This is a genomic window from Micromonospora sp. LZ37 (genome assembly GCF_059359015.1).
Genome location: NZ_JCADBL010000011.1, coordinates 1 through 112619 on the forward strand (window position 1 = coordinate 1; position 112619 = coordinate 112619).

General features: G+C 73.8%; 106 protein-coding genes, 3 pseudogenes and 1 riboswitch (1 of these 110 running past the window's edge). Of the genes and pseudogenes, 40 read left to right on the forward strand and 69 right to left on the reverse strand.

Annotated elements, in window-relative coordinates; all coding sequences use genetic code 11:
• Positions 1-259, forward strand: a pseudogene (locus tag AC5L3Z_RS21540) (type I glutamate--ammonia ligase); the annotation flags it as partial.
• A gap of 255 nt (positions 260-514) precedes the next feature.
• A complete protein-coding gene (locus AC5L3Z_RS21545; RefSeq protein ID WP_494844571.1) occupies positions 515-1651 on the forward strand; it encodes a carboxylate-amine ligase in 1137 nt (378 codons plus the stop codon).
• Positions 1652-1734: 83 nt separating this feature from the next.
• Here AC5L3Z_RS21545 and AC5L3Z_RS21550 read toward each other — a convergent pair whose 3' ends face one another.
• The 13 genes and pseudogenes from AC5L3Z_RS21550 to AC5L3Z_RS21610 form a co-directional block, all read right to left on the reverse strand.
• Positions 1735-2475 (reverse strand): hypothetical protein, encoded by a 741-nt coding sequence (locus AC5L3Z_RS21550; protein WP_494844572.1) that lies wholly within the window; start codon positions 2473-2475, stop codon positions 1735-1737.
• A gap of 200 nt (positions 2476-2675) precedes the next feature.
• A pseudogene (locus tag AC5L3Z_RS21555) lies at positions 2676-3083 on the reverse strand (DUF6114 domain-containing protein); the annotation flags it as partial.
• Between the two features lie 75 nt (positions 3084-3158).
• Positions 3159-3770: a DUF6230 family protein gene (locus AC5L3Z_RS21560; protein WP_494844574.1), complete on the reverse strand. Its 612-nt coding sequence runs from the start codon at positions 3768-3770 to the stop codon at positions 3159-3161.
• 461 nt (positions 3771-4231) lie between these two features.
• Positions 4232-5284: an NlpC/P60 family protein gene (locus tag AC5L3Z_RS21565; protein ID WP_494844576.1), complete on the reverse strand. Its 1053-nt coding sequence runs from the start codon at positions 5282-5284 to the stop codon at positions 4232-4234.
• A 38-nt stretch (positions 5285-5322) separates the two neighbouring features.
• On the reverse strand, positions 5323-5808 hold the full coding sequence (locus AC5L3Z_RS21570; protein WP_334531438.1) for a poly-gamma-glutamate biosynthesis protein PgsC/CapC: 486 nt from the start codon (positions 5806-5808) through the stop codon (positions 5323-5325).
• Positions 5805-7046 (reverse strand): poly-gamma-glutamate synthase PgsB, encoded by a 1242-nt coding sequence (gene pgsB, locus AC5L3Z_RS21575; RefSeq protein ID WP_494844578.1) that lies wholly within the window; start codon positions 7044-7046, stop codon positions 5805-5807. The genes AC5L3Z_RS21570 and pgsB overlap by 4 nt, the downstream gene beginning before the upstream one ends.
• Position 7047: 1 nt before the next feature.
• A complete protein-coding gene (locus AC5L3Z_RS21580) occupies positions 7048-9246 on the reverse strand; it encodes a HAMP domain-containing protein (RefSeq protein WP_494844580.1) in 2199 nt (732 codons plus the stop codon).
• Positions 9247-9481: 235 nt separating this feature from the next.
• Positions 9482-11437 (reverse strand): gamma-glutamyltransferase family protein, encoded by a 1956-nt coding sequence (locus AC5L3Z_RS21585; protein WP_494844581.1) that lies wholly within the window; start codon positions 11435-11437, stop codon positions 9482-9484.
• 178 nt (positions 11438-11615) lie between these two features.
• Positions 11616-12530, reverse strand: coding sequence for a M15 family metallopeptidase (locus AC5L3Z_RS21590; protein ID WP_494844583.1), 915 nt, complete (start codon positions 12528-12530; stop codon positions 11616-11618).
• A gap of 481 nt (positions 12531-13011) precedes the next feature.
• Positions 13012-13542 carry a DUF3618 domain-containing protein gene (locus AC5L3Z_RS21595; protein ID WP_494844880.1) on the reverse strand — a complete coding sequence of 177 codons (531 nt, stop codon included), beginning with the start codon at positions 13540-13542 and terminating at the stop codon, positions 13012-13014.
• 105 nt (positions 13543-13647) lie between these two features.
• Positions 13648-13776: pseudogene (locus tag AC5L3Z_RS21600) on the reverse strand (DUF3618 domain-containing protein); the annotation flags it as partial.
• An 18-nt stretch (positions 13777-13794) separates the two neighbouring features.
• The gene (locus AC5L3Z_RS21605; RefSeq protein ID WP_494844585.1) at positions 13795-14205 is read right to left on the reverse strand and encodes a phage holin family protein; all 411 of its coding nucleotides are present in this window, start codon (positions 14203-14205) and stop codon (positions 13795-13797) included.
• A complete protein-coding gene (locus AC5L3Z_RS21610; RefSeq protein WP_494844586.1) occupies positions 14202-14765 on the reverse strand; it encodes a hypothetical protein in 564 nt (187 codons plus the stop codon). The genes AC5L3Z_RS21605 and AC5L3Z_RS21610 overlap by 4 nt, the downstream gene beginning before the upstream one ends.
• Before the next feature lie 348 nt (positions 14766-15113).
• Here AC5L3Z_RS21610 and AC5L3Z_RS21615 point away from each other — a divergent pair, with 348 nt between their 5' ends.
• Positions 15114-16028 (forward strand): TIGR03620 family F420-dependent LLM class oxidoreductase, encoded by a 915-nt coding sequence (locus AC5L3Z_RS21615; RefSeq protein ID WP_494844588.1) that lies wholly within the window; start codon positions 15114-15116, stop codon positions 16026-16028.
• Positions 16029-16096: 68 nt separating this feature from the next.
• Complete coding sequence (locus AC5L3Z_RS21620; protein WP_494844589.1) at positions 16097-16846, forward strand: SDR family oxidoreductase; 750 nt, start codon at positions 16097-16099, stop codon at positions 16844-16846.
• A gap of 177 nt (positions 16847-17023) precedes the next feature.
• Here AC5L3Z_RS21620 and AC5L3Z_RS21625 read toward each other — a convergent pair whose 3' ends face one another.
• The 4 genes from AC5L3Z_RS21625 to AC5L3Z_RS21640 all read right to left on the reverse strand — a co-directional run bounded on the left by AC5L3Z_RS21625 (position 17024) and on the right by AC5L3Z_RS21640 (position 21981).
• Positions 17024-17722, reverse strand: coding sequence for an SDR family oxidoreductase (locus AC5L3Z_RS21625; protein WP_494844590.1), 699 nt, complete (start codon positions 17720-17722; stop codon positions 17024-17026).
• An 81-nt stretch (positions 17723-17803) separates the two neighbouring features.
• Complete coding sequence (locus tag AC5L3Z_RS21630; RefSeq protein WP_494844592.1) at positions 17804-18538, reverse strand: alpha/beta fold hydrolase; 735 nt, start codon at positions 18536-18538, stop codon at positions 17804-17806.
• A 198-nt stretch (positions 18539-18736) separates the two neighbouring features.
• Positions 18737-19264, reverse strand: a complete 528-nt coding sequence (locus AC5L3Z_RS21635; RefSeq protein ID WP_494844593.1) for an ATP-binding protein — start codon at positions 19262-19264, stop codon at positions 18737-18739.
• 1181 nt (positions 19265-20445) lie between these two features.
• Positions 20446-21981 carry a glycosyltransferase family 2 protein gene (locus tag AC5L3Z_RS21640; protein WP_494844594.1) on the reverse strand — a complete coding sequence of 512 codons (1536 nt, stop codon included), beginning with the start codon at positions 21979-21981 and terminating at the stop codon, positions 20446-20448.
• 294 nt (positions 21982-22275) lie between these two features.
• Between AC5L3Z_RS21640 and AC5L3Z_RS21645 the strand changes: the two genes are divergently transcribed.
• Together AC5L3Z_RS21645 and AC5L3Z_RS21650 are read left to right on the forward strand one after the other, a co-directional pair.
• Positions 22276-22704: an ATP-binding protein gene (locus AC5L3Z_RS21645; RefSeq protein WP_494844595.1), complete on the forward strand. Its 429-nt coding sequence runs from the start codon at positions 22276-22278 to the stop codon at positions 22702-22704.
• A gap of 11 nt (positions 22705-22715) precedes the next feature.
• Positions 22716-23894 carry a PP2C family protein-serine/threonine phosphatase gene (locus AC5L3Z_RS21650; protein ID WP_494844596.1) on the forward strand — a complete coding sequence of 393 codons (1179 nt, stop codon included), beginning with the start codon at positions 22716-22718 and terminating at the stop codon, positions 23892-23894.
• 3 nt (positions 23895-23897) lie between these two features.
• Here AC5L3Z_RS21650 and AC5L3Z_RS21655 read toward each other — a convergent pair whose 3' ends face one another.
• Positions 23898-24785, reverse strand: coding sequence for a DUF3152 domain-containing protein (locus AC5L3Z_RS21655; protein WP_494844598.1), 888 nt, complete (start codon positions 24783-24785; stop codon positions 23898-23900).
• 160 nt (positions 24786-24945) lie between these two features.
• Between AC5L3Z_RS21655 and AC5L3Z_RS21660 the strand changes: the two genes are divergently transcribed.
• From AC5L3Z_RS21660 to AC5L3Z_RS21680, 5 genes are all read left to right on the forward strand, one after another.
• Positions 24946-26187, forward strand: coding sequence for a DUF2786 domain-containing protein (locus AC5L3Z_RS21660; RefSeq protein WP_494844599.1), 1242 nt, complete (start codon positions 24946-24948; stop codon positions 26185-26187).
• A 108-nt stretch (positions 26188-26295) separates the two neighbouring features.
• Complete coding sequence (locus tag AC5L3Z_RS21665) at positions 26296-26655, forward strand: YciI family protein (protein WP_494844865.1); 360 nt, start codon at positions 26296-26298, stop codon at positions 26653-26655.
• On the forward strand, positions 26652-27896 hold the full coding sequence (locus AC5L3Z_RS21670; protein WP_494844601.1) for an RNA polymerase sigma factor: 1245 nt from the start codon (positions 26652-26654) through the stop codon (positions 27894-27896). The genes AC5L3Z_RS21665 and AC5L3Z_RS21670 overlap by 4 nt, the downstream gene beginning before the upstream one ends.
• 29 nt (positions 27897-27925) lie before the next feature.
• The gene (locus tag AC5L3Z_RS21675; protein WP_494844602.1) at positions 27926-28570 is read left to right on the forward strand and encodes a dihydrofolate reductase family protein; all 645 of its coding nucleotides are present in this window, start codon (positions 27926-27928) and stop codon (positions 28568-28570) included.
• 104 nt (positions 28571-28674) lie between these two features.
• Entirely contained in the window at positions 28675-29379 is a 705-nt protein-coding gene (locus AC5L3Z_RS21680) for a dihydrofolate reductase family protein (RefSeq protein ID WP_494844603.1), read from the forward strand.
• Positions 29380-29390: 11 nt separating this feature from the next.
• Here the strand turns inward: AC5L3Z_RS21680 and AC5L3Z_RS21685 are convergent, their stop codons facing one another.
• The 5 genes from AC5L3Z_RS21685 to AC5L3Z_RS21705 form a co-directional block, all read right to left on the reverse strand.
• Entirely contained in the window at positions 29391-29900 is a 510-nt protein-coding gene (locus tag AC5L3Z_RS21685; RefSeq protein ID WP_494844604.1) for a hypothetical protein, read from the reverse strand.
• A gap of 223 nt (positions 29901-30123) precedes the next feature.
• A complete protein-coding gene (locus AC5L3Z_RS21690) occupies positions 30124-30297 on the reverse strand; it encodes a CsbD family protein (RefSeq protein ID WP_494844606.1) in 174 nt (57 codons plus the stop codon).
• Positions 30298-30392: 95 nt separating this feature from the next.
• Positions 30393-32663: a heavy metal translocating P-type ATPase gene (locus AC5L3Z_RS21695; RefSeq protein WP_494844608.1), complete on the reverse strand. Its 2271-nt coding sequence runs from the start codon at positions 32661-32663 to the stop codon at positions 30393-30395.
• Positions 32664-32677: 14 nt separating this feature from the next.
• Positions 32678-33667: a DUF8832 domain-containing protein gene (locus AC5L3Z_RS21700; RefSeq protein ID WP_494844609.1), complete on the reverse strand. Its 990-nt coding sequence runs from the start codon at positions 33665-33667 to the stop codon at positions 32678-32680.
• A gap of 32 nt (positions 33668-33699) precedes the next feature.
• On the reverse strand, positions 33700-33909 hold the full coding sequence (locus AC5L3Z_RS21705) for a heavy-metal-associated domain-containing protein (protein ID WP_334613885.1): 210 nt from the start codon (positions 33907-33909) through the stop codon (positions 33700-33702).
• Between the two features lie 94 nt (positions 33910-34003).
• Here AC5L3Z_RS21705 and AC5L3Z_RS21710 point away from each other — a divergent pair, with 94 nt between their 5' ends.
• Positions 34004-34303: a metal-sensitive transcriptional regulator gene (locus AC5L3Z_RS21710; protein ID WP_494844611.1), complete on the forward strand. Its 300-nt coding sequence runs from the start codon at positions 34004-34006 to the stop codon at positions 34301-34303.
• Positions 34304-34407: 104 nt separating this feature from the next.
• Here the strand turns inward: AC5L3Z_RS21710 and AC5L3Z_RS21715 are convergent, their stop codons facing one another.
• Entirely contained in the window at positions 34408-35067 is a 660-nt protein-coding gene (locus tag AC5L3Z_RS21715; RefSeq protein ID WP_494844612.1) for a DUF305 domain-containing protein, read from the reverse strand.
• Positions 35068-35138: 71 nt separating this feature from the next.
• Positions 35139-35687: a hypothetical protein gene (locus tag AC5L3Z_RS21720; protein WP_494844614.1), complete on the reverse strand. Its 549-nt coding sequence runs from the start codon at positions 35685-35687 to the stop codon at positions 35139-35141.
• A 390-nt stretch (positions 35688-36077) separates the two neighbouring features.
• Here AC5L3Z_RS21720 and AC5L3Z_RS21725 point away from each other — a divergent pair, with 390 nt between their 5' ends.
• Positions 36078-37427 carry a YibE/F family protein gene (locus AC5L3Z_RS21725; protein WP_494844616.1) on the forward strand — a complete coding sequence of 450 codons (1350 nt, stop codon included), beginning with the start codon at positions 36078-36080 and terminating at the stop codon, positions 37425-37427.
• Between the two features lie 166 nt (positions 37428-37593).
• A riboswitch (cyclic di-AMP (ydaO/yuaA leader) is annotated at positions 37594-37724 on the forward strand.
• 4 nt (positions 37725-37728) lie between these two features.
• Positions 37729-38748, forward strand: a complete 1020-nt coding sequence (locus AC5L3Z_RS21730; protein WP_494844617.1) for a coiled-coil domain-containing protein — start codon at positions 37729-37731, stop codon at positions 38746-38748.
• Between the two features lie 64 nt (positions 38749-38812).
• Here the strand turns inward: AC5L3Z_RS21730 and AC5L3Z_RS21735 are convergent, their stop codons facing one another.
• Positions 38813-39481: a carbonic anhydrase gene (locus AC5L3Z_RS21735; protein ID WP_494844619.1), complete on the reverse strand. Its 669-nt coding sequence runs from the start codon at positions 39479-39481 to the stop codon at positions 38813-38815.
• A gap of 195 nt (positions 39482-39676) precedes the next feature.
• Here AC5L3Z_RS21735 and AC5L3Z_RS21740 point away from each other — a divergent pair, with 195 nt between their 5' ends.
• Both AC5L3Z_RS21740 and mycP read left to right on the forward strand, forming a co-directional pair.
• Positions 39677-40009 (forward strand): helix-turn-helix transcriptional regulator, encoded by a 333-nt coding sequence (locus AC5L3Z_RS21740; protein ID WP_494844621.1) that lies wholly within the window; start codon positions 39677-39679, stop codon positions 40007-40009.
• Positions 40010-40073: 64 nt separating this feature from the next.
• Positions 40074-41312: a type VII secretion-associated serine protease mycosin gene (gene mycP, locus AC5L3Z_RS21745; RefSeq protein WP_494844623.1), complete on the forward strand. Its 1239-nt coding sequence runs from the start codon at positions 40074-40076 to the stop codon at positions 41310-41312.
• A 145-nt stretch (positions 41313-41457) separates the two neighbouring features.
• Here mycP and AC5L3Z_RS21750 read toward each other — a convergent pair whose 3' ends face one another.
• From AC5L3Z_RS21750 to eccCa, 4 genes are all read right to left on the reverse strand, one after another.
• Positions 41458-41736, reverse strand: coding sequence for a WXG100 family type VII secretion target (locus AC5L3Z_RS21750; protein ID WP_494844624.1), 279 nt, complete (start codon positions 41734-41736; stop codon positions 41458-41460).
• Positions 41737-41764: 28 nt separating this feature from the next.
• Positions 41765-42073 (reverse strand): WXG100 family type VII secretion target, encoded by a 309-nt coding sequence (locus AC5L3Z_RS21755; RefSeq protein ID WP_088977186.1) that lies wholly within the window; start codon positions 42071-42073, stop codon positions 41765-41767.
• A 282-nt stretch (positions 42074-42355) separates the two neighbouring features.
• Positions 42356-42670, reverse strand: a complete 315-nt coding sequence (locus AC5L3Z_RS21760) for a hypothetical protein (RefSeq protein WP_494844626.1) — start codon at positions 42668-42670, stop codon at positions 42356-42358.
• A gap of 40 nt (positions 42671-42710) precedes the next feature.
• Positions 42711-46676, reverse strand: a complete 3966-nt coding sequence (eccCa, locus tag AC5L3Z_RS21765) for a type VII secretion protein EccCa (protein WP_494844627.1) — start codon at positions 46674-46676, stop codon at positions 42711-42713.
• A 98-nt stretch (positions 46677-46774) separates the two neighbouring features.
• Here eccCa and eccD point away from each other — a divergent pair, with 98 nt between their 5' ends.
• Positions 46775-48244, forward strand: a complete 1470-nt coding sequence (eccD, locus tag AC5L3Z_RS21770) for a type VII secretion integral membrane protein EccD (RefSeq protein WP_494844628.1) — start codon at positions 46775-46777, stop codon at positions 48242-48244.
• Here the strand turns inward: eccD and AC5L3Z_RS21775 are convergent.
• Positions 48228-49409 (reverse strand): type VII secretion protein EccE, encoded by a 1182-nt coding sequence (locus AC5L3Z_RS21775; protein ID WP_494844630.1) that lies wholly within the window; start codon positions 49407-49409, stop codon positions 48228-48230. The genes eccD and AC5L3Z_RS21775 overlap by 17 nt on opposite strands.
• A 166-nt stretch (positions 49410-49575) precedes the next feature.
• On the opposite strand from AC5L3Z_RS21775, the gene eccB reads away from it, so the two are divergent.
• From eccB to AC5L3Z_RS21820, 9 genes are all read left to right on the forward strand, one after another.
• Positions 49576-51051, forward strand: coding sequence for a type VII secretion protein EccB (eccB, locus tag AC5L3Z_RS21780; RefSeq protein ID WP_494844631.1), 1476 nt, complete (start codon positions 49576-49578; stop codon positions 51049-51051).
• Between the two features lie 91 nt (positions 51052-51142).
• The gene (locus AC5L3Z_RS21785) at positions 51143-51511 is read left to right on the forward strand and encodes a hypothetical protein (protein ID WP_334531548.1); all 369 of its coding nucleotides are present in this window, start codon (positions 51143-51145) and stop codon (positions 51509-51511) included.
• Entirely contained in the window at positions 51504-52832 is a 1329-nt protein-coding gene (locus AC5L3Z_RS21790) for a WXG100 family type VII secretion target (RefSeq protein ID WP_494844633.1), read from the forward strand. The genes AC5L3Z_RS21785 and AC5L3Z_RS21790 overlap by 8 nt, the downstream gene beginning before the upstream one ends.
• A gap of 205 nt (positions 52833-53037) precedes the next feature.
• Positions 53038-53451 (forward strand): hypothetical protein, encoded by a 414-nt coding sequence (locus AC5L3Z_RS21795; protein WP_494844635.1) that lies wholly within the window; start codon positions 53038-53040, stop codon positions 53449-53451.
• A 161-nt stretch (positions 53452-53612) separates the two neighbouring features.
• Entirely contained in the window at positions 53613-53975 is a 363-nt protein-coding gene (locus tag AC5L3Z_RS21800; RefSeq protein WP_494844636.1) for a hypothetical protein, read from the forward strand.
• A gap of 154 nt (positions 53976-54129) precedes the next feature.
• On the forward strand, positions 54130-54921 hold the full coding sequence (locus AC5L3Z_RS21805) for a hypothetical protein (RefSeq protein WP_494844638.1): 792 nt from the start codon (positions 54130-54132) through the stop codon (positions 54919-54921).
• A 115-nt stretch (positions 54922-55036) separates the two neighbouring features.
• Positions 55037-55375, forward strand: a complete 339-nt coding sequence (locus tag AC5L3Z_RS21810) for a YkvA family protein (protein ID WP_494844639.1) — start codon at positions 55037-55039, stop codon at positions 55373-55375.
• Positions 55376-55427: 52 nt separating this feature from the next.
• Positions 55428-55847, forward strand: a complete 420-nt coding sequence (locus tag AC5L3Z_RS21815) for a pyridoxamine 5'-phosphate oxidase family protein (protein ID WP_494844641.1) — start codon at positions 55428-55430, stop codon at positions 55845-55847.
• Between the two features lie 350 nt (positions 55848-56197).
• Positions 56198-56863 (forward strand): C39 family peptidase, encoded by a 666-nt coding sequence (locus AC5L3Z_RS21820; RefSeq protein ID WP_494844643.1) that lies wholly within the window; start codon positions 56198-56200, stop codon positions 56861-56863.
• Between the two features lie 60 nt (positions 56864-56923).
• Here the strand turns inward: AC5L3Z_RS21820 and AC5L3Z_RS21825 are convergent, their stop codons facing one another.
• From AC5L3Z_RS21825 to AC5L3Z_RS21855, 7 genes are all read right to left on the reverse strand, one after another.
• Positions 56924-58084 (reverse strand): M20 family metallopeptidase, encoded by a 1161-nt coding sequence (locus tag AC5L3Z_RS21825; RefSeq protein ID WP_494844645.1) that lies wholly within the window; start codon positions 58082-58084, stop codon positions 56924-56926.
• A complete protein-coding gene (locus AC5L3Z_RS21830) occupies positions 58084-58893 on the reverse strand; it encodes an amino acid ABC transporter ATP-binding protein (protein WP_494844647.1) in 810 nt (269 codons plus the stop codon). Before AC5L3Z_RS21830 ends, AC5L3Z_RS21825 begins: the two co-directional genes overlap by 1 nt.
• Positions 58890-59744 carry an amino acid ABC transporter permease gene (locus AC5L3Z_RS21835; protein WP_334530606.1) on the reverse strand — a complete coding sequence of 285 codons (855 nt, stop codon included), beginning with the start codon at positions 59742-59744 and terminating at the stop codon, positions 58890-58892. Before AC5L3Z_RS21835 ends, AC5L3Z_RS21830 begins: the two co-directional genes overlap by 4 nt.
• Positions 59745-59906: 162 nt before the next feature.
• Positions 59907-60854: a transporter substrate-binding domain-containing protein gene (locus AC5L3Z_RS21840; protein ID WP_494844649.1), complete on the reverse strand. Its 948-nt coding sequence runs from the start codon at positions 60852-60854 to the stop codon at positions 59907-59909.
• 91 nt (positions 60855-60945) lie between these two features.
• Positions 60946-61830 carry a MurR/RpiR family transcriptional regulator gene (locus tag AC5L3Z_RS21845; protein ID WP_334530612.1) on the reverse strand — a complete coding sequence of 295 codons (885 nt, stop codon included), beginning with the start codon at positions 61828-61830 and terminating at the stop codon, positions 60946-60948.
• A 67-nt stretch (positions 61831-61897) separates the two neighbouring features.
• Positions 61898-63337, reverse strand: coding sequence for a pre-peptidase C-terminal domain-containing protein (locus tag AC5L3Z_RS21850; protein ID WP_494844651.1), 1440 nt, complete (start codon positions 63335-63337; stop codon positions 61898-61900).
• 224 nt (positions 63338-63561) lie between these two features.
• Entirely contained in the window at positions 63562-64821 is a 1260-nt protein-coding gene (locus AC5L3Z_RS21855; protein WP_494844652.1) for a cyanophycinase, read from the reverse strand.
• A gap of 263 nt (positions 64822-65084) precedes the next feature.
• On the opposite strand from AC5L3Z_RS21855, the gene AC5L3Z_RS21860 reads away from it, so the two are divergent.
• The gene (locus tag AC5L3Z_RS21860) at positions 65085-65687 is read left to right on the forward strand and encodes a hemerythrin domain-containing protein (RefSeq protein ID WP_494844654.1); all 603 of its coding nucleotides are present in this window, start codon (positions 65085-65087) and stop codon (positions 65685-65687) included.
• 63 nt (positions 65688-65750) lie between these two features.
• Here AC5L3Z_RS21860 and AC5L3Z_RS21865 read toward each other — a convergent pair whose 3' ends face one another.
• The 3 genes from AC5L3Z_RS21865 to AC5L3Z_RS21875 all read right to left on the reverse strand — a co-directional run bounded on the left by AC5L3Z_RS21865 (position 65751) and on the right by AC5L3Z_RS21875 (position 67611).
• The gene (locus AC5L3Z_RS21865) at positions 65751-65972 is read right to left on the reverse strand and encodes a ferredoxin (RefSeq protein ID WP_334613911.1); all 222 of its coding nucleotides are present in this window, start codon (positions 65970-65972) and stop codon (positions 65751-65753) included.
• A gap of 55 nt (positions 65973-66027) precedes the next feature.
• The gene (locus tag AC5L3Z_RS21870; RefSeq protein WP_494844657.1) at positions 66028-67236 is read right to left on the reverse strand and encodes a cytochrome P450; all 1209 of its coding nucleotides are present in this window, start codon (positions 67234-67236) and stop codon (positions 66028-66030) included.
• 192 nt (positions 67237-67428) lie between these two features.
• Positions 67429-67611 carry an antitoxin gene (locus tag AC5L3Z_RS21875; RefSeq protein ID WP_494844659.1) on the reverse strand — a complete coding sequence of 61 codons (183 nt, stop codon included), beginning with the start codon at positions 67609-67611 and terminating at the stop codon, positions 67429-67431.
• A gap of 107 nt (positions 67612-67718) precedes the next feature.
• Between AC5L3Z_RS21875 and AC5L3Z_RS21880 the strand changes: the two genes are divergently transcribed.
• Positions 67719-69191 (forward strand): hypothetical protein, encoded by a 1473-nt coding sequence (locus AC5L3Z_RS21880; RefSeq protein ID WP_494844660.1) that lies wholly within the window; start codon positions 67719-67721, stop codon positions 69189-69191.
• A gap of 96 nt (positions 69192-69287) precedes the next feature.
• A complete protein-coding gene (locus tag AC5L3Z_RS21885; RefSeq protein ID WP_494844661.1) occupies positions 69288-70433 on the forward strand; it encodes an AI-2E family transporter in 1146 nt (381 codons plus the stop codon).
• Positions 70434-70594: 161 nt separating this feature from the next.
• Here AC5L3Z_RS21885 and AC5L3Z_RS21890 read toward each other — a convergent pair whose 3' ends face one another.
• The gene (locus AC5L3Z_RS21890; protein ID WP_494844663.1) at positions 70595-71251 is read right to left on the reverse strand and encodes a dienelactone hydrolase family protein; all 657 of its coding nucleotides are present in this window, start codon (positions 71249-71251) and stop codon (positions 70595-70597) included.
• A 190-nt stretch (positions 71252-71441) separates the two neighbouring features.
• Between AC5L3Z_RS21890 and AC5L3Z_RS21895 the strand changes: the two genes are divergently transcribed.
• Positions 71442-71621, forward strand: coding sequence for a hypothetical protein (locus tag AC5L3Z_RS21895; RefSeq protein ID WP_494844665.1), 180 nt, complete (start codon positions 71442-71444; stop codon positions 71619-71621).
• 59 nt (positions 71622-71680) lie between these two features.
• Here the strand turns inward: AC5L3Z_RS21895 and AC5L3Z_RS21900 are convergent, their stop codons facing one another.
• The 10 genes from AC5L3Z_RS21900 to AC5L3Z_RS21945 all read right to left on the reverse strand — a co-directional run bounded on the left by AC5L3Z_RS21900 (position 71681) and on the right by AC5L3Z_RS21945 (position 85526).
• Positions 71681-74053: a glycoside hydrolase family 65 protein gene (locus AC5L3Z_RS21900; RefSeq protein ID WP_494844667.1), complete on the reverse strand. Its 2373-nt coding sequence runs from the start codon at positions 74051-74053 to the stop codon at positions 71681-71683.
• A complete protein-coding gene (locus AC5L3Z_RS21905; RefSeq protein ID WP_494844668.1) occupies positions 74050-74802 on the reverse strand; it encodes a beta-phosphoglucomutase family hydrolase in 753 nt (250 codons plus the stop codon). Before AC5L3Z_RS21905 ends, AC5L3Z_RS21900 begins: the two co-directional genes overlap by 4 nt.
• A gap of 59 nt (positions 74803-74861) precedes the next feature.
• A complete protein-coding gene (locus tag AC5L3Z_RS21910; RefSeq protein ID WP_494844670.1) occupies positions 74862-75329 on the reverse strand; it encodes a DUF4442 domain-containing protein in 468 nt (155 codons plus the stop codon).
• 425 nt (positions 75330-75754) lie between these two features.
• Positions 75755-76810 (reverse strand): hypothetical protein, encoded by a 1056-nt coding sequence (locus AC5L3Z_RS21915; protein ID WP_494844672.1) that lies wholly within the window; start codon positions 76808-76810, stop codon positions 75755-75757.
• 158 nt (positions 76811-76968) lie between these two features.
• Entirely contained in the window at positions 76969-78324 is a 1356-nt protein-coding gene (locus tag AC5L3Z_RS21920) for an ABC transporter ATP-binding protein (RefSeq protein ID WP_494844674.1), read from the reverse strand.
• A gap of 67 nt (positions 78325-78391) precedes the next feature.
• Positions 78392-80566 carry a bifunctional glycosyltransferase/CDP-glycerol:glycerophosphate glycerophosphotransferase gene (locus tag AC5L3Z_RS21925; RefSeq protein ID WP_494844676.1) on the reverse strand — a complete coding sequence of 725 codons (2175 nt, stop codon included), beginning with the start codon at positions 80564-80566 and terminating at the stop codon, positions 78392-78394.
• 14 nt (positions 80567-80580) lie between these two features.
• Entirely contained in the window at positions 80581-82527 is a 1947-nt protein-coding gene (locus tag AC5L3Z_RS21930; RefSeq protein ID WP_494844677.1) for a DUF5941 domain-containing protein, read from the reverse strand.
• Positions 82524-83267 (reverse strand): ABC transporter ATP-binding protein, encoded by a 744-nt coding sequence (locus tag AC5L3Z_RS21935; protein ID WP_494844679.1) that lies wholly within the window; start codon positions 83265-83267, stop codon positions 82524-82526. Before AC5L3Z_RS21935 ends, AC5L3Z_RS21930 begins: the two co-directional genes overlap by 4 nt.
• A 2-nt stretch (positions 83268-83269) precedes the next feature.
• A complete protein-coding gene (locus AC5L3Z_RS21940; protein ID WP_494844680.1) occupies positions 83270-84097 on the reverse strand; it encodes an ABC transporter permease in 828 nt (275 codons plus the stop codon).
• A 58-nt stretch (positions 84098-84155) separates the two neighbouring features.
• Entirely contained in the window at positions 84156-85526 is a 1371-nt protein-coding gene (locus AC5L3Z_RS21945) for an L-serine ammonia-lyase (RefSeq protein WP_494844682.1), read from the reverse strand.
• A gap of 610 nt (positions 85527-86136) precedes the next feature.
• Here AC5L3Z_RS21945 and AC5L3Z_RS21950 point away from each other — a divergent pair.
• Entirely contained in the window at positions 86137-86346 is a 210-nt protein-coding gene (locus AC5L3Z_RS21950) for a PspC domain-containing protein (protein WP_494844683.1), read from the forward strand.
• Positions 86347-86528: 182 nt separating this feature from the next.
• Here the strand turns inward: AC5L3Z_RS21950 and AC5L3Z_RS21955 are convergent, their stop codons facing one another.
• The 7 genes from AC5L3Z_RS21955 to pdxH form a co-directional block, all read right to left on the reverse strand.
• Positions 86529-87299, reverse strand: a complete 771-nt coding sequence (locus tag AC5L3Z_RS21955; RefSeq protein WP_494844685.1) for a DUF4230 domain-containing protein — start codon at positions 87297-87299, stop codon at positions 86529-86531.
• 99 nt (positions 87300-87398) lie between these two features.
• The gene (locus AC5L3Z_RS21960) at positions 87399-88559 is read right to left on the reverse strand and encodes an acyl-CoA dehydrogenase family protein (protein WP_494844686.1); all 1161 of its coding nucleotides are present in this window, start codon (positions 88557-88559) and stop codon (positions 87399-87401) included.
• Positions 88560-88591: 32 nt separating this feature from the next.
• Positions 88592-88897 (reverse strand): type II toxin-antitoxin system VapB family antitoxin, encoded by a 306-nt coding sequence (locus AC5L3Z_RS21965; RefSeq protein WP_334530675.1) that lies wholly within the window; start codon positions 88895-88897, stop codon positions 88592-88594.
• A gap of 179 nt (positions 88898-89076) precedes the next feature.
• Entirely contained in the window at positions 89077-89679 is a 603-nt protein-coding gene (locus AC5L3Z_RS21970) for a nitroreductase family protein (protein WP_494844689.1), read from the reverse strand.
• A gap of 13 nt (positions 89680-89692) precedes the next feature.
• Positions 89693-90622: an aldose 1-epimerase family protein gene (locus tag AC5L3Z_RS21975; RefSeq protein ID WP_494844690.1), complete on the reverse strand. Its 930-nt coding sequence runs from the start codon at positions 90620-90622 to the stop codon at positions 89693-89695.
• Positions 90623-90696: 74 nt separating this feature from the next.
• Positions 90697-91980: an MFS transporter gene (locus AC5L3Z_RS21980; RefSeq protein ID WP_494844692.1), complete on the reverse strand. Its 1284-nt coding sequence runs from the start codon at positions 91978-91980 to the stop codon at positions 90697-90699.
• The gene (gene pdxH, locus AC5L3Z_RS21985; protein ID WP_494844867.1) at positions 91977-92606 is read right to left on the reverse strand and encodes a pyridoxamine 5'-phosphate oxidase; all 630 of its coding nucleotides are present in this window, start codon (positions 92604-92606) and stop codon (positions 91977-91979) included. Before pdxH ends, AC5L3Z_RS21980 begins: the two co-directional genes overlap by 4 nt.
• A gap of 274 nt (positions 92607-92880) precedes the next feature.
• On the opposite strand from pdxH, the gene AC5L3Z_RS21990 reads away from it, so the two are divergent.
• The 4 genes from AC5L3Z_RS21990 (at position 92881) to AC5L3Z_RS22005 (ending at position 97726) form a co-directional block, all read left to right on the forward strand.
• Positions 92881-93987 (forward strand): citrate synthase 2, encoded by a 1107-nt coding sequence (locus AC5L3Z_RS21990; protein ID WP_280839119.1) that lies wholly within the window; start codon positions 92881-92883, stop codon positions 93985-93987.
• Positions 93988-94283: 296 nt separating this feature from the next.
• Positions 94284-95411: a phosphoserine transaminase gene (gene serC, locus AC5L3Z_RS21995; protein ID WP_494844694.1), complete on the forward strand. Its 1128-nt coding sequence runs from the start codon at positions 94284-94286 to the stop codon at positions 95409-95411.
• Positions 95412-95596: 185 nt separating this feature from the next.
• A complete protein-coding gene (gene sepH, locus AC5L3Z_RS22000) occupies positions 95597-96676 on the forward strand; it encodes a septation protein SepH (protein WP_494844695.1) in 1080 nt (359 codons plus the stop codon).
• A 63-nt stretch (positions 96677-96739) separates the two neighbouring features.
• Positions 96740-97726: an aldo/keto reductase gene (locus AC5L3Z_RS22005; protein ID WP_494844697.1), complete on the forward strand. Its 987-nt coding sequence runs from the start codon at positions 96740-96742 to the stop codon at positions 97724-97726.
• 268 nt (positions 97727-97994) lie between these two features.
• Here the strand turns inward: AC5L3Z_RS22005 and thpR are convergent, their stop codons facing one another.
• The 5 genes from thpR to AC5L3Z_RS22030 all read right to left on the reverse strand — a co-directional run bounded on the left by thpR (position 97995) and on the right by AC5L3Z_RS22030 (position 102720).
• A complete protein-coding gene (gene thpR, locus AC5L3Z_RS22010; protein ID WP_494844699.1) occupies positions 97995-98573 on the reverse strand; it encodes an RNA 2',3'-cyclic phosphodiesterase in 579 nt (192 codons plus the stop codon).
• The gene (locus AC5L3Z_RS22015; protein ID WP_494844700.1) at positions 98570-99085 is read right to left on the reverse strand and encodes a hypothetical protein; all 516 of its coding nucleotides are present in this window, start codon (positions 99083-99085) and stop codon (positions 98570-98572) included. Before AC5L3Z_RS22015 ends, thpR begins: the two co-directional genes overlap by 4 nt.
• Positions 99086-99312: 227 nt before the next feature.
• Positions 99313-100599 carry an MFS transporter gene (locus AC5L3Z_RS22020; RefSeq protein ID WP_494844701.1) on the reverse strand — a complete coding sequence of 429 codons (1287 nt, stop codon included), beginning with the start codon at positions 100597-100599 and terminating at the stop codon, positions 99313-99315.
• Positions 100600-100666: 67 nt separating this feature from the next.
• Complete coding sequence (locus AC5L3Z_RS22025) at positions 100667-101116, reverse strand: MarR family winged helix-turn-helix transcriptional regulator (protein WP_334530704.1); 450 nt, start codon at positions 101114-101116, stop codon at positions 100667-100669.
• A gap of 122 nt (positions 101117-101238) precedes the next feature.
• Positions 101239-102720, reverse strand: a complete 1482-nt coding sequence (locus tag AC5L3Z_RS22030; RefSeq protein WP_494844703.1) for an NCS2 family permease — start codon at positions 102718-102720, stop codon at positions 101239-101241.
• Between the two features lie 87 nt (positions 102721-102807).
• Between AC5L3Z_RS22030 and AC5L3Z_RS22035 the strand changes: the two genes are divergently transcribed.
• Positions 102808-103062, forward strand: a complete 255-nt coding sequence (locus tag AC5L3Z_RS22035) for a DUF2530 domain-containing protein (protein ID WP_494844705.1) — start codon at positions 102808-102810, stop codon at positions 103060-103062.
• Positions 103063-103065: 3 nt separating this feature from the next.
• On the opposite strand, the gene AC5L3Z_RS22040 is transcribed toward AC5L3Z_RS22035, so the two are convergent.
• Positions 103066-103905: a DUF3027 domain-containing protein gene (locus tag AC5L3Z_RS22040; RefSeq protein ID WP_494844706.1), complete on the reverse strand. Its 840-nt coding sequence runs from the start codon at positions 103903-103905 to the stop codon at positions 103066-103068.
• Between the two features lie 88 nt (positions 103906-103993).
• On the opposite strand from AC5L3Z_RS22040, the gene AC5L3Z_RS22045 reads away from it, so the two are divergent.
• Complete coding sequence (locus tag AC5L3Z_RS22045) at positions 103994-105625, forward strand: MFS transporter (RefSeq protein ID WP_494844707.1); 1632 nt, start codon at positions 103994-103996, stop codon at positions 105623-105625.
• Positions 105622-106272, forward strand: a complete 651-nt coding sequence (locus AC5L3Z_RS22050; RefSeq protein WP_494844709.1) for a futalosine hydrolase — start codon at positions 105622-105624, stop codon at positions 106270-106272. Before AC5L3Z_RS22045 ends, AC5L3Z_RS22050 begins: the two co-directional genes overlap by 4 nt.
• Here AC5L3Z_RS22050 and AC5L3Z_RS22055 read toward each other — a convergent pair.
• The gene (locus AC5L3Z_RS22055; protein ID WP_494844711.1) at positions 106235-107272 is read right to left on the reverse strand and encodes a GNAT family N-acetyltransferase; all 1038 of its coding nucleotides are present in this window, start codon (positions 107270-107272) and stop codon (positions 106235-106237) included. The genes AC5L3Z_RS22050 and AC5L3Z_RS22055 overlap by 38 nt on opposite strands.
• A gap of 623 nt (positions 107273-107895) precedes the next feature.
• Between AC5L3Z_RS22055 and AC5L3Z_RS22060 the strand changes: the two genes are divergently transcribed.
• Complete coding sequence (locus AC5L3Z_RS22060; protein WP_494844712.1) at positions 107896-108933, forward strand: 1,4-dihydroxy-6-naphtoate synthase; 1038 nt, start codon at positions 107896-107898, stop codon at positions 108931-108933.
• On the opposite strand, the gene AC5L3Z_RS22065 is transcribed toward AC5L3Z_RS22060, so the two are convergent.
• Both AC5L3Z_RS22065 and AC5L3Z_RS22070 read right to left on the reverse strand, forming a co-directional pair.
• Complete coding sequence (locus AC5L3Z_RS22065) at positions 108894-109280, reverse strand: cold-shock protein (protein WP_334531951.1); 387 nt, start codon at positions 109278-109280, stop codon at positions 108894-108896. The two genes, AC5L3Z_RS22060 and AC5L3Z_RS22065, sit on opposite strands and share 40 nt — an antisense overlap.
• Entirely contained in the window at positions 109252-109932 is a 681-nt protein-coding gene (locus AC5L3Z_RS22070; protein WP_494844714.1) for an HAD family hydrolase, read from the reverse strand. Before AC5L3Z_RS22070 ends, AC5L3Z_RS22065 begins: the two co-directional genes overlap by 29 nt.
• A gap of 117 nt (positions 109933-110049) precedes the next feature.
• Between AC5L3Z_RS22070 and AC5L3Z_RS22075 the strand changes: the two genes are divergently transcribed.
• The gene (locus tag AC5L3Z_RS22075; protein ID WP_494844715.1) at positions 110050-112515 is read left to right on the forward strand and encodes a helicase-associated domain-containing protein; all 2466 of its coding nucleotides are present in this window, start codon (positions 110050-110052) and stop codon (positions 112513-112515) included.
• Between the two features lie 19 nt (positions 112516-112534).
• Here AC5L3Z_RS22075 and AC5L3Z_RS22080 read toward each other — a convergent pair whose 3' ends face one another.
• Positions 112535-112619, reverse strand: partial view of a L,D-transpeptidase family protein gene (locus AC5L3Z_RS22080; RefSeq protein ID WP_494844716.1) — the 3' end only. Its footprint extends 809 nt past the window's final position; only the last 85 of its 894 coding nucleotides appear in the window; its start codon lies off the right edge, out of view; the stop codon is at positions 112535-112537.

Below are 112619 nucleotides of genomic sequence, written 5' to 3' on the forward strand. Positions count from 1 at the left end.
CAAGATCGAACCCCCGGCGCCGATCGACAAGGACCTCTACGACCTGCCCCCGGAGGAGTGGGGCGACGTCAAGCAGGCCCCGAACTCCCTCGGACAGGCGTTGGATTTCCTCGAGGCCGACCACGACTACCTGCTCGACGGCGGCGTCTTCACCCCCGACCTGATCTCCACCTGGGTCGAGTGGAAGCGGGCCAACGAGGTCGAGCCCATGGTGCTACGCCCGACCCCGCACGAGTTCTCGCTCTACTTCGACTGCTGACGCTGCCGTACCGGGTCGATCTGCCTGCCTTTGGTCTGCGGAAACGGCGCCCCGAGAGCGGCGGGCCTCGTACCGTCGAGAGATGGCGCAGCCGAGCCACGGCGTTCGAGCCGCACCGCCGCGTCGCCAACTCGACGGACGCCGTGGGAGCCGCCCTGCGGGCCGTCCACGACCTGCTCTGAGCAACGCCGCCCAGGCCGGGCGTCAGGCCACCTCCGGCGGCGGCCACCACCGCCCGCACGATCGGATCCGACCATGAAGCGGCAAGACGTGACCGCCCCCGCGAGACCCACGCCCGCCACCCTCACGCTCGGGGTCGAGGAGGAGTTCCTGCTCCTGGACCCGGAGACCGGGGAGAGTCTGCCGGTCGCCGACCGGGTGCGCGACGCCCTGTCGGGCACCGCCCGCGAGCAGAGCCGGCAGGAGTTCCGGCACAGCATGGTGGAGATGGTCACCCCCGTCTGCACCGATCTGGCGCAGCTGCGTACGCACCTGGTCGCCCTGCGCCGCGCCGCCGCCGGGGCGGCGGAGGCCGCCGGGGCGCGGCTGGTGGCGGTGGGGGCCACACCGGTGTGCGAGGCGCACCGCACGGTGCCGGACGAGCAGCGGTACCACGCCATGTCCCGCCGGTTCGGGCCGGTGGCGCACGACCCGGCGGTGTGTGGCTGCCACGTGCACGTCGGCGTGCCGGACCGGGAGCTGGCCGTGCAGGTCTGCAACCACCTGCGCCCGTGGCTGCCGGTGGTGCAGGCGCTGACCGCGAACTCGCCCCTGCACGACGGCCGCGACACCGGGCACGCGAGCTGGCGCTCGATGCAGCTGGAACGGTGGCCCAGCATCGGGCCCACCCCGCATTTCGAGTCGGCCGCCGACTACGACGCCACCGTCGCGGAGTTGATCGCCGCCGGGATCATGCTCGACGGCGCGATGGTCTACTGGTACGCCCGCCCATCCGCAACGTACCCCACCGTCGAGGTCCGGGTCGGCGACGTCTGCCCCACCGTGGACGACACCGTGCTGGTCGCCGGGCTGGTCCGGGCACTGGTCGCCACCATGGTCGACCACGTCCACGCCGGGGCGCCCGTACCCCGGATCCGGGACTGCCTGGTCGCCGCGGCGCACTGGCGGGCCGCCCACGACGGTGTCGACGGCGACCTCATCGACCTTCGCGGCGGAGGCGCCCGGCCCGCCTGGGATCTCGTCGACGAACTGCTCGTCACCGTCACGCCCGCGCTGACCCGGCACGGTGACCTCGACCTGACCCTGCGGGAGATCGATCGGGTACGCCGCGAGGGCACCGGAGCGACCCGACAGCGCCGGATCATGGCCCGTACGGACGGTGACGTCCGGGCCGTGCTGAAGCACCTGACCGACCAGACCGTCGCCGGCTGAACGGCCCCCGGGCGCGCACCCCGGCACGGATGCCCGAACGGACCACCCGGCGGCCGGGACGTCGACCAGCCGGCATCCTCGCGTCAACCGAGGGTCAGCCTCAGCTGCGGCCGAGCGGTCACCAGGTCGCCGGTCAGGAAGGCGAGTTCGACAGCGACGTCGGTGAAGGTGACCGGGTCGGCCGACGCGGTCGGCATGACCTCGGGCAGCGGGCGGTCCGGCGTCAGCCTGATCTCGATGCCGAGCAGCCGGCCGACGAACTGGGTGGCGTACAGGGTGACCTCGCCCCGCAGCGTCAACCGGCCGGCCGAGTAGCGAACCGACCCCGGCGCGCGGAGCAGGGGATCGTCGGCCACGGCCTCCGCCATGCGGAACTTCAGCACCTTCACGGTGCCCCCGGTGGTGGGCAGGTCGACGATGCCCTCCAGGCGTAGACCCGTCATGGTCACCTTCGACCCGGTCAGCGTCGACCGGGCCGCCGCCACCAGCGGCTGACCCGGTTCGACGGCGAGCAGCGGCAGCGTCCCCGGTCTGCTGCCGGTGGGAGGCGGCGTGCGCCTCGGGGTGGCGCAACCGGTCGCGGGAGGCGTCGGTGGGGGCGTCACGGTCGTGACGGGTGCCGGCTCGGGCGGCGCGGGGGCCGGTACGCAGGCCCGCGCCGAGGCCGGGGCGGCCAGCACCGCGGCGGCGGAGAGACCGAGCAGCCCGAGGAGCACGGCGACGAACCGCGGCTTCCGTGGGCCGGGACCGGCGGGTGGATCCCGGTACGCGGGGAACGCCGGCGGGGCCGCCCGGTCCGGCCTGCTGGCGTCCCCGCGCGACATCAGCTCGTCGACGAGGGCGGAGTCTTGGCGATCGGCGCCTGCCGGCCCGGGTCGGGGGATCCCAGGTCAATCTCCCCGGCCTCCTGCTCGCCCCGCACCGTCGCGTCGTCGGCCGGCTCGTGCGTCTGCGGGTCATCGGCGGCCGACTCCGGCTCGGTGGGCCTGTCCGGCGTCGTCTCCTCGTCGTGCGCCTCGCCCACCGACCCGCCGGTCGAGGGAGCGCCCGGCACCCAGGCGAAGCCGAGAGCACCGCCGACCGTGCCGAGCAGCACGCCGAAGAAGAAGCCGCCGAGGTTCACCCCGACGAGGGAGAAGAGGGCGGTCACGGCGGCGACCACGGCGTAGAAGATCCGCTGCTGCGGCTTGAACCACATCAGCAGCCCGCAGGTCACCAGGATGGTGGGGATCAACCAGGAGAGGAAGCCCGTCGGCCCGAGCTGGAAGGTCAGCCCCTGGAGCGACATCTGGGTGGTACCGAAGATCTCCAGGCCGGCGGTCGCGGTCAGCAGGCCGCCCCAGAACGGCCGGGTGCGCCGCCAGCGGCGGAAACCGCTCCAGCCGTCGCGAAACCGGACCGCCTGCGCCCGCCGCGGTGCGACAGTTGCCACGTACGCCTCCTGCGGGGTAGGGGTCCCGGGCAGGTAGATCACCGGAGACGGGCCGTCAGGGCGCCGCCGACCAGGTCAGAAGCACTCCTTGGCGGCCGCACCGACATTCACCTTCAGCCTCAGGCCGGTCAGGCTGAACCGCCCCGCCTGGGTGGAGCGGGCCACCTGGCGGAGGTTCGTGATGGTGACGGCCTCGGCCTGCTGGCCGAAGCCCTTCGGCTCACCCCTCGCGCCCGGCGGACCGCCCTCGAGCGTCGAGGCGTCCTGCCCGATGTTGATGTTCCGGAACACCACATCGCCCTCGAGCGACTCCACGTCGATCAAGAGATCTCTCGCGGTGGCGGGCCGGCCGCCCCCACCGGCGGTGATGGTGAGCACCACGGGAGCACCGGGGACCTTCGCCGACTGGCAGAGGTCGAAGAGCTCGGCTTCGCGGATGCCCGTCACCGCCACCGGGTGCTGGGTGCCGTCGATCTCCTCGGCGACGCCGCCGTACTGGACGAAGCCCTGACCGCGCAGTTCGGAGGCGGAGACCTTGAAGGTCTGGCCGGAGACCGCGAACGAGGCCGCGACCGCGCCGTTGGCCATCCCCAGGACCATCAGGCCGGCGAGGGCCGTGGCGGGAATCAGCATCGCGGCGAAGCGCCGCCAGCGGGTACCACCTGGTACGTCGAACTGATCCTGCACGATCCCTCCCTCAGGGGGTGCGTGGAGCCGGTCGGACGGCACGGACGGCCCGCCCACGAACACCTGGGACCCGATCGAACGATGGCGTCGCCACCGCGCGGCGGCGGTCGGCGACCCGCACATCCACGCTATATGAAAATTACTCACAGTACTGCGCAGGTCGCGGAAGCGGATCGGGTGCAGCAGGACCGGTGGAGTCCCCCCGCGGGTGCCCGGGTAGGGGAGGGGTAAACGACGACCGAGAGGCTCGCAGCGCGTTGCTCCAGCTGGCGCCGGCGCGGCGAGGCCGCTGGCCGGGTGCCCCCGAGAGGGTCCCGGCCAGCGGCCTTCGCGCGTACGGCGGCCGGACACGGACCTTCCTGTCCCCGTCCGCGCTGGGCGGCGCGACGACGCAACGAGGACCTCGCTCGGGCCAGGTGGCTCGGCACCTGCCCAGGAGGTCCTCACCTCTCCGATGCGGGTCAGACCCGCCGGGCGGTGCGCCACCGCTCGGCCCAGTAGCCGGCGCCGTCGAGGATGGACTCACCGGCGAGGTCACCCATCGTGGGGCCGTCCGCCTGCGACCGGCTGGAGACGAACCGGTGGTGGCCACTGTCGTCGAGGCCCAGGTAGATGCCGGAGTGCTCGATGTGACCGTCGACCACCGGCCCCGCGTTGAAGAACAGCAGGTCGCCGGGGAGCAGCCGGTCCAGTCCGCGCGCCTTCTGACCGGAGTTGGGCATCAGCTGGGCGCCGGGGCCGAACTCGGCCATGGCGTACGCCCGGCGCGGCAGACCCTCACCCGGGGTGTTGGTACCCCGCAGCGGAAAGCCCAGCCGGTGGCCGTAGACCATCCGCAGGTAGCCGGAGCAGTCCAGGGCCAGGATGCGAGCCGGCTCGGGCTGCACGCTCTTGCCCTCCGGGAACATCCACGGGATGCCCAGGTAGTCGTAGAAATCGGAGCGTTCCGAGCGACCGTCGGGGTCGAGCGGATCCGGCGGCCCGAAGGAGGCGTCACCCGAGTACTGCTGTCCCCGGTTGTCCTTCTTCGGAGGAGATTCGTAGATGTATTCCATGGCGATCGCCAGCACGTCGGGTGAGCGGTCGTTGCGGGCCGCGGCGAGCCAGTCGATGAACCACTGCTCGTGCTCGGCGCCGGCGCGCCACGCCTGCGGCGCCAACCGCACCCAGTACGTCGTCTCGACCTTCGCCGCGGTGTAGTGCGGCTCCTCGAAGGTGCGGGGAGGACCGTGGATGTGCGCGGTCCGAGCGCCGTCGGTCATGGTCGCGACCGGCTGCCCCGACGAGTCGATGATCTCCGTGCGATCGGGCGAGGTCGACCGTTGGTAGCTGTATCCCGACGGGCCGCGGGCCGGCTGGCCCGCCGCCGTCGTCACGCCCAGGGTCAGCTCCGGCTGGTCCTTCGGCGTCGGGCGGGCCACGACGTAGGTGATCGTGCTCGCCACCAGCAGCAGCGCGAATCCGATGATCGTCAGCAGGACGGTTGATCTGCGGAAGTAGGCACGAAAGTTCATGCCGGTTCCTCCTCTCACCACTTGATCCCGGCCGTCGGTCAGGTCACCGGCACGAAGCCGGCGACGACGCCGCTGTAGGCGAGACCGAAGGTGATTCCGGTGACCACGACGGTCGCCAGGATGGTGGCCTTCGGCGGCTGACGTACGAGCTGGTAGGCGATGAGTCCTGGAATGACGAAGCCCAACGTCTGGTGCGCGAACAGCAGCGGCAGGTCCCGCTGGACGAGGACGAAGAGCGTCAGTTGGAGCAGCACGCTGAGCAGCACGATCGCCGCGAACAGGCGCTTCCCGTAAAGGATCACCACCCGTTGCATCACGCGGGTGAGGAGATAGGTCAGAATCGTCATCCCGAAGATGATCACGGCTTGGAGCTGGTCCTCGATCAGCGTCAGCGCGATCCAGCCGGGCGTGATCATGCCGCCGGGCGACAGGTTGGTGGTCAGGTAGCACAACAGGGCGAACACCAGCCCGATACCGAGGCTCGCGGTGGCGAGCTGTGCACTCAGTTCTCCGCCGAAGTTCATCGTTGGATCCTTTCTCCGGTCGGCGTTTGCAGCATCGAGGCGGACCTGGAACCGTCCTCGCAGCTCCAGCCCGGCAGCGCCGCCAGTTCGTGGACCAACACCTCACCCTGGCCGTGGATGTTGCCCACGGCGATGATCGAGGAGTCGTCCGGCGTCGCCGCCGTCACCTCTTCCAGCAGGCGATCCGGGGTGAGCTTGCCGCCGAGGTCGACGACCCGGTCCTGAAGTTCGGCCGGCACGGTCGTCCGGGCGCTCTTGGTCAGCTCACCGATCAGGACGATCTGCTCCGGTTGCACCTGCGCGCTCATCTCGCCCATCTGGCCGTTGCGCTCGACCCGGTCCGGCCGGCAGTTGATGACCATCGTCAGCGGGCGGGTGATGAGCTGCTGATCCTCCAGTTGTCGGATGTTCATGAAGGTGGACTCCGGGTCGTTGGCGGCGAAGATGTTGGCGAACCGGATGCGCTTCTCGCCGTGCATGACCCGGGCCACGGAGAGCACACCCGGGTCGGGCGGCGCCTCCTGCATGCCCCGCAGCGCGCTCTGGCGGTCGACGCCCAGTTGCTCGGCGACGGCCAGCGCGATGGCGACGTTCTCCTTGAACGTGATCCAGCCGAAGCCGTCCATCTCCCGGTCGGTGACCGACTCGGGATCCACCGCGATCAGCCGGCAGTCCCGTCGGTCGGCCTCCTCCTGGAGGATGGCCAGCCGGTCCCGCTCGGCGGTGATGCAGACCCCTCCCACCGGCATGGACCTGCTCAGGGACCGAGCGACGTCGTCCAGGGTGGGGCCCATCTCGGTCAGGTGGTCCTCGCGGACGTTGCACAGCACGCCGATGTTGGAACGGATCAGCTTGCTCTGATTGGTCTCCTGCAGCGGCGGCATCACCGCCATGCACTCGATGACCAGAGCGTCCGGGTGGTACACGGCGGCCCGCCGCACGATCCCGATCTGCTCCACCACGTTCGCGATGCCGAACTTGCGGTGCACCGGCTCCTCGCTGGCGTCCGGGAAGATGAACCGCGCGGCGGTCCCGGTGGTCTTGGCGACCACCGTACGGCCGCCGCCGCGCAGCGCACCGGCGCAGAGCCGGGTGATCGAGCTCTTGCCCCGGATCCCGTTGACCAGCACCCGGTCCGGAATCTTGTCCAGATTGCGGTAGTGGTTGCGCTGCTCGACGATCCCGGCCACCAGCAGTGCCAGGCAGCAGAGCACGAAGACGATGTAGAGGTACGCCATGTCAGCTCCTTCCGTCCGGATCGACGGGATGGTCGGCGGCACCCCGTGCGGGGACCTGCGGGAGCACGACTGTCGGGTCGTCCTCCGTGCCGCGTAGCCGGGTCGCGCCGCCCAACCGCGAGGAGCCGGTGTGCCGGACCTGACGGCAGACCTCCAGGCACACCGCCAGCGCGCCGATGTCGTCGTGTCGCTGCGGCGGGATGGGCACGTCGAGCGCTCCGCTGCTGATCCGGTCGGCCTCGTCGGCCAGCCGTCGCAACGGGCGCGCGAAGACGAAGTACTGCCAGACCTGGGTGAGCAGCACGACACCGGTCGCCGCGCCGGCGACCAGCAGCGTCCACCGCCGCCCGTCGCTCTGCGGCAACCGCAGCCCGGCCAGGTCCTGCTCCACCACGAGCGACCACTTCAGGGAGGTGACCGTGCTCGGCTTGGTCAGGCCCGCCGCGGCGATCAGCGCCGGCTTCCCGTCGGGCGTCTCCGCCTGCCCGACGGTGCCACCCTTGAGCGCCGCGGCCGCGGCGCCCCGCGCGCTGCCCTCCAGCTCCTGGAAGGCGCGGAACCCCTCCGAGTCGAAGACCGTACGCAGGTCCTCGTCGACGACCCGTACCTGGCCGTCGACCGCGCGCAGCATCTCCAGCAGGTAGTCGATGTTGAACTCGCCGACGGTCGCGACGCCGTCGGGGCTGACCCGGAAGGCGTAGACCACCGGCAGGCGGTCCGTCCGGTCGTCCAGCTCGATGCCGACCTCACCCTTCACCGGCTCGTTCCGGAGCGGCTCACGCCCGGCGGAGCTCACCGCCGACCCGTTCGGGTCCATCAGGTAGAGGCTGCGGAACCGTTGCTTGTCCGCCAACTCCTGGTCGAGCATCGGTGACATCTGGGCCGGGTCGCCGGCCTCGGCCGCCTGGGAGATCCGGATCACCGTCTGCAGGCCGTTGTTCAGCGCCTTGCCCAGCAGCGTGCTCGCCGCTTCGGCCCGGCTCTCCTCGTCGCGTACGAGTTGCTGGGGAAGCGGCGCCTCGGGCGCGCGGAGCGTGGCCGCCACGGCTGCGGCCGGCCAGAGCAGCGCCACCACGGTGGCCACCGCGAGGCCCTGGGTCGCCGTCGGCCGCCACCGCCACCGCCACCTGCGGCGCGCACCGGTCGCCGCCGAAGGGTCACCGGCGGCGGGGGCCAGCGCACGGGCGATGCGGTGCGCCTCCGCGACGCCCAACCACGGCCGCCTGGCCGGCACCGTCCCACACGCGTTGGCCTTGGCCTGCCGGAGCAGCGACCGCACGGGACCGACCAGCGCCAGCCGCATCAGCAGGAAACTCGGCACCGCCAGTGCCAGCAGGGACAGGCCCAGCAGGAAGCCCTGGAACGTGGAGGTACCGCCGGTCTCGTCCGCGACGATCAGGGTGGCCAGCGTCACGCCCGTCTCTCCGACGGGAGCGGAGGAGACCACCAGTTGCCGGTCCGCCCATTCGGTCACCCTGATGGCGTGACCCTCGGTGGAGTCGGACGTGGCCAGGTCGCGGAAGACGACCGGCAGGTGGGTGTCGTCGACGGCGCTCACCCCCTGCATCAGGGTGCTCTTGCCGTCCGGGGTGAGCGCGAAGACGCCGTGCCGAGCGGTGGGGTTGAGCCGCATCTCGTCCACGCTCAGCGGCTGGATCGCCAGCAGGGTCCGCGCGCCGTCCAGCGTGACGGTGCGGACCAGGGCGGGGCCGTCCGCGGTGGTGATCGGGAAGGTGCTGCCGCCGGGCAGCGCCGGCGGGAGGAGTTCGAACGGCACCGCGGCGCCGGCCGTCGCCAGCGGACGACGGGTGGCGTTCTCCACCACCGACGCGCCGTTCCAGATCGCGCCGTCACCCATCACCTGTTTGAGGAGTTCGGGGTCGGGCGTGGCCGGATTCCGGGTTGCCACCCGGCGATCCAGGTCCTCGATGGAGTACTGGATGGTCAGGCGCGTGCTGGCGGCGACCTTCGCCACGTTGTCCCGCTGCGAATCGACCACCGCCGGAGGAACGCCGGTCTGGTGGTTCAGGGCGAAACCGAGCACGATGGCCGCCGCCAGGACCATCGTCGCCCAGAGGTACACCAGCGACGGCTTGCCGGAGCCGGCGGGGAACCCCGCGGCCGGCAGCTGCTGGTCGAGCGCCCGTTGGCGCCAGGTGACCAGTTGCTCCTCGGAGAGCGCGTTCGCCCGCCTTGTCACGACCGGAGCGCGTCCACTGAACCGTTCATGAATTCGCCGGCCAGGCGCAGGGTTGTCCCCTCTGCCATTTGCCTTCATGGCGACCCTTTCCTTCCGCGTACATCGGAAGCCGCACGGTCATTTCCGATCATCGGTCTCGGCAGGGTGAGGCGACGTCACCCGGCGGAGATGAACCTGAGCGTGCGGCATTCCACGGGCGGCTTCCCGCGTGCCGAGAAGAGGGGTGGAGTCGGGCTCAACGGCCGGCCGCGACACCGTCCCTGCGCTTGTCGGCCGCGCCGAGGAGCTGGTCGCCTCTCCGCTCGATGGCGGTGGAACCGCTGTCCAGCGCCACGGCTCGGGGACACGGGTGATCCCGCTGCATGAGAGTGACCAGGCGAAGGGCGACCTGCCGGTTCGCCTCGACCTCGGACGGCGCGTCCCGCTGCCCCTCGCACCTGCGAGTCAGGTTCTGTCCGCTGAAATGACCCTCGTCCAGAGCCCGGGCCGGTGTCATGCCGTCGACGAGCATCCCCACCAGCGCCTGGGCCACGTAGTCAGGGATGTGGGAGCCGCCCGCGGCGCCCACCACCATCCGCAGCTTCTCGCCCTCAGCGTCCAGCACGATCGTCGGCGCCATCGAGGCCGTCGGCCGCTTGCGCGACTCCATGACGTTCACCGGCTTGCCGGGCGAGACCGACTCGGTGTCCGTGAAATTGTTCATCGCGTTGTTGAGCATCATCCCGCGGGCCTCCAGGTGGGACCCGAAGTGGCTGTTGATGGTGGTCGTCATGGCGAGCGCGTTGCCGTCGGCGTCGACGATGCTCACACTGCTCGTGGGGTCACCGACGTCCACCGTGGGCGGCTCATCGCCGACCTGCGGCGGGGATGGGGTGACTCCCGCAGGATCCCCGGGCTCCACCGGGTGGATCGCCCGGTCCTTCGAGAAGAGCGAGAAGCGCTGGTCGAGATAGCTCTGCTCGAGCATGCCCTCCACGGGCACGCCGTTGTAGTCCGGGTCACCCACGTAGGCGCGTCGGTCGATGTTCGCCAGCCGGCTCGCCTCGACCGAGAGGTGGACGCGATCCGGCGAACCCGGCGTGGTCTTCCCCACCTCGCCCCGTTCGAGCACACCCAGCATCTGGAGGACCGCGATTCCTCCGAACGCCGGTGGCGGCGACGTGCAGACCGACGCGCCGAACGCGTCCCGGCAGATCTCGGTGCGCTCGACCGTGGTGTAGTCGGCGAAATCCTCAGCCGTCATGAGACTGGGAATCACCACCGGACCGGCCGTGTTGCCCTTCATCTTGATCGGGCCCTTGGCGGCATGTTGAGCGATGGCCGGGGCGATCCGGCCGTTCGGATCGTAGAAGGCCCTCGCACCACCACTGCGGATCTCCCGCAGCACCTCGGCGATCTCGGGGTTGTGCAGCGTCGTCCCCGCCGCCTTCGGCTCGTCGCCGTTGCAGTAGCGGGGACGCAGGTCGGGGTAGTTGCAGCGCTTGCGCCCGTTGAAGCGCTCCTCGAAACCGTCGTGCAGGTTGGGAGACATCGGGAAGCCGTCCGAGGCCAGCCGGATGGCGTCGTCGAAGAGTTCGTCCCACGGCAGGGTGCCGTACAGCTCGTGCACATCGGCGAGCACCCGCACCGTGCCCGGAACGCCGACCGACCTTCCGGTGGCCGAGGCGGCCATCGGGAAGCGGTCCATGCGCAGCGCCGCCCGCTCCTGCGGGGTGGGCGTCCGAAGGTTCTCGGTCACGACCTTCGGCGCTCGGGCCATGCCGTCGAAGAACCTGACCTTCTCGTCGTCGGCGTCCCAGTGGTTGATGAGCGTGCCACCGGCGAGCCCGGACGCATGTGGCTCCACCACGGCGAGCACGGCCTGCACGGCCACCGCGGCATCCGCCGCGCGGCCGCCCCGAGCGAGAATCCTGCATCCGGCCTCGGTCGCGAGCGGGTGAGCCGTCGCCACCATGAATTTCGCGCCAACCGCGTCCGACTCCCGGCCGCTCGTCGGATTCGCGCAGGTGTCGGGCTGGGCGGCGGCATTCTCCCCGACCGGCCCGACCACGGCCGTCACCCCGAGCAGCAACACCAGCGTCATGAGCGAGGAGCGAAATCTACGTGCCGACATGTAGCACCCTTTCGGACTTTCCGCAGGAGCGGACACGTCATGCGACATCAGGGAATCCGCTGCGGTTGATCCGCCCACCTGCCGATCGACGTTCCCGAGCGTCGGCGGGCGCCGCAGGACCCAACTCCGGGACGCCTCCCTCGCCAGGTCCTGAGCCGGTCGTCGGGAGGCCGGGCCATGGGGTTCCCCTCACACGCGGGCCACACCCCTCGCCCTGCGAACTTCTCGTCGCCGACGACGCCCCGTGACCTCCCGGTCAGATCGAGGAACGGGCCACCGGGAAGTCGAAGTACCTCTTCGGGTAGGGCTCGGCGGAGAGCCGGTAGTGCCACCACTCGGTGGGATAGTTCGTGAAACCGGCCTCGCTCATGAGCCGTCGCAGCAGCGCCCGGTTCGACCGCGCGGCGTCACCGACGCGGGGACTGTCGGTGGCGGAGGACGGGTCGAAGCAGTCGAACCCGGTGCCCATGTCGATGCTGTTGTCCGCGAACCGTCGCCCCGCCGGCTCGGTACAGGCGACGAGGGGCTGCCCCGGGGTGTACGCGGGCTGGGCGGCCGGCGGCACGGCCACCAGCGTCAGGTCGACGGTGCTGCCGCTGCTGTGCGCGGTCGGGGCGCCGACGTAGCCCTCGTCGAACAGCGCGGACTTCTTCACCCGCGGGTAGAACTCCGCCTTCGTCTGCTCCTCGCCGGGCTGCTTCGCCCAGCGGACGAAGTCGTCGACGGCCCGCTGCGGGCGGTAGCAGTCGTACACCTTGAGGGTGCGGCCCTGGGCGAGCGCGGCGGTCTGCACCCGGCGCAGCGCGTCGGCCGCCGCCCGGGTGAGCAGGCAGAGCGGTTCGGCGTAGCCGGCGATCGGCCGGCCGACGAAGTTGTGGGCGGTGGCGTACCGGATGTCGGTCAGGATGCGGGAATCGACGTCGGAGAGCACGACGAAGTCGTCCGGGGCGTGCGGCTGGCCGGACGCCGCGGCGAGCGGCCTGACGGACGCGGGCCCGGCGCAGGCGGCGAGCGCCGTCGCCGGTGGCGCGGGGTCGGGTGGTGCCGGAACCTGCGGCGCCGGACGGCAGGATGCGGGTGGCACGACGGGAGTGCCGACGGTGGTGGTGGGGACCATCGGCGACGCCATGAGCGCGGCGATCACCGCGACGGCTGGACCGGAAGCTCTCACTCTTCCGGACGCTAGCCGCTCGGGGGAGGCGCGAGCGGCGGTTCCGGGCAACCCGCGGGTTGCCCTTGCCGCCGGTGCTTTCGGCCCAGCGTCTTCCCGACCCGCCTACGGGAGGTTGTCGGGGATCGGGATGTGGTCCGGCGGGGAGGGGCGGGTGCCGTCGGACTCGGAGCCCCGACCGCCCGCCTCGGGGGCGCCGGCGGTGGCGGCTCGGCGTCGCCTTACCGCGACGGCCCCGGCGGCCCCGGCGATGGCCAGCGCAGCCGCCAGCGGCCAAGGGCCACGGCGAGCCAGGAGGAGCAACCACCGCTTCTTGGGGACCCGTCGCGCTCTCATTCCTCCAGTGTCGGCGGCGGCGGTTCCTCGGGTGGGCGAATTCGCAGGTGCCACTGCGGTGGTACGAGGGCAACGGCAACAGCTGCCCGTGGAGGCGGCGCTCCCCAGGCAGCTGCCACCGGCGTGGGCGGCCCAGATGGCGTTGCTACATCCTCCGGGGTGCGTCCCGGGCGTCGTCCCGTACGTGCGTGGCCTGGTCCCGACCGGTGTCGCGGACCGCGGCCACGCCCTGCGCGGCGGTGGACCGAACGGCTTCCGACGCCTGCTGGGCGGGTTCCCGGAGGTTCTCCTGAACCTCGTGCATCATCGAGCCGGCCCCTTGCTTGACCTGGCCCGAGTGTTCCATGACCTTCTGTTTCGCCCGCCCGGCGAGGTCGTGTTCGTTCCTGCTGGGCGGGACGAGGGACGCGGCGAGCAGACCGACGCCGAAGGCGATGAGGCCCGCGGCGAGCGGGTTGCCCTGGGCACGCTCACGCGTCGCGTCGGTGAGTGCGTGGGCACGCTCACGCGTCGCGTCGGTGAGCTCGTGGGCACGCTCACGCGTCGCGTCGGTGAGCTCGTGGGCACGCTCACGCGTCGCGTCGGTGAACTCGTGGGCCCGTTGCCCCACGGCGGACGCGGTGCCTGATGCCTGGTGGGCCGCGCCCGATGCTGCCTCAGCACCGTGGTGGGCCACGTCGGAGACGCGGTGACCGGCCGCCGAGCCTCGCCGGGTCGCACCTGCCCTGGTGTGCCTCGCGGTTCCCATGACGCTGTCGACGGCCCGGCTGAGCCGGCCGCGAGCACGCGTCGCCTGAGCCGAGGCGATCCGGCGGGGACTGGCTCGGTGGGCCAGGGCGTCGACGTCGCTGCTCAGCTCGGCTCTGGTCGTCTCGATGTTCTGCCGGATCCTGTCCGGGTCGTTCGACATGATGGCTCTCCCCCCGTCTCAGCGGCCCCTGACCGCATCCGGTACTTCTCGCGCCGTCTCCTTGGTGCGCGCCAGCGTGCGTATGGTGCGGAGCTGCGTGCGGGCCCGCGAGGCGAGTACGCCCCCGATCACGGCCCACAGCACGGCCACGATCAGCGCCGCCCAGCCCTGGTCCATCACGTTGGACAGACCCCACCACAGCGCGTGCGACACGAACAGCAGGGTCAGCAGGGCCGCGATCGCCGCGGCGGCGAACATGCCCGCCGTGGTGCCGACGGTGCGCGCCTCCTCCCGCAGCTCGGCCTTGGCCAGGTCGACCTCCTGCCGCATCAGCAGGGAGAAGTTCCGACTGGCATCGGCGAGCAGCTCGCCGACCGAGGCCTGACTCCTGTCGGGGCCGCCGGCGCCGCTGGGGAATGACGTACTCACGGGCCCACCTCGGTGCCGCTCGGGCCGTGGCGGACCGGTGCGCCGCCGGCCGGAGACGGCGGTGCGTGCAGCGGTCTGACGCCCGCCACGTCCTCCTGGCTCGGCGGCGCCTCCCGGGACTGCTGTTCGGTTCCGCCGCCCTGGCCGCCGGTGAGGGCGCGCGTGAGCCGGCCGGCGAGCAGACCGGCGATCGTCGCGCCCGCGAGGAACGCGGCGGGGTGCCGACTCGCGTACTCACGCGCCTCGCGGACCAGGTCGCCGGGCTGGCGGGCATCGAGCCAGCTGGCGGCCTGGTCGACGGCGTCAGCGCCGCGGCGGACGACCAGCGCACCCGGACCGCGCTGACCGTCCCCCTCGGCCATCGACCGCAGCTCGGTGCCCAACGCCCGCAGGCTGTCGGCGGCCCGTTTCTGCTGCTGCTGGGCCTGCGACCGGGCCTGAGCGGAGGTCTTCCCGACCAGGTTGTACGCCTGCTGCCGGGCCTCCGACGCGACGTGCCGGCCCTGCTCCACACCCTCGTGGGCGATCCGGCCACCGGCGTGCGCCGCCTCCTGGCCCACTCGTCCGGCCTCTTCACGGGCGTGCTGGGCAGTACCACCGCCTGACGTGGACGGCGGAGATCCTGGTTCCCTACTCAAAGTCATCCGTCTGTCCCCCCTCCGTCCCGCCCGGACGAGGGCGGGACGGCGGGTTACCCGGCAGCAGCCCGAGTAATCGCCGGCCGGGGTGCACCAGCGGCGAGGTGGCACGAATCCGGCCTTCCCTCCCGCGGGCCGTACCACGCTCGCGTACCGACTGGTACAAAAAGTGAGGTGCTGCACAACCGATCGGTATGGAATTGCCGCGGGGCCCCCGCGGTTGCTACGTTCGCTGTGTACCGAGCGGTACGTAATTCACGGGGGGAAACGATGGAAGATCTGCGTACCTCACTGCCGGCCGCCGGCGTGTGGAGCATGGAGCTGCGTGGCGCCGCCCGTCCCCAGGTGCGGGAGGCGGCCGCCGAACTGGACGAACTCGGCTTTCGGACGCTCTGGACCCCGGGTCTGGACGGCAACGGCGCCGTCGACGACCTGGACCACCTGCTGACGGCGGCACCACACGCCACCGTCGCGCTGGGCGTGCTGGGGATCTGGGGACAGGACCCGTTCGCGCTCGGCGATCGGCTGGCCTCGCTCGACGCCGTCCATGGCACCCGCACGCTGCTCGGCTTCGGGGTGAGCAACGCCCACTCCGCCGCGCAGGTCGGGCAGGACTACGGCCGCCCGATCGAGTCGATGGCCCGCTACCTCGACGCCCTGGACGGCGCGCCCGCGCCCGTCCGGCCCGAGCGCCGTTTCCTCGGCGCGCTCGGGCCGAAGATGGCCGACCTCGCCGTGTCCCGGACCGCCGGATGGCACCCCTTCCTGGTCACACCCGAGTACACCGCCATCCACCGGGAACGTGTGGGGCCACCGCCCATGATCGCCCCGCACCTGGCCGTGGTCCTCGACCGGGACGCGGACCGGGCGCGCGCAGCCGCCCGCGCGGGCATCGGCATGTTCATCAACTTCCCGGCCTATCGGGCCAACCTGGCCCGGCTCGGCTTCACGGAGGAGGACCTGGTGCCCGGCGGGAGCGACCGGCTGATCGACGCCCTGGTCGCCTGGGGCGACCTGGACACCGTCGGCCAGCGGGTGCGGGAGCACCTCGACGCCGGGGCCGACCATGTCGCGCTGCACGTCCTCCGGCCGGAGAGCGCGGCCCGTTCGGGGCTCCCGCTGCCGCAGTGGCGCGAACTCGCCGGTCTCCTGCCGGGGCTCCGCCGCACCGCACCGGCCAACTGACCACCCGATCGCCCGAAGGGCGAACCGGGACGAACCAATGGATCATCTCAAGAAGGAGCAGCCCACCCATGGGACAGCTTGACGGCAAGACCGCCCTCGTCACCGGCGGCACCACCGGCATCGGCCTCGCCGCCGCCCGCCGCTTCGCCGCGGAAGGCGCGTACGTCTTCGTCACCGGACGCCGCCAGGGTCCGCTCGACGAGGCCGTGGCCAGCATCGGCGCCAACGCCACCGGCATCGCCAGCGACGTGGGCAACCTCGACGATCTCGACCGGGTGATGGAGACCATCCAGGCCCACGGCAAGGGGCTGGACGTCCTGTTCGCCAACGCCGGCGGTGGGGAGTTCCTCCCGCTGGGCTCGATCACCGTCGAGCACTACACCACCACGTTCGACAACAACGTCCGCGGCACCCTGTTCACGGTGCAGAAGGCGCTGCCGCTGCTCAACAGTGGCGCGTCGGTCGTGCTGACCGGCTCCACCGCCGCTGTCAACGGCACGCCCGCCTTCAGCGTCTACGCCGCCTCCAAGGCCGCCATCCGCTCGTTCGCCCGCACCTGGGCCGCCGAGCTGGTCGACCGCAAGATCCGGGTCAACACGCTGGTCCCCGGCCCCACCGAGACTCCGGGCATCACGGGTCTGGCAGCGAGCCCCGAGGAGGCCACCAGCCTGATTCAGGCCATCGCCTCCGGCGTACCCATGAAGCGCATGGGCACCCCCGAGGAGATCGCCAACGCCGCGCTCTTCCTCGCCTCCGACCAGAGCAGCTTCATCACCGGCGGCGAGCTCTTCGTCGACGGCGGCACCCAGCAGATCTGACGCGGGACCAGCGGCTCCATCCGCCCCTTCGGCAGATGGAGCCGCCGCGTCCGGTCCGGTGCATCATCCCCGGCTCAGCGCGGGGCGATGTCGATCGAGGACGGGGCCGTCGAGCGTGTGTCGTCGGCGGCGTCGCGGGACACGACCCGGCCTCGGGCGGGGAACAGGAAGCCACGGCTACGGAAGCTGCGGGTAGAGGGCGGCCACGCCGCCGGAGAGCTTGCGCTGCACGTCCCGGCTGACATCGTCGGCGAGGATCTCGTAGGCGCCGGCGGCGAGTTGGTCGACCGCGTAGCGGGCCACCTCGGCGGGAGCGAGCTTCTCGGCGGCGACCTCCCGGGCCATGTCGGTGTCCATGAAGCCGACGTGCAGTCCGGCCACGCGGATGCCGGCCGGTGCGAGCTTGACCCGCAACGCGTTCGTCAGACCCCATTCGGCGGCCTTGGCACCGGCGTAGGCGCCGCCGGTGGGCAGGGCGAACCAGGAGAGCACCGACATCACGTTGAGGACCGCTCCCCCACCGTTGGACTCGATCACCGGGGCGAAGGCCCGGGTGACGGCGAGGGTGCCGAAGTAGTGCGTCTCCATGTCCAGCCGGATCTGGTCCATGTCACCGGTGAGCAGATCCGCGCCGGTCAACGAGCCCGCGTTGTTCACCAGCACGGTCACGTCGCCGGCGATCTCGGCAGCGGCGGCCACGGACCCCGGGTCGGTGATGTCCAGCCGCAGCGGGCGCACGCCCGGCAGGTCGATCTGCGCGGTCTCCCGGGCCGCGGCCCAGACGGTGGCGCCACGGGAGAGCAGCTCTCCGGCGACGGCGCGGCCGAAACCACGGTTGGCGCCGGTGACCAGGGCAGTGCTCTCCGAGACGTCCATGGGGGTCCCATCCTTCCGGGTACGGCGGGTGACTCACGCGGCGCGATCAGCACCTGACGGCGGCGGGTGGGACCGGCCGGCCTACCGCGACACCGCGTCGATCGCCTGCATGATCACGTCGGTGACGGCCTGTGGCTGGGAGACCATGACGACGTGGGAACCGTCGATCTCGGTCGTGGTCGCGCCGGCGCGTTGGGCCATGGTCCGCAGGACGTCGCTTCCGGCGGCCTTGTCGGCGTTGCTGACGGCGGCCCAGGAGGGAAGCTTCTTCCAGGCCGGGTTCGTGGTGGGCGTGGCGAAGGCCAGCGAGGAGACCGGACGTTGGGTGGCGGCCATGATCGCCGCGTCCTTCTTCGAGACGTCGGCGGCGAAGGCGTCGTGGAACTTCGCCGGGTCGATCAGGAACTCCGTCTCGGTGCCCTCCGCGGTCGGGTACTGCCGCTGGAGCAGGGCCGTGGTGAGGACGCTGTCCTTGGAGTCGCTCTCGATGCCCATCAGCGTCTCGCCCTCGTCCGGAGCGAAGGCGGCGACGTAGACGAGGCCGACGACGTTGTCGGCACGGGTCGCGGCGTTGGTGATCACCGCCCCGCCGTACGAGTGACCGACGGCCAGCACCGGGCCCTCGATCTGCTGGAAGGCACTGGCGACGTACGCGGCGTCCTCGGTGAGGCCACGCAGCGGGTTCGGCACCGCCTGGGCCGTGATGCCGGCCGCGTGCAGGCGCTCGACCACCCCGTTCCAGCCGGAACTGTCGGCGAAGGCCCCGTGCACCAGGACCACGGTCGGAGCGCTCTTCACCGAAGAGGCGTTGGCCATGATTCGTCCCCCCCATCGCGGTGGTGAGGCCCGTCGGCCGCCTGGGCCGACGACAACCACCGCCCCGCTTCCGAGCGTAGACAGGTGTGCCGCGCCGACGTGCCGGTTCCGCGGAGCGGAGCCGGGAGACACCTCACGAAACCCGACGACGCCGGAAACCCTGGGCGACGGGCTCGGCGGCCCCTCACCGCCCCCGCGTCACCGGTGCTCCTGATCGTCGTCGGCGGCGCCGTGCCCGCCAACGGCGGTCGGCCGGACCGCCGGGTCGTCGGCCGGCCGCACGCAGACCGTGACGGTGGCGGACACCCCTTCGAGGTGCCGGGTCAGGATGAGTCCGTCGGTCAGCTGCTGCGCCAGCCAGAGGCCGCGGCCCCCGGCGGTGTCGACCGCCGGAAGTCGGACCGGCAGCTCACCGACGGCCGCGCCCCGGTCGGTGATCTCGCAGATGAGTACGTCGTCGTGGCGGCGCAGGTCGACCTGGCCGCGACCGCCACCGTGCCGCACGGCGTTGGTGACCAGCTCGTGCACGGCCAGGACGAAGTCGTAGGCGAGGTCCCCGGTCAGTCCGGCCATCGCCACCTGCGTCCGCAGGGCGTGCCGGAGGTCGGTGACCGTGGTGGCGGTGAACTCCTGCGACATCAGCGGCACGGCGGCGGTGACGACGCGCGGAGACACCGGCGCCGGCACCGGGCGGTCCGGCTCCGATGTCGCGGATTCGTCGGTCACGCTGGCAGGTTACCGAGTTCCGGTGATTCCGCGACCATTGCGAATAGGCAACTATCCGCAGCTCACCGGCGAGATGTCGGCGGTGGGCACCGATCGGCGGTTTCCGGGGGCCACGGGCGGTCCCGCGGCGAGGTGCCCGCGCATCCCGACCAGCGCTGGGGGCGGGACGGACCGGGCACCGGGGGCGGGACGGACCGGGCACCGGGGGCGGGGCGAACCGGGCACCAGGCCGCCGGTGCGGGCCGCTCTCCGCGGGCGTGCCGCCCGAGGTGTCGGGCACCGCCGCTCGGAACGCGCTCCGCGCCGTGTGCAGTCCCGCCCCACGTCCGGAATGCGCGCCCGCCTCCCATGATCACGCTCGATCCAGGAAGTAGTGGCTTCCCGGCGGGTACGAGGCCACTACTTCCTGGTTGGAGCACGATCATGGCGGCCGGCGGATGGCCGGTCCGGCGACGCACCCGGGGACACCGAACCGACGCACGACCTGTACGAGCCGCTGGTCGCGGCGTGGCGCGCGGACAGCGAGGGGCGCCGGGGCGGGTGAGGTGACTTCCTGCCGGGGACGACGACGGGCGTCGGGGCGGATGGGGTGCGCGCTACCGGGTCGGTGGGCAGGCCGTCCGGGGGTGGTGGTGGGGCCGCGCCCCGAGGGTCGGAGACACCCGGGGCGCGGCCGCGGTCAGCGGGACAGCTCGCGCCAGGACGGGTCGCCTCCGCGCCACGCTCCGGCGAGGATGCTCGCCGAGCTACGACTGGGGCATTCCTGCACCTTCGAGCGGCCACACGCGCCACCGATCTGGGCCTGCACTTCCCAACGCCGCCCATCGGTGCGGATGTACACGTCACGGCGACCGCGTACCGACGCGTCCCCGTTCCACCAGTGCTCTTCGACCATCACCTCGCGACCGTATAGCACCGTGCGCACTCGCCGACAGTGCCCAGCAGCCAGATCGGAGGCCATCGGCGGTTTGCGATCACCTTACGTGACGACCATCACGATGTCCGGCCACCGGTCGGCGCGGCGAGGCCGGCGGGCGTACCGGACTTCCCGCCCTTTCTCCCCCTGGTCGGGCTGCTCCCGGCGGGCCGGCTGGCACGGTGACCACGACCGACCGGCCGGCGACAACGACTGCGTACCCGCGGTGGCGGCGCCCGGCGTGCTGCCGCGCGCCGCCGCCGGGTCAGCGGCGCAGCTTGCGGCGGACCGACTCCGGGAGGCGGCGGGCCACCGCCCGGCGGAGCCGGGAGCGCAGGCTCTTCGGGTGCGGCAGCCTCACCGGACGAGCGCCGTCGACGGCGCACCGGAAGGCCAGCGACATCCCGGCGTCCTCGGTCCAGCCGCAGCTGGTGATCCGGGCCTTCAGGTCCCACGTCCCCTTGGTCCGGCCCCGGTTGAGGGCACCGAAGTCGAGCCGGGCGGTGCCCCGCAGCACGGCCCGCAGTTGCCCACCCTCGACGGGCACCAGTTCGACGGTGCCCTCCACGGGCACGAAGAACTCCTCGCCGGTCTCCCGCCGGCGGGCGATCAGGTCCAGCTTGGACTGGGTGAGCCGCTCCGTCGAGTCGCGCAGCTCGGCGGGAACGTCCGCCACCGGCAGTGACAGCAGACGCCGGTCGCCGTCGGCGGCGAAGGTGACCGGGTGCTCGCCCGACCGCAGTCCGCCGGAGAAGGTGACGGTCACGGTCGCCGAGTCCCGGTGTACCCGGTCGGCGGTGGCCGTGGCGTGCACGGCCGCCTCCCATCCGGCCAGCTGCCTCAGGTCGGCCGTCCGGCCCTGCTCGGTGAGCCAGGTCACGACCCGCTGCACCGGCGGCAGGCCGGCGGCGACGCCCGGCGCGAAGCGCTCCCGGATCACCCGCTGCGCCTCCCCGGCGACCAGCTCGACCCACTCCGGGGGCGCCTTGAGCAGCCGCTTACCCCGCAGCCGGGCGACGATCTCGTTGCGCAGCCACCGCCGGTGCAGCCGATCCCGCAGCTCGCCGGGGCCGGTGTGCGCGTCGACGATGTCCAGCGCCTCGCGCAGGTTGACGAAGTAGCCGGCCGGGTCGAGACGCTCGGCGGTCACGTTGCCGGCGTCGGTACGGCGCTGGTGGTGGTAGCAGACGTAGTCCGCCAGCACACAGGTGCGCCGGGACAGGAAGTACGCCCGGACCACCAGCACGTGGTCCTCCAGGCGGCGCTTGCCCTCGGGGAACCGCAGCTCGTGCTCGTTGAGGAAGGAACGCCGGAACAGCTTGTGCGAGGTGAGGCTGTCGATCAGCGGCGAGTTGGCCAGCGTCGCGTCGAACCGGTTCCGGCGGAACAGCTCCCGGGGCACGGACCGGCCGTGCCCGGCCATCCGGCCGACCACCACGTCCGCGTCGTGCTCGGCCGCGCAGGCGTAGAGCCGCTCCAGGGCCTCCTCGCCGAACCAGTCGTCGTCGTCGGCGAAGAAGACGTACTCCCCGCGGGCGTGCTGGACGCCGAGGTTGCGGGGCCGGGACGGCCAACCGGAGTTGGGGGTGTGCAGCACCCGGATGTGCGGGTGGGCGGCCGCCAGCTCGTCCAGCCGGGGGCCGGTGGAGTCGGTGGAGCCGTCATCGACGAAGACCACCTCGAACTCGTCGGCCGGCATCGACTGACCCAGTAGCGAGGAGACCAGCTTCTCGATGTGCGGGCCGGAGTTGTAGGCCGGGACCACGACGCTGATCCGGGGTGCTTCGGTGCTGGTAGGCATCGGCTCTTCCTGCGGGGGGTGGACTCGCGAGCCGGCGCCGGGTGCCCACCGCCCGGGGCGGCGAACACCGGGCGCTGCCGTCACCGACATGGCCCGTACCGGATGCGGACTTTACGCGACCGCCGGTTTCGGCGCAGACCCCGGAACGGCCACGATCATCGGTCCGGACGTCCGTCCGTGCCCGGCGCGGCGGACCGTGCGGACGGGTGCCGGGTCGAGGTGGAGAATCCGCACGAGGCGCGGGGCGATGGGGGGCTCCGCTTAAGAAGCCGCCACCGAGGGTACGTCAGGATCATGGGACAGCTGCGTACCTCGTCACCCCCGCCGCAGGCCGTGGAGCTGCGGCGATGGACCCTGGCCGAGGCGACCGACCTACGTGGCCTGCGCGCCTCCCTGCACCAGGAGTTGACCGGCGAACAGCTCAGCGACGGCGGACGGCTGGACGAGGTCCCCGAGCTGATGATCCTGGTCGCCACCGAGCTGGCGACGAACGCGCTGAAGCACGGCCGGCCGCCGACCATCGTCCGGCTGCTCGCCGCCGACGAATCGCTCATCCTCGACGTCGCCGACCATAACCTGGACAGCGTCCCGGAGTTGGCCGACATGCGGCCGATGGGTGCCGGCGGCCGGGGGTTGCAGATCGCCATGGCGGTCTCCCTCGACGTGGGCTGGTACGCCACCGCGACCACCAAGAACATCTGGGCGTCGTTCGCCCGGCGGTGACGGAGGTACGGATGAGCGAGTGGCAGGCGCTGCACGGGGCGCTGCACGAGGCCCACCACGCCCGCCCCGAGGACCTCCCCCGCCTGGCCCGGCGGATGGCCGGCGAGCTGGGCGCGACCGACATGATCCTCTACCTGGTCGACCACGAACAGCGTGAGCTGCTGCCGATGCGCGACGACGACTCACCCGGGCGCGAGTCGTTGACCATCGAGGGCACCCTGGCCGGCCGGGCGTACGGGCTGATGCGTCCGTACGCCGCCGAGGGCGGGACCCGGCTCTGGGTGCCGCTGCTGGACGGGCTGGAACGACTCGGCGTGGTCGAGGTGGTCTCCTCCGGGCCCGTATCCGCCGACCGGGTGCCCGGCTTCGTGGCCGCCTGCTCACTCCTGGCCGAGCTGGTGGTCACCCGGGCCAGCTACAGCGACTCCGTCGAGCGGGTGCGCCGCCGGGCCCCGATGCGGCTGGCCGCCGAGATGCTCCGCGCCCAACTGCCGCCGCTGACCTTCTCCACCGGCGCGATGACCATCAGCGGCATCCTGGAGCCCAGCTACGACGTCGGCGGCGACGCCTTCGACTACGCGGTCAACGGCGACACCGCCCACCTCGCGCTCTTCGACGCGGTGGGGCACGGGTCGGACGGTGGGATGCGGGCGGTGATGCTGGCCAGCCTCGCGCTGGCCGCGTACCGCAACGCCCGCCGGGCCGGCTTCGACCTGATCGCCACCTACCACCACATCGACACCGCCGTCCGCGACCACGACCGGCGGGGCCTGATCACCGGGGTGCTGGCCGAACTCGACCAGCGCACCGGCCGGCTGCGGGTGATCTCCGCCGGGCATCCGAGCGGGCTGGTGCTGCGCCGGGGCCGGGTCGCGACGGTGCTGCCGACGCCGACCGCGCTCCCGGTCACCCTCGGTGAGCACCGGCCGCCGCTGGTCGTCGAGGAGTCCCTGGAGCCCGGTGACGACGTGCTCTTCCACACCGACGGCATCACCGAGGCGCGCTCCGCCGACGGCATCCCGTTCGGCGTCGACCGGCTGGTCGACCACGCCGTACGGGCGATCGCCGACGAGCTGCCGCTGCCGGAGACCGCCCGGCGCCTGGTGCACGCGATCCTGGCCTACCAGGACGACCAGCTCCGCGACGACGCCACCGTGCTGCTGGTGCGCTGGCACGGCGCGCCGGACTGAGGGTCAGTCCTCGGCGGGGACCGGGTCGTCGTACTCGCCGGGTGGGCCACTGAGCGGGGCGCCGTCGACGCGGGGCCAGGCGTTCGGGGTGCAGCCGTGCAGGCCGAGCGTCTGCTGCTGCATCACCGGCGCCGGACCGCCGGGTGCGGGGCAGAGTTCGTGGCCCTGGCCCAGCCGGTGCCCCACCTCGTGGTTGAGCACGTACGCGCGGTAGGTCACCAGATCACCCCGGAAGCCGGGTACCCCCCGCGCCCAGCGGGCCACGTTGACCACCACCCGGTCGCCGTTGCGGCAGGAGGTGTAGCGGTCGCCGACGTCGCCGCAGAGCTGTCCCCGGGTGACCGGGGTGGTCAGCAGCACGGTGAAGTCCGCCGGGGTGTCCGGGCCGACGCGTTGCAGCCGCCACCGGCCGTCGCCGGTCCAGCCCCGGGGGTCGGCGAGCACCACCGCCACCTCCCGGCCGAAGCGCTCCTCGTCCACCTCGTCGATGCCGCCCTCCACCGCCACCTGGTACCGCAGCAGCTCACCGCCGCGTCCGGCGACCGCGCCCCGGGCGGTGGCGGTGCGCCAGGTGCCCGTGCCCCGCTCGGGGTACCGCAGGGCCGGAGGCGCCGGGGACACCCGAGGCCGGGCCGACGTCGCGGGAGCCGCGTTCGCGGGGACCGGGGCGGCGGCCACCGCCGGGCGGGCCGCGCCGGGCCCGCGACGCACGTCACCGACCAGGTCGGCGAGGTCGACGCCGCCGGGTCGGGCCGCCCAGAGGCCGCCACCGGCCACGCCGACGGCCAGCACCAGCGTCACCGTCAACGCGCCGGCCCGGCGCGCCGCTCCGCGACGCCCGCGGTGCCGGCCGCCCTCGGCCACCCCGCTCACCGTCAGGCTTCCCAACATCGGCCTCCGTCCCGTCGATCCGTGTTCGGACAGGAGTACGCGGACGACGGCCGCACGGTTGAGTGCCGCGACCGCCGATCCGCACCCGGGTACCGTTGCCGGGCGACACTCCCGACGATCCGGACACCACCGGGGCGTCATCTTCGAGGAAGGACCCCCCGTGCCGGACGCCGACGCCCTCATCGCCGACGCGGTCGCGGCGGTGCGCGGCACCGACGTACGCGACGCGGAGCGGAAGCTGGACCGGCTCGTCGTCGGCACCGGCGCCACGGACGGCACGGCGGTGGTGGACGCCGCCCTGCTCGACCGCCTGGCCGGCGCCCTCGCCCGACTCTGGCCGCGCGGCTGGCAGCCGGTGGACGTGACCCGGATCGTCAACCGCCGCCTCGGCGCGCAGCCGGGCCGGATGCTGGTGGACGCGCTCGCCGCCCAGCGGCGCGCGCAGGCCGGGGCGGTCCCGCAATGGTGGGACGACCAGCTCGACAGCCTCGACGCCCGGGTCTGGTGGGACGACGACGCCGGCTGGCTGAGCCGGCGGGCGGGCCGGGACGGCGAGGACCGGATCGCCGCGCTGCGGGTGGCGGTCGAGTTGCTGGCCCTGCTGGACGGCCTGCCACCGATCGCCGTGCTGCGTCCGCCACCCGGCGGCGGGGCGCAGGCCACGCCCCGGCGCGGCGGCCCCGCGCCGGCCGGCTCCCGGATGCTCGACCGGGTTCGGGCACTGCTGGCCAAGGCGGAGTCGACCACCTTCCCGGCGGAGGCCGAGGCGCTGACCGGCAAGGCCCAGGAGCTGATGGCCCGGCACAGCCTGGACCGGGCGCTGGTCGAGGCCACCGCCGAACGGCCGGACCTGCCCGGCGGGGTCCGGCTCGGCACCGAGGCCCCCTACGCGGGGGCGAAGGCGCTGCTGGTGCAGGAGGTGGCGGCGGCCAACCGGTGCGAGTCGGTCTGGAACGACGACCTCGGCTTCGCCACCGTGCTCGGCTTCGCCGGCGACCTGGAGGCGGTCGAGCTGCTCTACACGTCGCTGCTGGTGCAGGCCACCGCCGCGATGCTGCGCGGCCGCACCGAGCGGAAGCGGACCAGCAGCCGGCGGACCAGGGCGTACGACGAGTCGTTCCTCAACGCGTTCGCGCTGCGGATCGGGGAGCGGCTGCGGGCCGCCACCGACGAGGCGGACCGGCAGGCGGCCGAGTCCGCCGGCCCGGAGCGGCTGCTGCCCGTGCTCGCCGCCCGCTCCGACGCGGTCCGTGAACGGATGGACACCCTCTTCCCCGGGGTCACCCGGGCGCGGCTGACCGTCCGGGACGCCGAGGGCTGGCACTCCGGCACCTCCGCCGCCGACCGGGCGGCGCTGCACGGCGGCGCTTCGCCGGCGCGTCCACTGCCCGGCCGGCGCTGAGCGCGCGGGAAAATCCTCGGGCTCGGGTGTCGGATCGGCCGCGTCGGCTCCGATCCCTTCCCGAGCGGCCACGCCGTGGCCCGTACCCGAGGAGCGATCGTGAAGTACATGTTGCTGATCTGGAACCGCCCCGGCTTCGTCGAGGGGCTCTCCGAGCAGGAGCGCACCGCGCTCTTCGGCGAGGTAGACGACATCATGCGGGAGCTGACCGCGTCCGGTGAGCTGGTCGGCGGGGAGGCGCTGGCCGACCCGTCGCAGACCCGGACGGTGCGGTCCACCGGGGAGCGGCCGGAGGTCACCGACGGGCCGTTCCTGGAGAGCAAGGAGCAGTTCGCCGGCTACCTGACGGTGGACTGCGAGAGCCCGGAGCGGGCCGTGGAGATCGCCGCCCGCTGGCCGGACGTGCGGCGGGGCTTCGGCGTGCTGGAGGTGCGGCCGGTGATGGGCGAGGCCGGGACGGAGATGTGACCGACCGCCAGGTGGAGGACCTGCTGCGCGACCTCGCGCCGCAGGTCCTCGGCGTCCTGGTCCGCCGCCACGGGAACTTCTCCGCCTGCGAGGACGCCGTGCAGGAGGCGCTGCTCGCCGCCGCCACCGGCTGGCCGGAGCGGGGCGTGCCGGAGCACCCGAAGGCGTGGCTGCTCACCGTCGCCGGCCGGCGGCTGACCGACGAGTGGCGCAGCGAGCGGGCCCGCCGGGACCGCGAGGTCGCGGTCGCGCTCCGGGAACCGGCGTACGCGGGCGCCGCCCCGCCCGCCGACGAGGAGCCGCGCACCACGGACGAAAGCCTCACCCTGCTCTTCCTCTGCTGCCACCCGGCGCTGTCCCGGTCGGCGCAGGTCGCGCTGACCCTGCGCGCGGTCGGCGGGCTGAGCACGGCGCAGATCGCCGCCGCGTTCCTGATCCCGGAGTCGACGATGAGCCAGCGCATCCGCCGCGCCAAGCAGCGGATCGAAGCGGCCGGGGCGCGGTTCGTCCCGCCGGCGCCGGGCGAGCGGGACGACCGGCTGCGCGCCGTGTGCCAGGTGCTCTACCTGATCTTCAACGAGGGTTACACCGCCAGCAACGGCGGCGACCTGCACCGGACCGAGTTGACCGCGGAGGCGATCCGGCTGACCCGGCAGCTGCGCCGGCTGCTGCCGGACGACGGCGAGGTGACCGGGCTGCTCGCGCTGATGCTGCTCACCGACGCGCACAGGGCGGCGCGTACCGGCCCGGGCGGGGAGCTGGTCCCCCTCGCCGAGCAGGACCGGAGCCGGTGGGACCGGGCGGCGATCGCCGAGGGGGTGGCGCTGGTGACCGAGGCGCTGACCTGGTCGCCGCCGGGGCCGTACCAGCTCCAGGCGGCGATCGCCGCGGTGCACGCGGAGGCGCCCTCGGCGGAGGAGACCGACTGGCGGCAGATCGTCGCCCTGTACGGGGTGCTGGCGGTGGTCGCCCCGAACCCGATGGTCGCCCTGAACCAGGCCGCGGCGGTGGCCATGGTGGACGGACCGCGCGCCGGGCTCGACCTGCTCGTCCCGCTCGACGCCGACGAGCGGGTCGCCGGCCATCACCGGCTGGCCGCCGTCCGCGCCCACCTGCTGGAGCTGGCCGGGGAGCCGGCGGCGGCGCGGGAGGCGTACCTGCTGGCCGCCCGGCGCACCACCAGCCGGCCCGAGCAGCGGTACCTCGAACTGCGGGCCGCGCGGCTCGCCGCCCGCCGATGAGTTCCGGCCGCCCGGGAAGTCGACCCCGCATGGGTACGGTGACGTGTCAGATCTCGATGTCGTTGGACGGGTACGTGGCGGGGCCGGAGCAGAGCCGGCAGGACCCGCTGGGCCGGGGTGGGCTGCGCCTGCACGAGTGGTTCTTCGCGCTGGACGCCGGGCGGGAGCGGCCCGGGCCGCCCGCCGGGGCGCGCGACGTCGACGCCGAGGTGGTCGAGCGGATGACCCGGGGCATCGGCGCGTACGTGATGGGGCGCCGCATGTTCGGCAACGACGCGGGGCCGTGGGATCCGGACTGGCAGGGCTGGTGGGGTGAGGACCCGCCGTGGCGCACCCCGGTCTTCGTGCTCAGCCACCACCCGCGTGAGCCGCTGCTGATGCGGGGCGGCACGGAGTTCCACTTCGTCACCGACGGGGTCGAGGCGGCGCTGCGGCGGGCCCGGGAGGTGGCCGGCGACCGGGCGGTCGCGGTGGCCGGTGGGGCGAGCACCGTCCGGCAGTTCCTGGCGGCGGGGCTGCTGGACACCCTTCAGCTGCACATCGTGCCGATCCTGCTGGGGGCCGGCGAACGGCTCTTCGACGGGGTGGCCGACCTGTCGCTGGAGCAGGTGTCCGTAGTGGCCGGTCCGACCGTCACCCACGTGACCTACCGGGTGCGACGCCCGACCGCCTGAGGTGACCGGCGTCACATCCGTTCGTTGTCGGCTCAACCGGGTCGGCGCCGATTCACCGGTGAGCGGCGCGCAGGGCGCCGCCCGACGGAGGGGGGCGACGCGAGATGACGAAGGTGACCGCACAGCTGTCGGTGTCGTTGGACGGCTTCTACGCCGGCCCGCGGCACACCGGCGACGGCGACTGGATGGAGTCGGCCGAGAGTGCGGGGTTCTTCCGGGTCACCCGCTGGGTGACCGACGCGATGGCCTGGCGCGAGCGGCAGGGCTTCGCCGGCGGGGAACGGGACGTGAACTCCGACGTGGTCGCCGAATCGTTCGGGGCGGCCGGCGCGTACGTGATGGGACGGCGGATGGCCGACGGAGGTGAGGTGCCCTGGGGCGAGGAGCCGCCGTTCCGGGCGCCGGTCTTCGTCGTCACGAACCGCCCCCGCCCGACCCTGGTGCGCGGGGGCGGCACCAGCTTCACCTACGTCACCACGGGGGTGGCCAGCGCGGTCGAGCAGGCGCGCGCCGCGGCGGGCGGCCGGGACGTCGCCGTGGCCGGGGGCGGCAGCCTGGTGCGGCAGGTGCTCAAGGCCGGCCTGCTCGACGAGTTGGAGCTGCACGTCGTGCCGGTGGTGCTCGGCTCCGGCCTACGGCTCTTCGACGCGGACCTCGAGCTGGGCGAGAAGGAGGCGGTCGAGCTGGAACCGACCCGGGTCATCCACACGCCGCAGGTCACCCACATCCGTTACGTGGTGCGCGGTCGCGCCCCGCTCGTGCTCGACGACCGGGGCAGCGGTGGCGGCCCGACGACCACGACCGGCTGACGCGGACGGGATCAGACGTGGCAGTCGCGGGTGAGCCGAGGGGGGATGTCGACGAAGCTGGTCGTCATCCACGTCGCCGGGCTCTTCGCCGCGACGCCGCCGTCGATCTGCTCGGCTACGTCGGTCACCACCGCCTTGACCCGCGGGTCCTCGGCCCGGGCGGCCTGGTCGCGCACGTCGTCGGCGAGCTCGGCCAGGTTGCCCTTGAGCTGACCGTTGAGCTGCTCCGGGGTCAGCTCCCGCTGGGTGGCCGATGCCGAGTCGCGGGCGATGTCCCGGCTGGCGTCGATGATGAGCTTGTCGACGGCCTGGCAGACGGCGAGGGTGTTGGCGGCGCTGGCGGTCGTCGGGGTGGCGGCCGCGGTGGGCTCGGCGGCGGCGGTCGGCGTGCCGCCGGCCTGGGCGGTGGCGCCGGCGGTGGCCGGGGCGGTCGGCGCCCGGTCGTCCCCGGAGCTCTGGCATCCGGCGGTGAGCGCGGCGACGGCCAGCAGGGTGAGCGCGCCGGCGGTGCTGCGGTACATCGACTTCCCCGTTCGGTGGTGGCCGTCCGGGTGGGACGGCGCGGTCATGGTCCGTGGCGAGTGGTCTCCTGCGCCCCGACATCTCGGCGGCACCATCATGACTCTGCGGTATCGCGGGCGGGGCGGCGGGCCGCCACGCCGGTCACCCTCCGCGACCGGCGTGGGGCCCGTACGCAGCGCGCCGGGCCGACGTGTCGTCGGCCCGGCGTCGCGGCTGCGCGAATCAGCTCTTGAAGGCGTCCTTGATCTTCTCGCCGGCCTGCTTGAGGTTCGACTTGGCCTGGTCGTTGCGGCCCTCGGCCTCGAGGCGCTCGTCGTCGGTCGCCCGACCGAGCCCTTCCTTGACCTTGCCGGCGGTGTTCTCGGACGCGTTGCCGATCTTGTCGTCGATACCCATGCGAACCTCCAGATTGCAGTTCCTCCGACGCCTCCGATGTACCCCCGGGTCGAACGACGGAAACCCGACGCCCGGCACAGGATCACCGAAAGTGATCACCGAGGCTGTTCGGCGACCGGACGGAAGCGGCGCAGCCGGAGACTGTTGGCGACCACGAAGACCGACGAGAAGGCCATCGCGGCCCCGGCGATCATCGGGTTGAGCAGCCCGCCGGCGGCCAGCGGCAGGGCGGCGACGTTGTAGGCGAAGGCCCAGAACAGGTTGCCCTTGATGACGGCGAGGGTGCGGCGGGAGAGCCGGATGGCGTCCACCGCGGCGGTCAGGTCGCCCCGGACCAGGGTCAGGTCGGACGCCTCGATCGCCACGTCCGTACCGGTGCCCATGGCCAGGCCCAGGTCGGCCCGGGCGAGGGCGGCGGCGTCGTTGACCCCGTCACCGACCATCGCCACGGTCCTCCCCTCGGCCTGGAGCCGCCGGACCACGTCGACCTTGTCGGCGGGCAGCACCTCGGCGATCACCTCGTCGATGCCCACCTCGGCGGCGACCGCGCGGGCGACCGTGGCGTTGTCCCCGGTGAGCAGCACCGGGGTCAGGCCCAGCCCGCGCAGGCCGGCGACGGCCGCCCGGCTGGTCGGCCGGACCACGTCGGCGACCGCGAGGACCCCCCGGGCCCGGCCGTCCCAGCCGGCCACCACCGCCGTCCGGCCGGCGGCCTCCGCGTCGGTCACCGCCCGCACGACCCCCTCGGGTACGTCGAGACCCCGCTCGCGCAGCAGCCGCAGCCGACCGACCACCACCTCGCGGCCGTCGACCACGCCGGTGACGCCCAGCCCCTCGACGTTGGCGAAGCCGGTGACCGGGAGGACCTCCCCGGCCTCGGCGGCGCCGGCCGCGACCGCGCGGGCGATCGGGTGCTCGGAGCCGGCCTCCAGCGCCCCGGCGAACCGGAGCAACTCGACGGCGTCGCCCCCCTCGGCGGGGAGCACGTCGACCAGGGTCATCCGGCCGGTGGTGACGGTGCCGGTCTTGTCCAGCACCACGGTGTCGACCTGGCGGGTGGACTCCAGCACCTCCGGGCCCTTGATCAGGATGCCGAGCTGGGCGCCCCGCCCGGTGCCGACGAGCAGCGCCGTCGGGGTGGCCAGGCCGAGCGCGCACGGGCACGCGATGATCAGCACGGCGACCGCGGCGGTGAAGGCGGCGGTCGGGCCGGCCCCGGCGCCGAGCCACCAGCCCAGCGTGCCGACGGCGAGCGCGATCACGATCGGGACGAAGACGCCGGAGATCCGGTCGGCGAGCCGCTGCACGGCCGCCTTGCCGGTCTGCGCCTCCTCGACCAGCTTCGCCATCTGGGCGAGCTGGGTGTCCGCGCCGATCCGGGTGGCGGTGACCACCAGCCGGCCGCCGGCGTTGACCGTCGCGCCGACCACCGGGTCGCCCGGGGTGACCTCGACCGGCACGGACTCGCCGGTGAGCATGCTGGCGTCGACCGCCGAGGTGCCCTCGTCGACCACCCCGTCGGTGGCGATCTTCTCGCCGGGGCGGACCACGAACCGGTCCCCCACCGCGAGCTGGTCGACCGGGATCCGGGTCTCGGCCCCGCCGCGCAGCACCGCGACGTCCCGGGCACCCAGCTCCAGCAGGGCGCGCAGGGCCGCGCCGGCGGTCCGCTTGGAGCGGGCCTCGAAGTATCGGCCGGCGAGGATGAAGACGGTCACCCCGGCGGCCGCCTCCAGGTAGATGTTGCCGGCGCCGTCGGTGCGGGTGATGTCGAGACGGAACGGGTGGGTCATCCCGGGCACCCCGGCGTCGCCGAGGAAGAGGGCCCAGAGCGACCAGCCGAACGCGGCGAGGGTGCCCAGCGAGACCAGGGTGTCCATGGTCGCCGCGCCGTGCCGCAGGTTGATCCAGGCGGCCCGGTGGAACGGCAGGCCGCCGTAGACGACGACCGGGGCGGCCAGGGTCAGCGACAGCCACTGCCAGTAGGTGAACTGCCAGGCCGGCACCATGGCGAGCAGGATCACCGGGACGGTCAGCGCCACCGACACCCACAACCGGGTACGCAGCCCGCGCAGCTCGTCGACCGGCTCACCGGCCGGCTGGGCCGCGCCCGCCGGGGTGGGCGGGGGCGGCAGGACGGCGGTGTAGCCGGTCTTCTCCACGGTGGCGATCAGGTCGTCCGGGCTGACCTCGTCGGCGTACCGGACGGTGGCCTTCTCCGTGGCGTAGTTGACGGTGGCCTGCACGCCCTCCATCCGGTTGAGCTTCTTCTCGATCCGGGCGGCGCAGGACGCGCAGGTCATGCCGCCGATCGCGAGTTCGATCCGGTTCGGGGCGACCGGCAGGGACTCGGTGGTCGATGTCATCGCGGCACCTCCTGTCAGTTGTGCCCGTGACCGGGCGCGCCGTGTCCGGCGTCGCCGGTCGGGGTGGGGGCGGCCGGGGCGACCGTCGGGGCCGCCGGGGCCGCCCCGGTGGTTGGCCCGGGGGTGCCGGCGACGACGGTGAACTCCGCCGTGTGCACCGCCCCGCCGTGCCGGAAGTCCAGGTAGAGCCGGTAGGCGCCGGCCGAGGGCACCTCGGCGGCGAAGGTCACCGCCGGCCCGGCCGGGGTCCGCCCGTCGCCGGGCGTGCCCTCCGGGTGCACGTGCAGGTACGCCAGGTCGCCCTGGCGCAGCGCCACCAGGTGCCCGTACGCCCCGAGGTAGGGCTGGAGGTCGGTGACCGGCTTCCCGTCCCGGCCGACGGTCAGGGTCAGCCGGCTGGTGCGTCCCGGTTCGGGCGTGCCGGTGAGGGTGACCGTGTAGCCGTCGACCGTGGTGCTGGTGGCCGGCGCCGGCAGCGGCCGGGGGTCGAGCCGGCCGGGGACGGCCACGTCCACGCCGAGGGTGAGCGGCTGCCCGCCGGTGGGGGTGAAGTCGGCGAAGGCGCGCCAGAGGCCGGGCCCGCCCAGCGGCGACTCGACCCGCCAGGTGCCGTCGGCGTCCAGCTCGGGGTGGACGTGGCGGAAGCCGGAGAGGTCGCGCCGGGCGACAATCAGGTGCATCCGCTTGTCGTGTGCCACGTCGTAGCGGGTCACCGGCGCGCCGTCGGGGCCGCTGATCCGGAAGGCGAACTGCCCGGCGGGCGCGTCCACCGGTTCCATCGTGTAGCCGCGGTCGGAGACGAGCAGCCCGCCGGGCAGGTGGGTGGCCGCGTCGGCGGCGCTGCCGTGCCCGTCGTCGGTGGCGCCGTGGTCGGTACCGGTGGAGTCGTGGCGGGTCTCGGCGGCGGGGGTGACGGGGTCGGCCAGGTGGCCGACCCCGTACGACGCGCCGAACACCGCCGCGAGGCCGAGGGCGAAACCGCTCAGCTTCGTCGCCGTGTTCATGGTGCTACCTCGGTTTCCGGGTGGGTGACCCGTCACGCCTCGACGAGGTCGTAGCCGGCCTCGTCGACCGCGGCGCGCACGGATCCGGTGTCCAACGGGCCTTCGCTGGTGACGGTGACCCGACCGGTGGCCAGGTCCACCTGGACGTCGCGGACGCCCTCGATCGCGCTCACCTCGGTGCTCACCGAGTTGACGCAGTGCCCGCAGGTCATGCCCTGCACCTGGTACGTGGTGGTGACCATGGCAGTTCTCCTCTCCCGTCCATCCTATACCCCCCTGGGGTAGGTCGCCCTGGGACCGTAGCATACCCCCCAGGGGTACGCTATCCTTGCCGTCATGACCACACCGAGCACCCCGATCCGGGGCTACACCGCCAGCAAGGACCAGCTGCTCGCGCGGCTGCGCCGTGTCGAGGGCCAGGTCCGTGGCGTGGAGAAGATGGTCGACGACGACCGGTACTGCATCGACGTGCTCACCCAGATCTCGGCGATCCAGGCCGCCCTGGACAAGGTCGCCCTCGGCCTGCTCGACGGCCACGCCCGGCACTGCATGCACGAGGGTGCGGCCGAGGGTCGCGCCGACGAGATGGCCGACGAGATGATGGCCGCCGTCGGCCGCCTGATGAAGCGCGGCTGACCCGTCCGCACCGGCGGCCGGGCCGGCCTCCGCGCCGCTGAGCCGAGCGGGGGTGCCGGGCAGACCCGACACCCCCGACCGACGTGGTGCGGGCCCCGGGCCGCTCAGAGCCGCCCGAGGATCTTCCTCATGGTGTCGATCTCGCTCTGCTGAGCGGTGACGATCTGCTGCCCCATGGCCTTGGCGTCGGCGTTGGCGCCGCCGGCGATCTCCTGCTTCGCCATGGTGATCGCGCCCTCGTGATGGGCGATCATCATGGTCAGGAACTGCCGGTCGAACTCCTTGCCAGAGGCTGCCGCGAGCTTCGCCATGTCGGCCTCCGACATCATGCCCGGCATGCCGTGGTCCATCCCCGGCAGATGCCCACCGGACGGGCCGCCCGACGGGACGGGCCGACCCCAGGCGGCGAGCCAGCCGGTCATGGTGGCGATCTCCGGCGCCTGGGCGGCCTTGATCTGCGCCGCCAGCTTCCTGACCTCGGCGTCGCCGGCCCGGCTCTCCGCCAGCTCGGACATCCGCACCGCCTGCTGGTGGTGCGGGATCATCATCTGGGCGAACATCACGTCCGCGTCGCCGAAGGAGGCGGACGCGCCCGGGCTGGCGGAGGCCGGGGCGCCCGCGCTGGCGCCGGCCGGGGCGCCCGTGCCCGGCATGTCGTGGCCGGAGCCGGCCGAGTGGCCGCCGCCGCAGGCGGCCAGGGCGAGAGCGGCGGTGAGGGTGGCACCGGCCAGGGCGGCACGGCGCGCGAGGGTACGAGTGGACACGATCAGACCTTTCGGTGTGCGGTGGACGAGCAGCGGACCGGCAGGCGCGGCGGAAACCGCGCCGGGCCGTCCTATCTGCGCAGCACCGACACCGTGGCGAGGCGGAGCCCGACCGGGCGCCGGGGCGGCCCCCGTGACCCGGACGACGGCCGGACCGGTCGACCGGATGCGGTCGCGGACCGGGTGACCCGCCGCCGGCGCAGCGCCAGCAGCACGGCCGTCCCGAACGCGCCGAGCACCGCCAGGCAGACGCTCCAGAGCGTCGGTCCCCCGTCCGTCGGCGTGACGGGCAGCGCGGCGTGGTCCCGGGTCACGGCGGCCGGCACGACGGCGTGGTTACGGGTCGCGGCGGCCGGCACGACGGCGTGGTTGCGGGTCACGGCGGCCGGCTCCGGGGCGGCGGCGCCGTGTCCATCCGGACGAGCCGCGGCGGCCCGGGCGGGCTCGTCGTGGTGGAGGGGGCCGGGCCGCGTACCGGCGACGCCGGATCCGATCGGATGACCGGGGCCGACGTGCGCGCCGTGACCGATCGTGTGCATGGTGGCCAGGCCGAGCAGGGTGCCGGCGAGCAGCAGGAGTCGGGGCCACCACCCGGTCGGAACCGCGCTCGCCGTCCGCACGCCACCACGCTAACCCGGCCGGTCCGCGCCGGCCCCGTACGCCACGGATGCCGCCACACTTCGTGACCACCGGCTCGCCCTGCGCTGTCGGAGCCGGGCGCGGGCGGCGAGCCGGGCGGGCGGACCTGGTCTCTCGCTACCATTCTCCGGCGATGACCGTCCGCACCGAGCCGACACCGCCCCGCGTACCGCGCCGGGGCCGGACGCGGTGGGCGGGACCGTGGTCGTCCCTCGCGGCGCCGCGACGCCGCCGAGGCGTCTGCTCGCCGTGCGTGACGGTGGCGCTCGCCCGGGGTGACCCCGGGGGCAGTCTTCCGGTCGGCGTGTCCCGCCGGTGAACCCGCCGGCCGGCTGACCCGTACCCCACTCTGGATCGTTGGGAGAACCGCAATGGGCGCCGACCACACCCGTCCCGCTCCGTCCACTCCACCAGGAGTGCGACGGCTCCTCGTCGCGACGGTGGTCCCGCTCTTCGTCGTGACCGTGCTCGCCGCGCTGGTGCTCTGGCCCCGGGACGGCCGGGAGGCGAACAGCGGGGGTGACGTGCCGCGTTACCACGGCACGGTGACCCGGGTGCTGACCGAGCCCTGCCCACCGACGCCGGAACTGCCGGAGGGCACACCCGGGGCGGCCGACGGCCCGTGCGGCACGGTGACCGTCCGGGTGGAGCAGGGCCCGGACACCGGCCGGGAGGTCCAGACGCCGGTGCCGTCCGGCCCGGGCGCCCCGACGGTGGCGGTGGACGACGAGATCGTGCTGGTCAAGCTCACCGACCCGGCGGACCCCACGTCCAGCAGCTACAACATCGCCGAGCACCAGCGCGGCAAGCCGCTCGTCTGGCTGGTCGCCCTCTTCGCGGCGGCGATCGTGGCCTTCGGACGCTGGCGTGGCCTGGCGGCGCTGGCCGGGCTGGGCGCGAGCTTCGCCATCCTGCTCACCTTCGTGGTGCCCGGCATCTCGGCGGGCGGCTCACCGCTGCTGATCGCGATCACCGGCGCCGCCCTGATCATGTTCGTGGTGCTGTACCTGACCCACGGGATCACCGCGCAGACGTCGGTGGCGGTGCTCGGCACCCTCGGCAGTCTGGTGCTGACCGGTCTCCTCGGCAGCCTGGCCACCGCCGCCACCCACCTGACCGGCTTCGGCAGCGAGGAGGCCACCACGCTGTCGCTGTACCAACGCGACGTCGACCTGCACGGCCTGCTGCTCGCCGGGATCATCATCGGCTCGCTCGGCGTGCTGGACGACGTCACCGTCACCCAGGCGGCCACCGTCACCGAACTCGCCCACGCCAATCCGAGCCTGTCCCGGTTGCAGCTCTACCGGGCCGCCACCCGGGTCGGGCGGGCGCACATCGCGTCCACGGTCAACACCATCGTGCTGGCGTACGCGGGCGCCTCGCTGCCGCTGCTGCTCCTGCTGACCGCCGACAGCCGGGCGATCGGCGAGATCCTCACCAGCGAGTTCCTGGCCCAGGAGATCGTCCGGAGCGCGGTGGCGACCCTCGGCCTGGTGGCCGCCGTACCCCTGACCACCGGGCTGGCCGCGCTGGTCACCACCGCCGGTCGCGGCCCGGCCGGCGACGCGCCGCCGGCCGACCGCCCGACGCCCACCCCCCGGCCGCCGGCCGACCGGGACGCGGCACTGGAGGCGCTCAGCGCCCCACGTCACGGCCCACCGTCCACCCCGACCCCCGCGGGGTGGCCCGACCCGGAAAGGAACACGGACACCGCATGGTGACACTCCTCAGCGTGACCGCCGCCGGTGCGGCGGTTGTCGACCGCGTCACTGGTCACGCACCGTTATTGCGAAATAACGCTTTTAGTCGGGTTCTGGACGTAGATCCCCGGTACTCCTCTCGGGTAACCTCGCTGCCGGTCACCGCCGAAGGCGCGCAGCGGCGCCTGCGGTGCCGCCGCCCAATCGCCGCACGGCGAGCCGGGGAACCAGGTACATGGGGTGAATCCGCGCGAGCGGTAGGGACCACTTCCGTCCCGAACCCGTCAGCTAACCCGGTCGGCGGTCGACGGAAGGGAACACTGTGACGGCACCCCTGCGCCGCTGGTTGACACCGGCGGTGGCCGTGCTCACCGCTCTGGCCATCCTCACCGGGCCGGCCCCGGCGATCGCCGCCCCCTCGACGCCCACCCCCTCCGGGCACGAGGAGGACGAAGAGCCCGAACTGCTCACCGACGTCATCGAGCTGCGCAACCGCGAGTACAGCAAGGCGAAGTCGCAGCTGGAGAAGTCCAAGAAGCTCCAGCGGGAACTCGCGCTGGAGATCCGCCGCGCCGAGGAGGATCTGGAGGCGCTGCGGCCCCAGGTCAGCCAGATCGCCGCGCAGTCCTACCGCACCGGGCGGATCGGCGCGGCGGCGATCCTGCTGGACAGCAAGGCGCCGGACACGTTCCTCAAGCGGGCCTCCGCGCTGGACGAGCTGAACATGGTCAACGCGCAGAAGCTGAGCGAGGTCACCTCCGCCAAGACCCGCGCCGAACGGGCCAAGCTGGCGCTCGACGGCGAGGTGCGCCAGCAGCAGAAGCTCACCAACGACATGGCCCGGGAGAGCCGGGAGGCGGAGAAGGCCCTCGCGCTCGTCGGCGGCAAGGGCTTCACCGGCGGCCTGGTGTCGGCCGAATCCCCGGTGGCCCGGATCGCGCCGGGCCGGACGGCGGACGGCGGCTGGCGCCCCGAGGGACGTACCGAGGACGACCCCACCACCTCCGGCCTGATCACCCCCCGCACGCTGCACGCGTACAAGGAGGTCCGGCGGGCCGGTTTCAAGCGCTTCGTCGGCTGCTACCGGCCGGGCGGGCCGTGGGAGCACCCGAAGGGCAAGGCCTGCGACTGGTCGTTGCAGAACAGCGGCTTCTCCCCCTGGTACAACAACGACACCCGCCGGTACGGCAACGACCTCGCCGCGTTCCTGATCCGCAACGCGGACCGGCTCGGCATCTACTACGTCATCTGGAACCGGCAGATCTGGTTCCCGGCGACCGGGTGGAAGTCGTACAGCGGCCCGTCGGACCACACCGACCACGTGCACATGTCGATGCTCTAGCGACACCGCGCAGTCCGAGGGCCGTCCCGCCGCGTGCGGGGCGGCCCTCGTCGTTCGGGCCGGATCAGCCGGCGACCACGGCCGGGCGCCCGCCCTGGGCCGGCGGCGGGACGACGGCGGCAGCGGCGGCGGGGACCGCCGCCACCGTCCGGACCTCACCGGCGGCGAGCCGGTACGACATCCCGACCACCGCGCACCGCCCGGCGGCCACCTCGGCGGCGAGGGCGGCGGAGGAGCCGAGCATGGCCTCCACGGTGTGGGCGATGTGGATGTCGACGATGCCGTCGACGTCGTCCACGCCCTCCTCGGCCGCCCGGCGCAGGCTCGGCCCGACCGCGTCCACCACGGCCCGGAGGTGCCCGGTCGGCGGCGTGCCGGTCCGGGCGGCGTCCCGGGCGGCCTGCACGGCTCCACAGGAGTCGTGGCCAAGCACCACCACCAGCGGGGTGCCGAGCACGGTGACGCCGTACTCGACGCTGCCGAGCACCTCGGGGCCGACGGTGTGCCCGGCGGTGCGGACCACGAAGAGGTCGCCCAGTCCCCGGTCGAAGATGATCTCGGCGGCGAGGCGGGAGTCGGAGCAGCCGACGATCACCGCGAAGGGGTTCTGCCCGTCGGCGACGGCGGCCCGGTGGCCGGCGTCCTGGTTGGGGTGGCGCGGCGTGCCGGTGACGAACCGCCGGTTGCCGGCGTGCAGCTCGGCGAGCGCCTGGGTCGGAGTGGTCGGGGCCATTCCCTCACCTCGGTCCGTGGTCGGGTCGGTCAACCGGCCGGCGACGGAGGCGGCCTCGCCGCCCACCGTCACACGCACCCGAAGATACGTCAAGAATCACGTGATACAGATTTCATGCTTTGGCCGGCCGCGTCGGGCCGGGCCGGCCACCCCCTGACCAGGGCAGGGCCGAAAATCCGCACGGCGGGCCATACGATGGCGGGCATGGCGACGACAGCAGGCGGGAACGGGAGCACCCGGCACTGGACCTTCCTCACCAACCACGCGCACGTGCTGCTCGCCATCGCGCGCAACCCCACCGCCCGGCTGCGGGACGTCGCCGACGAGGTCGGGGTGACCGAGCGGGCCGCCCAGGCGATCGTCGCCGACCTCGAGGCCGGCGGCTACCTGCAGCGCACCCGGGTGGGGCGGCGCAACGAGTACACGGTCAACCCGACCGGCCACTTCCGGCACCCCGCCGAGGCGGACCGCCAGGTCGGCGACCTGCTCGCCCTCTTCACCGCCGCACCGGCCGAACCCCGCTCCTGAGCGCCCGACCCGCACGGTCCCGCCCGTCACCGCGCGGACGCTCCGACGGCGGTAATCTCACCGGGTGCGCGAGACCATCCGGCCCGACGGCACGCCGGTGACCCGGCCCGCCGCAGGCACGTCCCGGGCCGTCCTCAGTGCGGTCACGGCGGCCCTGCTCGCCACCCTCGTCGTACCGCCGGCGCCGGCCGTGGCCGCACCCGGCTGCGCCGGCCCACGCAGCCAACCCGCACCCACCGAGACGCCGTGGGCGCTGCGCCGGCTCGACCCGACGTCGGCGTGGCGGATCACCCGCGGCGAGGGCGCCACCGTCGCCGTCATCGACTCCGGGGTCTCCCCGGCCCACCCGCTGCTCAAGGGCCAGGTGCGCGAGGGCCGGGACTACAACGGGCTACCGGCGGCGCGAGGCCAGTGCGACCAGGCCGGGCACGGCACCATCGTGGCCGGCATCATCGCCGGCAGGGAGGGCACCGGCGCCCCCTACAGCGGCATCGCGCCCGCGGCCCGGATCCTGCCGATCCGGGTCCTGCCCAACACCCGGCAGTCCAGCGACACCGGCCTGCCCGTGGAGATCGGCCAGGCGATCCGCTGGGCGGTCGACCAGGACGTCCAGGTGATCAACCTGTCGCTGGCCACGTTCGACCGGCCGGAGCTGGCCGCCGCCGTCGAGTACGCCCTGTCGAAGAACGTCGTGGTGGTGGCCGCCGCCGGCAACCGCCAGGAGGAACAGCAGGACCGGCCCGCCTACCCGGCCGCGTACCCCGGGGTGATCGCGGTGGCCGGGGTGGACCCGCAGGGCGGTCACGTCGGCAGTTCGGTCAGCGGCGACTACGTCGACGTCGCCGCCCCGGGCCTGGACATCATCGGCCCCGCGCCCTCGGGGACCGGCTACCTCACCGAACCGCAGGGCGGCACCAGCTTCGCCGCCGCCTACGTCTCCGGGGTGGCCGCGTTGCTGCTCTCCGCCGAGCCCGACCTCACCCCGGAGCAGGTGGCCCACCGGATCACCCGGACCGCCGACAACCCGCCCGACGGTCACAACCCCGAGGTCGGTTACGGGGTGGTGAACCCGTACCGGGCGCTGACCAGCCTGCTCGGCACCCGCAGCGACCCGCCGGCCGGCGCGCTGCCACCCCCCGCGCCCACCCGTGACCCGCTGGCCGGGCAGCGCACCGTGGCGCTCTGGGCGGCGGGGGTCGGGGCGGTCGTCGCCGGGCTGCTGCTGGCCGCCCGGCCGATCCTGGACCGGGGGCGGCGTCGCGGCTGGCGTCCCGGCCGTCGCACCGAGCCGGTGGACGCCTGAGCCGCAGCCGGGCCGACCGGCGCACGCCTCCGGCCGGTGGACCGAGCCGCCGGCGCCGACCGGACCGGCGGACCGGCGAAGGGCCCGGCAACGCGAAGCGGCTCCGACCCGGAAGAACCGGACCGGAGCCGCGCGGGCGACAACCTCAGCCCCACACCCGGGCGTTGCTCATCTCGGTGGAGACGTAGTTCTCGCGGGCGACGCCGACCGCGCCACCGATCTCGTTCAGGATCCGGTTGATGTCCCGGACAGCGGTGTCCCACTGCGCCTGGTGCTGCTCGTAGGCGGCCCGGTCCTGGCCGTCCCACTCCAGCTTGGCCAGCATCGACCGCAGCGTGTCGAGCTTCTCGTCGATGGTCTTCGAGATGCTCTGCATCTGCTGGTTGGCGCTCTCGAGGACGGCGTAGTCAACCTTGATGCTCATGAGTTCCTCCCCTGCTCGTCTCGGCGGATCACGGGTTGAGCGCAGAGTGGAACTTGTCCAGCATCTGCTGCTGCTCCTCGTCGTTGACCTGGTGCGTCGTACCCGACTTGTCGAGCAGGTCGGCGATGTTGTCCATCGCCGTCAGCAGCTTGACCGTGTCCTCGTTCCAACGCGTCATCAGCGACTGGAAGCCAGTGGACGCCTGGCCCTTCCAGGCGATGGCCAGGTCGTCGACCACGTTCCACAGCTTCTTCAGCTCGCCGTCGACCTCGCTGCGCGTGGACCGCACGTCACTCGCGGCGGTATGCAGAGTCGCTGCTTCGACCTCGAACGCCATGCTTCACACCCTTCCGTCATGTTGTGGCGGCGGAACTGCCGCGCCCCTCCCCCGCGGCAAGGCCAACACCCCACCGACGGACACTCCTCAGGAGACGGTAGCCCACCGTGTCCAGCGCGCGCAGCCCTGTTCACACGGGCGTCGGTCGATGCTTGGCGTCCGGTGGAGGGAACCCCTGGTGACGTCGGGAATGCCGTGACCCATCGACGGGCTTTCCCGCCGCCGGCCGGCCGAGGACGATCCGGACCCGTCCGCGAAGAGCAGGGCGAGTCGCCCGATCCGTCACCAGTCCTTGTCGCCCGGCAGGATCAGCTTCCGCCCGGCGGGGTCAGCCGGCGGCCGGCGGGCCTGCCGGACCATCGCCGGACCGGTCGCGAGCAGGCCGGCCAGCAGCGCGACCGCGAGCCACAGGACCGGCTTGTCGAGCGCCCGATCCACCAGCACCGGGAGCATGAGCGCCACCGCCGCCAGCGCCAGCACGGCGAGCGCGAGCCGCGGCGCCCGCGACCGCGACCGCGACAGCTGCTCGTACAGGCCGCACAGCATTCCCAGGGCGACCGCCAGCAGGGCGGTCAGGAAGAACCACAGCTGCCACATCGTCTCTCCCCGTCTTCGAACTGTCGCCCGTCCGGCCGGCTCACGCCGGGTCGGCCCAGGCGGTCTGGATGAGCTGCTGGCCGTCCCGGCGGCGCACCAGGGTGCCCCGGCCCGGCGGTTGCGGACTGGGCCGCAGCGTGCCGAACACGGCACCCTCCTCCCGGTTGCCGGACATCAGCAGGCCCGGCGAGTCCAGCTCCCGCAGGCGTTGCAGCACCGGCTCGTAGAGAGCCCGGGCCACGCCGCCCACCCGGCGGGTGACGATCAGGTGCAGGCCGATGTCCCGGGCCTGGGGCAGCAGCTCGTGCAGGGCGCTGAGCGGATTGCTGCCGCCCGAGGCGACCAGGTCGTAGTCGTCCACCAGGATGTAGAGGTCCGGCCCCTTCCACCAGCTGCGGTCGCGCAGCTGGGCGGTGGTGACGTCCGGGCCGGGCAGCCGGTTCTGCAGGGCGCTGCGGATCGAGCCGAGCCCCTGGCTGAACACCTGGTTGGACGGGGCGTAGTCGAGCAGGTGGTCCCCCTCGACCGCGCCGAGCAGCCCGCGCCGGTAGTCGGCGATGACGATCCGGGCCTGGGCCGGGGTGTACCGGTCGACGATCCCGCGCGCGATCACCCGCAACACGTTGGTCTTGCCGCACTCGGCGTCGCCGAAGACGGTCAGGTGCGGCTCGTTGGCCAGGTCCAGGTACACCGGCGCGAGCGCCGACTCGTTGACCCCGATCGGCAGGCCCGGCACCGACCGGTCGGCGACCTGGACCAGCTCGTGCAGCGGCAGCCGGCGCGGCAGCAGCCGCACCTTCGGGGCCGGGCGGCCCGGCCAGGCGTCCGCGACGTGCCGGGCCAGCGCCACCGACGCCTCGGTCAGGTCCTCGATGTCGCGCTTGCCGTCGATCCGGGAGACCGCGGTGAGGAAGTGCAGCTTGTCCCGGGTCAGCCCCCGGCCCGGAGCACCGGTCGGCACGTTCGCCGCGGCCCGGCGGTCGATCTCCGACTCGTTGGCGTCACCCAACCGCAGCTCCAGCTTGGTGCCGAGCAGGTCCCGCATGTTGATCCGGATCTCCGCCCAGCGCACCGCGGTCAGCACCACGTGCACGCCGAAGCCCAGGCCCCGGTTGGCCAGGTTGGTGATGGTCTGCTCCAGCTCCTCGTACTCCTGGCGCAGCGTGTTCCAGCCGTCCACCACGAGGAAGACGTCGCCGAACGGGTCGTCGGCGAACTCGCCGGCCGCGCGGCGGCGTCGGTAGCCGGCGACCGAGTCGATGCCGTGCTGGGCGAACCGGTTCTCGCGGTCGTCGAGGATCGCCAGCACCTCGGCCACCGTGCGGCGGACCGCCTCGGTGTCGCGGCGACCGGCCACCCCGGCGACGTGTGGCAGCCCCTCCAGGCTGCGCAGCGCGCCGCCGCCGAAGTCGAGGCAGTAGAACTGCGCCTCGCGCGGGGTGTGGGTGAGCGCCAGCGACGCGATCATCGAACGGAGCAGGGTGCTCTTGCCGCTCAGGGCGGCACCCACGATCACCACGTTGCCGCCCGCGCCGGCCAGCTCGACCATCATCGGGTCCCGCCGCTGCTCGTACGGGCGGTCGACGACACCGACCGGCACGGTGAGCCGGCCCCGGCCGGGCCAGTTGGCGGTGGTCAGTCCGAAGGTCGGGTGGGCGGCCAGCGGGCCGAGCAGCTCACCGAGGCTCGGCGGTTCCGCCAACGGCGGGAGCCACACCTGGTGCGCCGGGGCGCCCTTGCCCTTTAGCCGGTCGATGAGCACGTCCAGCATCGCCACGGCCTTGCCGTCGGCCGGCTGCTCGGGCGCCGGCGCGACCTCGACCGGCGCCTGCGGCACCCGCACCGGCACGAAGTTCACCCCGTACGGCACGATCCGCCGCTGCACCAGCGCCCGGGACGACTGCGCCGCCTGCCCCGGCGCGCGGTAGGGCCCGGAGACGTACGCGGCCCGGAACCGCAGCATGGTGCTGGTGTCGGTCTTGAGGTAGCCGTGCCCGGGCGCGTTGGGCAGCTCGTACGCGTCGGGCACGCCCAGCACGATCCGGCTCTCCACCGCCGAGAAGGTGCGCAGACCGATCCGGTACGACAGGTGGGTGTCGAGTCCGCGCAGCTTCCCCTCCTCCAACCGCTGGCTGGCCAGCAGCAGGTGCACGCCGAGCGACCGGCCCAGCCGGCCGATCATCACGAAGAGGTCGATGAAGTCCGGCTTGGCGGCGAGCAGCTCGCTGAACTCGTCGCAGATGATGAGCAGGCTCGGCATCGGGGGAAGCGGCTCGCCGGCCGCCCGGGCCTTCTCGTAGTCGAACCGCGAGACGTAGTTGCCGGCGGCCCGCAGCACCTCCTGCCGGCGGGTCATCTCACCGGCGAGCGCGTCCCGCATCCGGTCGACCAGCGGCAGCTCGTCGGCCAGGTTGGTGATCACCGCGCTGGTGTGCGGCAACGCCTCCAGCGAGGCGAAGGTGGCGCCGCCCTTGAAGTCGACCAGGACGAAGTTGAGCTCCTCCGACGAGTGGGTCACCGCCAGCGCGCCGACGACGGTGCGGAGCAGCTCGCTCTTGCCAGAGCCGGTGGCGCCGATGACCAGCCCGTGCGGGCCCATGCCCTCGTGCGCGGACTCCTTGAAGTCCAGCTCGACGACGTTGCCGTCCGGGCCCACCCCGAGCGGGATGCGCAGCCGGTCCCGGTGCCCGCGCGGCCGCCAGGTCTGCTGCACGTCGACGGTCGCGGCGTCGCCCACCCCGAGCAGGTCGGGCAGCTCCATGCTGCGGGCCAGCGGCTCCTCCGCCGTGGCCTGCTGCTGGGAGAGCCGGTACGGCGCGATCTGCCGGGCCAGCCCCTCGGCGGCGGCGGCGTCGAGCCGGTCCGGGCGGCCCAGCCGCGAGGTGGCGGTGCCCCGGACCAGCTCCAGCGAAGTGCCGTCGCCGGCGTCCAGGCAGAGCAGCCAGCGGCCGGCGTCGCGGGGCACCGTCCCGGAGAGGTCGATGGTGGTGGCGCCGAGCAGGCCGGGCCCCATCAGCTGGCAGGTCGCCGAGACCTCGCCGCCGTCGATCACCACCACCAGGTGCGGGGCGGAGGTCAGCGGCTTGGCCTCCGGCGCGAAGCGAGGACGCCCGGCCAGCTCCGCGGCGAGCGCCTCCTCGGCCTCGGCGAGGCTGGCGAAGACCAGCCGGCGGGCGCCGGCCGCGTCGGTCCGCGCGCTGTGGTGGGCGTGCGGCAGCCACTTCACCCAGTCCCACACCTGCTGCCGGTCCGGTGCGGCGACCACCGCGAGGAGCAGGTCGTCCGGGGCGTGGAAGGTGACCAGCTGGGCCAGAGCGGCCCGGGTCAGGTCGAGCACCGGCTCCCGGTCACCCCGCAGCGCGATCCGGCTGAACGCCCGCAGCGACAGCGCGGTGGGCAGGTCGGGCACCGTGGAGTGGGCCCGCACGAACCGGCGCAGCGCGATCGCGCTCATCGGCTCCAGGTCCTCCACCGGCTTGGTCTCCGGCGGGACGATCTCCACGGCCAGGCGCTGCGGCCCGGTGGCGATCCGCAGCTCACCGAAGTCGTCCTCGGTGATCCGCCGCTCCCACATCCGGCGGGACGCGGCGATCGACCAGAGGGCGTCCGGCTCCGGGTGGCGCCAGGTCATCGCGGCCCGCTGCTGCTCGGCGGCGCGCCGGGTGCGCTTGCGCATCTGGGCCAGGTACCGCATGTAGTCGCGGCGCTCGGCGTTGATCTCGGCCTTGTCCTTGCCGCTGCCGGTGGTCATGGTGCCGAGCGCCATGCCCAGCATGGACACTCCGAACAGGCCACCGGCCACATAGGTCATGGTCGAGCCGCCCCGACCGGCGTAGAGGAAGGCCATCGCGCCGACGCCGCAGAGCATCGGCAGGATCATCAGCAGCTGGGCCATGCTGCGGGGGGTCGGCTCGGGCAGCTCCGGTGGGGATTCGAGCAGCACCTCCCCGCGCGGCAACGCGGGCCCGGGTTGACGCGGAAGCCGGCGGAACACCACGGTGCTCACGGCTGTCTCCTCCCCAGAAGCGGCCCTCGAGCCGATTCACGACCGACCGGAGTTGTCGGGTGGGCATCGTACGTGCCCGCCATCGTAGGTAATCTCGCGTGAGCGTCGTGGACCCGTTGGGGGCGAGGCCGCCGGTCGAGGTGGAGCTGACAGAGCGCGAGGAGGCCACAGTGGCGACGAAGACGGCGACCGGTGGACTGAGCCGGATCACCATCGTGGCGCCACGGACCAGGATGGACCTGGCGCTCCCCTCCGACGTGCCGCTGGCCGACCTGCTCCCCACCCTGCTGCGCTACGCCGGCGAGGACCTCGCCGACGAGGGCGTCCGGCACGGGGGCTGGTCCCTCGCCCGGCTCGGCGGCCAACCGCTGGACGGTGGTCGCACCGCCGCCCAGCTCGGCGTCCGCGACGGCGAGGTGCTCTACTTCAATCCCCGGGCGGCAGCCACCCCCGAGATCGTCTTCGACGACGTGGTGGACGCGGTGGCGACCGCGACCAACCAGCGGGCCGGCACCTGGCAGGTCGGCACCACCCGCGCCTTCTCGGTGCTGCTGGCCGGCCTGACGCTGGCCGCCGGAGCGGCCGTGACGCTCCTCGCCGGGCCGCCCCAGCTGCCCGGCGCGCTGGCCGCGCTGCTGGTGGCGGTGGCCCTGGTGGTCACCGCGGCGGTGCTGTCCCGGGCCGCCGGCGACAGCCGCACCGGCGCGGTCCTGGCCGTCGCCGGGATCGGGTACGCGGCCGCCAGCGGCCTGCTCGTCCTCGGCGGCGACCGTGAGCTGACCGAGCTGGCCAGCCCGCACGTGCTGCTCGCCGGCACCGCGGTGGTGCTGTTCGGCGCGGTCGCCGCGCTGGCCGTCGGCGACCGGATGCCGCTCTTCCTCGGGGCGGTGGCGGTCGGCGCCGCGGCCGGCTTCGGCGCGCTGCTCTGCCTCGCCCTCGGTCTCGACGCCGCGGCGGCCGCCGCCGTGGTCGCCACGGTCGCGTTCGCGACCGTGCCGATGCTGCCGATGACCGCGTACCGGCTGGCCCGGCTGCCGGTGCCCTCCATCCCCACCGGCCCGGACGACCTGAAGACCGACACCGAGACCGTCGACGGCCGGCGGGTGCTGCGGCAGAGCGAGCGGGCCGACGAGTTCCTCACCGGTCTGCTCTGGACGGTGTCCCTGCTGGTGCTGGGCGGCCAGGTCGTCCTGGCCGTGGACGGCCGGCTGCCGGCGGTGCTGCTCTGCCTGGTGCTGGCGCTGCTGTCGCTGCTGCGGGCCCGGCCGTTCATCGGGCGCGCCCAGCGCACCCCGGTGCTGGTCGCCGGGACCGCCGGGCTGCTCCTGACCGCGGCGGCCGTCTTCGCCGCCGGCTCACCGGCGGTACGGCTCGGCGTGGTCCTCGGCGGCCTGCTGCTGACCACCGTGGTCAGCCTCATCTACGGGCTGACCGTGGCCGGCAAGCGGATCTCGCCGGTGTGGGGCCGGGTCCTGGACATCGTCGAGATCCTGCTGATCGTCGCGCTGGTGCCGTTGGCCGTCTGGGTCTGCGGCGCCTACGGCTGGATCGTCAACCTCCGACCCTGATCGTCCCGGTGGCGGTCGCCACCGGGGTGGTGGCGTAGACCCCGGGCCCGTGCTGCCCGTCGAGCGGCCGGGCCGACACGCCGCACCGCCGGGCCACCTCGCGTACCGCCTCGACCAGGGCGTCGACGTGGTCGTCCCGGCCGGCCACCCGGAGCAGCGGTGGCACCGACGGGTCGCCCGGCACCACCACGGCCGCCACCGTGTGCGACGGCGCGGAGGTCGCCGTGACGGCGTCCACCAGCGTCCCCAGGGACGCCTCCGGGCGCCGGCGCAGGGTCAGGCAGCGCTGGGTCCAGCCGCCACCGCGCAGCCCGGTCCAGGTCTCCGCGGGCGGCTCCGGCGCCAGGTCCAGCCCCGCCGCGGAGACCACCGCCGCGCGCAGCTCGTCCCGACCGAGCACCCGGTGGGGCAGGCCGGCGGCGTTGAGCGCCTTGCCCAGCCGGCCGACCCCGGCGGCCACCGTCCGGTGCACGCCGCGCATCCCGCCGCCCCGGGTCACCGCTGCGGCCCGCGCGTCCGGCACGGAGAGCCGCAGCGCCACCCAGACGGTCCGGTGGGCGGCCGGCGGGGCGCCCGGGGCCGGGTACCAGACCAGGGTGTGCGAGACGACCTGGGTGAGGGTCACCGGGGCGGTGAGGTCGGCGAGCACCCGCAGCGCCCGGTCCACCGTGGCGGACTCGACCGTGCCGGCCGGCGCGCCCGCCGCCCCGGTCAGCGCCACCGCCGCGAACCAGCCCCGGCCGTCCTGGCCGATGCCCAGCCGGGTGCCCCGCTCGGTCAGCTCGATCACGCTCAGCTCGGGGGTGAGCGCGGCCAGCCGCGGGTCCACAACGTCACCGGCCGCGACGGCCGCGCGGGCGTCCTCCCCCCGGCGGCGCAACCGGCGGCGCAGCAGCAGGTCCTCGTACCACCAGCGTCCGCCGCGTCGGGCGAAGGTCGCCACCGTGAGCAGCACGGCCAGCCCCGCCACCGTGCCGACCAGCCAACCCGGCCCGTCGAGCACCGCCCAGACGGCGACCGCGCAGAGTTCCACCACGACCAGCTGGCCGACGGCCACCGGCCCGATCCGGCCGCGCCCGCGCCGGTCGGCCGGCACGACGGGACGGTCGGCCGGAACGGCGGGCACGGTGGGCGTACGACCGGGTGGCGCCTGAAGCTGAGTCATCGGTGTGCGTCCCTTCTGGACTCCACGGGCGTCCGCCGTCGGCGGGGGTGGCCGGCGGCGCGTGGGCGGGGGTCCCGGTGAACCGTCGACGGCCCCTTATCGTAGGGAAGCCCGCGGCGACGTTCCGACCTGATCGTCGCGGAACCACCCCCGCCGGAGGTCAACCATGCGGACCCGCCGCGACCAGGTGCAGGCGTACCGCTTCGTCACCCGCCGCATCGTCTCGGCGCTGCTCGCCGGCGACCCGGAGACCACCAACCTCCCGATGCGGCGGCTCGGCATGGCCGTGGCCGGCAGCGTGCTCGCCGCCGCCGTCGTGCTCGGCGTGGCCGGGGCGTACGGGCAGCTCACCGGGAACACGGCTCCGCTGGAGGAGAAGACGCTCGTCATCGAGCGGGAGACCGGCGCGACGTACGTCTTCCTCGAGGGGACGCTGCACCCGACGTTGAACTACGCCTCCGCGCGACTGATCCTCAACGAGCCGGACCCGCAGGTCCGCACCATGTCGCGCAAGGCCATCGGCGACCGCCCGCGGGGTCGCACGGTGGGCATCGTCGGCGCCCCGGACGCGCTGCCGGACCGTGGCTCGCTGGTCGACCTGCCCTGGTCGGTCTGCGACGTGCCGGATCCGGCCGACTCCCGCCGGTCGCGTACCCGGATGGTGGTCGGCCGGCCGCTCAGCGGCGGCGCGCCGCTGGCGGACCGGGCGGTCCTGGTCGAGTCGGACGGGCAGCGTTTCCTGCTCACCGGCGGGTCGCGGCTCCAGGTCGTCGGCGACGGGGGGACGCTGGCCGCGCTGCGGATGACCGGCGCTCCCACCCTGGGGGTCGGCCAGCAACTGCTCAACGCGGTGCCGGCGGGGCCGCCGCTGCGGCGCCCGGCGATCGAGGGTGACGGCAGCCCGAGCGGCCGTACGGTCGGCGACCGGCCGGCCCGGGTGGGCGACGTGTTCCGGGCCGCCGGGGACCACTACGTGCTGACCCGCGAGGGCCTGGCCAACATCGGCGAGATCACCGCGCTGCTGTTGAGCAGCGACGACGGTCAGATTCGCGACATCAGCCCGGACCAGGCGGGCGAGCTGTTCGACGGCCGGCGGCTGGAGGCCGACGGGATGCCGACGAAGCTGCCCGCGCTGTACCCGGTCCGGGCCGGGCAGACGGTGGTCTGCGCGACGTACCGCGCGGGCCCGACCGGCGGCCCGCCCACCACCGCGCTGGAGGTCTTCGACCGGGCACCGGCCGAGCTGTCGGCACCCGGCGGGACGTCGGTGCGGCAGGGCGCGCGGGACGCGGTCCGCACCGCCGAGGAGGTGCTGCTGCCGCACGGCAAGGGGGTCCTGGTCCAGGCCGCGCCCGGAGCCGGCGAGGGTGCGGAGGCGGCGGCCGGCGCCACGGTCTACCTGATCGCCGGGCAGGGGGTGCGGCACCCGCTGGGCCGGGCCTCCGGTGACGCCGTCGCCGCCCTCGGCTACGGCGGCGTGCCGCCGCTGGTGGTGCCGTCGGCACTGCTCGCGCTGGTGCCGACCGGCCCCACCCTGCAGCGGGAGGACGCGCTGGCCGAGTACGCCCGGGACGACGAGGAGGCCGGTGGCGCACCGGGGCCGTCCGGCCCGGCCGCCCAGGGGTCGACGCGGGGCGGCTGACCGGGGCCGGTCGGCGGGTCGCCCGGGGTGGCGGGTGTCGACTAACCTGAATGCGGCCACGGCTTCGACTATGGACAACGGGGATGCTGCCATGACCGGGCGCACGACAGTCGACGTACTGTCCCTTGAGGACTTTCACCAGCGGTTGGCGGACCGTCTGGCCCAGGCCGAGACGGCGCTCAGGAAGCTGAACACCGAGCTGGCCTGCCGCCCGCCGGCGCTCGGCACCTTCACCGACGGCACCGGCAACGCCCGTCGCTACAGCGACGTGCAGGCGAGCTACGCCGAGCGGGTCGCCCAGCTGCGTCGGGCGGTGGCGGCGGCCCGGACCGCCACTCAGACGATCATGACGAACTACCGCACCACCGAGGCCCGCAACGCGGCTGCCGCCGCCGACATCGAGGCCGCGCTCAACGGCGTCAACGAGGTGCTGAACGAGCGGGAGGACGGGCGTGACTGACTACACCCACCATTACCAGCACGTCAGCCACAAGGAGCTCTACGACGCGGTCGTGCAGGCGGGCGACCCGGGCCAGGTCGACGGTCTGGCCAGCCAGTGGAGCACGCTCAAGGACACCCTCGACGACCTGGCCCGGGATCTCGACGCCGACCTGGACAAGCTCGCCGGCACCTGGTCCGGCGACGCCGCCCGCGAGTTCGTCGACCGGCTCTCCCTGGTGGTGCGCTTCTCCGGTGAGCTGGCCGAGGGCACGGCCCAGGTCCGGCAGGCGCTCACCGACATGGCCGACGCGCTGCGCGTCGCCCAGCGGGACGCGGAGAGCCCGGAGGAGACCGACGACCACGACAAGATGATCTCCAAGGCCAAGGACGGCGCGATCTTCGGCGTCGGTGGGGCGATCATCGGCGGGTTGATCGGCCACCAGCAGGACAAGGCCGAGCAGGAGAAGGCCCACCAGCGGATGGTCCAGGTGGTGGCCAGGCTGGCCGAAGGCTACGAGGTCTCCGCGTACGGGCGGGTGGTCGACGCCCCGGTCCCCGACCCCCGGCTGCCCGGCGGCGCCGACGGGCCCAGTTCGACGGCGCGGAGCGGCCCGGGGTCGAGCACCCCGTCCGCCGCGCCGACGACCGGGCTCGCCGGGAGGCGCGGCGACGCGTCGGTGGAGACCCCGGGCAGTGTGTCGCCCGGCCCGACGGGCGGTTCCGGCAACCCGGAGACGGGCACCGTGGGCGCTGGCGTGGGTGGCCCGGGCGCGGTTGGCGTGGCCCCCGGCGGCACCGCGACTCCACTCGATCCCGGCGCCGGCACGCAGCTCGCCGGCGCGGACCCGCTGCTCGGCGGCGCGCTGGTCGGCGGGGCGGCGGTGGGGGCGGCCGGTCTGGCGGGGGCGGCCCCGACCACGCCGGGCACCCCGGGCGTCGGGCCCGGCCTGACGTTCGGTGCGCCGGGCTCCGTACCGGCGGGTGGGGTGGTCGGCACCGGCTCGCTGGCCTCCTCGGGCCGGGGGGCTCCCGCGCCGTCGGCCCGTCCGGCCGCCGGAGCCCCGGCCATGGAGAACCGGGCCGCCGCCGGCACCGGCCGGCTGGCGGCGGGTCAGGCGGGCGGCAACGCCGGCGGCACGGGCCGTCCGGGTGCGGGCGGCGCGCCGGCCAACCGGCCCGCGACGGCACCCGGGGCGGCCAACCGCAACGGCGTGCTCGGCGGCCGGGGCCAGCACGCCGAGGAGGACGACGACGCGCGGCTGACCTGGCTCACCGAGGACGAGATGGTCTGGCACGACGGCGACCGGGCCGCGCCCCCGGTGCTCGGCGGCGACCACTGACCGACGATCGTCGGTCCGTCCGGAGGGGTTCCTCCGGGCGGGCCGACGGCCGTGGTCGGGCCGGAGGTGACCGGCGGAGGGAGGCGCAGCGCGGCCCTTCCGCCAAGCTTCGCGGGGGACGTTCCGGACCGGACGGTTGCGTTACGGTGCCGTCCGGGTGCCGGTCGACAGCGACCCGGCACTGTTGAGATCATGGGGGTGTCGGGTGACTGATCCGGACCGGAACGGTCGACGAACCGCTCTGACTCTCACGCTGCGCCACCCGCCGGCGGCCTTTCTCTACGCGGCCACGACGCCCCGGGTACGGCTGGACGGCGTCGACGTGGCGGTCCCCGGCTGGGGCAGGCACAACATTCCCGTCGTCCCGGGGCAGCACCGGCTGGAGGTGTGGGTGCCGTACGCCCTCCCGCGGCGGGTGGGACGGGTGACCCGGGAAGTGGGTGTCGACGAGGGGCGTGAGGTCAGCCTGGAGTACATGGCGCCCACGATCACCTTCGGTCGCGGTGCGCTCGGTGCACCGGGCGAGCAGAAGTCCGCCGGCTACTCCGCCGTGATGATCGCCAACGTCGTCGCCGCGGTCGTCGTCCTGGGCCTCTGTGCGGTGCTCGCCTTCGCCTGACTCGCACGACCTGACGCTGGACGCACCTGACCGGCTCCCACGGCGGGACCGCCGCATCCCGGTCGGGAGTCGTCCGTCCACACCGCACATGGTGGCCCGGTTCACTCGCCCCACCGCCGTCGAGCGCTGCGGGTCCCGGCCGGGGACGCTAGGTTGGAACCGTGCCTGCCGCAGCGACCGCCCGCCCGTCCTGGCCGGTGACGCTGCGCGCGCTGCGCGATCTGGCCCGGCTGGCGCTGGCCGCCCTGGTGCTCGCCTTGGGCGTGGGCGCGGTCGAGGTGGACGCCGCCGAGGCGCGCGCGACCGCCACCGCCGCGGCGGCCCGCCCCGGCGTGGTGGTCTCCCGGGTGGCCGAGCTGTCGCCCACCTCCCGGCCGGTCGCCGAGACGCCGGCCGAGCGGCCGCTGCCCGTCCGGCCCGCCACCGTTCCCGCCGCGCCGGCCTCCGTGCCGCCCGCGATGCCTGCGGCCCCCGGCGACCCGGTCCGGGACGCCACCGGCCTTCGCGGCCCACCCCGGCGCTGAGCCTCGCGACACCCGTCCGGGTGTCGGACCGCCGCCGGGTGTCGTCCCGGCCGCGCGCGTCCGGCACCGCGGGGTGATTCCCCGCCGCTTCCCGCGCCCGCCCGCCGGGCGTGACCTCCTCCGTCCACACCGTTCCCACCGTTAGGTGCTGGTGATGCAGACCGTGCTCTCCTCCGTCCTGCTCGATGTCCCCGCCGCCGCCGTGATCTGGCTGGCGTTGCTCGCGGTCGCGGCCGTGGCCGTCGCGGCCCTGGTCGTCCGTCCGGGCCGGCTCCGGTCCGCCGTCACCGGCCGGTTCCACGAGGCCGCGCTCCCGACGCACCTGGAACTGGCCGAGGAGGAGCGGGAACGCGTCCGGTACGCCCAGGAGATCGCGGTGGCGGCCCAGCGGGCGGCGGCGACGGCCGAGCGCCGGCGCGCCGAGTGGCTGGCCGTCCAGGAGGAGGTCGAGTCGGCGTGGCAGGCGTACGAGGACGCCGAGGCGGACGTCCGCCGGCTCTCCGCCGCCGCGGCCATGCCGCTGCCGCAGACGGTCCGGACCCCGGCCGAGTACGCCGACCGGGAGCGGTACCTGCACCGGGCCGCGCTCGCCGCGTACGGGCGCAAGGAGCTCTCGGCGGAGCAGCTCAGCGACGTCCTCGCGAACCGGGGTGGCTGGGACCCGCGCCGGCACCCGGTGGAGCAGGAGCTGGTGCTGCGCCGCGCCGTGCGGGACAACCTGGCCGCCCGGCACCGCGCCACCGTGGAGCGGGAGCGGGAGTCGTGGCGGGCGGCGGACCTCGCCGCCGCCGCTGCCCGGAGCCTGCGGGAGGAGGCGTTCGCCGCTCTCGACCGCCGCCCCGACGAGGCCGCCGCCCTGCTCCCCATGCCGACCACCGGCACCTCCACCGAGCCCGTCCGCGAACCCGTCACCGCGACCCGCCAGCGCACCATCGCCCCCGCCTGACCCACCCACCCGCCCCCCGCGATCTCGCCCTGACGGCCCGACGGTGCCGCGTCCCGTCCCGTCCGCCCGGCACCGAATCGCATGATCACGGCGCGGGTGGGTTAGCGTTGCGGGTATGTCCCGGGAAGCGTGGATCCTCGTGGTGGTCGGCGGGATCCTGGCGCTGGGCACGCTGGTCGGCGCGGTGCTGCTGGCCGTCCGCGTGGTCCGCACCCGACGGCTGCTCGGCTCACTCGGCGCCGGCGGCAAGGTGGCCTTCTACGGCGCGCTGATCTACACGGTCCTCCCGGTGGACGTGCTGCCCGATCCGATCTACCTGGACGACATGGGCGTCCTCGCCGGGGCGTTGCTCTATCTGGGCCGGTTGGCCGCCCGGCGCCGCGCCGCGGCCCGGGAACTGCCCGGACAGCCCGACACTCCCCCTGGTCAGGAGCGGGTACGCCCCGTGCCATGATCGGTACCGGGCGGGGCGGGAGCGGCACCGGACCGGCGGACAGGAGACGGACATGTCGGGCGACCATCGGCTGGACCCGCACGACGGGCGGGTCGCCCTCTTCTGCCGGGAACGGCACCTCGCCACCCTGACCACACTGCGCGCCGACGGCACCCCGCACGTGGTACCCGTCGGGGTCACCTTCGACCCGGACGCCGGCCTGGCCCGGGTGATCACCTCGAAGGGCTCCGCCAAGGCCCGGCACGTCGCCGCCGCCGGCGCCGATGGCACTCCGGTCGCGGTCTGCCACGTCGACGGCCGCTGGTGGCTCACCATTGAGGGACGGGCCGTGGTCCGCACCGACCCGGCGTCGGTGGCCGAGGCCGAGCGCCGCTACGCCGAGCGCTACCGGCAGCCCCGCCCCAATCCGGAGCGGGTGGTCATCGAGATCGCCGTGACCCGCCTCCTGGGCAGCCTGCCCCCCACCCCCTGAGGCGCGTCGGCGGTACGGGCCCTGATGTCCGGTTCGCGTCGCCGTCCGGGGGCCAGCACCTCGTGACGTCTGCGTCGTCACGGGCCGGTTGCCCGGTTCGACGGTGGCGACCGACACCCGGGCGGCGGAATCGCCGGGGGCCGGCGGCGGTTACATCCTCCGTACGGCCGAGTAGGGCGAGCAGCACGGCGGGCGGGGGCGGAATGAGTCCCGGCCGGCGGTCGTTACATCACCGGTGTGCGAGTGGCCGGATGCCCGGCACACCGATCCCTTGGCAATCGAGCGCCTTTCCCGGTGCTTGCGTCCGTGTCCCCTGACGTGGACGTCAAACCCCCGAACGGAGCTTCGACGTGAACCCGATCTTCCGCAACAGCATGCTCTCCGTCGCCGGCCTGATCCTCACCGGTGGCGCCATCGCCGGGCCCGCCATCGCGGCGCAGGCCACGCCGGCCGAGAAGGCGGCCACCGCCCCGGTCGTGTCCGAGAAGAGCAAGGGTGCGGCCCCGAGCAAGGACAAGAGCCGCACCGGCTACGAGTACCAGGCCCAGCCGAACTTCTACTACTGCGGCCCGACGTCGACCGGGATGGCCCTGTCCGCTGCCGCGGGCAAGACCGTCAGCCTGGACGAGCTGGCCGAGAAGCTGGGCACCACCGAGAACGGCACCGACTCGGCGTTCGACATCACCCGGGTGCTGAACGAGTACACCGGCGGCAAGTACAAGACCACCGAGCTGAGCACGGACGTCGCCTCGAAGGAGCAGATCGAGCGGCTCCGGGCGGACGTCAAGGCCGCGGTGGCCGCGGGTGAGCCGATCGTCGCCAACGTCCTCGGCAACGCCTACGACGTCGACGGCAACGTGCGTGGCTTCCCGGGCCACTACGTGACCGTGGTGGAGTACAAGGACAACGGCAACACCGTGAAGATCGCCGACCCGGCGGCCCCGGACGTCCAGGAGTACTGGATGGAGACCGCCGAGCTGGCCAACTGGATCGCGGGCCGCGGTTACAGCTCCTGATCCGACGCACACCGGCGAGGGCCGGTCTCCCCGACAGGGGGACCGGCCCTCTTCGTCGTCTCAGCGCCGGGCCACCTCGTCGACCAGGCCGGCGAGCAGGGCCACCCGGGGCACCACCGAGTCGAGGTCCAGCCACTCGGCCGGACTGTGGTCGTCGCCGCCGACCGGGCCCAGCCCGTCCAGCACCGTCGCACCCGCCTCGGCCAGCAGGTTCGCGTCGGCGCAGCCGCCGGTGGCGGTGTGCGACACCGGCAGACCGAGCCCCGCGCCGACCTTCGCCGCCAGTTCGGTGAGCCAGCGCCCCTCCGGGCCCGGCTCCCAGGGCGGGGTGGGGGCGTGCACGGAGAGCTCGCCGCGTACCCCGGCGACGATCGGCTCGGCGACCAGCCGGCGGATCTCGGCCAGCGCCGCCGCGTACTCCCCGGTGCGCCAGGCGCGCAGGTCGACCAGCATCCGGGCCCGGTCGGCGACCACGTTGGGCCGCCCACCGGACTCCAGCACCCCGACGTTGACGGTGACCCCGGGCCAGCGCCCGTTGAGCGCGTCCAGGGCGACGGTCAGCCGGGCCGCGGCGAGCAGCGCGTTCGCCCCCCGCTCCGGCTCGATGCCGGCGTGCGCGGCCCGACCGCGCAGCACGATCTCCAGGTCCGCGACGCCCTTGCGCGCCGACACCAGGTCACCGTTGTCGCGGGCGCACTCCAGGCAGAGCGCCACGTCGGCCTCCGCCCCGAGGGTACGCAGCAGCGGGCGGCTGCCCGGCGAGCCGATCTCCTCGTCCGGGGTGCAGACCAGCACCAGCTCGCCGTACTCCTCCCGGCCCAGGGCGCCCAGCACCTCCACGGCGGCGAGCCCGGCGAGCAGGCCCCCCTTGTCGTCGCTGACCCCCGGCCCGTACGCCCGGCCCTCCTGCACCCGGAACGGCCGGGTGGCGGCCGTGCCGGGCGGGAAGACCGTGTCGAGGTGACCGGCGAGCAGGATGCGCCGCTCCCCCCGGCCCCGCCGCCGGGCGATCAGCACGTCGCCGAGCGGGGTGCCCGACGGGTCGGCGACCGGTTCCCGTTCCACCGCCAGCCCGGCGGCCAGGCACCAGGTCTGCACCAGGTCGGCGGCCTCGCGCAGGCCGTCCAGCTGCCCGGAGCCGGAGTCGACGGCGACCAGCCGGGCCAGCCGGTCGTGGTACGCCCCGAGCCGGTCACCGGCCGCGGTCAGCAGAGGGTCCATCAGAGCACCTTGTCCAGGAAGGCGCGGGTGCGCTCGTGGCGGGGGTTGCCGAGCACCTGGTCCGGGGTGCCCTGCTCGACGACGACGCCCCCGTCGAGGAACGCGACGCTGTCGGCGACCTCGCGGGCGAAGCCCATCTCGTGGGTCACCACCACCATGGTCATCCCGTCGGCGGCCAGACCCTTCATCACGTCGAGCACGTCGCCGACGAGTTCCGGGTCGAGCGCCGAGGTGGGCTCGTCGAAGAGCATCAGCTTCGGGTGCATGGCCAGCGCGCGGGCGATCGCCACCCGCTGCTGCTGGCCGCCGGAGAGCTGGCCGGGGTAGTTGTTGGCCTTCTCGGCCAGCCCGACCCGCTCCAGCAGCCGCATCGCCTCGACGCGGGCCTTCTCGCGTGGGGTGCCGAGCACCCGTACCGGGGCCTCGACGATGTTGCCGAGGGCGGTGAGGTGCGGGAAGAGGTTGAACCGCTGGAACACCATGCCGATGTCGCGGCGGCGGCGCGCCACCTCGCGGGCCTTCAACTCGTAGAGCTTGTCGCCCTGGCGGCGGTAGCCGACCAGGTCGCCGTCCACCCAGAGCTGTCCACCGTCGATCCGCTCCAGGTGGTTGATGCAGCGCAGGAAGGTGGACTTGCCGGAGCCGGAGGGGCCGAGCAGGCAGCTCACCTCGCCGGGGGCCACGGCCAGGTCGATGCCCTTGAGCACCTCGACCGCGCCGAACCGTTTGGTGACGCCCTCGGCGCGCACCATCGGGGTGGTCGTCTCGTCGCTGGCGGCCGGCACGGCCGCCTGGTCGGTCACGGTCATCGGACGCCTCCCCGGGCGAAGCCGCGGCCGAACCGCCGCTCGATCAGCCACTGGCCGGCCGAGAGCAGGCTGACCAGGGCGAGGTACCAGATGGCGGCCACCACCAGCAGCGGGATGACCTTGTAGTTGTTCTGGTAGACGGTCTGCACGGCGGTCATCAGGTCCCGCCCGGCGATCACCGACACCAGCGCGGTGGACTTGAGCATGGTGATGGTCTCGTTGCCCATCGGCGGGATGATCACCCGCATGGCCTGCGGCAGCACCACCCGGCGCAGGGTCAGCGTCGGGCTCATGCCGAGCGCGGCGGCGGCCTCCGTCTGCCCCTGGTCCACGGCGAGGATGCCGCCGCGGATCACCTCGGCCGCGTACGCCATCTCGTTGAGCGACAGGGCCAGCACGGCGGCGACGGTCCCGGTCACCACGACGCTGGTGGGCTTGTCGAACAGGATGGTGCCGGTGAACGGCACGGTCAGGGTGAGTCGGGGGAAGAGCGCCCCGAGGAACCCGAAGAAGATGATCTGCACCAGCAGCGGGGTGCCCCGGAAGACCCAGATGAAGACCCAGGAGACGCCGCGCAGCACCGGGTTCTCCGACAGCCGCATGACGGCCAGCAGGACGCCGCCGACGGTGCCGAGCACCATCGCCAGCAGGGTCAACCAGAGCGTGGTGACCACGCCGTCGAGGACGTAGTCCTTGAACAGGTAGTTGGCGATGGTGCCGGGTTCCAGGTTGGGGCTGTCGAACAGCGCCCGGAGGAACAGGGCGGTCAGGCCGACCACGAGCAGCGCGGTAAGCCAGCGTCCGTAGCGACGTACGGGCACCACCCGTACGGTCTCGGTGTCGCTTGTCATTGTGGTGCCTCCTGCGGCGGGGTCCGGTGGGCAGCGCAGCGGAGCCCGCGGTCGCGAGCGGAAGAGGGTGCGGTGCGGCGGTCGCCGGGCGCCTCCGGGCCCGCCCTCACGGATTCGGAGGGCGCCCGGCGACCGCGGTCTATGGGGCGGTGGTCCGCCGGGTCAGTCGATGGCCTGGTCGATGGTGGCCTGCTTGATCGCGATCGGGGTCTGCTTCCACTGGCCGAGGATCTTGCCGTAGGTGCCGTCGTCGATCAGGGACTGCACGGCGGCCTGGTACGCCTGCGCGAGCTCCTTGTTGGCCTTGAGGAAACCGAAGCCGTTCGGGCTGGCCAGCCAGCCGTTGGGGGCGGACGGGTCCTCGACCAGGTCCGCCTTGCCGGCCAGGGTGGCGGCGGTGTCCACCAGGTTCACCTTGGTGGCGGCGACCACCTCGACGTTGCCGGCGAGCAGCGCCTGCACGGCCTGCGGGTTCTCCGGGTACTCCTTGACGTCGATCGCCTTGCCGGCGCAGCTGGCCTTGCTGTAGTCGGCGAGGTTCTTGGACTGGTTGCTGGCCTTCTGCACGGCGACCTTGCGGCCGCAGAGGTCGGCGACGGTCTTGACGGCCAGCGGGTTGCCGGTCTTGACCAGGAAGCCGGTGCCGGAGGCGGAGTAGTCGACGAAGGTGGCGACCTGCTGGCGCTCCTTCTTGTCGGTGATGCCGCCGGCGATGGCGTCGTACTTGCCGGCCTGGAGGCCGGGGACGAGGCCGTCGAAGGGCTGCTGGCTGAAGGTGGCCTTCAGGCCGAGCCGGGCCGAGGCGGCCTGGAAGAGGTCGTAGTCGAGGCCCTTGAACTCGTCGTTCTTGCCCTCGACCTTGAAGTCGATGAAGGGCTGGTAGGGCGCGTTGGTGGCGACGGTCAGGGTGCCCCGGCCGCGCAGGTCGGCGGGGACCTTCTTCGCCAGGGCGTTGTCGGTGGTGACGGCGCCGACCCCGTCGATGGTGACGGAGACCTGCTTGACCTCGTCGCCGGAGCCGGCGGCGGTGGTGGAGGTGCCGCCGCAGGCGGCGGTGGCGGCGAGGAGGGCCGTGGTCGCGCCGACCAGGGCGAACTGACGGATGCGCATGAGGTGTCCTTCCGGGGGCCAGAACGAACCAGCCCCCGGACTGTAACGCACGTTACGATTTCGGTGGGGTTACAATTTTCTGTAACGCCGCTCAGGCGCCACCGAACGTCTGCTGGGCCGCTTCCATCGCCTTGAGCCGGGTGCCCGCCACCGGCCCCAGCCGGTCGATCACGGCCGCGACGAGGGTCTCCACCAGGGCCAACGCGGGCACGAAGCTGTCGTACGGCGACGGCGACTCGACCCGACTGGGGAGCACCACCTCGGCCAGGCCGGCCACCGGCGACAGCCACCGGTCGGTGAAGAGCACGACCTTGGCGCCCCGCGCGGTCACCTCCCGGGCCAGCGCGAGGGTGGGCTCCTCGTACCGGCGGAAGTCGAAGAGGGCGAAGAGGTCCCGCCGGCCGACGTCGACCAGCATGTCGGTCCGCTCCACCGGGGTGCGCGGCAGCAGCCGGCTGCCCCCACGCACCTGCATCAGGTGCAGCACCAGGTACTGGGCGAGCAGCCCGGAGAACCGTCCCCCGGCCGCGGTGACCCGCAACTGCTGGTCGGCGAAGAGGCGTACCGCCGCGTCCAGCTCGCCCTGCGGCAGCTCGGCGAGGGTGCCGGCCACCGCGTCCGGCAGGCTGGCCACGGCCCGGGGCAGCGCGCCCGCCGGCGGCGTGCCGGTGAGCTCCGCCGCCCGGTACGCCGACAGCGGCGAGGTCTCCCGCTCGGCCAGCTCCTCGCGCAGCGCCCGCTGGAACTCCGGGTACCCGCCGAAGCCGAGCCGGGCCAGGAAGCGCAGCACGGTCGGCGCGCTCACCTCGGCCCGCTCGGCGAGCGAGGCGACGGTGCCCAGCCCGGCGGACGGGTAGGAGGCGAGCAGGGTACGGGCCACCCGGCGCTCGGCCGGGCTGCACTCGCCGAGCCGCTGGCGGATCAGCGCCGCGACGCCGACGCCGTGCGGCTCTTCGACAAGATCGTGGTTCGACACGCGCTGAGCGTAACCGGGCGCGGAGCGGGACCCGTCCCGCTCCGCGCCCGGCCCCGGGGGGTGCGCGTCAGGACTTGGTGAGGGTGCAGGTGTAGTCGGCGGCGCCCGAGCCCGAGTACGCCTCCACGTCGAGGTAGTAGGTGGCGGTGCCGGAGGCGCTGCGGGTCAGGCTGGCCGACTCGTCGGTGCCCGCGCCGTCCTCGACCGAGCGGGTCACCGTGCCGCCCGCGGAGTCCAGCAGGTAGATGTCGGCGTCGTACGCGGTCGGCACCGCGCAGCTCACCGTCAGCTTCTGACCGCTGGCCACGGTGAGCGCGAAGTAGTCGCGGTCGGTGGAGCTCTTCATGTCACCGGTGACGGTCAGCGGGTAGGTGTTGCCGGAGACGTCGTTGGCGGCGCTGCGCGTGTCGTTCGGCTCCGCCTCGGTGAAGCTGCTCCCGCCCGACGGGGGCGTCGTGGGCGGCGTGGGCGTCGAGCAGTCGGTGACCGGGGTGCCACTGTAGAGGCTGCTGCTCGGCACGCCGGCGTTCACGCTCTTCAGGTAGTAGCCGCAGGTCGGCCGGTTGGCGAAGTCGTAGGTCTGGCCGCTGGTCAACTTCCAGATCTTGAAGTTGGAGTAGGTCAGCGGCTGCCCGGAGACGGCCACCTCCGGCTGGTGGTCACCGAGCACGACGTACGCGCTCGGGCCGCTCAGCGTGGCCAGGCCGGACTTGTCGATGAAGAGCGAGGCGCCCTCCTCGACACCGACTCCCCAGGCCTTGCCGCCGCTGGTCCGGCCGTCCTTCACCGCGCGGGCCACGAAGGCCATCAGGCGGCCCATCCGGTCCCGGGTGACGAAGTGCGAGTCGTTGACGGTGTTGGCGTAGTTGGGCCAGCGGAACATGCCGGTGGTGAAGGTCAGCGACCGGTCGTACGGGTCGTCGAGGGCGATCGCCGAGGTGGTGCTGGCCGCGCAGGCGTCGTACACGATGTCGCTGTTGACGTGGTGGCCGGCGCTGCCGCCGCCGACGCCGCCACCCTTGGCGACCACGGACTCGACGGACGCTTCCAGCGCGGTGCCCTTCCAGGCCACGTAGCGGCACTGGTCGCCGCCGGCGAAGTAGACGAACTCCGCGTTGCGGACGTCGGTGTTGACCTGCGCGTTGCCGCCGTCACGGGCGGCGGTCAGGGTCAGCGTGGTGCAGGAGTTGACGCCGGTCAGCGGCGTGATGACGTCGCACTCCGGGGTGGTGGTGCCCGAGCCGGCGATCACCACCACGTCGATCGAGCCGGTGCCGCCACGGATGGCGTTGATCGCCTGGTTCATGGTGGCGGTGACGATGCCGCCGGAGCCGTTCATCGTGTACGCCGGGCCGGACCAGGTGGTCCGGCTGACGTCGGCACTGCTGCCCTGGCGGTTCCGGGTGACCTGGGCCTGGGCGGCGGTCACCCCCACCGGGGCCACGGTGATGAGGGCCGCGGCCGCGGCCACGAGGGACAGTCGGCGGGGGTTGCGGGACAGGAACATGGGCACCTCCGAGGGGCCACGAATCGATGAAACAGAAGTTACATCCATTACGTTCACTGCTCAATACGTAACTTCTGTTACAGCGTGGTGACGATTTCCGATGCCCGCCCCCGGTCCCACACCGTCCACAAAGGCGTGATGACCCTGGGGCACATGTATGCCCCAGGGTCATCACGATCGTCGCCACCGCACGGTCCGGGCACTCACCCGGCCGTGCTCCGGCGTCAGGCGGGACGGATGGCGATCACCGCGCCGACGAACGAGGTCGACTCACCGGCCCGGTAGCCGGCGAAGCCGCGACCCCTGCTCACCTCGGCGGCGAACTGCGGGTCCTTCTCGTACGAGGTGCCCGACGTCGACTCGCAGCCCGCCTGCTCGACCAGGCCCTCGGCGAGCTCGACCAGCGCGTAGTCGTAGAAGACGTCGTCCGACGGGGGCACGGTGCACGGGCCGGCGGCGGGGGTGACCCGCTGCTTGCCCGGGGCGATCACCGGCTGCCAGCGCCCGGCCCGGTAGCGGTCGCCCTCGGTCAGCCGGCTCCACCGCACGTCTTCGATGCCCCACACCCCACCGGTGCTGGTCACCTCGGCCCGGCGCAGGTCCAGCACGCTGACCCCGCGCTGACCGATGACCCGCAGCGAACGGTGCCGCGAACCGACCCCGGTCACCTCGAGCGCAGTGTTCTCGTCCAGCCCGAAGACCCGGTCGTTACCGGTGTCCGAGGCGAGCCGGATCGACCGCGCCTCCCGGCCCCGCCGGGAGAAGTGGGTGTCCAGCAACCCCTCGGTGAAGAAGCCGAAGCCCCCCTTCGGCAGGTAGCCCAGCACCCCCGGGTCGTCGAAGTAGCCCGGCTTCGCGCCGTCGCGCAGGCCCGGCTCCACCGAACCACCGGTGATCATGTCGCGGCCGGCCATGATCTGGGCGCCGGCGCTGGTGCCGGAGACCACCGCGCCACCGCGCAGCTTGCGCCGGACGGCGGCCAGCGCGGCGGAGTCGCGCTGCGCCGTGCCGCGGGTCATCGTGGTGACGTACCGGTACTGGTCGCCGCCGCCGAAGAAGAACCCGGTCATCGAGTTGATCTGCTTGACCACGGCCGGGTCGTCGGCGGCCTCCGGGCGGTCCACGTCGATCGGGATCCACTGGGCGTCCACCGCGCCGTAGGACTTGAACAGGTTGGCGTAGTAGTCGCCGTTGCAGACGCTGTTGTTGCAGTCCGGGGTGCCGGCGTCGGGGTCCTCCGACGGCACCGGGGCCGCCGCGGTGAAGATGCCGATCCGGGCCTTGCCGGGGCCACCGGCGAGCCGGACGATGTCGCCGTAGACGGTCGCGTTGTCGTCGGCGAGACCTCCACCGACCAGCACCAGGCTGCCGCCGGAGCGGTGGTGGGACGGGGCGGCCGAGGCCGGTGCGGCGACCGCCGGCACGCTCAGCGCGAATGCCGCGCCCGCGCTGACCCCGATGGTCAGCAGGCGGTTCAAGGGCATGACTGCTCCTCACTGGAGACCGTGAGGGCGGGCCGAGGAGAAGCGTACGCGCCGTCGGCAGTCGCGACAACGCCTCGACGCGTGCCGGTACGGCCACTACCGGCCGGCCGTACGGGCTGGCACGCCGGGACGATGAGCGGACCCGCGACCCCGGCGCCACCCGTGGTGCCGCTCGCGCGGAATCAGTCGGCCGCCGTGGGTTCGGTCGGCGGCAAAGGGGTACGTGGGCCTCAACCGACCGTCCGCACCGGTAAGGGGATCCTATGAGCCATCACGAGGCCACCGCGCACCAGGACGTCATCGACGTCCTCACCGCCGACCACCGCGAGTTCGAGGCGATCTTCGTCGAGCTGGAGAGCCGGCAGGGCACCCCGGAACACCGCCGCCAGCTTGCCGACGTGGTGATCGCCGGGCTGGTCCGCCACTCCGTCGCCGAGGAGGCGTACGTCTACCCGACCGCGCGCAAGACGCTGCCGGACGGCGACCAGGTCGCCGATCACGAGATCTCCGAGCACGCCGACGCCGAGCGCACCATGAAGGAGCTGGAGTCCCTCGACCCCTCCGACCCCCGCTTCGACGAGCTGCTCGGCCACCTGACCAGCACCATCCGGCACCACGTGCAGGACGAGGAGGCCGACCTGTTCCCCCGGCTGCGGGCCGCGTGCGCCGCCGAGGAGCTGGTCGAGCTGGCCGGGAAGGTGGAGGCGGTCAAGAAGACCGCGCCGACCCGCCCGCACCCGGCCGCACCGGACCGCCCGCCGGCGAACAAGCTGCTCGCCCCGGGCGCCGGCCTGGTCGACCGGATGCGCGACGCGCTCAGCGGACGCGCCACCACCATGGAGAAGCTGCACGAGAAGCAGCGCTGACCACCGCCGCACCGACGGCCACGCCGGGCTGTGCCGGGCGTGGCCGTCGGCGCGGCCCCGGGCTCAGAGCTCCGGCGCGAGCCGGCCACCCTCCCGGTCCGAGACGATGATCGCCTCCATCGGGCAGGACTCGGCGGCGTCCAGCACCGGGTCCGCCGGGTCGATCCGTTCGGCCAGCGGGCGGGCGAGCCCGTCCACCAGCACGAAGTGGGCCGGGGCGGTGCCCGCGCAGATCCCCGACCCGATGCACCGGGTCGGGTCGACGTGCACCCGCCAACCGCTCACCGGTTCCGCCCTCCGAGCCCGACCGCGCGATCGCGTCGCGCCGCGCTCCCCGCGCTCACCAGGACACCGGCATCGCGGTCAGGCCCCGGACCAGCAGGCCGCTCTTCCAGGTCAGCTCGGACTCCGGCACCGCCAGGCGCAGCCGCGGCAGGCGGGCCACGAGCGTCTCCAACACCACCTGGAGCTCCATCCGGGCGAGCTGCGCGCCGACGCAGTGGTGCACCCCGTGGCCGAAGCCGACGTGCGGGTTCTCCGCCCGGGCCAGGTCCAGCCGGTCGGCGTCGGGGAAGACGGTCTCGTCCCGGTTCGCCGAGGCGATGGCGACCACCACCGGCTCACCGGCGCGGACCAGCACACCGCCGACCTCGACGTCGGTGAGGGCGTACCGGGCGAAGGCGGCGGCGCTGCCGAGCGGGATGAACCGCATCAGCTCCTCGACCGCCGTCGGCACCAGAGCCGGGTCGCCGCGCAGCCGGTCCCAGGCGCCGGGTTCGGTGAGCAGGACGTACACCATGTTGGGGATCTGGGTCACGGTGGTCTCGTGCCCGGCGGCGAGCAGCCCGGCGGCCAGCTGGACGACCTCCTCCTCGGCCAGCCGGTCGGCGTGCTCGTCGCGGGCCCGGACCATCGCGCCGAGCAGGTCGTCGGTCGGTGCGGCCCGCCGCAGCGCGATCAGCTCCCCCATGTACGCCAGCAGCTGGTCGAGGTAGCTCTGCGTCTGCTCGGGGCTGAGCGAGGTGGTCGAGACGATCGCCTCCGACCAGGTGTGGAAGCGGTCCTGGTCGGCGACCGGCACCCCGAGCAGGTCGCAGATGACCCGGATCGGCAGCGGGGTGGCCAGGTGGGCGACCAGGTCGGCCGGGGGACCGGCCGCGACCATGCCGCCGACCAGCTCGTCGGCGAGCGCCCGGGTGCGCGGCCGTAGCTGCTCCACCCGCCGGGCGGTGAACGCCTTCGCGACCAGCCGGCGCAGCCGGGTGTGCTCGGGCGGGTCCATCGTGAGGATGCCGCCGTCCTGCTGGTGGGGCGTGGTGCGGGGCTCGTCGCGGCCGACGGCGGCGGCCCGGCTGAACCGGGCGTCGCCCAGTACGAGACGGACGTCGGCGTGCCGGGTGGCCAGCCACGCCGGCTCACCGAAGGGCATCCTGATCCGGGTCAGCGGCTCCTCCCGGCGCAGCCGCGCGTAGTGGGGGTCCAGGTCGAGCCGCTGCGGGTCACTGAACGGGTAACGCTGCGGGATCGTCGCGTGCGATGTCTCGGTCACCGGGGTGGCTCCCTCTCGTCGACGGCCCGCCGCCTCCGGGCGCGGGCCGGTCCGCTCCGCACAACTCCACCCGGAGTCATGCCCCGACTGCGGATCGTAGCGAGAGTGGTCGATGGTGACCAGGGGTGCGCGAGGACGGACGCAGCGTTGCCGGGTCACCCGCGGGTGACCCGGCAACGGGAGGACACGAGGTCAGCGCCCCTGGTCGCCCTCACCGGTGCGCTGCTGCGCCATGTCGACGGCCTTGTCGGTCTGCGCGTCGTACTTGCCGCCGGTGCGCTGGTCGGCGACGTCGCCGGCCTTGTCGAGGCCCTGGTCGACCTGCTTGTCATGCTTGTCGGCGAAGTCCTGCGCCTTGTCCATGAAGTCACTCATGTCGGTCCTCCTCACTCGTTGTCCTCTGCGTTCCCCCACGCCGGAAGGGCAAACACCCGGCCCGCCGGGCCGTAGGATCGCGGCGACCTCCTGGAAGGGGCGGAGCCGTGCACCGACGCCATGGCGAGCGACTCCTCGCCGCCGTCACCGTCGCCCTGGCACTCACCGCCGGATGCGGCGCCGACCCGGCGGACCCCCCGGCGCGCTGGACCGGCCCGAGCACCCCCGCTCCGGCCGGAGCGGAGCCCACGCCCGGCGGCACCCCCGCCGCGGTCACCGGCTTCGGCGCCGCCCCGGTCAGCTGTCCCCGCCCCGCCCCGGCCGCCCGGTCCAGCAGCACCCTCGACCCGACCGCGGCGTTCCACCCGGGACGGACCGCCACCGACAGCGCCAACGCGGTGGACACCGCCCCGAACTGCGAGATCGTCGTCGGCGGCCGCTTCACCGACGTGCGGGGCGGCACCCGCACCACGCTCGGCAAGGGGCCCGGCGCGGTGCTGCGCCTCGACGGCACCGGGCGCCGGCTGATCGGCGTCACCCGCCTCGCCGGGGTGGTCGAGGACCTGGAGGTGCGCCGCGAGGGCGGGGAGATCGCCGTCGCCACCGACCGGGGCGTCACGCTGCTCGACCCACGCGCCACCACCGTGCGGTGGCAGCGCGCCGGGGCGGCCAGCCGCGTCGCGGTGGGCGCCGCCGGCACCGTCGCCGCCGTCGCCGGCGGGGCGGTGCGGGTGTACGACCTGCGCGGCGGCGCCCTGGCCACCATCCGCCCCGCCGGGCGGACCGTCAGCGACGTGGCCGTAGACGACCGCAGCGGCCTGGTCTTCGTCGCCGGCTACCGGCAGGTGAACGCCGGCCCCTGCGTTCCCGTGCAGATCGCCTACGTGCACGCGTACGACCGGCGGGGGGCGCTGCGCTGGCGCGCGTACGACCACCCGGCGGAGAAGCTCGGCGACCTCTGCGCCGACAGCCGGGCCGAGCGGGTCTCGATGGGCCGGGACGGCAGGCTCTACCTGGCCGGCGTGACCGACGGCGGGAACAGCATCTTCGGGCGCTCCGCCGCCGACGTGACCCGGCCGGCGCCGAACGTCGTCGTCGACAAGTTCACCCAGCCGTTCAACACCGGCAACGCCCACCAGACCTACCTGGCCCGCCTCGACCCGGCCTCGGGACGGCAGCTCGCCGGTCAGCACCTGCTCGCCCGGATCGACTCCAAGGGCGACCGGGGCAACACCGTCACCCCGTACGCGGTGACCGCCGACGAGCGCGGCCGGGTGTACGCGGGTGGGGTGTCCGCGTACCAGATCGCCGACCGGTCGCGGGTCACCCTGGGTGGGCGGCGGCTCGCCCCGTACGCCGGTGGGGACGCCTGGGTGCTGGTGCTCTCGGCGGACCTGAAGCGGCGGCTCACCTGGGTGGTCTTCACCGACGGCGGCGCCGGCGCGGTGCGCGGCGTGACCGCCGGGTCCGGAGTGGCGGCGGTGGCGGCCCGGGTGGACAAGGGGCCGTTCTACCGCACCCGGGACGCCGGGCCCGGTGCCGGTGGCGGCTACCTCGCGGCGTGGCCCGGTCTGTCCTGAGCGGAACCACCGGTCCGGCACGGCGTTGAGCCAACGGGTGGGTGTCGCAGGGACCCCGGTCGGGTATCGACCACGCTGAGATCGAGGAGGACCGACGTGGTCGAGGACGACGGCGGGCGTACGCCCGGATTGACGGCGGCGGGCGCCCGCCCGGAGCCGAAGCAGGCGTGGGGAGCGCTGCCCTGGCTGGTACGCGCCGCCGTGGTGTGGAGCGCCTGCCTGGTGGTGGTGATCATCGGGCTGTACCTGCTGGGGAAGGTCGCGGTGCTGCTCGCGCCGCTGGCGATCGCGCTGGCGGTCACCCTCTTCCTCGCCGCGCTGCTCGACCCGGTGTTGCTGCTCCTGCGGCGGCTGCGGGTGCCGCGGCCGCTGGCGGCGCTGCTGAGCCTGCTGCTGCTGCTCGGCATCCTGGTCGGGGTGGGCGCGGTGGTGTGGAACCTGACCGCCGCCGAGTTCGACGAGCTGAGCCAGGAGTTGGGCGAGGGTCTCCAGCGCAGCCGGGACTTCGTCACCACCGCCCTGCCGATCAGCGACGCGCAACTGGACAAGATCATCGGCCAGGTACGCAGCGGCATCGGTGGCGGCTTCGACCTGATCGGTGGGGCGCGGACCGCCGCCGAGGTGGTCGGTTCCTCGCTGCTCGCCCTGGTGCTGCTCTTCTTCCTGCTCAAGGACGGACGGTCGATGTGGCACTGGGTGCTGCGCCGGCTGACCGGCCCGAACCAGCAGGTCACCGCCGAGGCCGGCCGGGCCGGCTGGCGGACGCTCAGCGCGTACAGCCGGGGCACGATGATCATCGCGGCGATCGACGCGCTCGGCATCGGGCTGGCACTGGTGCTGCTCGGCGTGCCGCTGGCCCTGCCGTTGGCGCTGATCACCTTCCTCGGCGGCTTCATCCCGATCGTCGGGGCGACGGTGGCCGGCGCGGTCGCCGTGCTGGTGGCCCTGGCCGCCAAGGGCCCGACCACGGCGCTGCTGGTGCTGGCCGCGGTGATCGTGGTGCAGCAGGTCGAGGGCAACCTGCTGGAGCCGCTGATCATGAAGCGGCAGGTGCAGCTGCACCCCGCGGTGATCCTGGTGGTGGTCACCGCCGGCACGCTGATCGCCGGCATTCCCGGCGCGTTCGTCTCGGTGCCGATCGCCGCGGTCACGTACCGCGTGGTCGACACCGTCCAGCGGCACCGCGAACGCCTCGCCGCGGAGAAGGCCGCGACGCCACCCCCGCCTCCCGCGCCGGCCTGACCCGCGGCACCGCTGGATCACGCCCGCGTCTGAGGACCGACCGGCGAGATCACGCTCGAACATGGAAGTAGTGGCCTCCTGACGTCGACGAGGCCACTACTTCCTGGAACGAGCGCGATCTAGCGGAGAACCGACCGGCGGCGGATCCGGCCGGTCGGCGCTCAGGCGGGCACGCGGAAGCGGGCGGCGAACCAGGCGGCGGCCGCGTCGGCCACCTGGTCGAGCGCGCCCGGCTCCTCGAACAGGTGCGTCGCGCCGGGCACGATCCGCAGCTCGTGCGGGGCGGTGAGCGCGGCGGCGGCCTGCTCGTTGAGGGTGATCACCTGCTCGTCCAGGCCACCGACGAGCATCAGGGTCGGTGCGCGTACCCCGGACAGCGCGGCCCCGGCCAGGTCCGGCCGGCCACCTCGGGACACCACCGCCGCCACCCGCTCCGGCCGGGCCGCCGCGGCGACCAGCGCCGCCGCCGCGCCGGTGCTCGCGCCGAAGAGGCCTACCGGCAGCCGACCGAGCGACGGCTCCTCGCCCAGCCAGTCCACGATCCCGGCCAGCCGGTCGGCGAGCATCCCGATGTCGAAGCGCAGCTCGGCCGTCACCGCGTCGACCCGGTCCTCCTCGGGCGTGAGCAGGTCGACCAGGACGGTGGCCAGACCGGAGCGCTGGAGCACCTGGGCCACCGCCACGTTGCGGGGACTGTGCCGGGAGCTGCCGCTGCCGTGCGCGAAGAGCACCACGCCGGCCGCGTCGGCCGGCCCGTCGACGTCGGCCGGCAGTCCCACCTCGCCGACCGGAATGTTCACCTGTCCCCGTGTGGCCATGTCGCCCACCTCCCACGCCTCGAGTGCGCGTCGGATACCCGCGCCCGCGCCGGGTTCACCCGCCACCGCCACATCCGGCGACCCGGGAGCGCGGGGAGCGGGCCCGTCGTTTGTGCCCGGGTCGATCGGGAAGCCGCAGGGTGATCGCAGAGCCGGCGCAGCCGCGCCCCGACGGATCGCGAGGATCGCCATGGCCAAGCAGAAGGCCCGACAGCAGACCCGGACCGCCGAGCAGGAACGTAGCGAGCAGGACGTCGAGCGCAACCGGGACTGGGCGGACGAGGCGTCGCACGCGCGCCTCCCGGACGACCCGCGGGCGGTCGCGCCCCGTGACGCGGGCGGCCGGCCCTCCAACGGTCCCCAGTTCTGAACCGGCCGGTCATGAGGTCGGCGGTCACCCGACCGTCGGCCTCGTGACCGGCGGCACGGTCAGGAGTTGTCCTCCGGCAGGTGCAGCAGGGGCGAGCGCCCGGGTGGCTGCTCCGGGACGGGGCCGGGCGGGGGCGGGGTCGCCACCGGGACGGTGACCGGGGACGCGGCGGTCACCTGCACCTTCTCCCCGTGGTGCCGCAGCTCGATGACGGTTTCCGGCCCACCGTCGCGCAGCGAGTAGGTGGTCTGGTGCGGGCGGACGTCCACCCGCAGCCGCATCCCCCGCCACTGCAGGGAGAACTCCAGTCGGCTCAGCCGGCTGGAGAGCCGCGGCGAGAACGACAACTGGCCGTCGTGGTCGCGCAGCCCGCCGAAGCCCGAGACCAGCGCGATCCAGGCGCCGGCCAGCGAGGCCATGTGCACGCCGTCGCGGGTGTTCTCGTTCAGGTCGTGCAGGTCCATCAGCGCGGCCTCGCGCAGGTAGCGGTGGGCCAGTTCGGGATGCCCCACCTCGACGGCCATCACCGCCTGGGTGCAGGCCGACAGCGACGAGTCCCGCACGGTGCGCCGCTCGTAGTAGAGGAAGTTGCGCAGCTTCTCCTCGCCGGTGAACGCGTCGCCGCGCCAGTGCATGGCGAGCACCAGGTCGGCCTGCTTGATCACCTGTTTGCGGTACAGGTCGAAGTACGGGTAGTGCAGCAGCAGCGGGTACTTCTCGGCCGGGGTCTGCCCGAACTCCCACTCCTGGAGCCGGGTGAAGCCCTCGACCTGCTCGTGCACGTCGAGTCCCTCGTCGTACGGGACGTGCATGGCGTGTGCCGCGTCCCGCCACGCCGCGGCCTCCTCCTCGGTCACCCCGAGGTCGATGGCCTCGTCGCGGAACCGCATCGCGGACTCGGCGGCGGCGATCAGGTTCCGCTGCGCCATCAGGTTGGTGTAGATGTTGTCGTCCTTGACCGCGGTGTACTCGTCCGGCCCGGTCACCCCGTCGATGTGGAAGCGGCCCTGCCGGTCGTGGTGGCCCAGCGAGCGCCAGAGCCGGGCCGTCTCCACCAGCAACTCCAGGCCGATCTCCCGTTCCAGCTGGACGTCCCCGGTGACCAGCACGTACCGGCGCAGCGCGTCGGCGACGTCGGCGGCGATGTGGAAGGCCGCGGTGCCCGCCGGCCAGTACGCCGACGACTCGGAGCCCTCGATGGTCCGCCACGGGAAGGCCGCCCCCCGCAGGTTCAGCGTCCGGGCCCGTTCCTGCGCCTGCTCGAGGGTGGAGTGCCGCCAGTGCAGCGCGTCCCGCACCGCGTTCGGCTGGGTGTACGTGAGCACCGGCAGCACGAACATCTCGGTGTCCCAGAAGGCGTGGCCGTCGTAGCCGGGGCCGGTCAGGCCCTTCGCCGAGATCGGCCGCCGTTCGGCCCGGGCGCCGGCCTGGAGCACGTGGAACAGCCCGAACCGCACGGCCTGCTGCACCTCCGGGTCACCCTCGACCCGCACGTCGGCCGCGTCCCAGAACTCGTCGAGGTACTTCCGCTGCTCCTGGCGCAGCCCTTCCCAGCCGCCGAGCCGGGCGCCGGCGAGGGCCGCGCCCACCTGGTCGCGCAGCGCCGGCAGCGACCGCCGGCTGGACCAGCCGTACGCGAGGTACTTGACGACCCGGAGGGTCTCGCCGGGTTGGAGCACGCAGGCGACGGTGGTACGCACCCAGTCCTGGTATCCCTCGGACTCGAGGGTGAACTTCGCCGGCGCCTCGATGTCGTGACCCATCTCGGCGCCGACCAGCAGCCCGCTGACCTTGGTGCGGTGGATCAGCAGCCCGCCGTCGTCGGTGGTCAGCTCCTCCTCCGCCTGCAGCGGCGACTCCAGCACGGCGGCCACCCGGGGGTCCCGGCTCTGCGCCGGGAGGTTCTCGTTGGCGACCAGCTCCGACTGGAGGATGAGCCGCAGCGGGCCGTCCATCGCCTCCACCTCGTAGTGGATCGCGGCGACCGACCGCTGGGTGAAGGAGACCAGCCGGGTGCTGCGCACCTTGACCTCGCGCCCGGCCGGGGAGCGCCAGTGCATCTCCCGGTGCAGGGTGCCGGCGCGCAGGTCGAGGATCCGCTCGTGGCCGAGGAGTTCGCCGTACCGGACGTCGAGCGGCTCGTCGTCGACCAGCAGCCGGATCAGCTTGCCGTTGGTGACGTTGACGACGGTCTGGCCCGATTCGGGGAAGCCGAAGCCGGCCTCCGCGTACGGCAGCGGACGCAGCTCGTAGAAGGAGTTGAGGTAGGTGCCGGGCAGGCCGTGCGGCTCCCCCTCGTCGAGGTTGCCGCGCAGGCCGACGTGGCCGTTGGAGAGCGCGAACACGGACTCGGACTGGGCGAGGACGTCCATGTCGAGCACGGTCTCCCGGACGTGCCAGGGCTCCACCGGATAGGCGCGTTCCCGGATCATGTCGTCGACCCCCCGTCGAGCAGCTCCCCCAGGTCGGTGACGACGATGTCGGCGCCGTGGGCCCGCAGCTCGTCGGCCTGACCGACCCGGTCCACCCCGATCACGTAGCCGAACCCGCCAGCCCGGCCGGCGGCCACGCCGGCCTGCGCGTCCTCGAAGACGGCGGCGTGGGCCGGTTCGACGCCGAGCCGCGCCGCGCCGGCGAGGAAGGTGTCCGGGTGCGGCTTGCCGCGCAGCCCCTCGGCCCGGGCGACCAGGCCGTCGACCCGGGCCTCCAGCAACGGCTCGAGGCCGGCGGCGGCGACGACGGGGCCGCAGTTGGCGCTCGCCGAGACCACCGCCCGGCGCAGTCCGGCCTCGACCGCCGCCTTCAGGTACGTCACCGAGCCCGGGTAGACCTCGACGCCGTCCTGATGGATCCGCTCCAGCAGGACGACGTTCTTGCGGTTGCCGACGCCGTTGACGGTGTCCGCCTCCGGCGGGTCGTCCGGGTCGCCCTCGGGGAGGACGACCCCGCGCGAGGCCAGGAAGGAGCGGACTCCGTCGGCCCGGGGCTTTCCGTCGACGTACCGGTTGTAGTCCGGCCCCGGGTCGAACGGCCGGAACGGCTCCCCGGTCGCCGCCGATCGGCGGCGCAGGAAGTCGTCGAAGGTCTGCTTCCAGGCGGCGTTGTGCACCTTGGCGGTCTGCGTCAGCACACCGTCCAGATCGAAGAGACAGGCGGTCACGTGAGCGGGTAGACCCAGCACGGTACGAATCTATCCATCGCACCGGCCGGAGAAACCCGTTTCGGCAGGCTCGCCGCCCGTCAGCGGTTCGGGCGCAGCGTCCAGACCACGGTCATCGTCGAGGTGGGGGTGCCGTCCTCGGTGCTGATCTCCACCTCGACGGGGAACTCCGGGCGCCGGCCGGCGTCCAGTTCGGCGATCACCTCGGCGGCCGGGCGGCCGAGCCGGGCGGTGGCCAGCACCGGTCCCATGGCCAGCTTCCGGTACCCGATGTCGGCCCGTACGGCCAGCGGCACCGCGCGGTCGAGCAGGTGACCGAAGGCGGCCATCACCACGGTGCCGGACGCGGTCTCGCCGAGGGTGAACATGGCCCCGGCGTGCGGGCCGCCGACGTGGTTGTGCGTCGCGGGCGTGTCGGGCAGCCGGACGACGGCGCGGACCCCGCCCGCCGCCTCCGGCGCGACCTCGACGAACTCGAAACCGAGAGTACGGGCGAACGGCACGGCCTGGAGCATTCCGGCCGCGATCTGGCGAGAGTCGATGGACATGCCCTGACGTTACTAGTCGGTAACTTGCGCGGCAACATGGCGGTGTGGCCGGGCGACCGACCAGCGGGCGGCAGCGGCGGCTCGCCCTCGGGGCGACCCGCGGTGTGGACGCTTTGGAGCTGATGACGTAGACGAATCAGCGGGACGGGTGAACCTTGACCCGTCTGCGTCATCAGCTCTAAAGGATCCGAACACACCCTCGCATCCCCCCACGGCGACACCAACGCCGGCGCATCCCCCACGGCGACCGCTCCGGCCGAGCGGGAACGGCGGGATCTCGTCGGCGCGTGACAGGCGCCGGCCGCTGCCGGCAGCGGCACCGATGGAGGCGCGGGTCGAGCGAGGCGCCATGGGAAACGGACGGGCGGGGCGCTGGGAAGGCATTCGCCCGCCTCCCCGGCGCCCCGCCCGGCGCGGGCATTGCCTCAGAAGAGGTTGCCGATGGTGCGCAGGATCTCCGCGTAGAAGTTGCCCTCGATGCTGCGGAACAGCGCGAAGTCCTCGCCCGGGCTGCCGACGAACGGACGCAGGGTCCAGGCCAGCTGGGTGCCGACGAAGCCGAAGAGCAGGATCCAGACGTGGAGCAGGGTCATGCTGGCCGGCCGCTGCTCCGGCTCCGAGCGGCGCACCGGCGGGTTGGTCCAGGGCCGGTGGCCCGCCGGGTAGCCGGGCGGCAGCATGCCGGGCGGAAAGGCAGTCGGCTGTCCGGCCGCCGCCACGGCGACCGGCTGCTGCGGGACGATCGCGCCCGGCGCCGGCGGGGCGGCGGGGGCGGCCTCCCCGGCGGCGGGGGCGGCCTGCCCGGCGGCGGGGACCGCCTGCCCGGCCGCGGGGCTCGCGCCGTTCGCGTTCGCCCCGACGGCGACCGGCTCCGCGACGGCGGGCGCCGCCTCCCCGGCGGCCTGCGCGGGCGCCACCTGGACCGCCGGGGCGGCGACGGCCGGGGCGGCGACGGCCGGGGCGGGCGCCTGCGCCGGGACGGCCGGGGCTGCGGCGGACGCCGGGGAAAGCAGGCCGTGCGCGTTGAGCACCTGCATCCCGCCGGTGAGGAAGCGCAGCCCGACCACCGCCGACAGGGTGAGGATCGCGACGTTCAGCAGCTTGAAGAAGCCGTAGTCCGGCGCGGTGATCAGGAAGAAGAGGCTGATCGGCGCGAACGCCACCGCCAGCATCGAGGTCACGGTGATCGCCACCATCACCAGGGCCAGCGACTGCCGCACCGAGAGCCGGGCCCCGAAGACCAGGTTGAACAGGTAGAGCGTGGGCAGGCAGATCGCCAACGTGATCAGGAAGAGCATCGGCAGCTTGACCGCCGAGGTCAACGCCATCAGCACACCGTGGAACGCGCCGAGCACGGCACCGTAGCAGGCCAGCGCGATCGCCGAGCTGGACAGCATCCGGCCGGTGAGCCGGTGGAGATCCTGATCGGCGACGATCTGCTGCCAGATCCCCTCCCGGTCACGCAGGATCCGCTCGATCACGAGCGGACTCGGACTGTCACCCGACACGGCGGGCCCCTCTCTGGTAACGGTGCTCGATGGACATCCGGGTGCGCTGACGGTAGGGCACCGGCCCGGCCCGCCGCGACCCGTCCGGCGCGGCCAATCCCGGCCCGCCGGGGTCGGCGGGGTCGGCGGGCTCAGCGCCACCCCACGTCGATCCGGTCGCCCCGCTCGTCGAAGAAGTGCAGCGCGTCCATCCGGACCGCGACCGACATCGGGTGCCCGGCGGTGATCGCCGGGTACGGGGCGAGCCGTACCGCCAGCTCGGCCGGACGGCGGTGATGCCGCCCCGGATCGTTGAGGACGCTCGTCCGGTTGCCGCCGGAGCTGACCCGGGTCGCCGCGGGCTCTCCGCTCCGGCCGGTGAGCCGCTGCACGACCTGACCGAACCGGCGCCGACCCCGCTGGCTGTTCGAACCCCCCTCCACCGGGGTGCCCATCTCGTCCACCATGATCGCCGTCGCGCCGATGTCGAGGAAGGCCAGCGACTCGTGGCCGTGGTGCTCCAGGTACCGGACCCGACCCTGGAGCACGTCCCCGGGGGTGTCCGGCGCCACCGGCGTCAGCGCCTCCGCCCGCATCCCGACCACGATCCGCTCACCGTGGTAGTGCGCCACCGCCCGGCTGCGGATGTCGTCCCAGGGCAGGTAGAGCGCCTGCTCGCCGAGGGTCAGCGTGACGTACCGGTCGAGGTGGACGTAGACCGACGCCTCCAGCAGGTTCATCCGGGGGCTGCCCAGGAAGGCGGCCACGTAGAGCGTCGCCGGCCGGCCGTACACCTGGGTGGGGGTGCCGACGTCCTGGAGCACGCCCCTGCGCATGATCGCCACCCGGTCGGCCATGGTCAGCGCCTCGGCCTGGTCGTGCGTGACGTAGATGGTGGTGACGCCGAGCTCCCGGGTCAACCCGGAGATCTCGGCGCGCAGCTCGGCCCGGAGGCCGCTGTCGAGATTGGAGAGCGGCTCGTCCATCAGGAACAGCCCCGGCCGGCGTACTATCGCCCGGCCCATGGCCACCCGTTGCCGCTGCCCGCCGGATAGCTGGCTCGGCTTGCGCCCCAGCACGTCACCGATCCCGAGCGCGCTGGCCACGTCCCCGACCCGCTCGCCGCGCGGGCTCGGCTCGACACCGGCCAGCTTCAGCGGAAAGGCGATGTTGTCGCCGACGCTCATGTGCGGGTAGAGCGCGAAGTCCTGGAAGACCATGGCGATCCTCCGCTCGCGCGGCGGCAGGTCGTTGGCCACCTGGCCGTCGAGCATCACCGCTCCGGAACTCGGGTCCTCCAGGCCGGCGACCATGCGCAGCACAGTGGACTTTCCGCAGCCGGACGGCCCGAGCAGCACCATGAACTCGCCGTCGTTGACGTCCAGATTGACGCTGTCGACCGCGAGCGTCCCGTCCGGGAACACCTTGGTGACGTCCTTGAGCGCGACGGTTGTCACCGTCTCCTCCCCCAGCTCGGCCGAACCACGCTTGACTGTGACCAGGATCATCGGATCCGCACATCGGGTAAACGTGCCATGTTCGACTTGTGACAGGGTTATTGCCCTGGCGGCGTGCTCAGCTCGGCTCGGCGAGGAAGACCCGCCGGACCACCCGCTCCGCCGCGTGCCCGTCCTCCAGGGCGCAGAACCGCTCCCGGAACCCCCGCCGGGCCGCCGTCGCCTCCGGGCCGTCGACCGCGCCGGAACGGAAGAGTTCCAGCAGCTCGGCGAAGGTGAGCGCGACCGCGCCGGGCGGGTCGGCGGTGACGTCGAAGTAGACCCCCCGGGCCAGGTGGTACGCGTCCCGGTCCGGCGCGTAGACGACGATCGGCCGGTCCAGGACGGCGTAGTCGAACATCGCCGACGAGTAGTCGGTGACCAGCACGTCGGCGACGAGGTACAGGTCCTCCACGCAGCCGTGGTCGCTGACGTCGGCCGCCCGACCGTGGCTGCGCCGACGGGCCCGGCCGTCCCGGTCCTGGAAGTAGTGGCTGCGGATCAGCAGTCGCCCGGCCGGCCCGAGCGTGTCGAGCAGCCGCCGCGGGTCGAACGGCGGGCGGTAACGCGGCAGGTGCTCCCGGTGGGTCGGCGCGTAGAGCACCACCCGCTCGTGCGGGCCGACGCCGAACCGGTCGCGCAGCTCGCGTACCTCCTCGGCGGTGGCGCGGACCAGCCGGTCGTTGCGCGGGTAGCCGACCTCCAGGGTGGTGTAGTCCGCCGGGTACGCCCGGTCCCACATCTGGGTCGAGAAGCTGTTCGAGGTGATGCTGTAGTCCCAGCGGTCCACCCGGCGCAGCAGCCCGGCGAAGTCCATCCCGCCCGCGCCGAGCGGATAGCGCTGCTGGTCCAGCCCCATCACCTTGACCGGGGTGCCGTGGTGGGTCTGGACGTGCACCGACCCGGGTCGCTTGCGGACGAAGTCGGGGAAGTTGACGTTGTTCACCAGCCACCGCGCCCGGGCCAGCGCCCGGTAGTACGCCCGGGTGCCGGCGACGACGTACTCGGTGCCGGGCGGCAGCGTGCCGACCCGGTCCCGGCGGACGATCCACACGCTCCGGACGTGCGGCGCCATCCGGCGGGCGGCGGCGTCGACGGCGGCCGGGTTGCACGCGTAGCCCCGGTACCAGTAGGCGGCGTAGACGGCCAGCGTCGGGTCGATCGGCCGGCGCAGCTCCGCCCGGTAGTACTCGCGCAGCAGCAGATCCCGGGTCAGCCGGGCGGTGCGCCGGGCCACCGGCAGGGCCCGCCGGGTGGTGGTCCGGGCCGTCGCGCGGGCCTGGTTCGCCGCGCGCAGCGCGCTGAAGGTACGCCAGCGGCCCGCCGCGACGAGCCGGTGCTTGAGCCCCTCCACCCCCTCCGGGGGCCGGTAGCCCTCGGGCGGCAGGAGACGCCGGTAGTCGGCGGTGATCCGGCCGAAGAAGGCCGGCCGCAGCTCGGGGGCGATCCGCTCCCCGTTGCCGAGCACGGTCAGCTGGTGCCAGATCATCCGCTCGAAGACGGCGGGCCGCAGCTCGGCCAGGTCCGGGTGGTCGTCGAGGAACCGGAACACCCGGTGCCACTGCGCGAAGACCTCGAAGTGCCGCTCGCCCCGGGTGCGGGTGATCGCCCCGGCCCGCCGCTGCCGGTAGTTGACGCAGACCCGGTCGAGCACGCCGATCCGTCCCGCCGCCAGCATCACCGGGTAGGTGAAGGAGACGTCCTCGTACCAGCCGGGGGCGAAGCGGAGCCCGAGGTCGACCAGGAACTCCCGGCGGACCAGCCGGTTCCAGGCGGTGTGCAGCAGGCGCAGGGCCGCCGGGCGGTCGCGGAGCGGGAAGGTGTCCTCCCCGGGCGGCTCGGGGAACACCCCCGGCATGGCGCTGCGGCCGGCGACGTCGTTCCACCCCACCCGGACGTGGTCCACGACCAGCACGTCCGGTCGGGTGGCGCGCAGCCGCTCGGCCACCTCCGGCAGGCAGTCCGGCGCCAGCCAGTCGTCGGCGTCGACGAACCAGACGTACTCGCCGACGGCCCGGTCCAGCCCGACGTTGCGGGCCGGACCGAGCCCGACGTTCTCGGCGAGGTGGACCACCCGGACCCGGGGATCCCGGGCGGCGTAGGAGTCCAGGATGTCCCCGCTGGCGTCCGGGGAGGCGTCGTCCACGCCGATCACCTCGACGTCGCCGAACGGTTGGCCGAGGATCGAGTCCAGGCATTCGCGCAGCCAGCCCTGCACCCGGTGGGCCGGTACGACGAAGCTGACCAGCGTCATCGCACCGCCCTCCGTCAGCCCCGCACGCCTCCTCCGACCGGGACGGCCGCCGCCCGGGTGGCGCGGGCCGGCAGCACGACCCAGGCCAGGACGACGCTCGCCGCGAACGCCACGAGAAGGTACGTACCGAGTGTAACCAGACCGATACTCGCGATTCCGGCGATCCCGCTCAGGGCCAGCAGCACCGACCGCCCGTCCCAGCCCAGCGTGGCCGGGTGCAACGGCGGGGCCGCCTGCCGCTTCTCCAGCCGGGCGGTCAGGTCGTAGTGGTGCAGGGTGAGCACGAAGACGTACCCGAAGATCAGCCAGGCCGGAGCCCCGCCGACCACACCGACCGCGATCGCGAAGAGGTACTCCCCGGCCCGCAGCGCCGCCGGCACCAGCCAGTCCAGCGGACCGTTGTGCGCCGCACCGGCCCCTAGCCCCGCCACCAGCAGCACCAGCAACGCCCCCGGCACCCACCAGCGCAACCCGTCGGCCCCCATCAGCGCCACGACCAGCAGCGCCAGCGGACCGAGCACGGCGAGCACCGCCAGCGTCAGCGGGCCCATCGGGCGGACCACGGGCAGCCGGGCCGCCAGCGGGCCGTCGTCGCGGTGCAGGGTCGCGTCGACCGTGTCCAGCACCGGCACCCACATCCAGCGGGCCCGCAACGTGCGCAACGCCCCGGTGTAGGCGAACGCCAGCGTCCCCCAGACCAGCACCGCCACCAGGGCGACCGTCGGGTCGAACAGCGCCACGGCCAGCGCGATCAGCGCCCACCGCTCACCGATCGGGAAGACCACCGTCCGCTTCAACCAGTACGACACCGAGCCGGTGTCCGCCTGCACCTTCGTCGAGGCGGCGTTGAGCATCCCGCCGATCCCGCTGCCGGCGCCCGCCGCCGAGCGGGGTCGCCGGGCCGCCTCGTCGTGCAGCACGCCGTACCAGGTGTCGGTCATGTGCCGGACGGTCTGCAGCGTCATCGCGGCGATCGCGAGGGCCCAGCCGTAGCGGAACCCGGCCTGCGTCGCGCCGTACCCGAGACCGGCGTAGACCAGGTACTCCTTGGCCCGGTCGGCCATCGTGTCCAGCCAGCCGCCCCAGGCGCTGAAGTGCCGGGTGTAGCGGGCCAACTGGCCGTCCACACAGTCCAGCACGAAGCCCAGGTAGAGCAGGACCGCACCGGTGACCAGCGCGGCCCGCCCGCCGACGCCGAAGAGCACCGCCGCGGCGACCGCGAAGAGCACCGAGAGCATGGTGACCCCGGTCGGGCCGAGGCCGACCCGGGCGCACGCCTTCGTCACGTACGGCGACCAGGTGCTGACGAAGTAGGTGGTGAAGAAGTCGTCCCGCTCCTTCACCGAGAGCCGCAGCTCGGCCTTGTCCTCGTCCACCTGCGACAGCGCCGCCTCGGCGGCGTGCAGCCCGGCGGCGTCGCCGACCCGGCGCGCCACGAGCAGGCGTACCCGGTGGGCGAAGGTCAGGGTGCCGAGGTCGGTGAGCGCGGCGAAGAGCCGGTCCACGGCGGACCCGGCCGCGGGCCGGCCGGCGGCGGCCCGGGCGGCCGCGGCCAGCGCCGGCAGGTCGTCCGGGCCGACCCGCAACGCGCTGCCGAAGACGCCGGTGGCGTCGGCCAGCTCCGGGCCGGCCTCGACCACCTGGCCGCGCTCCTCGCGCACCCCGGTCCGGCCGCCCTCGGGCGGGTCGGTCAGCACCAGGGCCACCGTCGGCCCCACCGGGCTGGTCCGCAGGTGCTTGAGTACGGCGGTGTGCGCGACCAGGTCGGCACCGCTGACGATGACCGGTTCGGAGACGGTGTCGACCAGAGCGGCCAGTTCGTCCAGGTCGGACACCGTCCGGACGGTGTCGGCCCCGGCCCGGCGCCACTGGTCGGCCAGCCGGTCGCCGAGCGTCTCGCCGGTCGTGGTGGGCAGCCCCGCGGCCGGCGCACCGGCGGCGAGCACGATCGCGAGGGTCACCGCGGGACCGCGGCGTGGTACGCGTCGAGCGCCTCGGCGACCGTCCCGTCGACGGTCAACCGCCCGCCGTCGAGGTAGAGACCCCGGCGGCAGAACCGGGTCAGGTCCTTCTCGTTGTGTGACACCAGCACCAAGGTGCGCCCCTCCGCGAGCAGTCGATCGATCGTCGAATAACACTTCTTACGGAACTCCGCGTCACCCACGGCGGTCACCTCGTCCATCAGCAGGATCGGATGCGGCAGGTGGGAGATGATGGCGAATCCGAGGCGGACCTTCATCCCGGACGAGTAGTGCCGGACCGAGGTGTCGATGGCCCGCTCCACCTGCTCGCCGGCGAACGACACGATGTCGTCGAAGTGCCGCTTCAGGTACGCCGACGACAGCCCGTGCAGGCCGCCGACCAGGTAGAGGTTCTCCCGCCCGCTGAGGTCGTTGGAGAAACCGGCCGACAGCTCCAGCAGCGGCGCGACGTCGCCGCGGACCCGGATCCGCCCCTCGTCGGGGATGAGCACCCCGGCGATCAGCCGCAGCAGGGTGCTCTTGCCGGTGCCGTTGCGCCCGATCACCCCGAGCGTGTCCCCGGCCTCGACGGTGAAGGAGACGTCGCGCAGCGGCCAGAACTGCCCGGCCGGGGCGTTGCGCCCGCCCCGCCCGATGAGCAGCTCGCGCAGCCGCAGCTGGCGCCGCCGGTTGCGGACGAAGCGGATGCCGAGGCCCTCGGCCTCGATGATGGGGGCCACTCCTACAGTTCCTTCAGCACGGCCGGTTCGAGCCGGCGGAACGACCACCAGCCGGCGGCCAGCACCAGCAGGCTGCCGCCGATCGTGGTGGCCAGCAGCCGGGCGTCGGGGAACTCCGCCGGATACCAGATGGCGTGCTGGAGCTGGAAGATCCCGACCAGCGGGTTGAGTTCGTAGGCGACCTTCACCCAGCCGGGGAGGTTGGAGTCCCGGACCAGGCTCAGCGGGTAGATGATCGGTGTGGCGTAGAAGAGCACCCGGATCACCAGCCGCATGAACCGCTCCACGTCGCGCATCAGCACGTTGACCGCGGAGAGCAGCAGGGCGAGCCCGACCAGCAGGGTCCCCTGCACCGCGACGGCGAGCGGCAGGGCGAGCAGCGACCAGCCGGGGCTGATCCGGCCGTGCGCGGCGTAGCCGGCGGCGACCGCGACCAGGATCGGCAGGCCGGCGAGGTACTCGGCGAAGCGGCCGGTGACCCGGCCGATCGGGAAGACCTGCCGGGGCACGTTCATCGTGGTGATCAGGCGGGACTGCCCGGTCAGCGCGTTGGTCGCCTCGCTCAGCGCGGAGCTGGTCCACATCCAGGCGAAGATGCCGGTGACCAGGAAGAGCGGGTACGACCCGGCGGCCTCGCCGAGGTGCCGGCTGGTGGCGCCGGAGTAGAGCACCCCGAAGACGAAGAAGTAGATGGCGCCCATGCCGAGCGGCTCGATCAGCGACCAGAAGTAGCCGAGCACCGACTGCTGGTACTTCACCGCGAGGTCACGCTTGACGAGGATCCGCAGCGAGTTGCGGTGCGACCACAACGCCGCCACGCCAGAGGTCACCGCCGCCTCCCGCTTCGCTGAACGGACGACAGGTTAGCAGTCGGTGAAGGAATGCCCCTCAGCACTCGATCACGTTGACGGCCAGGCCGCCCCGCGCCGTCTCCTTGTACTTGACCTTCATGTCCGCGCCCGTCTCCCGCATGGTCTTGATGACCTTGTCCAGCGAGACGGCGTGCACCCCGTCGCCGCGCAGCGCCAGCCGGGTGGCCGTGATCGCCTTGATGCTAGCCACCGCGTTCCGCTCGATGCACGGGATCTGCACCAGCCCCCCGACCGGGTCGCAGGTCAGCCCCAGGTTGTGTTCCATGCCGATCTCGGCGGCGTTCTCCACCTGTGCCGGGGTGCCACCGAGCGCCTCGGCGAGCCCGCCCGCCGCCATCGAGCAGGCCGAGCCGACCTCGCCCTGGCAGCCCACCTCGGCGCCGGAGATCGAGGCGTTCTCCTTGAACAGCACGCCGATCGCCCCGGCGGCCAGCAGGAACCGCACCACCCCCTCGTCGGAGGCGTCCGGCACGAACCGGGTGTAGTAGTGCAGCACCGCCGGGATGATCCCGGCCGCCCCGTTGGTCGGGGCGGTGACCACCCGGCCGCCGGCCGCGTTCTCCTCGTTGACCGCGAGCGCGAAGAGCGTCACCCAGTCCATCGCGCGCAGCGGGTCGACCGAGTCGGTCTCCGCCTCCAGGCTCCGGCGGAGCTCGGCGGCGCGGCGGCGCACCTTCAGCCCGCCGGGCAGCACGCCGTCGCGCTCGCAGCCGGCCTCGACGCACTCCCGCATCACCCGCCAGATCTCCAGCAGGCCCGCCCGCACGTCGGCCTCGCTGCGCCAGGCACACTCGTTGGCGAGCATCACCTCGCTGATCGACAGGCCGGTCGCGGCGGTGACGTCGAGCAGCTCGGCGCCGGTGGAGAAGGGGTACCGCACCCGGGTGGTGTCCGGCTTGATCCGGTCCGCCCCGGCGGCCGCCTCGTCGACCACGAACCCGCCGCCGACGGAGTAGTAGGTGCGCGTCCTGACCGCGCCGCCCGCCGCGTCGTACGCCGCGAAGGTCATCCCGTTCGGGTGGTACGGCAGCGACCGCCGCCGGTGCAGCACCAGGTCGCGGTCCGGGTCGAAGTCGATCTCCTGGGTGCCGAGCAGGGCGAGCCGCCGCTCGGCGCGGATCGCGGCCACCCGGGGGCCCACCACGTCGGTGTCGACCGTCTCCGGGGCTTCGCCCTCCAGCCCGAGCAGCACGGCCCTGTCGCTGCCGTGGCCGTGCCCGGTGGCGCCGAGGGAGCCGAACAGCTCGGCCTGGACCCGGGCGACGTCGCTGAGCAGCCCGTCGGCCTTCAACCCGGCGACGAAGGTCCGGGCGGCCCGCATCGGGCCCACGGTGTGCGAGCTGGACGGCCCGATGCCGACGCTGAAAAGGTCGAAAACACTGATCATGGCTGCACTTCCTCGCCGTCGTCCCCGGTGGTGCCGGGTCCGACCCGGGTTCCGCCCGCCAGGGTCTCCGGCGGGGCGTCGGCACCGCCCGGGGTGGTGGGCGGTGTCCGACCGGCGAGCCTACCCCGCCCACCGCACCTCCCGCCCCTGGTGACGGCACGTCTCCCCCAATCTTGCCCCGCCCCGCGCCCGCCGCCCGGCACGCGGCCCCGGCCTCCCCGGCCCGCCGCAGTTTGCGGCGTGTCGCGGTGACCGCCGCCCCGGACACCGCGACACACCGCAAACGGGGGGAGACGGGCTGCGGGCCGGGGCCGGGCGAGCGGCACCGCCACCGTTTGCGGTGTGTCGCGGTAACCGCCGGCCCGGACACCCCGACACACCGCAAACTGTGAGGCGGGCGGCGGGCCGCCCCGGCCGCGCGGAGGGCGGGGAGGCGCGGGGGCGGGGACGGCAGGACGCGGGCGCGGTGGCGCGTCGGGCGGGGCCGACGCGGGTAACCACCTACGGGTACGGGGGTCGCCGGATCCCCCTCGCGACGGAGGGCGCGCTGGCCGCCCCTTCCTACCGTGGAATGCAGAGCGGCGGATCGCCGCAGAGTGGGAGTACGACGATGAATCGCAAACTGGTCCGGCCCCGCGAGGGGCGAATGCTCGCCGGTGTCTGCGCCGGCCTGGCCCGCCGGTTCAACACCTCCGCCGGCATGATCCGGCTGCTGTTCCTGCTGTCCCTCTTCCTGCCCGGCACCCAGGTGATCGTCTACCTGGTCCTCTGGGTCCTGATGCCCAACGAGGACCGCTACGCCCCCACCCCTCGCTACTGACCCCTCCGCCGCGCGGCCCGTTCCGAAGCCGCGCAGCCCGCTCCGAAGCCGCATCGCCCGCTCCGCAGTGGCGCGGCCCGCTCCCCCGGGCCGCGCCGCGACGGGTCGGCACACGGCAGCGCCCGTCCCGGGAGTCACCGGGGCGGGCGCTGCGGCGTCGTCGGGGCGTGGGCCCGCGCGGCTCAGGGGGCCGTGTAGGTGACGATGACCTTCTCGTAGCCGAGGGAGCGGAGCAGGCCCTCCAGCATCTTGCGGGTGTTCTCCTCGGCCCGCTGGGTCAGCCCGCTGTCCCGCGCCGCGCCGGTGATCCGCTCCTCGGCGAGCTGGTAGACCTGCTGCTGCCGGTTGGGGTCGCCGCCGACCAGCTCGCCGAGCCGGTTGAGCAGGCCGCGCTCCTCGGCGAAGACGTAGCTCTTCTCCAGGTCGAGGTTGGTCTTGCCGAGCTGCGGCGCCGGCAGCTTGATCTCGACGGACTTCCCGTCGGCGGACTCGACCACCGCCCCCTCGGAGATCTTGCCGAAGTCGACGTACGCCTCCACGCTGCCCGCCCCGACGAAGAGGGTCCGCTGGTTGAGCAGGAAGTCCGGCACGTTGCGCCGGTCGTTCTGCAGGTCGACCACGACCTGGAAGTTGCCCTCGGCGGCCACGTAGCGGCTGAGGTCCTGGATCGACTTGAGCAGCGGGGGCTGGCTGCGGTCGGTCTGCTCCTGGGCGAACGGGTTGCGGAAGTCGGGGAAGATCCCGGTCGCCTGGGCGCCGAGCAGCACCACCACGGCCAGCGCCGCCGCGCCGAGCACCGCGAGCAGGCCGCGGGTCGGCCCACCCGACCTGCCCCCGCCGGATCCGGCCCCGCCCGCCGGCGGCTCGGACGCCTCGCCGGAGCGGGTCGGGAGCGTGTCGGCGGTCGGGTAGCCGGGGAACTCGCTCGTGGGGATCTCACCGTCGCGGGCCATCGCCCTCACCGCCCTCTTCAGACACGTCGTCTGGCAATGACGTTACGTGCCCCGTACGACACCCGCGCGGCGAGCGACCCGGACGGGTGAAGACCCTGCTCAGGCGAAGGCGGAGAGCCCGGTCAGTTTCTGCCCGATGACCAGCTGGTGGATCTCCGAGGTGCCCTCGTAGGTCAGCACGCTCTCCAGGTTGTTGGCGTGCCGCATCACCGGGTACTCCCCGGAGACGCCGTTCGCGCCGAGGATCGTCCGGCACTGCCGGGCGATGGACAGCGCCTCCCGGACGTTGTTCAGCTTGCCCACGCTGACCTGCTCGGGGCGGAGCTTCCCGGCCTCGGCGAGCCGGCCGAGCTGCAGCGCCAGCAGGTAGCCCTTGTTCCACTCGACCGCCATGTCGGCGAGCTTGGCCTGGGTGAGCTGGAAGCCGGCCAGCGGCCGGCCGAACTGGGTGCGGGTGGTCGCGTACCCCAGGGCGGTCTCCAGGCAGTCGCGGGCCGCGCCGAGCGCGCCCCAGACGATGCCGTGCCGGGCCTCGGTCAGGCAGCTCAGCGGGGCCTTCAGCCCGGTCGCCCCGGGCAGCCGGGCGTCGGCCGGGAGCCGGACGTCGTCGAGGGCGATCTCGCCGGTCACCGAGGCCCGCAGCGACATCTTGCGCCGGATCTCCCGCGCCGTCACCCCGGGCGTGTCCATGGGTACGGCGAAGCCCCGCACCCCTTCGTCGGTGCGCGCCCAGATCACCGCGACGTCGGCGATCGGCGCGTTGGTGATCCACATCTTGGCGCCGCTGAGGATCCAGTCGTCGCCGTCGCGGCGGGCCCGGGTGGCCATCGACGCCGGGTCGGAGCCGTGGTCCGGCTCGGTCAGCCCGAAGCAGCCGATCGCCTCGCCGGCCGCCATCTCCGGCAGCCAGCGCTGCTTCTGCTCCTCGCTGCCGTAGCGCCAGATGGCGTACATGGCGAGCGAGCCCTGCACGGAGACCAGGGAGCGGACGCCGGAGTCGCCGGCCTCCAGCTCCAGGCAGGCCAGCCCGTACGCGACGGCGGAGGCGCCGGCGCAGCCGTACCCGGTCAGGTGCATGCCGAGCAGGCCGAGCTTGCCGAACTCGCGGGCCAGCTCGCGGGCGGGGACCTGGCCGTCCTCGTACCAGCCGGCCACCTGCGGGCGGACCCGGTCGTCGACGACCTGGCGCACGACGGCGCGGATCTGCCGCTCCTCCTCGCTGAGCGACGCGTCGATGTCGAGCAGGTCCAGAGGGCTCATGGGGGCCACCTTAACGATTCGTCAGGCGGGCGTCACTCGGGCTGACCGCCCAGCACCAGCACCCGGGCGTGGATCTGGTTGCGCTGCTGCAACGCCGCGCGCAGCGCGCGGTGCAGGCCGTCCTCGAGGTAGAGGCCGCCGTTCCACTGCACGACGTGCGGGAAGAGATCGCCGTAGAAGGTGGAGTCCTCGGCGAGGAGCTTGTCGAGCGCCAGCTCCCGCTTGGTGGTGATGAGCTGGTCCAGCCGCAGCGGACGCGGCGGGATCTCCGCCCACTGCTTGAGCGTGTAGTTGTGCTCCGGGTAGGGACGACCGTCCCGAACCGCTCTGAAGATCACGGCACCCTCCCCTCCCCGCATCCGGGCCGATCCAGGGCGTGGAGTTGGGCCACGCCGTGGGGCCGCGCCGTGCGGCGCCGATGACCGTGCCAGCCTAACCGTCCGCGCCACACCGCGTTTTACTCCCTCATGTCGGTTTCGCTACCGCCGGTACCCACCCCGGACCGTACGAACCACGCTCAACTCCACCGGCCGCGCCGGACCATCTCGCCGACCGGCCGCCGGCCCCGACGCAGCGACGGTGACCGGTGGTCGGGCGCCCGGTAACCCACCGTGATCGCGCCGATCGGCTGGTACGCCTCGGGCACGCCGAACGCCGCCCGGTAGGCGTCCAGTCGCTGCGGGGGGATGCCGAAGAAGCAGGCGCCCAGCCCCTCGTCCACGGCGGTGAGCAGCATCAGCAGCGCGGCGAAGCCGGTGTCCACATGCCAGTACGGCACCGGCCAACGGTCGGTCGACCGGTCCGCCCAGCCCTTGTCGGACTCGGCGTACCGCTCCAGGTAGGCGGAGCGGTTCGCGTGCGGAACGATGATCAGCGGCGCCCGGCGCATCCCGGCCAGCCAACGCTCCCGCCCGCCCCCGCCGGGGGTGGCCGCCGTCCAGAACCGCTCCCGGTCCTCCGGGGCCTCCAGCACCAGGAAGCCCCAGCCCTGGGCGAACCCGGCCGACGGCGCGCGGACGGCGTGGTCGAGCAGCCGGTCCACCACGTCGGGCGGGACGGGGCGGTCCGGGTCGTAGTTGCGCACCATCCGGCGTCGCCGGACGACCTCGCTGAACTCCACGCCGGCCGCCGGCTCAGACGCCCGGTCGGACGCCCCAGGCGCCCCGCCAGGTCACGTCGGGCTTCAGCGTGATCAGGTCCTTGCCGGAGCGGAACGCGTCCGGTGGGCAGGTCATCGGCTCGATCGCCACCGAGCGGCGGTACCGCTCGCCGGTGAGCGCGTCGCCGGTGAACACCTGCCACCAGCCGAACTCCCGGTCCGCCCAGATGTGCACGCCGCGGTCGCCGTCGGGGGCGGTGAGGCTGACCGACGTGCCGCCGTCCTCGTCGCGGACCACGTCGCCGAAGCAGGTGTCGAGCCGGGCGTCGCCGATCCGGCGGGGGCTGGTCCAGTCGTACTCGGTGCCGGCGACCGGGGTGACCCCGATCGGCAGCAGCCGGGAGTCGACCTCGACCCGCGCGCGGGTCGGCAGCCGCAGCACCAGGTCGTCCACCGCCACCCCGGCCAGGCGCAGGTACGGGTGGACGGCGAACCCGAACGGCGCCGGCTCGGCGCCGGTGTTGGTCACCTCGTGCTCGGCGCGCAGCCCGCCCGCGCCCACGCTCCACCGGGTGCGCAGCCGCAGCGGCCACGGGTAGCCGGGGGTGGGCGGCAGGTCGTAGCCGACCGTCACCGCGTCGTCCGACCGCTCGACCAGGTACCACGGCACCCAGTTGACCAGCCCGTGGATGGCCACCCCGCGCTCCGGCTCGCTGAGCGTGAGCTGCAGCGACCGGTCACCGAAGGTGTACTTCCCGTCCCGGATCCGGTTGGGCCAGGGGGCGAGCACCTGGCCGGCGCAGCCGGGGCAGATCTCGTCCTCGGCGTACCCGTCGAGCAGGTCGACGCCGTCGTGCCGGTACGACCGCACGCCCCCGCCGACCTCCACGATGACGGCTTCGTGGCCGTCTGCGGCAATTGTCCACTGTGCCCCGGAAGGTGGGCGCTGCCCGACGTTGTCCATGCCGGCGACCTTACTGTGCCCGGCGGGCACCGGTTGACGCCGGCCGTGGCGGATGTGATCCCGCGCGGCGACCCTCAGTCACGGGCGGCACCGGCCCGGTAGCGCAGCAGCGCCGGGAAGGCCGCCACCAGGGCGACCGCCAGGGCGGCGGAGACCAGGCCGCCGCCCACCCAGGCGACGCCGGTGCCGAACCCGGCGGCCATCGCCCCGGCCCGCAGGTCACCGAGGCGTGGTCCACCGGCGACCACCACGGTGTTCACCCCCTGGAGCCGGCCCCGCATCCGGTCCGGCGCGTAGATCAGCAGCATCGACTGCCGCAGCACCGCGCTGACCAGGTCGGCGGCCCCGGCGAGGGCGAGCAGCAGCACCATCAGCCAGAGCTGCCGGGCCAGCCCGGCCGCGGCGATCGCCAGCCCCCAACCGACCACCGCCACCACGAGGGCGAGGCCCTGCCGGCGGATCCGGCCGATCCAACCGGAGGTGAGACCACCCACCATGGCGCCGATCGCGATGGCGCTGTAGAGCCAGCCCACCGCCGCGCCGCCGCCGAACCGGCTGTCGGCGATCTCCGGGAAGAGGGCCCGGGGCATGGCGAGGATCATCGCGATCAGGTCGATGGCGAACGACGACAACAGCACCGGCGTGGTGGCGAGGTAGCGGAACCCGTCGAGGATGCCGGCGAGCCCGCCGCGCCGCGCCTCGCCCTCGGCCGGCGGCTCCGGGGGCATCGCGGGCAGCCGCACGGTGGCCACGACCAGCCCGGTGAAGAGCACCACGTCCAGCGCGTAGGCGATCGGCAGGCCCGGGCCGGTGCCGAAGGCCGCGAAGATCAGACCGGCGGCGAGCGGCCCGACGACCGACGCGGCGGTGAAGGTGGTGTAGTTCAGCGTGCTGCCGGCCGGCACCAGCTCCGCCGGCAGCAACCGGGGCAGGATCGCGGTGCGGGCCGGCGAGCTGATCGCGAAGGCGATCGAGTGCACGGTCACCAGGGCCAGCAGCACCACCGGGCTGCCCCGGCCCAGCAGCGAGTGCGCCAGCAGGCCGAGCATCGAGGCCCAGAGCAGCGCCGAACCGGCGAGCAGGACCCGCCGCCGGTCGCCGGCGTCGGCCACCGCGCCACCCCAGAGACCGAAGATCAGCAGGGGTACGAAGCCGGCGACGCCGAGCAGGCCGACCCAGAACGACTCCCGGGTCAGCGCGTACATCTCCACCGGGACGGCGACGGCGGTGAACTGGAAGCCGACCATGGCCAGCGTGTTGCCGAGCCACATGCGCCGGTACGCGGGCACCCGCAGCGGGCGCAGGTCGATCGCCCAGCGGCGCGCCCCGCGCGGCCGGGCCTCCTGGACCCCGGTCACGGCGCGAGCCGCTCGGTGGTCCACTCCCCGACGTCGGTACGCCGGAACCGCATCCGGTCGTGCAGCCGGCCGGCCCGGCCCTGCCAGAACTCCACCGACTCCGGCCGGACCCGGAACCCGCCCCAGTGCGGCGGCGCGGGGATCTGCGCGACGTCGGCGAAGCGCTCCGCCGCCGCCCGGTACGCCTCGTCCAGCGCCGCCCGGTCCGGGATCACCCGGGACTGGATGCTGGCCCAGGCGCCCAGCTGCGAGCCGCGCGGCCGGCTGGCGAAGTACGCCTCGGTCTCGGCCCGGTCGACCTGCTCGACCCGGCCCGCCACAACCACCTGCCGCTGCATCGGAAACCAGGGGAAGACCAGGCTGGCGTACGGGTTGGCCAGCACCTCGGCGCCCTTGCGCGAGCCGTGGTTGGTGTAGAAGACGAAGCCCTCCGGGTCGTACCCCTTGAGCAGCACGGTGCGGCCGCTGGGGCGGCCGGCGGCGTCGGCGGTGCCGACGATCATCGCGTTCGGCTCGGGCAGGCCGGCGGCCACCGCGTCGGCGAACCAGCGGTCGAACTGGGTGTACCAGTCGGCGGCCAGGTCGGCCTCGGAAAGGCCCAGGTCGGCGGCGTACTCGTTACGCATCGCCGCCGGCACCGGTGTGTCGCCCGTCACGTTTCTCTTTCCCCTCGTCGGACCGCTCACGTCCCCCGACGCTGGCCAGGCCCCGACACCCAGTCTCGCCGAGGCCGGGGGAGCGTCCACCTTCGGGGATGTCGCGTGCGGCACAGTCGCACTGGGTCGCGCACTTGGTTACCCAGCAGGCAAGATGTTCCGAACACATCCCTGAGGGTCGCCTAAGGTCTGGGCCCGGATCGAGCCCTGCGGCAGGCGCACCGAGCCTGATCCAGGAGACGACATGTCCGACTTCAAACCGGGCCTGGAAGGCGTCGTAGCCTTCGAGACCGAGATCGCCGAACCGGACCGCGAGGGTGGCGCGCTGCGCTATCGCGGCGTCGACATCGAGGATCTGATCGGTCAGGTCTCCTTCGGCAACGTCTGGGCGCTGCTGGTCGACGGGCGCTTCGGCCCCGGCCTGCCGCCGGCCGAGCCGTTCCCGGTGCCGGTGCACTCCGGCGACATCCGCGTCGACGTGCAGTCCGCGGTCGCCATGCTGGCCCCGTACTGGGGGCTGGACCAGCTGCTGGACATCTCCGACGAGCAGGCCCGCGAGGACCTCGCCCGGGTGTCGGTCACCGCGCTCTCCTTCGTCGCCCAGTCCGCCCGTGGCCTGGGCCTGCCGGCGGTGCCGCAGAAGGAGATCGACAAGGCGGAGACGATCGTCGAGCGGTTCATGAAGCGCTGGCGGGGCGAGCCGGACCCGCGGCACGTCAAGGCCGTCGACGCGTACTTCATCTCGGCCGCCGAGCACGGCCTGAACGCCTCCACCTTCACCACCCGGATCGTCGCCTCCACCGGCGCCGACGCCGCGGCCTGCATCTCCTCCGGCATCGGCGCCCTCTCCGGCCCGCTGCACGGCGGCGCCCCCAGCCGGGTGCTGAGCATGCTGGAGGCCGTCGAGCGCAGCGGCGACGCCGAGGGGTACGTCAAGGGCGTCCTCGACCGGGGCGAGCGGCTGATGGGCTTCGGCCACCGGGTCTACCGGGCCGAGGACCCGCGCGCCCGGGTGCTCCGCCGCACCGCCAAGGAGCTGGGCGCCCCGCGCTTCGAGATCGCCGAGGCGCTGGAGAAGGCCGCCCTGGCCGAGCTCCAGGCCCGCCGCCCGGACCGGGTGCTCGCCACCAACGTCGAGTTCTGGTCCGCCGTGGTGCTGGACTTCGCCGAGGTGCCCGCGCACATGTTCACCTCGATGTTCACCTGCGCCCGGATGGGCGGCTGGAGCGCGCACATCCTGGAGCAGAAGAAGCTCCAGCGCCTGGTCCGCCCCTCCGCCCGCTACGTCGGGCCGGGCAGCCGCAAGCCCAGCGAGGTCGAGGGCTGGGACGCCATCCCGCACGGCGTCTGACCCACCGGCGCCACGCCACGTCGACCGGGGCCCGGTCCCGTCCACTCCCGGACGGGGCCGGGCCCCGGTCCGCTTCACCGGGTCGGCGCGGCGCGGCGCCGGGTGTGGGGCACGCCTCACCGGCGAGGGCGCGACTGACCGGTACGACGGCCGGGGCGGGTGCGAGGATGAAGGCCGGCAGTGTCGCCGGACCTGGCCCGGATCCCGGCCGCTCGTGCGCCCGCGCACAAGTCCGCCGTCGATCCGTGCCCGCTGAACGGGCCCGCCCTCGCCCTTGCGGAAGGATCTCGACCACCGTGGCTGACGCACCGACCATCCGGATTCCCGACGACATCAAGCCCGCCGACGGAAGGTTCGGCTGCGGGCCGTCCAAGATCCGTCCGGCGGCCGTCTCCGCCCTCGCCGAGGCGGCCAGCAGCTACCTGGGCACCTCGCACCGGCAGAAGACGGTCCGCGACGAGGTGGCCCGGCTGCGCCGGGGCATCGCCGAGTTCTTCTCCCTCCCCGAGGGCTACGAGGTGATCCTGAGCAACGGCGGGACCACCGCGTTCTGGGACGTCGCCACCTTCGGCCTGGTCCGCGACCGGGCCCAGTTCGCCAGCTTCGGCGAGTTCGGCGCCAAGTTCGCCAAGGCGGTCTCCGACGCGCCGTTCCTGGGTGAGCCGACGATCCGCAAGGCCGAGCCGGGCAGCGCGCCGACGCTGGTCGCCGAGGCCGGCGTGGACGTCTACGCGACCCCGCAGAACGAGACCTCCACCGGCGTGGCGGTGCCGATCAGCCGGGTGGCCGGCGCCGACGAGGGTTCGCTGCTGCTGGTCGACGCCACCTCCGGCGCGGGCGGCCTGGACGTCAACGTCGGCGAGACCGACGTCTACTACTTCGCCCCGCAGAAGTGCTTCGCCTCCGACGGCGGCCTCTGGCTGGCCCTGATGTCGCCGGCCGCGCTGGAGCGGGCTGCCGAGATCAAGGCGTCGGGCCGCTACATCCCGGCCTTCCTCGACCTGGTCACCGCGATCGACAACTCGCGGCTGGAGCAGACGTACAACACGCCGGCGCTGGCCACCATCTTCCTGGCCGCCGAGCAGACCGACTGGATGAACTCGCAGGGCGGGCTGGCCTGGGCGGCCAAGCGCACCGCCGAGAGCGCGGGCATCGTGTACGGCTGGGCCGAGCGGTCCGAGTTCGCCACGCCGTTCGTGGCCGACCCGGCGCTGCGCTCCAACGTGGTCGCCACCATCGACTTCGCCGACGGGGTGGACGCCACCGCCATCGCGAAGGCCCTGCGCGCCAACGGCATCGTGGACACCGAGCCGTACCGGAAGCTGGGCCGCAACCAGCTGCGGGTCGCGCTCTACCCGGCGGTCGAGCCGGCGGACGTGGAGGCGCTGACCGCCGCCATCGACTACGTGGTCGAACGGCTCTGACGCGTCGTCACGGTGGGTGGCCACGGAGTCTCCGGCGGCCACCCACCGTGATCATCGCCGCAGCTCAGTCACGACATGCGGGTGTCGCATCCCCCACCTTCGGGTAGATGCGCGTACGGTGGTTGAGACGCCCGGGTGGCCGGCTCGTGGCGTGACGGCCAGCGAAGCGGGACGGAGGCTACGCCATGCGCCCAGTACGCTTCGTCGCCCTCTCCGAGGACGGCCAGGCTCTGGTGCTCGCCGACGAGGTCGGGCGCCTGCTCGCCCTCCCCATCGACGAGCGCATCGCTTCGGCGCTGCACGCCGAGCCCGGCGCGCCGCCGCTCGCGGTGGTGTCGACGACGGTCGACCCGACGCCGTCGCTGTCCCCGCGCGACATCCAGGCCCGGATCCGGTCCGGCGAGTCCGCCGAGGACGTCGCCCGCATCGCCGGCGTCCCCGTCGACCGGGTCCTGCGCTACGCCGGCCCGGTGCTCCAGGAGCGGGCGATGCTCGCCCAGCACGCCCGGCGTACCCGGCTCAAGGGCGCCGAGAAGCCCACTCCGCTCGCCGAGGTGGTCAACGGCCGGCTGGCCCAGCACGGGATCGACACCGAGAAGATCTCGTGGGACGCCTACCGGCGCGACGACGGCACCTGGCGCATCGTCGCCACCTGGCCGTCCGGCAAGGCCACCGCGCAGGCGGTCTGGGATCTCGACAAGCTCCGGCAGAACGTCACCCCGCACGACGACATGGCGCAGTACCTCTGCGCCGAGCGCCCCACGCCGATCCTCGGCCAGGAGCCGGCGCCGGAGCGTGGGCACGCGCTGCCCGGCCCGTCCCGCGGCGAGCCGAGCCGGGGCGGGCACGGCCTGCCGGCGGCCGGCGAGCACAGCCGCGGCGGGCGGGACCCGATCCGCGCCGGGCGGGACGCCCTGCTCGCCTCCCTCGACCGGCCGCTCGGCGGCACCTCCGGGCGCGGGCTCGACCCGCGTTCCCCGGCCGCGATGGCCGGTTCCGACGCGCCCCGGCAGCGGGCGGTCGGCGGCGGGGCGGCGGCGCTGCTCGGCGGTGGCCAGGGTTCGGCCTTCGACGACGACTCGGACGCGCCCAAGGAGGTCCCCGCCGTACCGTCGCTGGCCGTGCTCCGGCCGCGCCGTACGGGTGCCGCGGCGGCGGCCGCCGGGGGCGAGTCCACCGACGCCTCGGGCAAGCCGCGCAAGCGCCTGCCGAGCTGGGACGACGTGCTCTTCGGCAGCGGCCCGGCGGCGCGCGAATCCTCCTGATCGGACCTGAAGCAACCCTGGCGCCGTGCGGCACTCGACGTGCCCGCGTGCCAGGGTTGCTCCATGGAGTACACGAATCTGGGACGCACCGGTCTCTCGGTGAGCCGGCTCTGCCTCGGCACGATGAACTTCGGGCCGCAGACCGGTGAGCCGGACAGCTTCGCCATCATGGACCGGGCGCTCGAACACGGCATCAACTTCTTCGACACGGCCGACGTCTACGGGTGGCAGACCGGCGAGGGGATCACCGAGCAGATCATCGGCCGCTGGTTCGCCCAGGGCGGCGGGCGGCGGGACAAGGTCGTGCTGGCCACCAAGGTCTACGGCAAGATGGGCGACTGGCCCAACGAGCAGGGCCTGAGCGCCCGGCACATCATCCGGGCCTGCGAGGGCTCGCTGCGCCGGCTCCAGACCGACGTCATCGACCTCTACCAGATGCACCACGTCTCCCGCTCCACCCCGTGGGAGGAGATCTGGCAGGCGATGGAGACCCTGGTCGCCCAGGGCAAGGTCATCTACGTCGGGTCGTCCAACTTCGCCGGTTGGCACATCGCCCAGGCGCAGGCCGCCGCCGAGCGGCGCAACTTCCTCGGGCTCGTCGCCGAGCAGTCCATCTACAACCTGCTCACCCGGCACGTCGAGCTGGAGGTGATCCCGGCCGCGCAGCACTACGGGCTGGGTGTCATCCCCTGGTCGCCGCTGCACGGCGGCCTGCTCAGCGGGGTGCTGCGCAAGATCGCCGAGGGCGGGGCGGCGCGCGGCACCAGCGGCCGGGCCGCCGACGCGCTGGCCGAGCACCGGAGCACCATCGAGGCGTACGAGAAGCTCTGCGCGGACCTTGGGCACGACCCGGCGGACGTGGCGCTCGGCTGGCTGCTCTCCCGGCCCGGCGTGACCGCCCCGATCATCGGCCCGCGCACCGTCGACCAGCTCGACCGGAGCCTCGGTGCGCTGACCGTCGAGATCGACGAGGCGACGGAGCAGCGGCTCGACGAACTCTTCCCCCCGATCGGCAACGGCGGCCCCGGCCCGGAGGCCTGGGCCTGGTAACCCCGCCCGAACTCCGCCCGCCCCGCCCCCGCCCGCCCCGTCCCCGGCCGACCGCCGCCAGCCGGGTGGCCGGCGCGAATACGGCCGGCACGGTTTGCGGCGTGTCGCGGTGTCCCCGGCCGGGGTAACCCCGACACGCCGCAAATGGGGGGGGTGGGGCCACGCCGCCCCTGACCGGTCGGCACGGTTTGCGGCGTGTCGCGGTGTCCTAGGCCAGGATGGCCGCGACACGCCGCGAACGGGGTGGGTCGTGCCGGGGGCGGGTCGGTCAGAGGGGCCAGGCGGCGAGGCGGTCGTACGTCGGCCGGGGACCCGGGTGGCTGCGAACCAGCACCATCTCCGTGGCCGGCCACTCCGGGCCGGCGTAGTCCGCCAGCGCGACCCGGTCCGCCTCCACGTCGGCGCGGTCGATCCGGTCGCCGGGGCGGGCGATGGTCAGGTGCGGGCGGAACGGCCGGTCGTCGTGCGGGAGGTGGTTGCGGCGCAGGCCGATGCGGATCAGCCGGCCCAGCACGTGCAGGGCCTCGACCTCGCCGAGCAGGTCCACCCAGAGCACGGTGAACCGGCCCCGGCCGAACCGCCCGCCGCCGCCCAGCCGCAGCCGGGGTGAGCTGTCCCGGCCGGCGCGGGCGGTCTCCGCGGCGAGGCCCAGGGTGCTCTCCACGTCGACCAGCCGGTCGGCCTCCACCTCGCCGAGGAAGGCCAGCGTGACGTGCAGGTTCGCCGGGTCGGCGAGGCGTACGTTGATCCCCGCGGCGGCGGCGGCTCCGACCCGCAGCCCGACGATCCGGTCGGTGAGGTCCACGACCGCTGCGGGCGGCGGGTAGACCGCGACGAAGAGTCTCACGCCCGCCGGTTACGGGGTCGACCGCCGGCGCGGGCGGCCGGGAGGGCGAGCCCCGCCGCGGCGAGCACACCCTCGACCCGGACCCGTTCGATCTCCCGGTCGACGCCCTGCAACTCGGCGAGGTGCTCGGTGGCGCCCAGGGCGCGGCAGGCGGCCCGGAGCCGGTCGTCGTACGCCTCGATGACCGAGGCGTGCCACACCACCGAGCGGCCCCCGGCGGCGAGCCGGTGCCCGCCGAGGCGGCGCAGGTCGGCGGCGATGAGTTCGAGCGGCTGCCGGTCGGCCCGGTCGAGCTGGGTGAGGTCGACGTCGCGGGTGAGGGCGTCCGCCTCGATCGCCCGGTCCAGCCGGGCGATGGCGCGCCGCTCGCGTCGTCGCTCGCGCCACTCGCTCCAGCCGCAGACCACCCGGTCGAGGATCTCGTCGAGGCAGAAGAGCAGGGCGAAGAGCGCCGGCAGGCATGCCACGGCGAGGACCGCCAGTACGAGCGTCAGTGCGCTGCCGCCTCCCACGAATCGACGCTAAGGCCCCGACCCACCGGCCGCCACCGGATTGCCGGTATCCGGGAGCATCCGGTCCTTCGTCCGGGATCCGCTGGCGCCCGTTCGCGGCGTGTCGGTGTGTCCGGCCGGCGTGACACCCCGACACGCCGCGGCGCGGCGTCGTGACGGTGGCACGCCGGGCGGCCACGCCGACGGCCAGCAGGCGGGGCGGTGTCAGCCCGCGCCACCGGCGGCGGTCAGTAGTCGGAGGCGGAGACCACGTAGAAGCGGGGCAGGGGCAGCACCCGGAACCGGAGCCGGGCGCCGGCCCGGCGCAGCTGCCAGGTGAGCGCGAGCAGGGCGGTGGCCAGCGAGATGAGCCCGCCCATCCAGATGCTCGCCCCGGCGCCGTAGGTCTCGGCGACCCAGCCGATCAGCGGCGCGCCGACCGGGTTGGTGCCGAGGAAGACCAGCACCCACAGCGCCATCACCCGACCGCGGAACGCGGCGTCGGTGCCGAGCTGCACCCGCTGGTTGGCGGCCTGGGCGAAGAAGACCATGAAGAAGCCGGTGGGCAGGAGCAGCGTCACCACCAGCCAGTACGCCGGCGCGAAGCCGACCAGGGTGCCGAAGCTGGCGCAGCCGACCGCCGCGCCGAGCACCACCCACACCGAGGGGCGGCTGCGCCGCCCGGTGCCGGCGAGCGCCCCGGCCAGCGCGCCGATCGCCAGCGCGGTGCTGAACAGGCCGAACGAGGCCGCGCCGGTGTGGAAGACGGTCTTGGCCAGCGCGGCGAGGGTGAGCTGGAAGTTGAACAGCGTCATCCCGATCACCGACATCACCGCCATCGGCAGCAGCAGGTCGGGGCGGCGCCACACGTACCGCAGTCCGTCGATCACCTTCGCCGCGTCGCGTTCGCCGGCCGGTGGGAGATCCTTGCGGTGCAGCTCGGCGGGGCGCATCCGGACCACGGTGGCCAGCGGGGCGATGGAGCTGAGCGCGCTGAAGAGGAAGACCGGGCCGACGTCGAAGGCGGCGATGGCGAGGCCGGCGACGGCCGGGCCGACGATCCGGGCGGAGTTGAAGACCGCCGCGTTGAGCGAGAGGGCGTTGGGCAGCAGCGACATGCCGACCAGTTCGGAGACGAACGCCTGCCGGACCGGGGTCTCCACCGCGTTGGCGACGCCGAGCAGGGCGGCGAAGGCGAACACGTGCCAGAGCTGGACCAGGCCGGTGAGCACCAGCACCGCCATCACCAGCGCCAGCACGGTCCAGAACGCGTTGGCGGCGAAAAGCAGGAGGCGCTTGTCGTACCGGTCGGCGAGGCGGCCGGAGAGCAGGGTGAGCAGCAGCACCGGGGTGAACTGGAGCGCGGTGACCACGCCGAGCGCGGTGGCGGAGTTGCCGGAGAGCTCGAGGACGAGCCAGTCCTGGGCGATGAACATCATCCAGACGCCGATCAGTTTGATCAGCTGCCCGGTGGCGAAGAGTCGGTAGTTACGGACTCGTAGGGACTGGAACATCGTGCTCAGCTTCGCCTGCACTCTTGGTGCGCCTCCTCGCGTCAGGTACGCCTCATCCACAACGGACGAAGCGGACCGCGCGACGCGGTCAGGCGCGGGCGAGCTGCTGGAGAATCTCGGCGGCCCGCCGTAGCGTGTCGCGGTCGTCCTCCGGGAGCGCGGCCAGCCGGTCGGCCAGCCACTCGTCGCGGACCCGCTCGAACTGGTCGAGCACGGCCCGTCCCCCCTCGGTGGCCGAGAGGATGACCTGCCGGCCGTCGGTCGGGTGGGGAGTGCGCCGCACGAGGCCGCGCTCCTCCAACTTCGCGACGATCTTGGTCATCGTCGGCGGTTGCACCCGCTCGACGTCGGCCAGTTCCCGGGGCGTCAGCGCGCCCGCCAGCTTGAGGCTGGTGAGCGCGGAGAGCTGGGTGACCGTCAGGTCGCCGACCGGGCGGGCCTGTCGGACCCGCCGGTTGAGTCGGGTGATCGCATCACGCAACTGGGGGGCCAGCTGCGCCGGTGGCACGCGGTTCGCCGTCACCGTCCGCTCCGTCACAGTAGTTAGCCTAACTAATGAGCCTGGCTAACGACACGCGATATGACCAGGCTCACGGGGGCGTTTGTGCTGCTCCGGGCCGGGTATCCGGTTTCTGGCCCCGGCCCGGAGCGGCGGTGGAGCTACAGCACCACGGACTCGATCGGCCCGCGCAGGAAGTACAGGACGAAGAGCACGGCCACGGCGTGGAGCAGCGGGTGGACCTCCCGCGCCTTGCCCTTCGCGAGCTTGAGCACCACGTAGGTGATGACGCCGGCGCCGATGCCGTTGGAGATCGAGTAGGTGAACGGCATCAGGGTGATGGTGAGGAACGCCGGGATCGCGATCTCGTAGTCGGTCCAGTCGATGGTCCGCACCGCGGTCATCATCAGGAAGCCGACCACCACCAGCGCCGTCGACGCGGCCTCGAACGGCACCACCACCGCCAGCGGCGCGAGGAACATCGCCAGCAGGAACAGGCCACCGGTGACCAGGTTGGCCACCCCGGTCCGGGCACCCTCCGCGACACCGGCGGCGCTCTCGATGTACGACGTGTTGCTGGAGACGCTCGCCGCGCCACCCGCCGCCGCGGCGATCGAGTCGACCAGCAGGATCTCCTTCGCCCGCGGCGGGGTGCCCCGCTCGTCGAGCATGTCGCCCTCCTGGCCGATCGCGACCATGGTCCCCATGGTGTCGAAGAAGTCCGTGATCAGCAGGGTGAAGACGAACATCAGCGGCACCAGCCAACCGGCCCGGGTCCACGAGTCCAGCACGTTGAAGTTGCCCAGCAGCGACAGGTCCGGGAAGGCCACGACCTTGCCGGGCAGCTCCGGCACGTTCAGTGCCCAGCCCTCGGGGTTGGGCTTGCCGTTGACGAAGGACGGGCCGACGTTGGCGACCGCCTCCACGATGATCGCGAGCACGGTGGAGGCCAGGATGCCGATCAGGATCGCGCCGCGCACCCGGCGTACCACCAGCACCAGGGTGATCAGCAGGCCCACCACGAAGACCAGCAGCGGCCAGCTGATCAGCTTGCCGCCGATGCCGAGGCCGACCGGCACGGTCGTGTTCGCCACGTCCGGCACCCGCCGGACGAAGCCGGCGTCGACCAGACCGATGATGGTCAGGAAGAGGCCGATGCCGACGCCGATCGCCGTCTTCAGCTGGGTCGGCACCGAGCGGAACACCGCGGTGCGCAGGCCGGTGAGCACGAGGATCGCGATGATCACACCCTCGATCACCACCAGGCCCATCGCGTCGGCCCAGGTCATCTGCGGGGCGATCTCGTACGCCACCAGCGCGTTCACGCCGAGGCCGGCGGCCAGGGCCATCGGGAAGCGCCCGACGACACCCATCAGGATCGTCATCACGCCGGCCACCAGCGCGGTCGCGGCGGCGATCGCGGGGATGGCGAGCTTCTGGCCGTCGCCGTCGACGGCGCCACCCAGGATCAGGGGGTTCAGCACCACGATGTACGCCATCGTGAAGAAGGTCGCGAGTCCACCCCGGACCTCGCGGCTCATCGTCGAGCCACGGGCGGAGATCTCGAAGAACCGGTCGAAACCGTTCCGAGGGTGGGCGGGATCAGGTGGAGTGCCGTTGTCCGGCGGCGGCGCAATGGCCATCAGGTCCTCGCAGGTGATCTTCCGTTGTCGCGCGCATCGTCCCAGATCAGGACCCGGCAGCAAAAGTTGATCGCGTACGCTTTGCCCGTGCCACAGGAGCAGCCGCCGCGGCCCGAGCCGCTCGACCCGCCGATGGTCCCGTTCGCGGTGGCCGGGCTGGTCGCCTGGGCCGTGGCCGGTCTCGTGCTGCTGGCCTTCCGTGGTTGGCTCACCGAGCACGGGCACCAGGACTGGCTCTGGACCTGCCTGGCCGGTTTCCTGTGGGGCTTTCCCGGCCTGGCCGTGATGATGCGACACGACGCCAATCGGCGCCGCCGTCGGGAGTCGGCCCGTCGGGGCTGACCGTCAGGAGTGGCCGTACGGCTCCGCCGGTTCGGCCGTCCCCACCGAGCCGGGCGCCCGGCTGACCGACATCGCCTCGACCGCGCTGTCGTCGTAGACCGTGGGCAGCTCCTCGACCGCGGGCTCCCCGGTCTCCACCAGCGCCTCGGAGTGGGCGCCGCAGCCGTGGTCGGCGCTGACCACCCGCCCGTCGTCGGGGGCGTAGAAGTTGCCGCAGGCACCGAAGGACTGCCGCAGCGCACCGGCCAGCGGCAGGTAGAAGCCGCAGGTGCCGCAGCGGGCGGAGGCCGGCGCGGCGACCGAGATCGGCGCGGACGGGCCGTGGTCCCCGTCGTACCAGCGCTGGGCCGTGTCGGTGCGCCCCTCCCGGGACAGCACCCGGGGCCGGCCGAGGCCGAGCTCCCAGGAGACCTCCTCGACCGCCGGGTCGTCGGAGAGCAGGTAGCCGGGGGCGAGCCGCTCGTCGTCGGGCGCGGTGGGGAGCAGGTCACCGGGGCCCAGGTCGCCCGGCTTGAGCCGCTCCTGCCAGGGCAGCCAGCCCGGGGCGAGCAGGGCGTCGGAGCCGGGCAGCAGCACGGTCTCGCAGACCGTGACGTGCTTGCTGCGCGGCACCCGGGTGACGGTGACGGCCCAGCGCCAGCCCCGGTAGCCGGCCAGCTTGCATTCGAAGTAGTGGGTGACGACCCGGTCGCCCTCCGCGACGGCGCGCAGGTGGTCGCCGACGTCGGCGGGCTCCACCTCGGTGATCGCGTCGCGGGCCACCTCGACGGCGGCGGCGCAGACCTGGTCGAGGCGGGCGGCACGGGTGGAGGCGGGCCTGGTCACCCGTCCATTGTTCCCCATGCGCGTGGCCGCCTGACACCGACTCCCCGATGTGCGTCTTGTCCCGGTGGCGCGACGCGCGTGGATCAGATGGGTGAGGATGGTGCACATGCCGCTGTTCTCCCGCTCCGGGCGGTCCGTACTCGGTAGGACCGTCGGCACGGGCATCCGCGCCACCCGTCTGCTGCTCCGTGGTTCGGCCCGCGGCGGGCGCTGGATGACCCGGCGGGCCGGGTCGGCGCGGGCGAAGGGCGCGGGCGGCGAGGTCGGCATGGTCCGCCTCTTCGACCTGCACGCGGTCTCCTGCGCAGGCGACACGTTGATCGCCATCGGCCTGGCCGGGACGATCTTCTTCGACGTCCCGCTGGGCGAGGCGCGCAGCAAGGTGGCGCTCTACCTCCTGGTCACGATGGTGCCGTTCGCGATGCTCGCCCCGGTGGTCGGTCCGCTGCTCGACCACTTCCGGCACGGCCGCCGGTACGCGCTCGCCACGACCATGCTCGGCCGGGCCTTCCTGGCCTGGTTGATCTCGGACTACATCCACGGCTTCGGCCTGTACCCGGCGGCGTTCGGCGTGCTGGCGCTCTCCCGGGCGTACGGGGTGGCCCGCTCGGCGGCCGTGCCCCGACTGCTGCCCGAGGGGCTGGGGTTGTCCCAGGTGGGTGCGCGGGCCAGCGTCTACGGCACGGTGGCCGGCGCGTTGGTGGCCCCGATCGGGTTGGCCGCGTTCTGGTTCGGGCCGCAGTGGCCGCTGCGGGTCGCGTCGGTGATCTTCCTGGTCGGCATGGTGATCGCCCTGCGCCTGCCGCCGAAGGCGGACTCCGAGCCGCCCGAGCGGGTGCCGCGTCCGCTGCGGGCGCTGCGCCGCGACGGCGACCGGCCGCTGGGTCGGGGGCGGCCGGCGGGCCGGCTGGTCATCGCCACCCTGATCGGCGCGGCGGCGCCGCGCGCGCTCTACGGCTTCCTGCTGCTCTTCCTCGCGTTCGCGTTGAAGAAGGGGGACCTGACCACCGAGTTCTTCGGCCGGGACCTGAGCGCGGAGGTCGCGCTGGGTCTGGTCGGCGGCGCGCTGGCGGTGGGCGGCTTCCTGGCCACCGCGGTCGGCACCCGGCTGCGCATCCACCGGCCCGCGGCGATCCAGTCCAGCAGCCTGGTCATCGTGGCGGGGGTGGCGGTCCTGGCCACGATCAAGTTCTCCCTGCCGATGGTGGTGGTGCTCTGTCTGGTCGCCGCCCTGGCCAGCGGGATCGCCAAGCTGGCCGTCGACGCCTCGATCCAGGAACGCATCCCGGAACGGCTGCGGGCCAGTTCCTTCGCCCACTCGGAGACGGCGCTGATGCTGGCGTTCGTGGCCGGCGGCGCGCTGGGCCTGGTCCCGTTCGACGGGCGGGTCGGCATCGCCGTGGCCGCCGGGGTGGGCACCCTCGCCGCGGTGCGGGGCGTCATCGTGGCGGGCCGGCTCCGCGCCGAGCGGCTGGCGGGCCGACCTCTCGGCGACGAGGAACTGGCCGACCGGGGACCCGGGCCGGACGAGCCCACCCGGGACGCGCCCACCCGGGACGCGCCCGTCCCGGAGGCCGCGCCGACCTCGCCGGCACCCACCGGGGCCTCCCCCGGCCCGGCCGACGACGCCGGGCTCGCCCCACCCGGCTACCACATCTACCGGCCCTCCTCGTCCGTCGGCGGGCCGGGAGGCGCGGACGACGAGCAGCGTCGGGAGTCCCAGGGGCCGGTGGCGTGACGGGGTTGCTGGTGCTGACGGCCGTACCGGCCGAGGCGGAGGCCGTCCGAGCCGGCCTCACCGACCCGACGGTGACGGTACGACCGGTCGGGGTGGGGCCCGCCGTGGCGGGCGCGGCGACGGCCCGGCTGCTGGCGTTGGCCGAGGCGGCGGGTCGTCCGTACCGTGCGGTGGTCAGCGCCGGGATCGCCGGCGGTTTCGCCGGTCGGGTGCCGGTCGGCGGGACCGTGCTGGGTACCCGCAGTGTCGCCGCCGACCTGGGCGCGGAGTCCCCCGAGGGGTTCATCCCGGTCGACGAGCTGGGCATGCCACCGGAGCTGCTCGGCGGCGGTCGCACGGTCGACGCCGACCCGGAGCTGCTGGCCACCCTGCGGGCGGCGCTGCCGGGGGCGGTCGTCGGCGCGGTCCTCACGGTCAGCACCGTGACCGGCACGGCGGCGAGCACCCGGGCCCTGGCCGACCGGCACCCGGACGCGGTGGCCGAGGCCATGGAGGGGTACGGAGTGGCGGTGGCCGCCGCGCAGGCGGCCGTGCCCTTCGTCGAGCTACGTACCGTCTCCAACCCGATCGGGCCCCGAGACCGGGGGGCGTGGCGGATGCGGGAGGCGTTCATCGCCCTGACGGAGGCCGCCCGGACGCTGCGCTGACCGGACGGTCGAGGGCCAGCGCGACGGGTCGCGGCGACTCCCCACGGAACCCGCAGGCGGCGAGGAATGCGACACCACCCCCGTCGGCCACCGCGGCGACCCGGGCGACGCCGACCCGCTCCATCCGCCCCAGGAGCGCCTCCACCAGGCGCCGCCCCACGCCGAGCCGCCGATGCTCGCCGGCGACCAGCACACCGTCGAGCACCAGCTCGCGGGGCCACCTCTCCTCGTCGAACCCGTACAGCAGGTGCGGGCTGCGCTCGTGGGCACGTAGCTCACCGATCAGCTCCCCGCCCGGCAGCTCCGCGACGAACCGCCAGGCCGTCTCCGGCCGGCCGTCGCCGGTGACCCACCGCACCCGGAACTCCCGGCGAATCTGTTCGGCCCGGCGCCGCCGGTCCCGGTACCCCCGGTCCCGCTCGTAGGTGGCGGGCGGCAACGGTAACGGATACCGCTCGGGCGGCAGGTTGTACCAGTCCGCCCACCACGCCCCCGGCCAGTCCCGGGGCTCCCGCACCGGCCACACGTCCAGATGAGCCGGGTAGCGTCGCCCAGCCCGATCCCGAAGCTCGTCGTGCGGCACCGCCGGCAGGGAGCACGTCACCTCGGCTTCGCCGGAACAGGTGGCGTCGTCCCCGCCCGCCGGCGCGGCGACCGGCCCGACGCCCGCCGGCGCGAGGACCGGCCCGACGCCCGCCGGCACGGCGACCGGCCCGACGCCCGGCGGCAGGGAGGTGCCAGGCGGCACGGCGACCGGGCCCGAGACCGGCGGCACGGAGACCGGGCCCGAGACCGGCGGCACGGAGACCGGGCCCGAGACCGGCGGCACGGAGACCGGGCCCGAGACCGGCGGCACGGAGACCGGGCCCGAGACCGGCGGCACGGAGACCGGGCCCGAGACCGGCGGCACGGAGACCGGGCCCGAGACCGGCGGCACGGTGACCGGGCCGGAGACCGGCGGAGCCACCGAGATCACGATCCGCCCTCCGACGGCCCGCACCAGGCGCTCAACGGTCCCGAACCTGGGCTCGCGTGCCCCCGACTCGATCCGCGCCAGGGTGGCCTGCGGCACCCGGACCGCTCGGCGAGTTCCCGCTGACTCAGGTCGGCGGCGCGACGCAGCGCCCGCAGGGTGGCGGCGAGGTCGACCAGTGGTGCCACTGTCTTGGTCACCAACCCATGCTCCGGCGAGCGGCCCACCCTCTTCAACCGCCGCCGTCCACCTGTGGACAAAGCTGTGGACAAGTGGCCGGCCTGGGGACAGCGATGTGGGTGCCGACGCTTTAGAGCTGATGACGTAAACGACTCAAGCCCACCCGCGCCCAAGGGCTGTTGCCGACGGTGGCGACGGCTGGACGGCGGTGGCGGTGGCGGAGTGGCGGTGGCGGTGTGGCGGTGGCGGTGGCGGTGTGGCGGTGGCGGTGTGGCGGTGAGTCGTTTGCGTCATCAGCTCTAAAGCACGCGACCGAGGTCCTGGCCGCCGGCGAGGGCAGGGCAGAGGGGCGACGGCATGCGGCAGCACCAACGCCACCGGCGGCACCGGCGGCACCGGCCACCGGCGGAGATCACAGTGGGCGGGGCGGGGTGGGCGGGCGGGGGCGGAGGCAGGGCTACCGTGGGGGCGTGGCGCTCACCCTGGCGATCTCGCCCTGCCCCAACGACACGTTCGTCTTCGACGCCCTGGTGCACGGGCGGGTGCCCGGCGCGCCGCCGGTCGAGGTGACCTACGCGGACGTCGACGTCACCAACACCGCCGCCGAGCGTGGCGCGTTCGACCTGGTCAAGGTGAGCTACGCGGCGCTGCCGTGGCTGCTGGACGACTACCACCTGCTGCCCTGCGGCGGGGCGCTCGGGCGGGGCTGCGGCCCGCTGGTGCTGACTCGCGGCACCCTCGGCGGCGACCGGACCGGCGACAGCGACGATCGGGCCGGTGACACCGGCGACAGCGACGATCGGACCGGCGACAGCGACGATCGGACCGGCGACACCGGCGATCGGACCGGCAACGGCGGCGACGGCGGCGGCGGTCGGGCCAGTGCGCTCGCCGGTCGGGCCAGTGCGCTCGCCGGTGGGGCCGGGGTGGCTCGGCGGGCGGAGCCAATCGACCTGTCCGGGGCCACCGTGGCGGTGCCCGGCGACCGGACGACGGCGTACCTGCTCTTCCGGCTCTGGGCGGCGGAGCGGCCGCCGGCCCGGATCGAGGTGGTGCCGTTCCACGAGATCATGCCCGCGGTGGCCGCCGGTCGGTACGACGCCGGCCTGGTCATCCACGAGGCCCGCTTCACCTACCACCGGCACGGGCTGACCGCCCTGGTCGACCTGGGCGAGTGGTGGGAGGCCGACACCGGCCTCCCGATCCCGCTCGGCGCCATCCTGGCCCGCAAGGGCGCCGTCGACCCGGTCGAGGCCGCCGGCTGGATCCGGGAATCGGTCCGGCAGGCGTGGGCGGACCCGGCGGTGAGCCGCGACTACGTGCTCCGCCACGCCCAGGAGATGGAGCCCGACGTGGTGGACCGGCACATCGGCCTCTACGTCAACGAGTTCACCGCGGACCTGGGGGACGCGGGCTTCGCCGCCGTGGAGGCGCTGCTGGGCCGGGCCGCCGCCGCCGGGCTGGTCCCTCAGACCTCCAGCTCGCGCGCCACCGCGTGGACCAGCTGAGCGATCTTCTGCGCGGTCTTCTTGTCCGGGAAGCGGCCCCGGCGCAGGTCCGGCTGCACCTTCGCCTCCAACACCTTGATCATGTCTTCGACCAGGCCGTGCAGCTCCTCGGCGGGCCGCCGGCGCAGCTCCGCCATCGACGGCGGGGCCTCCAGCAACTTCACCCCCATGGCCTGGGCGCCCCGGCGGCTGTCCACCACGCTGAAATCGACGCGCTGCCCACCCTTGAGGTCGGTGACACCCGCCGGTAGCGCGCCCTTGGGCAGGAACACGTCGCCACCCTCGTCACTGGTGACGAACCCGTATCCCTTGGCCGCGTCATACCACTTCACTCGACCCGTCGGCACCTGAGAACCCCTGCTTCACTTGAGACGTCTGCTGCTCCAAGGCTAGCCCGATGATCCGGTCCAGCGCCGCCGGGAATCCGCAGAGGTCGTCCAGCACCAGGTGCGCCCCGGCGGCCCGCAGCTCGTCCGGGGTGCACGGACCGGTGGCCACCCCGAGCCCGGGGATCCCCGCCGCCGCCGCGGCCACCATGTCCGCGACGTGATCCCCCACGTAGAGCCCGGCCCCGTGCTCGCGCAGCGCGGACGCCTTCTCCTCGGCGAAGAGGTCCCCGGCCAGCTCGTCCACGGCCAGCCCGAGGTGGTCCAGGTGAAGCCGCGCCAACCGGCCGATCTTCGAGGTCACCACCATCACCCGCCCGCCGCGGGCGTGCACCGCGTCCACCGCCTCCCGCGCCCCGGGCAGCGGCACCGTCGGCGTGATCGCGTACGCCGGGTAGAGCTCGCGGTAGATCGTCACCGCCTCCTCGACCTGCTCCGGCGGGAACCAGTGGGCGATCTCGGTGCGCAGCGGCGGGCCGAGCCGGGACACGGCCAGCTCGGCGTCCACGTGCACCCCGGTCCGGGCGGTCAGCGCCCGGTAGCAGGCGGCGATGCCGGGACGGGAGTCGACGAGGGTCATGTCCAGGTCGAATCCGACCATCAGCGCGGGCATGCGACGAACCTACCGGCACCGCCGGGCGGGACCGGCCCGGCCCGACCGGTGGTGCGCCGGCCGAGCCGGTCGTCCGAGGGGCGGGAAGCCGCTCCGGCGGGCTAGCGTGGAACGACGATGACCACCTCACTCGCCGATCACCTGCGCGCGCTGCCCGACGAGTCGCTCGCCGCCCTGCTCCAACTGCGGCCCGACCTCGTCGTGCCGGTGCCGGCCGACGTCTCCGCCCTCGCCACCCGGGCCGAGTCGCGGGTCTCCGTGGCCCGCGCCCTGGACGGGCTGGACCAGTTCACCCTCCAGATCCTCGACGCCGCCCGGCTGACCCGCGACCCGGCCGACGCCACCACCTCCACCGAGGCGGTGCTCGCCACGGCCACCGCCGGGCCGCACCCGCCCGCGCCGGCCGTCGTCCGACGCGCGGTGGACAAGCTGCGCGCGCTCTTCCTGCTGTACGGCCCGGAGTACGCGCTCCGCGTGGCCGCCAGCGTGGACGAGGTCTCGTCGTACCCGGCGGGTCTGGGCCGACCGGCGGCGGAGCTGGACCCGCGGACGGCGGCGCTCTGCGCGGACCCGGCGAAGCTGCGGCGGACGCTGCTCTCCGCTCCCCCGTCGGCCCGGGCGATCCTGGACCGGCTCGCCGCCGGCCCGCCGGTGGGCAGCGTGCCCCCGGGCGCGCTGCGCGCGCCCGCCCTCGGCGCCGAGGACGACCTGCCCCCGGACCTCACCAACGGTGGCGCGCCGACCGGCTCGCCGGTGCGCTGGCTGGTCGACGCGGGGCTGCTGGTGCCGGTCTCCGCCAGCACGGTGGAACTGCCCCGCGAGGTGGGGCTGCTCCTGCGCCGGGACAGCGGCCCGCTCGGCCCGCTGCGCACCAGCCCCCCGCCGGTGGCCGCCGCGCCCCGCGAGGCCAAGGTCGTCGACTCGGCCGGCGCCGGGCAGGCCATGGAGGTGGTACGCCACACCGAGGCGCTGCTGGAGGCGCTGGCCGCCGAGCCGGCGCCGGTGCTGCGCTCCGGTGGTGTCGGGGTGCGCGACCTGCGCCGGCTGGCCCGGGTCGTGGGGCAGGACGAGTCCACCACCGCGCTGCTCTTCGAGGTGGCGTACGCGGGCGGGCTGGTCGGCGAGCTGGACCTGCCCGGTGCCACCACCACCCGGCACGGCGCGGACCAGCAGGTGCTGCCCACCGGCGGGTACGAGGTGTGGCGGGCGGTGTCGCTGGCGCACCGCTGGGAGCAGCTCGCCCGGGCGTGGCTGACGATGAGCCGGCAGGCCGGCCTGGTCGGGCAGCGCGACGAGCGGGACCGGCCGATCAGCGTCCTCTCCGCCGAGGCGGAACGGGCCGGTGCGCCGGCCGCCCGCCGGGCGGTGCTCGGGGTGCTGGCCGACCTGGAGCCGGCCACCGCGCCGACGCCGGAGGAGGTGCTGGAGCTGCTCGACTGGCGGGCGCCGCGGCGCAGCCGGGGGCGGGAGGCCGCGCACCGGGAGGTGCTCGCCGAGGCAGCCCAGCTCGGCGTGACCGGGCTCGGCGCGCTCACCTCGTACGGGCGGCTGCTGCTGGCCGACGTGACCGAGGCCGACGAGCGGGCCGCCGACCCGCTGGGGCTGCACGCGGACGTCGAGAGCGGCGACCCGTCGAGCACGGTGCGGGCGCTGGACGCCCTGCTCCCCGCCCCGGTCGACCATTTCCTCGTGCAGGCCGACCTGAGCGTGGTGGTGCCGGGCCCGCCCGACCCGGCGCTCGCCGCCGAGCTGGACGTGGTGGCCGAGCACGAGTCGGCGGGCGGGGCGAGCGTGCACCGGGTGACCACGGCGAGTGTCCGCCGCGCCCTGGACGCCGGCTACACCGCCGAGGACCTGCACGCGCTCTTCCGCCGCCGGTCCCGTACCCCGGTGCCGCAGGGGCTGACCTACATGGTGGACGACGTGGCGCGCAAGCACGGCGGGCTGCGGGTGGGCTCGGCCGGCGGGTACGTGCGCAGCGACGACGAGGCGCTGCTGGCGGAGGTGCTCGCCGACCGGCGGTTGGAGTCGCTGGCGTTCCGCCGGCTCGCCCCGACGGTGCTGGTCACCCCGTACCAGGTGGGGCGGATGTTGACGGCGCTGCGCGACACCGGGTACGCCCCGGTGCCGGAGGACGCCACCGGCGCGGCGGTGCTGTCCCGGCCGAAGACCCGGCGGGCGCCCGCCCGGGTCCCGGTGACCACCCGGAGCCTCGACCCGCTGGCCACGCCGAAGTTGTCGACGCCCCGCCTGCTGGGCGTGGTGGAGCAGATCCGGCGGGGCGAGGCGGCGGCGCGGGCGGCCCGACGGGCGCCGGCGGTGGTGCGCGGCGGCGCGGTGCGCACCGCGGCCGGCCCGATGCCGGCGCACAGTCACAGCGACGCCCTGGCGGTGCTCCAGCAGGCGGTACGGGACAAGGCGCTGGTCTGGGTCGGATACGTCGACGCGCACGGGGCGACCGCGTCGCGGCTGCTCCGCCCGGTGTCGATCGGCGCCGGTTACCTGCGCGCCGAGGACGACCGGACGGAGATGCTGCACACCTTCGCCCTGCACCGGATCACCGCGGCGGTACGGGAGGAGTGAGGCCCCGCCCCGGTGCCGGTCAGGTGCCGGGGCGGCGGCCGACGAGCGACACCCGGTGGCCGACCTTGCCCAGCTCCCAGAAGCGCACCGCGTCGGCGGGCAGC

Bases quoted from the DNA above. Each gene is read 5' to 3' on its own strand.
- AC5L3Z_RS21545 (WP_494844571.1), top strand. From the start codon at position 515: ATGAAGCGGCAAGACGTGACCGCCCCCGCGAGACCCACGCCCGCCACC.
- AC5L3Z_RS21550 (WP_494844572.1), bottom strand. From the start codon at position 2,475: ATGTCGCGCGGGGACGCCAGCAGGCCGGACCGGGCGGCCCCGCCGGCG.
- AC5L3Z_RS21565 (WP_494844576.1), bottom strand. From the start codon at position 5,284: ATGAACTTTCGTGCCTACTTCCGCAGATCAACCGTCCTGCTGACGATC.
- AC5L3Z_RS21570 (WP_334531438.1), bottom strand. From the start codon at position 5,808: ATGAACTTCGGCGGAGAACTGAGTGCACAGCTCGCCACCGCGAGCCTC.
- pgsB (WP_494844578.1), bottom strand. From the start codon at position 7,046: ATGGCGTACCTCTACATCGTCTTCGTGCTCTGCTGCCTGGCACTGCTG.
- AC5L3Z_RS21615 (WP_494844588.1), top strand. From the start codon at position 15,114: ATGGAAGATCTGCGTACCTCACTGCCGGCCGCCGGCGTGTGGAGCATG.
- AC5L3Z_RS21620 (WP_494844589.1), top strand. From the start codon at position 16,097: ATGGGACAGCTTGACGGCAAGACCGCCCTCGTCACCGGCGGCACCACC.
- AC5L3Z_RS21625 (WP_494844590.1), bottom strand. From the start codon at position 17,722: ATGGACGTCTCGGAGAGCACTGCCCTGGTCACCGGCGCCAACCGTGGT.
- AC5L3Z_RS21630 (WP_494844592.1), bottom strand. From the start codon at position 18,538: ATGGCCAACGCCTCTTCGGTGAAGAGCGCTCCGACCGTGGTCCTGGTG.
- AC5L3Z_RS21640 (WP_494844594.1), bottom strand. From the start codon at position 21,981: ATGCCTACCAGCACCGAAGCACCCCGGATCAGCGTCGTGGTCCCGGCC.
- AC5L3Z_RS21645 (WP_494844595.1), top strand. From the start codon at position 22,276: ATGGGACAGCTGCGTACCTCGTCACCCCCGCCGCAGGCCGTGGAGCTG.
- AC5L3Z_RS21650 (WP_494844596.1), top strand. From the start codon at position 22,716: ATGAGCGAGTGGCAGGCGCTGCACGGGGCGCTGCACGAGGCCCACCAC.
- AC5L3Z_RS21655 (WP_494844598.1), bottom strand. From the start codon at position 24,785: ATGTTGGGAAGCCTGACGGTGAGCGGGGTGGCCGAGGGCGGCCGGCAC.
- AC5L3Z_RS21665 (WP_494844865.1), top strand. From the start codon at position 26,296: ATGTTGCTGATCTGGAACCGCCCCGGCTTCGTCGAGGGGCTCTCCGAG.
- AC5L3Z_RS21675 (WP_494844602.1), top strand. From the start codon at position 27,926: ATGGGTACGGTGACGTGTCAGATCTCGATGTCGTTGGACGGGTACGTG.
- AC5L3Z_RS21680 (WP_494844603.1), top strand. From the start codon at position 28,675: ATGACGAAGGTGACCGCACAGCTGTCGGTGTCGTTGGACGGCTTCTAC.
- AC5L3Z_RS21685 (WP_494844604.1), bottom strand. From the start codon at position 29,900: ATGTACCGCAGCACCGCCGGCGCGCTCACCCTGCTGGCCGTCGCCGCG.
- AC5L3Z_RS21690 (WP_494844606.1), bottom strand. From the start codon at position 30,297: ATGGGTATCGACGACAAGATCGGCAACGCGTCCGAGAACACCGCCGGC.
- AC5L3Z_RS21695 (WP_494844608.1), bottom strand. From the start codon at position 32,663: ATGACATCGACCACCGAGTCCCTGCCGGTCGCCCCGAACCGGATCGAA.
- AC5L3Z_RS21700 (WP_494844609.1), bottom strand. From the start codon at position 33,667: ATGAACACGGCGACGAAGCTGAGCGGTTTCGCCCTCGGCCTCGCGGCG.
- AC5L3Z_RS21705 (WP_334613885.1), bottom strand. From the start codon at position 33,909: ATGGTCACCACCACGTACCAGGTGCAGGGCATGACCTGCGGGCACTGC.
- AC5L3Z_RS21710 (WP_494844611.1), top strand. From the start codon at position 34,004: ATGACCACACCGAGCACCCCGATCCGGGGCTACACCGCCAGCAAGGAC.
- AC5L3Z_RS21725 (WP_494844616.1), top strand. From the start codon at position 36,078: ATGGGCGCCGACCACACCCGTCCCGCTCCGTCCACTCCACCAGGAGTG.
- AC5L3Z_RS21735 (WP_494844619.1), bottom strand. From the start codon at position 39,481: ATGGCCCCGACCACTCCGACCCAGGCGCTCGCCGAGCTGCACGCCGGC.
- AC5L3Z_RS21740 (WP_494844621.1), top strand. From the start codon at position 39,677: ATGGCGGGCATGGCGACGACAGCAGGCGGGAACGGGAGCACCCGGCAC.
- AC5L3Z_RS21750 (WP_494844624.1), bottom strand. From the start codon at position 41,736: ATGAGCATCAAGGTTGACTACGCCGTCCTCGAGAGCGCCAACCAGCAG.
- AC5L3Z_RS21755 (WP_088977186.1), bottom strand. From the start codon at position 42,073: ATGGCGTTCGAGGTCGAAGCAGCGACTCTGCATACCGCCGCGAGTGAC.
- AC5L3Z_RS21760 (WP_494844626.1), bottom strand. From the start codon at position 42,670: ATGTGGCAGCTGTGGTTCTTCCTGACCGCCCTGCTGGCGGTCGCCCTG.
- AC5L3Z_RS21775 (WP_494844630.1), bottom strand. From the start codon at position 49,409: ATGACTCAGCTTCAGGCGCCACCCGGTCGTACGCCCACCGTGCCCGCC.
- eccB (WP_494844631.1), top strand. From the start codon at position 49,576: ATGCGGACCCGCCGCGACCAGGTGCAGGCGTACCGCTTCGTCACCCGC.
- AC5L3Z_RS21785 (WP_334531548.1), top strand. From the start codon at position 51,143: ATGACCGGGCGCACGACAGTCGACGTACTGTCCCTTGAGGACTTTCAC.
- AC5L3Z_RS21805 (WP_494844638.1), top strand. From the start codon at position 54,130: ATGCAGACCGTGCTCTCCTCCGTCCTGCTCGATGTCCCCGCCGCCGCC.
- AC5L3Z_RS21810 (WP_494844639.1), top strand. From the start codon at position 55,037: ATGTCCCGGGAAGCGTGGATCCTCGTGGTGGTCGGCGGGATCCTGGCG.
- AC5L3Z_RS21815 (WP_494844641.1), top strand. From the start codon at position 55,428: ATGTCGGGCGACCATCGGCTGGACCCGCACGACGGGCGGGTCGCCCTC.
- AC5L3Z_RS21825 (WP_494844645.1), bottom strand. From the start codon at position 58,084: ATGGACCCTCTGCTGACCGCGGCCGGTGACCGGCTCGGGGCGTACCAC.
- AC5L3Z_RS21830 (WP_494844647.1), bottom strand. From the start codon at position 58,893: ATGACCGTGACCGACCAGGCGGCCGTGCCGGCCGCCAGCGACGAGACG.
- AC5L3Z_RS21835 (WP_334530606.1), bottom strand. From the start codon at position 59,744: ATGACAAGCGACACCGAGACCGTACGGGTGGTGCCCGTACGTCGCTAC.
- AC5L3Z_RS21840 (WP_494844649.1), bottom strand. From the start codon at position 60,854: ATGCGCATCCGTCAGTTCGCCCTGGTCGGCGCGACCACGGCCCTCCTC.
- AC5L3Z_RS21850 (WP_494844651.1), bottom strand. From the start codon at position 63,337: ATGTTCCTGTCCCGCAACCCCCGCCGACTGTCCCTCGTGGCCGCGGCC.
- AC5L3Z_RS21855 (WP_494844652.1), bottom strand. From the start codon at position 64,821: ATGCCCTTGAACCGCCTGCTGACCATCGGGGTCAGCGCGGGCGCGGCA.
- AC5L3Z_RS21860 (WP_494844654.1), top strand. From the start codon at position 65,085: ATGAGCCATCACGAGGCCACCGCGCACCAGGACGTCATCGACGTCCTC.
- AC5L3Z_RS21875 (WP_494844659.1), bottom strand. From the start codon at position 67,611: ATGAGTGACTTCATGGACAAGGCGCAGGACTTCGCCGACAAGCATGAC.
- AC5L3Z_RS21890 (WP_494844663.1), bottom strand. From the start codon at position 71,251: ATGGCCACACGGGGACAGGTGAACATTCCGGTCGGCGAGGTGGGACTG.
- AC5L3Z_RS21895 (WP_494844665.1), top strand. From the start codon at position 71,442: ATGGCCAAGCAGAAGGCCCGACAGCAGACCCGGACCGCCGAGCAGGAA.
- AC5L3Z_RS21900 (WP_494844667.1), bottom strand. From the start codon at position 74,053: ATGATCCGGGAACGCGCCTATCCGGTGGAGCCCTGGCACGTCCGGGAG.
- AC5L3Z_RS21910 (WP_494844670.1), bottom strand. From the start codon at position 75,329: ATGTCCATCGACTCTCGCCAGATCGCGGCCGGAATGCTCCAGGCCGTG.
- AC5L3Z_RS21920 (WP_494844674.1), bottom strand. From the start codon at position 78,324: ATGATCCTGGTCACAGTCAAGCGTGGTTCGGCCGAGCTGGGGGAGGAG.
- AC5L3Z_RS21925 (WP_494844676.1), bottom strand. From the start codon at position 80,566: ATGACGCTGGTCAGCTTCGTCGTACCGGCCCACCGGGTGCAGGGCTGG.
- AC5L3Z_RS21945 (WP_494844682.1), bottom strand. From the start codon at position 85,526: ATGATCAGTGTTTTCGACCTTTTCAGCGTCGGCATCGGGCCGTCCAGC.
- AC5L3Z_RS21950 (WP_494844683.1), top strand. From the start codon at position 86,137: ATGAATCGCAAACTGGTCCGGCCCCGCGAGGGGCGAATGCTCGCCGGT.
- AC5L3Z_RS21955 (WP_494844685.1), bottom strand. From the start codon at position 87,299: ATGGCCCGCGACGGTGAGATCCCCACGAGCGAGTTCCCCGGCTACCCG.
- AC5L3Z_RS21960 (WP_494844686.1), bottom strand. From the start codon at position 88,559: ATGAGCCCTCTGGACCTGCTCGACATCGACGCGTCGCTCAGCGAGGAG.
- AC5L3Z_RS21975 (WP_494844690.1), bottom strand. From the start codon at position 90,622: ATGGACAACGTCGGGCAGCGCCCACCTTCCGGGGCACAGTGGACAATT.
- pdxH (WP_494844867.1), bottom strand. From the start codon at position 92,606: ATGCGTAACGAGTACGCCGCCGACCTGGGCCTTTCCGAGGCCGACCTG.
- AC5L3Z_RS21990 (WP_280839119.1), top strand. From the start codon at position 92,881: ATGTCCGACTTCAAACCGGGCCTGGAAGGCGTCGTAGCCTTCGAGACC.
- sepH (WP_494844695.1), top strand. From the start codon at position 95,597: ATGCGCCCAGTACGCTTCGTCGCCCTCTCCGAGGACGGCCAGGCTCTG.
- AC5L3Z_RS22005 (WP_494844697.1), top strand. From the start codon at position 96,740: ATGGAGTACACGAATCTGGGACGCACCGGTCTCTCGGTGAGCCGGCTC.
- AC5L3Z_RS22030 (WP_494844703.1), bottom strand. From the start codon at position 102,720: ATGGCCATTGCGCCGCCGCCGGACAACGGCACTCCACCTGATCCCGCC.
- AC5L3Z_RS22040 (WP_494844706.1), bottom strand. From the start codon at position 103,905: ATGGGGAACAATGGACGGGTGACCAGGCCCGCCTCCACCCGTGCCGCC.
- AC5L3Z_RS22045 (WP_494844707.1), top strand. From the start codon at position 103,994: ATGCCGCTGTTCTCCCGCTCCGGGCGGTCCGTACTCGGTAGGACCGTC.
- AC5L3Z_RS22070 (WP_494844714.1), bottom strand. From the start codon at position 109,932: ATGCCCGCGCTGATGGTCGGATTCGACCTGGACATGACCCTCGTCGAC.
- AC5L3Z_RS22075 (WP_494844715.1), top strand. From the start codon at position 110,050: ATGACCACCTCACTCGCCGATCACCTGCGCGCGCTGCCCGACGAGTCG.